At 62.2% G+C, this 95,061-nt stretch carries 85 protein-coding genes (1 of these 85 only partly in view); 47 read left to right on the forward strand and 38 right to left on the reverse strand.

All coding sequences use genetic code 11. From position 1 onward, the window contains the following. The 3 genes in view from BC363_RS32685 to BC363_RS32695 are tightly spaced (at most 12 nt apart) and all read right to left on the reverse strand, a layout consistent with a single transcriptional unit that may run on beyond the window. Window positions 1–40, reverse strand: partial view of an ABC transporter ATP-binding protein gene (locus BC363_RS32685; RefSeq protein ID WP_065784324.1) — the start only. Its footprint begins 794 nt before the window's first position; 40 of the gene's 834 nt are visible here — the first part of the coding sequence; its start codon is at window positions 38–40; the stop codon falls past the left edge of the window. After that, window positions 40–945: an ABC transporter permease gene (locus tag BC363_RS32690; protein WP_053249024.1), complete on the reverse strand. Its 906-nt coding sequence runs from the start codon at window positions 943–945 to the stop codon at window positions 40–42. Before BC363_RS32690 ends, BC363_RS32685 begins: the two co-directional genes overlap by 1 nt. Before the next feature lie 12 nt (window positions 946–957). Beyond that, on the reverse strand, window positions 958–1,947 hold the full coding sequence (locus BC363_RS32695) for an ABC transporter permease (protein ID WP_244519998.1): 990 nt from the start codon (window positions 1,945–1,947) through the stop codon (window positions 958–960). A 207-nt stretch (window positions 1,948–2,154) separates the two neighbouring features. On the opposite strand from BC363_RS32695, the gene BC363_RS32700 reads away from it, so the two are divergent. From BC363_RS32700 to BC363_RS32710, 3 genes are all read left to right on the forward strand, one after another. Next, window positions 2,155–2,841, forward strand: coding sequence for an XRE family transcriptional regulator (locus BC363_RS32700; RefSeq protein WP_065784326.1), 687 nt, complete (start codon window positions 2,155–2,157; stop codon window positions 2,839–2,841). Window positions 2,842–2,851: 10 nt separating this feature from the next. Continuing rightward, window positions 2,852–4,441 carry an ABC transporter substrate-binding protein gene (locus BC363_RS32705; RefSeq protein ID WP_065784416.1) on the forward strand — a complete coding sequence of 530 codons (1,590 nt, stop codon included), beginning with the start codon at window positions 2,852–2,854 and terminating at the stop codon, window positions 4,439–4,441. Window positions 4,442–4,587: 146 nt separating this feature from the next. Beyond that, window positions 4,588–5,016 (forward strand): OsmC family protein, encoded by a 429-nt coding sequence (locus BC363_RS32710; RefSeq protein WP_065784327.1) that lies wholly within the window; start codon window positions 4,588–4,590, stop codon window positions 5,014–5,016. A gap of 44 nt (window positions 5,017–5,060) precedes the next feature. Here the strand turns inward: BC363_RS32710 and BC363_RS32715 are convergent, their stop codons facing one another. Further along, complete coding sequence (locus tag BC363_RS32715) at window positions 5,061–5,582, reverse strand: hypothetical protein (RefSeq protein ID WP_065784417.1); 522 nt, start codon at window positions 5,580–5,582, stop codon at window positions 5,061–5,063. 40 nt (window positions 5,583–5,622) lie between these two features. Then, window positions 5,623–6,048 (reverse strand): Lrp/AsnC family transcriptional regulator, encoded by a 426-nt coding sequence (locus BC363_RS32720; RefSeq protein ID WP_025428636.1) that lies wholly within the window; start codon window positions 6,046–6,048, stop codon window positions 5,623–5,625. 124 nt (window positions 6,049–6,172) lie between these two features. Here BC363_RS32720 and BC363_RS32725 point away from each other — a divergent pair, with 124 nt between their 5' ends. From BC363_RS32725 to BC363_RS32760, 8 genes are all read left to right on the forward strand, one after another. Continuing rightward, window positions 6,173–7,219: an ornithine cyclodeaminase gene (locus BC363_RS32725; protein ID WP_065784328.1), complete on the forward strand. Its 1,047-nt coding sequence runs from the start codon at window positions 6,173–6,175 to the stop codon at window positions 7,217–7,219. 1 nt (window position 7,220) lies between these two features. Continuing rightward, complete coding sequence (locus tag BC363_RS32730; RefSeq protein WP_065784329.1) at window positions 7,221–8,192, forward strand: arginine deiminase-related protein; 972 nt, start codon at window positions 7,221–7,223, stop codon at window positions 8,190–8,192. A gap of 31 nt (window positions 8,193–8,223) precedes the next feature. Continuing rightward, the gene (locus BC363_RS36175; protein ID WP_065784330.1) at window positions 8,224–9,027 is read left to right on the forward strand and encodes an arginine deiminase family protein; all 804 of its coding nucleotides are present in this window, start codon (window positions 8,224–8,226) and stop codon (window positions 9,025–9,027) included. Between the two features lie 29 nt (window positions 9,028–9,056). Beyond that, complete coding sequence (locus BC363_RS32740) at window positions 9,057–9,857, forward strand: transporter substrate-binding domain-containing protein (protein ID WP_065784331.1); 801 nt, start codon at window positions 9,057–9,059, stop codon at window positions 9,855–9,857. Between the two features lie 125 nt (window positions 9,858–9,982). Beyond that, the gene (locus tag BC363_RS32745; protein ID WP_065784332.1) at window positions 9,983–10,696 is read left to right on the forward strand and encodes an ABC transporter permease subunit; all 714 of its coding nucleotides are present in this window, start codon (window positions 9,983–9,985) and stop codon (window positions 10,694–10,696) included. Continuing rightward, window positions 10,696–11,397: an ABC transporter permease subunit gene (locus BC363_RS32750; protein WP_065784333.1), complete on the forward strand. Its 702-nt coding sequence runs from the start codon at window positions 10,696–10,698 to the stop codon at window positions 11,395–11,397. The genes BC363_RS32745 and BC363_RS32750 overlap by 1 nt, the downstream gene beginning before the upstream one ends. Window positions 11,398–11,434: 37 nt before the next feature. After that, window positions 11,435–12,199 carry an ATP-binding cassette domain-containing protein gene (locus BC363_RS32755; protein ID WP_025428643.1) on the forward strand — a complete coding sequence of 255 codons (765 nt, stop codon included), beginning with the start codon at window positions 11,435–11,437 and terminating at the stop codon, window positions 12,197–12,199. Window positions 12,200–12,209: 10 nt separating this feature from the next. Further along, window positions 12,210–13,361, forward strand: coding sequence for a M20 aminoacylase family protein (locus BC363_RS32760; protein ID WP_065784334.1), 1,152 nt, complete (start codon window positions 12,210–12,212; stop codon window positions 13,359–13,361). A gap of 30 nt (window positions 13,362–13,391) precedes the next feature. On the opposite strand, the gene BC363_RS32765 is transcribed toward BC363_RS32760, so the two are convergent. Together BC363_RS32765 and BC363_RS32770 are read right to left on the reverse strand one after the other, a co-directional pair. Then, window positions 13,392–14,768, reverse strand: a complete 1,377-nt coding sequence (locus BC363_RS32765) for an FAD-containing oxidoreductase (RefSeq protein ID WP_065784335.1) — start codon at window positions 14,766–14,768, stop codon at window positions 13,392–13,394. After that, a complete protein-coding gene (locus tag BC363_RS32770; protein ID WP_065784336.1) occupies window positions 14,765–15,232 on the reverse strand; it encodes a DUF4126 domain-containing protein in 468 nt (155 codons plus the stop codon). Before BC363_RS32770 ends, BC363_RS32765 begins: the two co-directional genes overlap by 4 nt. A 334-nt stretch (window positions 15,233–15,566) precedes the next feature. Here BC363_RS32770 and BC363_RS32775 point away from each other — a divergent pair, with 334 nt between their 5' ends. From BC363_RS32775 to ugpC, 9 genes are all read left to right on the forward strand, one after another. Further along, a complete protein-coding gene (locus BC363_RS32775; protein WP_065784337.1) occupies window positions 15,567–16,478 on the forward strand; it encodes an ABC transporter substrate-binding protein in 912 nt (303 codons plus the stop codon). A 115-nt stretch (window positions 16,479–16,593) separates the two neighbouring features. Continuing rightward, a complete protein-coding gene (locus BC363_RS32780; RefSeq protein WP_065784338.1) occupies window positions 16,594–17,760 on the forward strand; it encodes an ABC transporter permease in 1,167 nt (388 codons plus the stop codon). Beyond that, window positions 17,757–18,695, forward strand: coding sequence for an ABC transporter ATP-binding protein (locus tag BC363_RS32785; RefSeq protein WP_065784339.1), 939 nt, complete (start codon window positions 17,757–17,759; stop codon window positions 18,693–18,695). Before BC363_RS32780 ends, BC363_RS32785 begins: the two co-directional genes overlap by 4 nt. After that, window positions 18,695–19,432: an ABC transporter permease gene (locus tag BC363_RS32790; protein ID WP_065784340.1), complete on the forward strand. Its 738-nt coding sequence runs from the start codon at window positions 18,695–18,697 to the stop codon at window positions 19,430–19,432. The genes BC363_RS32785 and BC363_RS32790 overlap by 1 nt, the downstream gene beginning before the upstream one ends. A 358-nt stretch (window positions 19,433–19,790) precedes the next feature. Then, window positions 19,791–20,948 carry a Gfo/Idh/MocA family oxidoreductase gene (locus tag BC363_RS32795; RefSeq protein ID WP_065784341.1) on the forward strand — a complete coding sequence of 386 codons (1,158 nt, stop codon included), beginning with the start codon at window positions 19,791–19,793 and terminating at the stop codon, window positions 20,946–20,948. A gap of 13 nt (window positions 20,949–20,961) precedes the next feature. After that, window positions 20,962–21,846: a sugar ABC transporter permease gene (locus BC363_RS32800; protein ID WP_065784342.1), complete on the forward strand. Its 885-nt coding sequence runs from the start codon at window positions 20,962–20,964 to the stop codon at window positions 21,844–21,846. Then, window positions 21,843–22,700, forward strand: coding sequence for a carbohydrate ABC transporter permease (locus BC363_RS32805; protein WP_065784343.1), 858 nt, complete (start codon window positions 21,843–21,845; stop codon window positions 22,698–22,700). The genes BC363_RS32800 and BC363_RS32805 overlap by 4 nt, the downstream gene beginning before the upstream one ends. A gap of 35 nt (window positions 22,701–22,735) precedes the next feature. Continuing rightward, window positions 22,736–23,965 (forward strand): ABC transporter substrate-binding protein, encoded by a 1,230-nt coding sequence (locus tag BC363_RS32810; protein WP_065784344.1) that lies wholly within the window; start codon window positions 22,736–22,738, stop codon window positions 23,963–23,965. A gap of 88 nt (window positions 23,966–24,053) precedes the next feature. After that, the gene (gene ugpC, locus BC363_RS32815; RefSeq protein ID WP_065784345.1) at window positions 24,054–25,187 is read left to right on the forward strand and encodes a sn-glycerol-3-phosphate ABC transporter ATP-binding protein UgpC; all 1,134 of its coding nucleotides are present in this window, start codon (window positions 24,054–24,056) and stop codon (window positions 25,185–25,187) included. Between the two features lie 137 nt (window positions 25,188–25,324). Here ugpC and BC363_RS32820 read toward each other — a convergent pair whose 3' ends face one another. Together BC363_RS32820 and BC363_RS32825 are read right to left on the reverse strand one after the other, a co-directional pair. Continuing rightward, the gene (locus tag BC363_RS32820) at window positions 25,325–26,800 is read right to left on the reverse strand and encodes a M81 family metallopeptidase (protein WP_065784346.1); all 1,476 of its coding nucleotides are present in this window, start codon (window positions 26,798–26,800) and stop codon (window positions 25,325–25,327) included. 29 nt (window positions 26,801–26,829) lie between these two features. Further along, complete coding sequence (locus tag BC363_RS32825; RefSeq protein ID WP_065784347.1) at window positions 26,830–27,321, reverse strand: hypothetical protein; 492 nt, start codon at window positions 27,319–27,321, stop codon at window positions 26,830–26,832. A 113-nt stretch (window positions 27,322–27,434) separates the two neighbouring features. Between BC363_RS32825 and BC363_RS32830 the strand changes: the two genes are divergently transcribed. The 6 genes from BC363_RS32830 to BC363_RS32855 all read left to right on the forward strand — a co-directional run bounded on the left by BC363_RS32830 (window position 27,435) and on the right by BC363_RS32855 (window position 34,211). Continuing rightward, window positions 27,435–27,824, forward strand: a complete 390-nt coding sequence (locus BC363_RS32830; protein ID WP_065784348.1) for a RidA family protein — start codon at window positions 27,435–27,437, stop codon at window positions 27,822–27,824. Window positions 27,825–27,849: 25 nt separating this feature from the next. Then, window positions 27,850–28,713 carry a MurR/RpiR family transcriptional regulator gene (locus BC363_RS32835; RefSeq protein ID WP_053248998.1) on the forward strand — a complete coding sequence of 288 codons (864 nt, stop codon included), beginning with the start codon at window positions 27,850–27,852 and terminating at the stop codon, window positions 28,711–28,713. Between the two features lie 21 nt (window positions 28,714–28,734). Beyond that, window positions 28,735–29,511, forward strand: coding sequence for an SDR family oxidoreductase (locus BC363_RS32840; RefSeq protein ID WP_065784349.1), 777 nt, complete (start codon window positions 28,735–28,737; stop codon window positions 29,509–29,511). A gap of 25 nt (window positions 29,512–29,536) precedes the next feature. After that, entirely contained in the window at window positions 29,537–31,456 is a 1,920-nt protein-coding gene (locus BC363_RS32845; protein WP_065784350.1) for a beta-N-acetylhexosaminidase, read from the forward strand. Between the two features lie 11 nt (window positions 31,457–31,467). Further along, entirely contained in the window at window positions 31,468–32,910 is a 1,443-nt protein-coding gene (locus BC363_RS32850; RefSeq protein WP_065784351.1) for a M81 family metallopeptidase, read from the forward strand. Window positions 32,911–32,996: 86 nt separating this feature from the next. Continuing rightward, a complete protein-coding gene (locus tag BC363_RS32855; protein ID WP_065784352.1) occupies window positions 32,997–34,211 on the forward strand; it encodes an MFS transporter in 1,215 nt (404 codons plus the stop codon). 43 nt (window positions 34,212–34,254) lie between these two features. Here BC363_RS32855 and hutU read toward each other — a convergent pair whose 3' ends face one another. The 13 genes from hutU to BC363_RS32920 form a co-directional block, all read right to left on the reverse strand. After that, on the reverse strand, window positions 34,255–35,928 hold the full coding sequence (gene hutU, locus BC363_RS32860) for a urocanate hydratase (protein ID WP_065784418.1): 1,674 nt from the start codon (window positions 35,926–35,928) through the stop codon (window positions 34,255–34,257). A gap of 2 nt (window positions 35,929–35,930) precedes the next feature. Then, window positions 35,931–36,749, reverse strand: coding sequence for an N-formylglutamate deformylase (hutG, locus tag BC363_RS32865; RefSeq protein WP_065784353.1), 819 nt, complete (start codon window positions 36,747–36,749; stop codon window positions 35,931–35,933). 1 nt (window position 36,750) lies between these two features. Next, entirely contained in the window at window positions 36,751–38,286 is a 1,536-nt protein-coding gene (gene hutH, locus BC363_RS32870) for a histidine ammonia-lyase (protein WP_065784354.1), read from the reverse strand. Next, the gene (gene hutI / locus BC363_RS32875) at window positions 38,283–39,527 is read right to left on the reverse strand and encodes an imidazolonepropionase (protein WP_065784355.1); all 1,245 of its coding nucleotides are present in this window, start codon (window positions 39,525–39,527) and stop codon (window positions 38,283–38,285) included. Before hutI ends, hutH begins: the two co-directional genes overlap by 4 nt. 191 nt (window positions 39,528–39,718) lie before the next feature. Further along, entirely contained in the window at window positions 39,719–40,306 is a 588-nt protein-coding gene (gene phnN, locus BC363_RS32880; RefSeq protein WP_065784356.1) for a phosphonate metabolism protein/1,5-bisphosphokinase (PRPP-forming) PhnN, read from the reverse strand. Next, window positions 40,303–41,442, reverse strand: a complete 1,140-nt coding sequence (locus BC363_RS32885; protein WP_065784357.1) for an alpha-D-ribose 1-methylphosphonate 5-triphosphate diphosphatase — start codon at window positions 41,440–41,442, stop codon at window positions 40,303–40,305. The genes phnN and BC363_RS32885 overlap by 4 nt, the downstream gene beginning before the upstream one ends. 1 nt (window position 41,443) lies before the next feature. Then, entirely contained in the window at window positions 41,444–42,151 is a 708-nt protein-coding gene (locus BC363_RS32890; RefSeq protein WP_065784358.1) for a DUF1045 domain-containing protein, read from the reverse strand. A gap of 127 nt (window positions 42,152–42,278) precedes the next feature. Continuing rightward, a complete protein-coding gene (gene phnE / locus BC363_RS32895; protein WP_065784419.1) occupies window positions 42,279–43,796 on the reverse strand; it encodes a phosphonate ABC transporter, permease protein PhnE in 1,518 nt (505 codons plus the stop codon). Window positions 43,797–43,805: 9 nt separating this feature from the next. Further along, window positions 43,806–44,768, reverse strand: a complete 963-nt coding sequence (gene phnE, locus BC363_RS32900) for a phosphonate ABC transporter, permease protein PhnE (RefSeq protein WP_065784359.1) — start codon at window positions 44,766–44,768, stop codon at window positions 43,806–43,808. 107 nt (window positions 44,769–44,875) lie between these two features. Then, on the reverse strand, window positions 44,876–45,781 hold the full coding sequence (phnD, locus tag BC363_RS32905; protein ID WP_065784360.1) for a phosphonate ABC transporter substrate-binding protein: 906 nt from the start codon (window positions 45,779–45,781) through the stop codon (window positions 44,876–44,878). 86 nt (window positions 45,782–45,867) lie between these two features. Then, a complete protein-coding gene (gene phnC / locus BC363_RS32910) occupies window positions 45,868–46,710 on the reverse strand; it encodes a phosphonate ABC transporter ATP-binding protein (RefSeq protein ID WP_065784361.1) in 843 nt (280 codons plus the stop codon). A gap of 168 nt (window positions 46,711–46,878) precedes the next feature. Continuing rightward, window positions 46,879–48,006, reverse strand: coding sequence for an FAD-binding oxidoreductase (locus tag BC363_RS32915; protein WP_065784362.1), 1,128 nt, complete (start codon window positions 48,004–48,006; stop codon window positions 46,879–46,881). An 80-nt stretch (window positions 48,007–48,086) separates the two neighbouring features. Beyond that, a complete protein-coding gene (locus BC363_RS32920; protein ID WP_065784363.1) occupies window positions 48,087–49,043 on the reverse strand; it encodes a LysR family transcriptional regulator in 957 nt (318 codons plus the stop codon). A 195-nt stretch (window positions 49,044–49,238) separates the two neighbouring features. Between BC363_RS32920 and BC363_RS32925 the strand changes: the two genes are divergently transcribed. Both BC363_RS32925 and BC363_RS32930 read left to right on the forward strand, forming a co-directional pair. After that, window positions 49,239–50,426, forward strand: a complete 1,188-nt coding sequence (locus BC363_RS32925; protein ID WP_065784364.1) for an acyl-CoA dehydrogenase — start codon at window positions 49,239–49,241, stop codon at window positions 50,424–50,426. 10 nt (window positions 50,427–50,436) lie between these two features. After that, the gene (locus BC363_RS32930; RefSeq protein WP_065784365.1) at window positions 50,437–51,630 is read left to right on the forward strand and encodes a CaiB/BaiF CoA-transferase family protein; all 1,194 of its coding nucleotides are present in this window, start codon (window positions 50,437–50,439) and stop codon (window positions 51,628–51,630) included. Between the two features lie 57 nt (window positions 51,631–51,687). Here BC363_RS32930 and htpG read toward each other — a convergent pair whose 3' ends face one another. Further along, complete coding sequence (gene htpG, locus BC363_RS32935) at window positions 51,688–53,577, reverse strand: molecular chaperone HtpG (protein WP_065784366.1); 1,890 nt, start codon at window positions 53,575–53,577, stop codon at window positions 51,688–51,690. 375 nt (window positions 53,578–53,952) lie between these two features. On the opposite strand from htpG, the gene BC363_RS32940 reads away from it, so the two are divergent. Genes BC363_RS32940 through fabI form a run of 4 tightly spaced genes read left to right on the forward strand, consistent with a single transcriptional unit; the run spans window position 53,953 to window position 59,143 of the window. Beyond that, complete coding sequence (locus BC363_RS32940; RefSeq protein ID WP_065784420.1) at window positions 53,953–56,178, forward strand: DUF3141 domain-containing protein; 2,226 nt, start codon at window positions 53,953–53,955, stop codon at window positions 56,176–56,178. A gap of 18 nt (window positions 56,179–56,196) precedes the next feature. After that, window positions 56,197–57,153: a phosphate acetyltransferase gene (locus tag BC363_RS32945; protein ID WP_065784367.1), complete on the forward strand. Its 957-nt coding sequence runs from the start codon at window positions 56,197–56,199 to the stop codon at window positions 57,151–57,153. A gap of 2 nt (window positions 57,154–57,155) precedes the next feature. Continuing rightward, the gene (locus tag BC363_RS32950) at window positions 57,156–58,340 is read left to right on the forward strand and encodes an acetate/propionate family kinase (RefSeq protein ID WP_065784368.1); all 1,185 of its coding nucleotides are present in this window, start codon (window positions 57,156–57,158) and stop codon (window positions 58,338–58,340) included. A gap of 17 nt (window positions 58,341–58,357) precedes the next feature. Beyond that, a complete protein-coding gene (fabI, locus tag BC363_RS32955) occupies window positions 58,358–59,143 on the forward strand; it encodes an enoyl-ACP reductase FabI (protein ID WP_065784369.1) in 786 nt (261 codons plus the stop codon). Window positions 59,144–59,166: 23 nt separating this feature from the next. On the opposite strand, the gene BC363_RS32960 is transcribed toward fabI, so the two are convergent. Then, window positions 59,167–60,642 carry an NAD-dependent succinate-semialdehyde dehydrogenase gene (locus tag BC363_RS32960; protein WP_065784370.1) on the reverse strand — a complete coding sequence of 492 codons (1,476 nt, stop codon included), beginning with the start codon at window positions 60,640–60,642 and terminating at the stop codon, window positions 59,167–59,169. Between the two features lie 137 nt (window positions 60,643–60,779). After that, window positions 60,780–62,048: a 4-aminobutyrate--2-oxoglutarate transaminase gene (locus tag BC363_RS32965; RefSeq protein WP_065784371.1), complete on the reverse strand. Its 1,269-nt coding sequence runs from the start codon at window positions 62,046–62,048 to the stop codon at window positions 60,780–60,782. A gap of 229 nt (window positions 62,049–62,277) precedes the next feature. On the opposite strand from BC363_RS32965, the gene BC363_RS32970 reads away from it, so the two are divergent. After that, a complete protein-coding gene (locus BC363_RS32970) occupies window positions 62,278–63,090 on the forward strand; it encodes a MerR family transcriptional regulator (protein ID WP_065784372.1) in 813 nt (270 codons plus the stop codon). A 21-nt stretch (window positions 63,091–63,111) separates the two neighbouring features. Here BC363_RS32970 and fba read toward each other — a convergent pair whose 3' ends face one another. Further along, entirely contained in the window at window positions 63,112–64,155 is a 1,044-nt protein-coding gene (gene fba / locus BC363_RS32975) for a class II fructose-bisphosphate aldolase (protein ID WP_065784373.1), read from the reverse strand. 751 nt (window positions 64,156–64,906) lie between these two features. On the opposite strand from fba, the gene BC363_RS32980 reads away from it, so the two are divergent. From BC363_RS32980 to BC363_RS32995, 4 genes are read left to right on the forward strand one after another with little or no spacing between them, the layout of a single operon-like run. Continuing rightward, entirely contained in the window at window positions 64,907–66,505 is a 1,599-nt protein-coding gene (locus BC363_RS32980; RefSeq protein ID WP_065784374.1) for a peptide ABC transporter substrate-binding protein, read from the forward strand. 54 nt (window positions 66,506–66,559) lie between these two features. Continuing rightward, complete coding sequence (gene oppB, locus BC363_RS32985) at window positions 66,560–67,483, forward strand: oligopeptide ABC transporter permease OppB (protein ID WP_065784375.1); 924 nt, start codon at window positions 66,560–66,562, stop codon at window positions 67,481–67,483. After that, window positions 67,476–68,606 carry an ABC transporter permease subunit gene (locus BC363_RS32990; RefSeq protein ID WP_065784376.1) on the forward strand — a complete coding sequence of 377 codons (1,131 nt, stop codon included), beginning with the start codon at window positions 67,476–67,478 and terminating at the stop codon, window positions 68,604–68,606. Before oppB ends, BC363_RS32990 begins: the two co-directional genes overlap by 8 nt. 1 nt (window position 68,607) lies before the next feature. After that, window positions 68,608–70,209, forward strand: a complete 1,602-nt coding sequence (locus BC363_RS32995) for an ABC transporter ATP-binding protein (protein WP_065784377.1) — start codon at window positions 68,608–68,610, stop codon at window positions 70,207–70,209. Window positions 70,210–70,473: 264 nt separating this feature from the next. Here BC363_RS32995 and BC363_RS33000 read toward each other — a convergent pair whose 3' ends face one another. Beyond that, the gene (locus tag BC363_RS33000; RefSeq protein WP_065784378.1) at window positions 70,474–71,841 is read right to left on the reverse strand and encodes a sigma-54 dependent transcriptional regulator; all 1,368 of its coding nucleotides are present in this window, start codon (window positions 71,839–71,841) and stop codon (window positions 70,474–70,476) included. Further along, complete coding sequence (locus BC363_RS33005) at window positions 71,838–73,664, reverse strand: sensor histidine kinase (protein ID WP_065784379.1); 1,827 nt, start codon at window positions 73,662–73,664, stop codon at window positions 71,838–71,840. Before BC363_RS33005 ends, BC363_RS33000 begins: the two co-directional genes overlap by 4 nt. A gap of 247 nt (window positions 73,665–73,911) precedes the next feature. Between BC363_RS33005 and BC363_RS33010 the strand changes: the two genes are divergently transcribed. Together BC363_RS33010 and BC363_RS33015 are read left to right on the forward strand one after the other, a co-directional pair. Next, entirely contained in the window at window positions 73,912–74,844 is a 933-nt protein-coding gene (locus BC363_RS33010; RefSeq protein WP_065784380.1) for a VOC family protein, read from the forward strand. A gap of 66 nt (window positions 74,845–74,910) precedes the next feature. Beyond that, window positions 74,911–75,513 (forward strand): alpha/beta hydrolase, encoded by a 603-nt coding sequence (locus BC363_RS33015; protein ID WP_065784381.1) that lies wholly within the window; start codon window positions 74,911–74,913, stop codon window positions 75,511–75,513. A 3-nt stretch (window positions 75,514–75,516) separates the two neighbouring features. On the opposite strand, the gene BC363_RS33020 is transcribed toward BC363_RS33015, so the two are convergent. The 8 genes from BC363_RS33020 to BC363_RS33050 form a co-directional block, all read right to left on the reverse strand. Further along, window positions 75,517–76,629 (reverse strand): ABC transporter permease, encoded by a 1,113-nt coding sequence (locus tag BC363_RS33020; RefSeq protein WP_065784382.1) that lies wholly within the window; start codon window positions 76,627–76,629, stop codon window positions 75,517–75,519. A gap of 1 nt (window position 76,630) precedes the next feature. Next, the gene (locus BC363_RS33025; RefSeq protein WP_065784383.1) at window positions 76,631–77,779 is read right to left on the reverse strand and encodes an ABC transporter permease; all 1,149 of its coding nucleotides are present in this window, start codon (window positions 77,777–77,779) and stop codon (window positions 76,631–76,633) included. Further along, a complete protein-coding gene (locus BC363_RS33030; RefSeq protein ID WP_065784384.1) occupies window positions 77,776–79,509 on the reverse strand; it encodes an ATP-binding cassette domain-containing protein in 1,734 nt (577 codons plus the stop codon). The genes BC363_RS33025 and BC363_RS33030 overlap by 4 nt, the downstream gene beginning before the upstream one ends. Next, window positions 79,506–80,516: a secretion protein HlyD gene (gene hlyD, locus BC363_RS33035; RefSeq protein ID WP_065784385.1), complete on the reverse strand. Its 1,011-nt coding sequence runs from the start codon at window positions 80,514–80,516 to the stop codon at window positions 79,506–79,508. Before hlyD ends, BC363_RS33030 begins: the two co-directional genes overlap by 4 nt. Continuing rightward, window positions 80,513–81,217 (reverse strand): CerR family C-terminal domain-containing protein, encoded by a 705-nt coding sequence (locus tag BC363_RS33040; RefSeq protein WP_065784386.1) that lies wholly within the window; start codon window positions 81,215–81,217, stop codon window positions 80,513–80,515. Before BC363_RS33040 ends, hlyD begins: the two co-directional genes overlap by 4 nt. 31 nt (window positions 81,218–81,248) lie before the next feature. Then, a complete protein-coding gene (locus tag BC363_RS35685; protein WP_161491398.1) occupies window positions 81,249–81,386 on the reverse strand; it encodes a hypothetical protein in 138 nt (45 codons plus the stop codon). 158 nt (window positions 81,387–81,544) lie between these two features. Beyond that, a complete protein-coding gene (locus BC363_RS33045; RefSeq protein ID WP_065784387.1) occupies window positions 81,545–82,915 on the reverse strand; it encodes a HAMP domain-containing sensor histidine kinase in 1,371 nt (456 codons plus the stop codon). Further along, a complete protein-coding gene (locus tag BC363_RS33050; RefSeq protein ID WP_065784388.1) occupies window positions 82,912–83,586 on the reverse strand; it encodes a response regulator transcription factor in 675 nt (224 codons plus the stop codon). The genes BC363_RS33045 and BC363_RS33050 overlap by 4 nt, the downstream gene beginning before the upstream one ends. A gap of 277 nt (window positions 83,587–83,863) precedes the next feature. Here BC363_RS33050 and BC363_RS33055 point away from each other — a divergent pair, with 277 nt between their 5' ends. The 4 genes from BC363_RS33055 (at window position 83,864) to BC363_RS33070 (ending at window position 87,824) form a co-directional block, all read left to right on the forward strand. Beyond that, complete coding sequence (locus BC363_RS33055; RefSeq protein ID WP_065784389.1) at window positions 83,864–85,594, forward strand: phosphoethanolamine--lipid A transferase; 1,731 nt, start codon at window positions 83,864–83,866, stop codon at window positions 85,592–85,594. Between the two features lie 182 nt (window positions 85,595–85,776). After that, on the forward strand, window positions 85,777–86,157 hold the full coding sequence (locus BC363_RS33060) for a hypothetical protein (protein ID WP_065784390.1): 381 nt from the start codon (window positions 85,777–85,779) through the stop codon (window positions 86,155–86,157). A 196-nt stretch (window positions 86,158–86,353) separates the two neighbouring features. After that, complete coding sequence (locus BC363_RS33065; protein WP_065784391.1) at window positions 86,354–87,022, forward strand: metallophosphoesterase family protein; 669 nt, start codon at window positions 86,354–86,356, stop codon at window positions 87,020–87,022. A 127-nt stretch (window positions 87,023–87,149) separates the two neighbouring features. Next, window positions 87,150–87,824 (forward strand): HAD family hydrolase, encoded by a 675-nt coding sequence (locus BC363_RS33070; RefSeq protein WP_065784392.1) that lies wholly within the window; start codon window positions 87,150–87,152, stop codon window positions 87,822–87,824. A 103-nt stretch (window positions 87,825–87,927) separates the two neighbouring features. Here the strand turns inward: BC363_RS33070 and BC363_RS33075 are convergent, their stop codons facing one another. Next, window positions 87,928–89,517 carry an ABC transporter substrate-binding protein gene (locus tag BC363_RS33075; RefSeq protein WP_065784393.1) on the reverse strand — a complete coding sequence of 530 codons (1,590 nt, stop codon included), beginning with the start codon at window positions 89,515–89,517 and terminating at the stop codon, window positions 87,928–87,930. A 471-nt stretch (window positions 89,518–89,988) separates the two neighbouring features. Here BC363_RS33075 and BC363_RS33080 point away from each other — a divergent pair, with 471 nt between their 5' ends. The 4 genes from BC363_RS33080 to BC363_RS33095 all read left to right on the forward strand — a co-directional run bounded on the left by BC363_RS33080 (window position 89,989) and on the right by BC363_RS33095 (window position 94,783). Then, the gene (locus BC363_RS33080) at window positions 89,989–91,017 is read left to right on the forward strand and encodes an amino acid ABC transporter substrate-binding protein (RefSeq protein WP_065784394.1); all 1,029 of its coding nucleotides are present in this window, start codon (window positions 89,989–89,991) and stop codon (window positions 91,015–91,017) included. 72 nt (window positions 91,018–91,089) lie between these two features. Continuing rightward, window positions 91,090–92,238: an ABC transporter permease subunit gene (locus tag BC363_RS33085; RefSeq protein WP_083223552.1), complete on the forward strand. Its 1,149-nt coding sequence runs from the start codon at window positions 91,090–91,092 to the stop codon at window positions 92,236–92,238. A 3-nt stretch (window positions 92,239–92,241) separates the two neighbouring features. Further along, entirely contained in the window at window positions 92,242–93,348 is a 1,107-nt protein-coding gene (locus BC363_RS33090; RefSeq protein ID WP_244519995.1) for an amino acid ABC transporter permease, read from the forward strand. After that, window positions 93,341–94,783 carry an amidohydrolase family protein gene (locus tag BC363_RS33095; protein ID WP_065784396.1) on the forward strand — a complete coding sequence of 481 codons (1,443 nt, stop codon included), beginning with the start codon at window positions 93,341–93,343 and terminating at the stop codon, window positions 94,781–94,783. Before BC363_RS33090 ends, BC363_RS33095 begins: the two co-directional genes overlap by 8 nt. Window positions 94,784–94,845: 62 nt before the next feature. Here the strand turns inward: BC363_RS33095 and BC363_RS33100 are convergent. Then, a partial coding sequence (locus tag BC363_RS33100; protein WP_348272171.1) for a TOBE-like domain-containing protein occupies window positions 94,846–95,061 on the reverse strand: 216 nt, incomplete at its 5' end.

Raw genomic sequence — 95,061 nt, forward strand, 5'->3', positions numbered from 1 at the left:
AGGTGACGCGCAGGTTTTCGATTTCGAGAAGCGGGTTCATCAGCGTTGCTCCCCGCTCTTCGGATCGAGCACGTCGCGCAGGCCGTCGCCGAGGAAGCAGAAGCCGAGGCTGACGAGAATGATCGCAAAGCCGGGCATGGTCGCCACCCACCATTGGTCGAGAATGAAGGAGCGGCCGCGCGAGATCATCGCGCCCCATTCGGGAAGCGGCGGCTGGGCGCCAAGCCCGATGAAACCAAGGCCGGCTGCGGTCAGGATGATGCCTGCCATATCGAGCGTGACGCGCACGATCATCGACGAGGTGCAGAGCGGCAGAACGTGACCGAGGTTGACCCGCAGGCTCGATGCCCCGAGCAGACGCACGGCCGAGATGAATTCGGAGTTCTTGAAGGTCAGCGTTTCGGCGCGGGCAACGCGGGCATAGCCAGGCCAGGAGGTAATGGCGATGGCGATGATCGCGTTTTCAATACCTGGGCCGAGGGCCGCGACGAAGGCAAGCGCCAGGATCAGCTTGGGCAGCGACAGGAAAATGTCGGTGATGCCCATCAGGATGCGATCGACCCATCCGCCGAAATAGCCGGCGGCAACGCCGATCACCAGGCCGGCAGGTGCTGCAAGCACCGCGACCAGCGTCACGATCGCAAGCGTGATGCGTGCGCCGTAGACGACGCGCGACCAGATGTCCCGACCGAGTTCGTCGGTTCCCATCCAATGAGCGGCACTCGGCGGCAGCAGCCGCTCGCCGAGCGCCTGGCGCAGCGGATCGTGCGTCGCGATCCAGGGCGCGAACAGCGCGGTCAAAACGAGCACCAGAATGATGATCGCGCCGACCACGGCGAGCGGATTGTGCATCAGCGCGCCGAAGATGCGGTAGAATCTGCCGAGGCGCGCTTGCATCGGCGAGGCGGGGCTGTCGTCGATCAGCCAGTCGCGAAGTGTTGTCATGTCCGCTTCTCCCTAGCGCGCACGCGGATCGAGCACGCGATAGAGCACGTCCGATATCTTGTTGATGCCGATGAAGACCGCGCCGATCACCAGGGTCGAGCCGAGAACGGCGGCCATGTCGGCGTTGAGCAAGGCGACAGTCAGGTAGTTGCCGATGCCCGGCCAGGAAAAGATCGTCTCGATCATCACGGAGCCTTCGAGCAGGCCGGCATAGGAAAGGCCGATAACAGTGATCAGCGGCACGCGGATTGGGCGGAAGGCATGGCGCCAGATGACGAGCCGTTCCGGCACGCCCTTGACCCGTGCCGTGGTCACATATTCCTGGCTCAACTGGTCCAGCATGAAAGATCGCGTCATGCGGGCGATATAGGCCAGTGAGAAGAATCCGAGGCAGGACGCCGGCAGGATGAGGTGCCAGACCGCGTTGCGGAAGATCTCCCAGTCGCCGGCAATGATGCTGTCGACGAGGATAAGGCCGGTGATCGGGGTGACGACGCCGTCATAGAAGATGTCGACCCGGCCGGGGCCGCCGACCCATTTCAGCTTCGCATAGAAGACTGCCAGCCCAACGAGCCCGAGCCAGAAGGCAGGCACTGAATAGCCGAGCAGACCGACGACGCGGATGCCCTGATCGAGCCAGGAGCCGCGGCGGCTTGCGGCGATAACACCGAGCGGCACGCCGATCAGCACGCCGAGGATGATGCCGAGCGTTGCCATCTCCAGGGTGGCTGGAAAGACTCGGGCGAGATCCTCGATCACGGGTTTTCCTGTCGAAACCGCAGTGCCGAAGTTGCCGGTGACCACATCGCCGACATAGCTGACGAACTGCGCCGCCAGCGGCCGATCAAGCCCCATCTCCTCGCGGACACGCTCATAGACGGCAACGGGGGCGCGGTCGCCGACGACGGCGAGCACCGGATCGATCGGCACGATACGCCCGATGAAGAAGGTGATTGCGAGCAGCCCGATGAAGGTCACGCCAAGCGTGACGAGAAAACCCAGGAGCGAAAAAAGGCGCCGTCTGCCCGGGCTTTGCGCCCCGGCGCGGCGCGTCGGCGCGGGCGCTGTCGTCGTGTTGTTATTTGCCACGTGGCGATTCCATCCCTCGTTCGCTTGGCTTCGCGGCTGTCGATAGCGCAAGAATTCGCTTGGAGTATATAAATAAGTTTGCTTAAATCAAAAAAATTTTACTGGTGAGGAGAATCCATCGTGACCGTGCCATCTGAGGATGCAGAGGCAGCGTCCGGCAAAACCACAGCTGCTGGGCAGCCGCGGATCGGCGCGCTGGTGCGCGCACGGCGACGGCAGATGCATATGACGCTGCAGGCGCTGAGCGATGCCGCCTGCGTCTCGGTCGGCTATCTCAGCCAGATCGAACGTGACCTCGCCATGCCCTCGCTCGGCACGCTCGCGCAGATCGCCCAGGGGCTGAACGCCGAACTCAACCACTTCATCCTGGCGCCGGCGATCGACACCGGTCTGTCGCGGGCCGGCGAGCGTATGGTCTTTTCCGTCGGCGGGTCGCCCGTGTCCTATGAGCGGATCGGTGCGGATTTCGCTGGAAACCAGCTGTCCAGCTTCGTCATCACCATCCCCGCCGGACACCGTTCGGAGGTGTTCAGCCATGAGGGCGAGGAACTGGTCTATCTGCTGGAGGGCGAAATCCTGTTCGGTCTCGATGATGACGAGACCACGCTTACTCACGGCGACGGCCTGCACTTTCGGGGCATCCAGCCACACTACTGGTGGAACAGGACGGATGCGCCCGTCCGGCTGATCTGGACCGGCACCTTGCCGTTGTTCCGGTCCCGCGCACCCTTGCCCAGCGAGACCGGCATGCCCCAGGCGGCATCCAAGCCGGCGACGACAACAAAAACCAAACCTCATCGAAAATAGGAGAGCGATGATGAGAATGTTCAAGGCCGCGGTTTTCGCGGCGTCCCTTATGCTGAGCGTGGCGCCGGCAGCCCTGGCGGAGACCCCGGCCGAAGTGCTGGTCGTTGCCCAGAACATCGACGATATCGTCAGCATCGATCCGGCCGAAGCCTACGAGTTTTCGTCCGGCGAATATGTGACGCAGACCTATGATCGTCTGGTGCAATATGATGCGCCTGACGTTCTGAAGCTTGCACCGGGACTTGCCAGCGAATGGACCGCTGACGATGCTGCAAAGACCATCACCTTCACCCTGCGTGATGGTGTGACCTTCTCTTCCGGCAACCCGCTGCGCGGCGAAGATGTGGCCTATTCCTTCAAGCGCGTCGTCGTGCTCAACAAGGCGCCTGCCTTCATCCTGACACAGCTCGGCTGGACCCCTGAAAACATCGACAAGATGGTGACCGCCGACGGCAACAAGGTCACGATCAAATATGAAGGCGACTTCTCGTCGGCCTTCGTTCTCAACGTTCTGGCCGCACGTCCGGCCTCGGTCGTCGATGCGGAAGCCGTCAAGGCGAACGAAGCCGATGGCGACTATGGCAATGCCTGGCTCAAGGCGAACTCGGCCGGCTCAGGCCCGTTCGTGCTGAAGGCCTTCCGCGCCGGCGAACTCTTGAACCTGCAGAGCAACCCGAACTATTTCGGTGGCGCTCCGGCGATCAAGGGCGTGATCATCCGCCACGTCGCGGAAGCCGCAACGCAGCAGTTGATGCTTGAAACCGGCGACGTCGACATGGCGAAGAACCTGACGCCGGACCAGGTCGCGGGCCTCGGCTCCAAGGGCGGCATGAAGGTCGAATCCTATCCGCAGGCGGCCGTCCACTTCCTGTCGTTCAACCAGAAGGCCGCAGCGCTGCAGCCGGAAGCCGTCTGGGAAGCTGCCCGGTACCTCGTCGATTACAAGGGCATGACCGATAGTTTCCTCAAGGGGCAGATGGACGTCCACCAGGCCTTCTGGCCGAAGGGCTTCCCCGGCTCGCTCGACGAAACCCCCTACACCTACGACGTCGAAAAGGCGAAGAAGATCCTCGCAGACGCGGGCATCCAGACGCCGATCAAGGTGACGCTCGACGTTATCAACTCGACGCCGTTCACCGACATGGCGCAGTCGCTGCAGGCTTCCTTCGCCGAAGCCGGCATCACGTTCGACATCATCCCGGGCACCGGCAGCCAGGTCATCACCAAGTACCGTGCCCGCACGCATGAAGCCATGCTGCTCTATTGGGGCCCGGACTTCATGGACCCGCATTCGAACGCCAAGGCCTTCGCCTATAACGAAGACAATGCGGACGACAAGTACCAGTCGACGACCACGTGGCGTAACGGCTGGGCAGTTCCGGCCGAGCTCAATGAAGCAACGAAGGCCGCGTTGAAGGAAGCCGATCCGGCCAAGCGTTCGGCGCTCTATGTCAACCTGCAGGGCAAGGTGCAGGAAAAGTCGCCGATCGTGATCATGTTCCAGGCCGCGACCCAGGTCGCGATGAAGGACAGGGTCGAAGGCTACGTCAACGGCGCCACGTCCGACTTCGTCTTCTATCGCCTCGTCAAGAAGAACTGATTCCTGCGCGCGCTCACTTGCGCCAGCGATTGAGCACGGACATATCAGAGCCGTGGGCCACGTGTGGCCCGCGGCATGACGACCGGATTGGGATTTCTGCGTAATAGTTGAGCCCGATTTCGTGAATTTTGGAGAAGGCGAATAAAATGGCAGACGTGAAGGTAAGGACGCGAGAAACAGGCGCCACAGCCGTCGTGGGCAAAACCGGGTTCCCGCATGTGACGTCGGTAACCGGTGGTGAACTGGATATCGTGACGGGGCCGTCGCAGCCGGGCTACGGACCGCTCGACCTGCTCTATGCCTCGCTTGCCAGTTGCCTGGTGTTGAGTGCCCGCATTGCCGCCAGCCGCTTTGGCGTCCTGGACCGGCTGACCGAAGTCAGCGCCAAGGTGACGGGCGAGAAGGCGCATGACGAACCGTCACGCATCGCGAAATTCGAGATCGTCTTTGATATCAAGGGCGATTTTGACGAAGCGACCCGGCATGCGATTGCCGAGGCGGCCGAAAACGAAATCTGCACCGTCAGCAACACCCTGCGCGGCAACCCGGAATTCACCACCCGCTACGCCGATTGATGCTCTTGCCAACAGTGGCCCGGTTATCTCGGGCCATTGCTCACTCAGTCCATGAACGGCGCCAATTCCCCGTCGAATTCGACTTCGACGACATTGTTGAACAATGCGGTTGCAACCATGATCCCCGCAAACGCCACGAGGTTGACGAGCGCCGCATTGTCATAGCGTGCTTTCAACCCAGCCCAGATCTCGGCGGGCACCGCATTGGAATTGGCGACGATCGCCCGGCCGAAATCGATCAGCCGCTGTTCGTCAGCGGTCGGCACGAGCGAATGAAAGTCCACGCCGGAATTGGCGAAGGCGCGGCGGAAGAAACCCATTGCGATCGGCGATTTCATCGCCTCGGAGATCGCATGCGAGAGCAGCCAGACTGCCCGATCGTCGAGCGCCGGCCGCAACTCCTCCCTGAGCGTGAACCACTCCGCATAGATCCGGTGCGCGGTCGGCGAATGCAGCAGCGTGCGCTTCATATTGGTCATGCGGCCACGGACGCGGACCTCCTCGTCATGGGCGGCGCGGATAACGTCGGAAGCGGTGTCGTAATCGATCTGGGGAATATGGCTCACGGTCATGCCTGTGTTTGCGGGGCGCGGCGATGCGCCCCTGTCAGATGGTGCTGAGAAGAATGCTCGTCTCGCTGTTGAGCACGCCTTCGACGTCACGGACTTCGCGCAGGATGCGGTCGAAGTCGCTGAGGCTGTTGGCGCGGATTTCGGCCACCATGTCCCAGGCGCCGTTGGTGGTGTGGAGAGCATAGAGTTCGGGCAGGCCGCGAAGGAACTTGATGACCTTGGTGGTTGTGCGCCCGCTGACCTCGATCATCATGATCGCACGGATGGCGCGCTGGTCGTAATCCTGGCGCACGCGCAGCGTGAAACCCAGCACCGCACCGGTCTCGAGCAGGCGGTCGATGCGCGTCTGCACCGTTGCCCGCGATATGCCGAGAACCGAGGCGACCTTGGAGTAGGGCGCTCGGCCGTCTTCTCGCAGGAGCGAGATAAGCTGATGGTCAAGATCATCGAAGATATGCATGAAAAACGTATAGCGCAATTGTGCAAATTGCGCAATCTTTCTTCAAATATTACGCAAGTTTAAAATTTCAACTCGCTTCTTGCATGCCTAGGCTGACCTCATCGAATTTCCCGATGGAGTTGGAATCGTGGTTCAGTATGTCGGTGTCGGCAACGTAATCGAGCTGGTCAAATCGATCGGCATTGAAACGTTCCTGTTGGGTCTTGCGGAATATATCGAAGACGATTTCCGCAGGTGGAACGCTTTTGAGAAAACCCCGCGGCTTGCGAGCCACTCGAAGACGGGCGTCATCGAACTGATGCCGACGTCCGACGGCGAGCATTACGGCTTCAAATACGTCAACGGCCACCCGAAGAACCCGAATGTCGGACTTCAGACGGTGACCGCCTTCGGTGTTCTCTCGGATGTCAGCACGGGTTATCCCTGTCTCGTCTCCGAGATGACGATCATGACCGGTCTGCGCACCGCCGCGACCTCGGCGCTGGCGGCAAAATACCTCGCTCGCCCCGATGCCCGCTCGATGGCGATCATCGGTCTTGGAGCGCAATCTGAATTCCAGGCGCTGGCGTTCCGAGCATTGCTCGGCATCAAGCGTCTGCAGGTTTTCGACATCGACATCGAAGCGGCGGACAAGTTCCAGAAGAACCTCGCCGATATGGATTTCGACATCGTCGTCGCCAAAACGGCCGAAGAGGCTGTCGCCGGAGCCGATATCATCACGACGGTGACGGCCGACAAACGCAACGCGACGATCCTTTCCGACAACATGGTCGGCGCCGGCGTGCACATTAATGCCGTTGGCGGCGACTGCCCCGGCAAGACCGAACTGCAGGGCGACATCCTGCGTCGCGCCGACGTTTTTGTCGAATATCCGGAGCAGACCCGGATCGAAGGCGAAATCCAGCAGATGGCGCCGGACTTTCCGGTCATCGAGCTCTGGCGGGTGATTGCCGGCGAGGCGGAAGGGCGCCGCTCGAGCTCCCAGATCACCATCTTCGATTCCGTCGGCTTTGCCACCGAAGACTTTTCGGCGCTGCGCTTCCTTCGCGACAGGATCCAGGGCACGGCGTTCTACACCGAACTCGACCTGACGACGCAGCCGGAGCATCCGCGCGACCTCTACGGTCTGTTCAGGCAGCCGGTCGTCGTTGCCGAGCGGAGCGTTGCCTGAGATGAAGAGACTGTCCGTACAGGCGCCCAAGGGCGTCGTGATGATCCGTCCGCACCATTTCGGCCCGAACCCGATGACGGCCAAGGACAATGCCTTTCAGTCGACCGACGAGGCGCGCCAGCCCTCGGCGATTGCAACGGCCGCCTTCGACGAAGTGACGCGCATGGCCGACGGTCTGGCGGCTGCCGGTGTTGCGGTCCACCTGTTCGAGGACGAGACGGTGACGCGTCCGGATTCGGTGTTTCCCAACAACTGGTTCTCCACCCATTCCGGCGGACATGTGGCGATCTATCCGATGTATTCGGAAAGCCGTCAGAGCGAGCGCCGTTCCGACGTCATCGAGATGCTCAAGAACGAGTACCGCGTCCAGGACGTGATCGACTATTCCGGCCTGGAAAAGGACGGCGTCTACCTTGAAGGCACCGGCGCCATGGTGCTCGACCATATCGGTCGCGTCGCTTACGCGGCGCGATCGAACCGCACCAACGAGGTGGCGCTGGAGCGCTTCTGCACCCACTTCAATTTCGAGCCGATGGTTTTTGGCGCGGTCGATCGCCATGGCAACTCGATCTATCACACCAATGTGCTGATGTGCATCGGGACGGATTTTGCGCTGATCGGCACCAGCATGATCCCCGACGCCGCACGGCGGCAGGAGATTTGCGCGCGGCTGGAAGAAACCGGCCGGCAGGTCATCGATCTCACGATCGATCAGATCGAGAACTTTGCCGGCAACGCCATCGAACTCGACGGCGCCGATGGACGTGTCGTCGTGATGTCGGCGCGGGCGCTTGCATCGCTCCGCCCGGATCAGATCAAGGCGCTTGAAACTTCCGCCCGCGTGCTCGCCTTCGACGTGCCGACCATCGAGCTTGCCGGCGGCTCTGTGCGCTGCATGCTCGCCGGCGTGCATTTGTCGCGCAGAGAACCAGCCGGTACGCAAAAGCTTTACGCCGCCACATCCGATCGATAGAAGCACCTCATCCAAGCCAAAGGTCCTACAAATGTCGCAAGCACGCCCCGTCTACTCTTTCAACAACATCATCGTCCGCACGCCGTCGACCACCGTCGTCAATGGCCTGCGTGCCGACGACCGTGGCAATCCGACCTATGAGGGCGTGAAGGCCGAGCACGACGCCTATATCCAGGCGATGAAGGATGCGGGCGTGAAGGTCACCGTTCTTCCGGCGCTGGAAGCCTTCCCGGATTCGATCTTCGTCGAAGATCCGGCGCTGGTCTTCACCGAAGGCGCGATCCTGCTGCGCCCGGGTGCTGCGACCCGCGTCAAGGAAACCATCGAGATCGAGCCGACCCTTCGCAACATGTTCGAGACGGTTCTCGACCTGCCGGGCATTGGTCTTGCCGACGGCGGCGACGTGCTGACGACTCGTGAAAGCGTGATGATTGGTCTTTCGGCCCGCACCGACAAGGTCGGCGCCGAAGCGCTGCAGGCCTGCCTCGACAAGCTCGGCCGCAAGAGCGAGATCGTCGCGACACCCGAAGGCGTGCTGCACTTCAAGACCGATTGCTCGCTTCTCGACGAGGAAACGGTGCTTTCGACTGCTCGTCTCGCCAAGTCGGGTGTGTTCGACCGCTTCAAGCAGGTCATCATTCCGGAAGGCGAAGAGCCGGCGGCCAACGCGCTGCGCGTCAACGATGTCGTCATGGTTGGCTCCGACTTCCCGCGCACGATCGAGATGCTCGACAAGCTCGGCTACAAGGTCGCACCGCTGAAGACCACCGAAATCGGCAAGATCGATGCAGGCCTGTCCTGCATGTCGCTGCGCTGGTTCAGCAACACGCTCTGATTCAGACACATATTCGCGGAGGAAATATCATGAGAACGTTCAAGTCGGCCCTGTTCGCAGGGATCGCCCTTTCCATGGCGGCGAGCGCCGCTTTCGCCGAGGACACGATGCGCCTGGGCATGACGCCCGAGCCCTACATGCCCTTCACGCAGGTCAACGCCGGCGGCGAATGGGAGGGCCTCGAGGCCGACCTGTCCCGCGCACTCTGCGAAAAGATGGCGGTGAAGTGCGACATCAACCAGATGGCGTGGGACGGCCTTATCCCGTCGCTGAAGGAAAACAAGGTCGATTTCATCATCGGCGCGTTCTCTATCACCGATGAGCGCCGTAAGGTCGTAGACTTCTCGACGCCCTATTACACCGAGGGCACGTCCTTCGTCGGTCTCAAGTCCGACACCAGCGAGATCAAGACGATCGATGCGGCTGATGGTACCGGCCAGATCATCGATCCGGCCAGCGTCGAGGGCAAGATCATCGGCGTCCAGACCTCGAGTGTGCAGTCGGCCTATGTCGCCAAGTATCTGCCGGGCGCTGAGGCGAAGAGCTACGATACCGCCGACAATTCCGTCGCCGATCTGGTCGCCGGTCGCGTCGACTACGTTCTGATCCCCGACCTCTACATCCAGACGTTCCTGAAGTCGCCCGACGGCGCGGACTACGAGGTCAAGGTCGTCGTACCGAAGAACGTCGTTCTCGGCGAAGGCGTTGCCTATGCGGTGCGCAAGGGTGACGCAGCAGCCCTCGACAAGGTCAATGCCGGCCTGGCCGCCTTGGAAAAGGACGGCCAGATCCAGACGCTCGTCGACAAGTGGATCTTCGGCAAGAAGTAGTCACGGACTTTTTCGAGGGCGTCGGGGCCGAGCCCCTTCGCCCTCGATGGCCAAACGGACCGCAGCGTCCGGGGCATCATCGCAGCCTTTGGCTGACGACACCAATCGGGAACAGGTAACGACGGATGGACTATTACTGGCAATTGCTTGCCTGGGGCGGCGAGGGCTGGGGCGACGATTTCGCCTGGGGCCTGGTGATGACGCTGCAGGTGTCCGTGGTCGCCTATGCGGTCGCGGTCGTCTTCGGGCTGCTGGGTGCCGCCGGAAAGCTGTCGAAGCACCGCTTGCCGCGCCTGCTGGCCGATATCTACACCACCGTCGTGCGTTCGCTTCCCGAACTGCTGGTCATCCTGCTTCTCTATTTCTCGGTGGCAAGCGGCGCTGAACGGCTGCTGAAGCATTTAGGTCTCGTCGCCGAGACGTTCCAGTTCAGCTCGTTCTGGGCGGCCATCATCGCGCTCGCCTTCGTCTCCGGCGCCTTCATGACGGAAGTGCTGCGTTCGGCCTTCCTTGCTGTTCCGCCGGGACAGATCGAGGCAGCGGTTTCGATCGGCATGCGGCCGCGCAAGGTCCTTAGCCGTATCGTGCTGCCGCAGATGATGCGCCACGCCGTGCCTGGCATGGGCAATCTCTGGCTTTCCATCACCAAGGAAAGCGCCATCATCAGCGTGCTCGGCTCGTTCAGCGAACTGCTCTATACCGGCTACCGCGCTGCCGCAGGCACCAAGCAATACATCTTCTTCTACGGGTTGACGGCCGTCCTGTTCCTTTTGATCACGCTCGTCTCAGCCTTGGTGATCGCTCAGATCGAACGCCGCCTGAACCGGGGGCACCATTGATGGAAACGATCTCCAACGTTATCGGCTTCCTGCCGGCGCTCATCAAGGCAACCCCGCTGACGCTGCTGTTGACGGCCGTCGCCGGTGTCTTCGGCCTGGTCATCGGCACGCTTGTCGCGCTCGCGCGGCTTTCGACTCGCCGCATCCTGTCGATGCCGGCCTATGTCTTCACCTTCGCGTTTCGCGGCACGCCGCTGCTCGTGCAGATCTATCTCGTCTATTACGGCCTCGGGCAGATCCTGCCGGGAACCTGGGTTCGCCACAGCTTCCTGTGGCCGTATCTTCGTGACGGCCTGTGGTATGCGATCTTCGCGCTCAGCCTCAATCAGGCGGCCTACAACGCGGAAGTGATCCGCGGTGCGATCAAGGCGATCCCGCGCGGGCAGATCGAGGCGGCCAAGTCGATCGGCATGCGGTCGTCGCTGATCCTCCGGCGCATCACGCTGCCGCAGGCGTTGCGTTCCTGCTTGCCGGTTCTGACGGGCGATCTCATCATCCTGCTGAAGACGACCTCGCTTGCCTCGACAATCACCATTCTCGAGGTCATGGGCACCGCACGCATGCTGCAGCGCCAGTCGCTTTTGATATTCGAGCCGTTGATCGCGGCCGGCATCATTTATTTCACCGTGGTCTTCATCCTGACGCGGGTGATGAACGTCGTCGAAAAGCGGCTGACCCGCTACCGCACGGCGAAGGCATAAGCACAAGGCGCGCAATCGCGCCATGGGAGGAACGACGATGGTCGCAACCGCACTGTCTGTGAAGAACATCCACAAGAGCTTCGGCTCGGTCGAGGTGCTCAAGGGCGTTTCGTTCGAAGCAAAATCCGGTGACGTCATTTCGCTGATCGGCAGCAGCGGCTCGGGCAAAAGCACGCTGCTGCGCTGCATCAACTATCTCGAGACGCCCGACGAGGGCGAAATCTCGGTGTCGGGCGAAGTGATCCGGACGTTGAAGGGCAAGGACGGCAAGCTCGTTGCCGCCGACAAGCGGCAGCTCGAGCATATCCGCACCCGCCTCGGCATGGTGTTCCAGAGCTTCAATCTCTGGTCCCACAAGACCATTCTCGAAAACATCATCGAAGGTCCGATGCATGTGCTTGGCATGACGCGCAAGGATGCCGTCGGCGAGGCGGAGGTGCTGATGGAGAAGGTCGGCATCACGCCGAAGCGCGATCACTATCCCAACCAGCTCTCCGGCGGTCAGCAGCAGCGCGCGGCGATCGCGCGCGCTTTGGCGATGAAGCCCGATGTCATGCTCTTTGACGAACCGACCTCGGCACTGGACCCGGAACTCGTCAACGAGGTGCTGCTGGTCATCAAGAAACTGGCGGAGGAGGGGCGCACCATGGTGATGGTGACGCACGAAATGTCGCTGGCACGTGACATCTCCAGCGAAGTGATCTTCCTTCACAAGGGGCTGGTCGAGGAACGCGGTGCCCCGTCGCAGGTCATGCGTGACCCGAAATCGGCGCGCCTGCGCCAGTTCCTGCAGATGGCTTGAGGAGAGAACCATGCGCGACGCGATCCTATCTGAATTCCTGCCCGAACTCGTCAATATCCGCCACAAGCTGCACGAGATGCCGGAAATCGGCCTGTCCGAAGTGAAGACCTCGGACTTCGTTGCCGGCCTGCTGCAGTCCTGGGGTTTCGAGGTGACGCGCGGATTGGCGGCGACCGGCATCGTCGCGACACTGAAGCGTGGCAACAGCAACCGCTCGATCGGCTTCCGTGCCGATATGGACGCGCTGCCGATGCAGGAGGAAACCGGGCTTTCCTATCAGAGCAAACATCCCGGCACGATGCATGCCTGTGGTCATGACGGTCACACGAGCATGCTGCTCGGTGCTGCCTGGGCACTGTCGCGGGATGCGAGTTTTAACGGAACCGTGCACCTGATCTTCCAGCCGGCCGAAGAAAATTTCGGCGGCGGCAAGCTGATGATCGAAGATGGCCTGTTCAAGCACTTTCCCTGCGAACGCGTCTTTGCGCTTCACAACTGGCCGGGTCTGCCGGTCGGCACTTTCTCGACGCGTGCGGGTGCCATGGCAGCCTCGATCGACGTGCTGACGCTGACGATCAAGGGCAAGGGCGGCCATGGGGCGCAGCCGGAGCTGACCGTCGATCCTGTCGTCGTCGGCTCAAGCATCGTCATGGCGCTGCAGACGCTCGTGTCGCGCAACGTCTCGCCGCACCAGCCCTCGGTGGTGACCGTCGGTTCGTTTCAATCGGGCTCGGCATCGAACATCATCCCCGACACGGCAGTGCTGGAGATCAGCATGCGGGCCACCGACCCGGTAGTGCGAAAGCAGTTGCAGGAGCGTGTCGAGCAGATCGCCCGTTTCCAGGCGCAGAGTTTCAATGCCGATGTCACCTTTGGCTGGCAGGTCGGCTATCCCGCGACCATCAACGATGCGGATGCCGTCGACCAGGCGCGCGCGGTGATCAGCGAGAAGTTTGGCGAGGACACGTTTGTCGAGCTCGCCCAGCCGCTGATGGGCAGCGAGGACTTTTCCTTCCTGCTGGAGGAGGTCCCGGGTGCCTATGTGCTGATCGGCAATGGCGATACGAGCGGGCTTCACACCACGCGCTACGACTTCAACGACGACATCCTCGAGCGCGGTGCGATGTATTTCTACCATCTCGCACGCTCTGCGCTGGTGTGAATGCAGACCTGACGGTCGGCCTTCCGACCGTCAGCTTGCCGGCGTGAGGTCCCCGAAGACCGTCGGGATGAGCTCCGACACCGTCGGGTGAATGTGCATCGCGTGAGTGATCGTGGTGTAGGGCTTCTTGGCGTACATGACGTCGAGAATGCTCTGAACCGCCTCGTCGCCGCCGGTGCCCAGGATCGACGCACCGAGGATTTCCTTGCTGTCGGCGTCGACGACCACCTTCATGAACCCTTCGGTTTCACCCTTCTCGACCGCACGGCCGACGCGGGTCATCGGCCGCCTACCGACGGCGATGTTTCGGCCAGTCTTGCGCGCGTCGGTCTCGCTCATGCCGGCACGCCCGAGCGGCGGATCGATATAGAGCGCGTAGGTGGAGATGCGGTCGCTCACCCGCCGCGGCTCGCCGTCAAGCAGGTTGGCGGCCACGATCTCGAAGTCGTTATAGGCCGTGTGCGTGAAGGCGCCGCGACCGTTGCAGTCGCCCATGGCAAAGATATGCGGCACGCTTGTGCGCAAGGCATCATCAACCTCGACATAGCCGCGCGCATCGGTCTTCACGCCGGCCTTGTCGAGCCCAAGATCGTCGGTGTTCGGCTGGCGACCGGTCGCAAGCAGCAAATGCGAGCCGATGACCTCGGGCGCGCCGGAGGTACAGTCGACGCCGGCGACGACATCCGCGCCTTGTCTGGTGAAACGGATGCATTCGGCATTGAGCCGAAACCGGATGCCCTCCTTATCGAGGATCGCAAGAACGGCATCGCAGACGTCAGGGTCTTCGCGCGCAATAAGCCTCGGGCCTTTCTCGATCACCGTCACCTCGGAGCCGAAGCGGCGGAACATCTGTGCAAATTCAAGGCCAATGTAGCTGCCGCCGACGATGACGAGATGCCTGGGAAGAACGTCGAGGTCCAACATCGACACATTGGTGAGGAACGGCACGTCGCCGGCCCCCGGAAAGTCCGGCGTTGCCGCCCGCCCGCCGGTGTTCAGAAAGATCTGGTCGGCGCTGAGGCTTTCCTCGCCGACCTGGATCGTGTGCGGGTCCTCAAATCGGGCATGGCCTTCAAAGACGGTGCAGTTTTCCATTCCCTTGAGCCAGTTTTCGACGCCCGAACGGGCGTCGGTACGCACCTTGTCCTTTCGTGCCATGACGCGCTTGAAATCGACAGAAACCGGGCCGGTCGTCACGCCGAAGTCGGCGCCGCGGCGTGCCATGTGCACGGCATAGGCGCTGGCGACCATCGCCTTGGTCGGCATGCAGCCGGTGTTGACGCAGGTGCCGCCGAAGAGTTTGCGCTCGATAAGCGCGACCGCCTTGCCGGCTGCGGCCAGGCGACCGGCCAGTGACGGTCCGGCCTGGCCGGCGCCAATGATGATGGCGTCGAAATGTTTCTTCATAGCACCGAGGACACCACCCAGAGTGCGAGCAGCACCGCAACGACGTCCTCGATCAGGGCGATAGGCAGATCCCTGCCGCCAATGGCTGCGACCAGCCGCTTGCGCGCCTCATAGCCGCCAAGCGTACCGATCACTGCGCCGATGATGCCGGCAATCAAACCGCCGATCAGCGAGCCGCCGGCAGTGCCAAGGACGGCACCGCAAAAACCGCCGCTGACGATGCGTGTGCCGAACTGCTGCGGCACCTTGCGGCTCGGCGTGCTCGGCAGCTGGTCGGTGACGAACTCGACCAGGGCCAGGAGCCCGAAGATATAGGGTGTGAAGCGGAGGCCCATGAAGGTTGCCCAGGTGCCCGAAAGCGGCAGCCAGCCGGCGGCAGCGGCAATACTGACGGCGGCCGGTGCTGTCATGGCGCGAAGGCCGGCGACCACGCCGATAAGAAGCGCGAGAAGATAGATCGACATCAATTCCCCGAACGTTCGCCGGGCGAACCCGCGCCGCCAGCCCCCAAGCGGTTCGGATCGAGCGGCATCGCAACCAAGAGTGAAAGCGGATGTTTCTGGCGGGCCTCAATCAGAGTGACCGACAACGCTGCCGATTGCAACGCCCAATCGCCTGTCGTTTCATGCAGTAGTCGATGCTTTCGATGGCTTCACTCGATGTTGAAATTTTCGCGCGCCGCACTCTCTGCGTGCAGCTCTATTTTTCGTCGAAGACTGACATATATGGAATGGCTTGCCCGGACGACGCGAATATTCCGTGGTCAAACTGCGGGACTGAATTTCGAGGGAGAACTCCATGCGCCTGACCAAACTGCTTATCGGGACAGCCTTTGCCTTCACGCTCACCGCAGCGGCCGCCAACGCCGACGTTGTGGTGTCCTCGAAGATCGATACGGAGGGCGGTGTGCTCGGCAACATCATCCTGGCCGTATTGAATGCCAATGATATCAAGACGGTGGACCGGGTGCAGCTCGGTGCAACGCCGGTGGTGCGCAAGGCGATTGCCGCCGGCGAGATCGACATCTATCCGGAATACACCGGCAATGCTGCCTTCTTCTTCGAAAAGGCGGATGACCCGATCTGGAAGGACGCGGCGAAGGCCTACGAGGCCGCCAAGAAGCTCGACTATGATGCCAACAAGATCGTCTGGCTGACGCCGTCGCCCGCCAACAATACCTGGGCTATCGGGTTGCGCAAGGATGTGGCCGAAGCCAACAATTTGAAGACGCTGTCTGATTTCGGCAAATATGTCGCTGGCGGCGGAAATGTCGTGCTCGCGGCATCGTCCGAGTTCGTCAACTCGGCCGCAGCGCTTCCCGCATTCCAGACGACCTACGCCTTCACGCTGAAGCCGGAACAACTCATCACCCTTTCCGGTGGCGACACCGCGGCGACGATCGCTGCGGCGGCCAACCAGACGAATGGCGCCAATGCCGCGATGGTCTACGGAACCGATGGTGGTATCGCGCCCTCCGGCCTCGTGGTCCTCGAGGACGACAAGGCAGTGCAGCCGGTCTACCAGCCGGCCCCGATCATTCGCGAGGCGGTGCTGAAGGAGAACCCTCAGATCGAGACCCTGCTGAAGCCGGTTTTCGAGAAACTCGACCTGGTGACGCTTCAGGAACTGAATGGCCGCGTCCAGGTCGGCGGCGAGCCGGCCAAGACGGTTGCCGAAGACTTCCTGAAGAAGAACGGCTTCCTGAAATAGGTTGACGCAAAGGTTCGACGCTGGTCGGATGCGCTCATCCGGCCAGCGTTTTCTTTTCTGAGCGTAGAACAACCAGGGTCCGTCGAGCGGAAGCCGGGCGAGAAAAAGGGATCTGATGCAGCTCCGCGTGGACAAGCTTGGCGTGATCATTGCCGCACTTGCCGCATACGGCGCATTCCTGGCGCCTTTCGCGACCTTTCGCGCCAATCGCATCGTCGCTGGCGAGGTGAGGTCGATCAGCGAAGCCCTGCCGCCGGTGTGGGCCACTGTTATTCTTCTCTTCGTCATTGCTGCAGCAATTGTCGCCGCTCTGAAAACGCCAAGCCCGCTGCGCCTTGCCATCGCTTTTTCGACAATCGCTGCGCTGGCGCTGGGCATTGGTGCTGCCGCCGGCCACCTGACGCCACCCGAAAACAGCTATGCTCGCGTTTCACCGGCTTCCGGGTTCTGGGTCCTGCTTTTCGCGCTCGGTCTGCTGGCCGCCGACGCCTTGACCCGGTTGCGGCCGTCGCCGTTGGTGCGGGTTCTGTTCCTTTGCGGCGTGCTCGGTTTTGTCGCCGCGCTCCTGATGTCCGGCACCTGGGACGGTCTGTCGCTCCTCAAGGAATACGCCAGCCGGGCCGAGACCTTCTGGGCCGAGGCCGGCAAGCATGTGATGCTCGCCTTGGGCTCGCTTGCTGCCGCAACCATCATTGGCATTCCGGTCGGCGTTCTCTGCCATCGCGTCCCGCGCCTGCGCGACGGCCTACTCGGCGTCTTGAATGCGATCCAGACGATCCCGTCGATCGCGCTTTTCGGCATTTTGATCGCGCCGCTTGGCTGGCTCGCGATCCACGTGCCAGGGGCCGCCGCCATCGGTATCCGCGGGATCGGCGCGGCTCCGGCCTTCGTCGCCCTCTTCCTCTATTCGCTTCTGCCTGTGGTCGCCAATACCGTGGTTGGGCTTGCCGGAGTGCCGAGAGAGGCCAACGATGCGGCACGCGGCATCGGCATGACGGATTTCCAGCGCCTCGCCGGCATCGAATTTCCGCTGGCCTTCCCGGTCATTCTCACCGGCATTCGCATCGTCCTCGTTCAGAACATCGGACTTGCGACGATCGCGGCGCTGATCGGTGGCGGCGGTTTCGGCGTTTTCGTTTTCCAGGGCGTCGGGCAGACGGCGATGGATCTGGTGCTGCTCGGGGCGGTTCCGACCGTCGTCCTGGCGTTCACGGCCGCAATCGTCCTCGATGCCTTGATCGAGATGGCCACACCAAACCGCAACCAGGTGCAAAGCGCATGATCGAGATTGAAGGCATCACCAAGCGCTATGGCGAAACCACGGTCGTCAGCGATGTCAGCCTGACGATTGCACCACGCACGGTTACTGTCATCGTCGGCACGTCCGGCTCCGGCAAGACGACACTGCTCAGGATGATCAATCGCCTGGTCGAACCGACATCGGGCACGATCAGGCTCGACGACGAGGACAACCGGTCGCTGCCGGGCTACGAGCTGCGCCGGCGGATCGGCTATGCGATCCAGGGTCACGGCCTGTTTCCGCATCGAACCGTCGCGCAGAACATTGCCACCGTGCCGACGCTGCTCGGCTGGGACCGCGCCCGCATCGACGCGAAGGTCGCCGAGCTGCTGACGCTGTTTCAGCTCGATCCGGCGGCGTTCGGCCCGCGCTATCCGCACGAACTTTCCGGCGGCCAGCAGCAGCGCGTCGGCGTTGCCCGCGCGCTTGCGGCAGAGCCGAAGGTGCTGTTGATGGATGAACCCTTCGGCGCACTCGATCCGATCATTCGCGCCAAGGCTCAGGACGATCTGCTGGCGATCCAGAAGCATTTCGAGACGACCATCGTCCTTGTCACGCACGACATGGAGGAGGCCTTCCATCTGGCCGACCGGATCGCCGTCATGGACAAGGGCGAAGTGGTGCAATACGCAACGCCGGCCGAGATGCTCGTAAGACCGGCGACGGCTTTCGTCGAGAGCCTGATCGGGGCCGGTGAACGCCCGTTTCGGCTGCTGGCGATCGAACCCGTCGCGACTGCCGTCGAACCCGGTACGGCGGAGGGAAAGGCGATTTCGAGTGCCGCCAGCCAGCGCGAGGCCTTGTCGACGCTGCTCTGGTCCGGCCGCAAGGCTCTTCCCGTCGTTGGCCCCGATGGTGTTCTCATTGGCAAGGTCAGCCTTGATGGTCTGGCGCAGCGTGCCGCGGGACGATCGTGATGCTGCGTCTTCCCAACCTGTTTCGACTGCTCGCTCTTGCAGCTCTGATCGCTTTCCTGGTTCAGCCGCAATGGTTCGAGCCGCTGCTGCGGCCGCTGGTGCAGGAGAACGCGCCGGCAATCTATAATCAGGGCAGCCTGCTGCAACTGACGCTGCTTCATCTGCGCACAGTCGCGATTGCAACGGCTGGCGCGACGGTAGTTGCGCTGGCGCTGGCGATCCTGGTGACGCGAACATCGGGCGCCGAATTCCTGCCGCTTTCGCGCAGCCTTGTGAACATCGGCCAGACATTTCCGCCGGTCGCCGTGCTGGCGCTCGCGGTGCCGATCTTCGGTTTCGGCGAAAAGCCGACGCTCATCGCGCTCTTCCTCTACGGTCTGCTGCCGATCTTCGAGAACGCCCTGACCGGGCTGACGACCTTGCCGCAATCGACAATGGAGGCGGCGCGGGGCACCGGCATGACCGGTCGCCAGCGGCTCCTGAAAATCGAACTGCCTCTGGCGATGCCGGTGATCCTCGCCGGCATCCGGCTCTCCGTCGTCATCAGCCTGGCAACCGCGACGATCGGCTCGACGGTGGCGGCAAGAACGCTCGGTGAAGTGATCATCGCCGGCCTCCAGTCGAACAACCTTGCCTTCGTTGTCCAGGGCGGCCTCATCGTTGCGGTGCTCGCAGTGCTGATCCACGATGCCCTGCAGGCGGCTGAACGAAGCCTCGGTTCCCGGATGGGGCGATAGGGCCTTTCCAGGAAAGGTGCGAAACGGCTTTCCGCCAGAAATTACGAAAAACAAAGAAATTGAGCGCTTCTACGACTCGGTTCAAGACGGAAACGCTCCAGTTTCGCCGCCCATCCATTCTGCCGCCATCGGCGCGCGTTGCGTGCCGAGGCCGCATTGGTCTGGACCGCTTTCCCCCTGTTGTAGCGTGAATGGGTTACCTCCCTTTTGGGTTGTGGCGTGATTCTCAGCATTTCCGGGGTTTATGAAAATGAATTTCACAATTTTACAAAATACGCGGATTTGGGTTGACGACCTGAAAAAACTGCACCAGTCTGCGAAAATAAATTACGCCATAAGGCAAGGGAACAGTGCGAGCATGAAAGTCGGGATAATCGGACTCGGATTCCGCCTGGGATATCTGGGCTACGTTTTCAAAGCCATGGATGAGAACTTCGAGATCGCCGGATACGTCGATCCGAATCCGGCTGGACTGCCGAGCCTGACGGAAAAAGGCATCTCCGCCGGCACGGCCTATGCGACGCCTGAAGAACTGATCGCCAACGAGAAGCTCGACCTCTTGATGATCGGTTCGCCGAACCATATGCACCTCGATCATATCCGGACCGGGCTTGAAGCCGGTCTCAAGGTGTTCAGCGAAAAGCCGATCGTGACGACGGTCCAGGAAAGCCTGGAGCTTGCGCAACTGATGGCGAAGTTCGGCCATGAGCGCCTGATGGTCGGCCTCGTGCTGCGCTATGCGCCGATGTACCGCGACCTGCGCGCCGCCCTTGCCGAAGGAAAGCTCGGCCAGGTCGTCTCGATCGAGGCATCCGAACATATCGAACCCTACCACGGCGCCTTCTTCATGCGTGACTGGCGCCGCTACGAGCGCTATTCCGGCAGTTTCATGCTGGAGAAATGCTGCCACGACCTTGATCTCTACAACGGCGTTATCGGTGCGAGGCCGGAACGCGTTGCCAGCTTCGGCGGGCGCAAGAGCTTTATTCCCGCCAACGACCCCGCACGCGAGGGCATCAACGACCTCGAACTCTTCCATCGCAAGCTGAGCGGCTGGATGGGATCCGACAAGGTGTTCGACAGCGACGGCGACATCATCGACTATCAGGTCGCCATCGTCGAATACGCCAACGGCGTCGGCATGAACTTCCATACCAATCTCAATGTGCCGGACCAATTCCGCCGCTTCTGCATCATGGGATCGCGCGGCATGGCCGAGGGCGACTTCATCCGCGGCTATTTCGACGTGCACGAGATGCTGACCGGCAAGAAGGTGATCGAGAACAAATACGCGGCCACCGAACTGTCGCAGCACTACGGCGCCGATGAGCAGATGGCGACCGATATCATCGGCCATGTGCGCGACGGAAGACCGCTGCCGGTCTCGACCATCGATGCGCTCGAAGCGGGCATCCTCGCATTGTCGATGGACGAGGCACGGCGCAAGCGAAGCGTGATCGATCTGCGGCCGATCTGGGATCGTTTCGACGAAGCCTTGCATTCGCGCGCGGCTTGAGGGGAGTAGCGGGATGAGTGTTCAACGCAGCACGGTCATCTTCGCCTGGATCCTGCTCTTGCCCGCCGTGCTCTATGTCACGGTCATCGTCGCCTATCCCCTTGTCGACACCTTCATCCTGTCGTTCACCGACGCGTCGCTGAAGAAGACGACGAATTGGGTCGGCTGGGCCAACTACGACAAGATCTTCAACGAGACCTTTGCCGAAGTCATCTTCCGCACCTTCATCTGGACCTTCTTCTCGGTCTCGATCAAAATGATCATCGGTGTCTTCGGCGCGACGATGCTGAATGCGGCCGTGCCCGGCCGTGCGCTCTTCCGCCTGCTCACCATGCCGCCGTGGATCGTGCCGATGGCCATCGGCATCTTCATGTGGGGCTGGATGTACAACGGCCAGTTCGGCATGATTTCCGGCGTGCTGCAGAACTGGGGGCTCATCGACGGACCGATCGCTTTCCTTGCACGCGGCGAGACGGCCTTTTGGGCGACGATCATCACCGACGTCTGGATCGGCGTGCCGCTGGTCACGCTCTATATGCTGGCTGCGATGCAGGCGATCCCGCAGGACCTCTATGAGGCGGCCTGGACGGACGGGGCAGGGCGCTTCTATCGCTTCCGCCGCATCACGCTGCCGCTACTGGTGCCTTCGCTGATCACCATGTCGATGCTGTCGCTGATCGCCACCTTCAATTCCTTCGATATCATCTGGATCCTCACCCAGGGCGGGCCGAATGGCGAGACCACCACGATGATCATCGATACCTACCGGACCGCCATCGGGTCGAAGAAATACGGGGAGGGTGCTGCGCGCGCCGTGCTGATCTGCATCTTCTTGTCGATCTTCTGCTTTGCCTATTTCCGGGTCACCAGTCGCCTCGCTGCGGGGGAACAGAAATGAGCCAGCCTGCCATGATCAACCGCTATCGCTGGTATGAGCTCGTCGCCATCTATGCCGGCATCCTTGTCTTCCTTGGCTTCATCCTGGCGCCATTCGTCGAGGGGTTCCTGGTATCGTTGAAGCCGCTCGGGCTTCTGTTTTCCTCGCCTTACCGCTTCTGGCCCGAAAACGGCTCCTTCGCCGCTTACTACACCATGTGGGAGAGCGTGCCCGGTTTTGCCCGATACATCTTCAACTCCTTCTTCATCTCCACCATCGTGACGGCCATCGTGCTGATACTGGTCATTCCGGCCGCCTATGCCTTTGCCCGGTTCAACTTCCGCGGCAGCGGCGCGCTGCTCGGTGCGTTTCTCGCGGTCAACATGTTCTCCGGCGCCGTGCTGCTCATACCGTTGTTCCGGCTGATGCGCAGCTTCGGCGTGCTCAACACCTATCTCGCCATGATTATGCCCGGCGTCGCCTTCCTTATTCCATCGGCGATCTGGCTGTTGCGCACCTATATGATGCGCATCCCGCGCGAGCTGGACGAGGCCGCTTTTGTCGACGGCGCGAGCCATTTCTATACGTTGCGCCGGGTGATCCTGCCGATTGCCATGCCGGGTATCACCGTGGTGGCGATCACCACCTTCATCGGCGCCTATGCCCAGCAATTCATCTACGCTCTGACTTTCAATTCCAAGACCGAATACATGCCGCTACCGGTTGGGCTCTTCGCCTATTTCGGTCGCCAGGAGGTGATCTGGAACGAGCTCATGGCGGCGAGCTTCGTCGGCATCGCGCCGGCAGTCGTCGTGATCTTCCTCCTACAACGGTATCTCGTCAGCGGGCTGACCGCAGGCGCGGTGAAACAATAAAACCAATCAACCACCAGAGAACGGGAGCTTCCAACGTGTCAATTCAACTCAAGACAGGGGTACTCGCCCTGGCCCTGCTCGGTTCGACCGCGCTTGGCGCCGTCACCGCCCAAGCGGCCGACCAGGAGATCAGCTGGATCTACTGCGGCGACGTGATGGACCCGGTTCACGAGAAGTATATCAAGCAGTGGGAGGAAAAGAATCCCGGCTGGGACGTCGCGCCGGAAGTGGTCGGCTGGGCCCAGTGCCAGGACAAGGCCACCACGCTTGCCGCCGCCGGCACACCGGTTGCCATGGCCTATGTCGGTTCGCGCACGCTGAAGGAGTTCGCGCAGAACGATCTCATCGTTCCCGTGCCAATGACGGACGAGGAAAAGAAGACGTACTACCCCAACATCGTCGACACGGTGACCTTCGACGACAACCAGTGGGGCGTTCCGGTGGCCTTCTCGACCAAGGCGCTCTATTGGAACAAGGACCTGTTCAAGCAGGCTGGTCTTGATCCCGAGACACCGCCGAAGACCTGGGCCGAAGAGATCGAGTTTGCCAAGGCGATCAAGGAAAAGACCGGTATCGCCGGTTACGGCCTTCCGGCCAAGACCTTCGACAACACGATGCACCAGTTCATGCACTGGGTGTACACCAACAACGGCAAGGTGATCGACGGCGACAAGATCGTCATCGACAGCCCGGAAGTTCTTGCTGCGCTCCAGGCCTACAAGGACATCACTCCCTATTCCGTCGAAGGCGCGACCGCCTACGAACAGAACGAGGTCCGCGCCATCTTCCTCGACGGCAAGGTCGGCATGATTCAAGGAGGGTCGGGCGCCGCCGTGCGCCTGAAGGAAACCAAGGTCAACTGGGGCGTTGCGCCACTGCCGCTCGGCCCCTCGGCCAAGGGCGAGGGAACGCTGCTCATTACCGACAGCCTGGCGATCTTCAAGGGCTCGGGCGTCGAGGAGAAGGCGACAGAATTCGCCAAGTTCATCACCTCGCCGGGTCCGCAGGGCGAATATGAGCTGCAGGGCGGCGCCGGCCTGACGCCGCTGCGTCCGTCGCCGATGGTCGACGAATTCGTCAAGAAGGATCCCTATTGGAAGCCGTTCATCGACGGCATCTCCTTCGGTGGTCCGGAGCCGCTCTTCAATGATTACAAGGGCTTCCAGAACGTCATTATCGAGATGGTTCAGGCGGTGGTGACCGGCAAGGCCGAACCGGCCGACGCCCTGAAGAAGGCGGCTTCCGACCTCGAAGAGTACAAGTAAGATCATCGGGCCGCGGATCCTTGGGTTCGCGGCCCAAACCAATCCGCTACGAACGGGCCGCTTCTCGCCGGTGGCCGGAGACAGTTTCTTGGGACAGCTCAATCTCAACAGGGTTCAGAAATTCTACGGGACGTTCGAGGTGCTGAAAGGCATCGAGCTCGAAGTCAAAAACGGTGAGTTCGTCGTTTTCGTCGGACCCTCCGGTTGCGGCAAGTCGACATTGCTCAGGATGATAGCCGGTCTCGATGAGACCAGCTCGGGGGACATCCTGATCGATGACAAGCGCGTCAACGACCTGCCGCCGGTCAAGCGCGGGATCGCCATGGTCTTCCAGTCCTACGCGCTCTACCCGCACATGACCGTCTTCGAGAACATTGCCTTTCCACTTCGCGTGGAAAAGATGGCGGAAGAGAAACTGAAGGCCAAGGTGGAGCACGCAGCCCGCATTCTCCATCTCGACCAGCGGCTGCAGCAAAAGCCGGGAATGCTGTCCGGCGGCCAGCGCCAACGGGTGGCGATCGGCCGGGCGATCGTGCGCGAGCCGAAGATCTTTCTCTTCGACGAGCCACTGTCGAACCTCGACGCGGCGCTGCGCGCCGACATGCGCATTGAGCTGGCGAAACTTCACCGGCAATTGCGGGCCACGATGATCTACGTCACGCACGACCAGGTCGAAGCGATGACGATGGCGGACCGGATCGTCGTCCTCAATGCCGGTGAAATCGCCCAGACAGGCGCGCCGCTCGAACTCTACCACAAGCCTGCCAACATCTTCGTCGCCGGCTTCATCGGTAATCCGAAGATGAACTTCCTGCCGGTCACCTGCAAAGGTGTCAGCGATGCCGGCATGGAGGTCGACTACAAGGGCCAGACCGCTGTCGTCCCGGTCAGGCCGCATGGTGGCCTGGTCGGGCGGACATTGACGCTGGGCGTCCGGCCTGAGCACATTCTGCTCGGAGCCGGCGACCTGTCGCTGAAGGTCACGCCAACGGTGATCGAACGCCTCGGCGCCCATACGGTCGCCTATGCCGCCATCAATGGCGAAGGGGAAAACTACTGCGCGATGCTGCCGGGCACGGTGGCAATCCGCCCGGAAGAACAGGTGCTGACGGGCATTCGTGCCGCCGATTGCCACCTGTTCGATGAGGCAGGCAAGGCGCTTGAGCGGTGTGTCGAACTCACCGATATCGACATGGGCTTGCTCAATCCGGCTGCGGCCTGAGCATAGCCTCACCAATACAATCGGCCGCCGTCCATGATCAGGGCGGCGGCCGTTTTTGTCATTGGCAATAGAACAGGACCGGATTGGAAGGTCTTATCTGCCGGCGAGTGGGGCCGGCAGCGTCAGCCTGCCTCGGCTCACGCCGCTCCCTTTTCAAGGCCATGCGGGTCGGCAACCTTCGGCCAGATATTCCCGGATGCGCGGAGATAGGCGGTCTTGGCGGGATTGTTCGGATAGGGCGTTCCGGCCGAGCAATAGAGGATCTGCGCGGCGATCTTCGAGAAGGATGCGTAGAAGTGATTGGTCGACTTGATGACCAGGATGCTCTTTGCCTGCGGATCGACGCCCATCACCGAGAAGAGGCTGGGATCGAAGCTTTGCGCCCGTGTCGAATTCAGGATGATGTCGACGCCGCGATAGGAAATGAGGGCGGAGTCGCCAAAAGGTGCGAAGCTCTCGCCGAACTGCATCTCCGCATCGCGCACCAGCTTGATCACCTTGACGATGCCGTCGACCGGGTTGCCAGTCCCCGGTGCCGACTTGGCGCCAAACCGCAATGGAATTTCTGCCCCTTCGCCGGCGGCCATGCAGATCTGCACGGCCATCGGATCCCAGATCGTTCCGACGGCGGCATTGCTAGCGCCTTGTGCCAGCAATTCTTCGAGCAGCACTGTCGCGTCGCCCGCGGTTCCACCGCCCGGATTATCCCAGACATCGGCGATGACGATCGGGCCCTCGGTCGCGGCTAGCGCTTCGGCGACAGCCTGTTTCTCGTCGATCTGCGGCATGATGAAGGTTCCGCGTTTCGAAAAGAGCTCCAGCCCGAGGTCCCGTGCCAGGGCCTCGCCTTTCTCCGGTTTGCCGTTCGTCACGGCAAGCACCTTCGTTCCCATCTCGGGGACGTCGCCGGCCATGAAACCATGTACTACCGACAGCGACAGGACGTCGGGGTCCTCCGCCTCGATGCGCATCAGCTTGTCGACGAAGGAACGCATCGGTTCGCGCGACGTCGGGTAGACGTCGATCATGCGGCAGTCGAACACGGACATCACCGGCGTCACGCGGCCCTCCAGCGTATCGACGGCGATGCGCCAGAGATCCTCGGCCCGATCGACGAAGTCGGTGTGCGGAAACTCCTTGAAGAAGACGAAGAAGTTCGCCGCCGAAACGCGTTTTTGCGTCAGGTGGCTGTGCGGATCCAGCTCGGCGCAGACGAGCACGTCGGGGCCGACGATCTCGCGAATGCGGGTCAGAAGGTCGCCTTCGGTATCCTCGTAACCCGCAGCAACCATGGCGCCGTGCAGACCCATGACCACGGCATCGACCGGCAAAGCGGCGCGAAGTTGACCGAGGATTTCGTCGCGCAGGCTTTCATAGGTCTGGCGGTTGACGAGGCCGGCCGGATCCGCCCAACTGGCGGTGCCTTCGATCAGCGTCCAGCCTTTCTCCGCGGTAACGCGGCGGCCGACCGTGATCGGCGCCGTGCAGAGCGTCGGCGTCTCCGGATGCTCGCCCGGCGGCGCATAGAGCGACGCCTCGAAGGCGCGGCGATCTATGCAGATGGGGGAGAAGGTATTGGTTTCCGTCGCGAGCGCTGCTGTGAAGATCCGCAATGCCGTCGCCTTTTCTCGTGCGTCGCTTCTTAAGCCGGTCCCATCGGGTTAGGCAGGTAGCCGGTAAACCCGGAAATCTTCCAGCGCCCGTCGTGCAGACGGCAGTAATAGACGGTCTGCCACTTCATCACGTCGAAGCTGCCGTCCGACTTCTTCAAGCCGCCATCGAACTTCTTACGCGCGAGCGCGAAGTCGCCGTTGACCTCGATGTTCTCAAGCGTCGTCGTCGTGAAGATCGCCGCGCGGGTATCCTCGGCGAAGGAAAGGCCGGCGAAGTCTTTCGCCTGGCGCAGCCACTCGTCGCGATAGGCCGAAAGCGAGGGAAAAGTCAGGCGCCAATTGTCGGGATTGGTCTCGCGGCGTCCGTCGATGCCGATGAAGCCGTCTTCGACAAAATCACCGGCGACCATCGACCAGTCCGCAGAAAGAAAAGCGTCGATATCGCGCGGAACCAGCATCTCCCAGATGGCATGGCGCGCGGTGTCGGAAGAGGGGAACGGATTGAGGAAGGGATCCCGCATGTTTTCGCCCTAGATTGAAATTCTTTTCATGAATGGTGTTTTTCTCTGGTCAAATTCAGCTTTCTATGGTCACTTGTCAACGATCAAAGAAAATAATTTGCACGAAGGTACACATGACCATCAAACGGTATGGCACCGAGCAAGTCGGTGCGGGCGGTAAGCCATTGCCCTTTGCACGCGCGGTGGAGGCGGACGGTTGGCTGCATGTTTCCGGCCAGGTTGCCATGGAAAAGGGCGAGATCATCGAGGGCGGCATCATCCCTCAGACGCACAAGGCGATCGCCAATCTTCTGGCCATTCTGGAAGAGGCCGGATACGGTACCGAGCACGTGGTGCGTTGTGGGGTTTGGCTCGACGATCCGCGTGATTTCTGGACTTTCAACAAGGTCTATCAGGAGTATTTCGGTGCGCATCCACCGGCCCGGGCCTGCGTCCAGTCGGCGATGATGGTAGATTGCAAGGTCGAGATCGACTGTGTCGCCTACAAGCCGAAGGAAGGCTGATAGACCCTAAGGACATCAGCAGCCGATGGATATTTTCGCGACACTTCAGGAAGAAAAAGGCCGGCTCTCGCAATCCGAGAACCGCATAGCCGATATTCTTCTGAACGACTTCGAGTTCGCGGTGAATGCATCGATCATCGAGCTGGCCGGCAAGGCCGATGTCTCTCCTCCCACGGTCACACGCTTCTGTCGCCGGCTCGGCTGCGACAGCTTCTCCGACTTCAAGGTGCAGTTGGCGCGCACCGCCTATATCGGTATGCGCTACCTGAAGCCGGAGCCGAAGAGCCGGGAAACCGGCGATGTCGCCCAGGACATCATCACCAAGGCGCAGAATGCGCTGTTCCTCCTGCACCGTTCGCTTGACCTGGCGTCGATCGAGCAGGCGGTGGAGCGCATTGCGGCCGCAGAAATGATCTATGCCTTCGGCTCGGGCGGCAATTCTTCGATGATTGCCAGCGAGCTGCAGAACCGGCTCTTTCGCTACGGCCTGCGCGTTACCGCCAGTTCCGACCACAGCATGCAGCTGATGATGGCCGCCGCCGCCCGCCCGACGGATGTGCTGATCGGCTCATCCTTCTCCGGCCGCAACGCCGAGTTGGTGCGCGCTTTCACCCTGGCGCGCGAACTCAAGGTGCCGACGATTGCGCTGACCCAGAGCAACAGCCCGGTTGCGGCTGCCGCGACGATCACGGTTCCTGTCGATCTTCCCGAGGGCAACAACATCTATCGCCCCACTTCCACCCGCATCGCCTATCTGGCGCTGCTCGATATCCTCTCAAGTCTCGTTGCCTACCGGGTCCAGCCGCAGGCGACCGTCACACTTCGGCGCATCAAGCAACAGCTGGTCACCCACCGCGACGGTGACGACCGCCAGCTGCTGGGAGACTGACGTGCCGCGAAAGGTTCCCGCATGACGCAGTCTGTCGCCCTCGTCACCGGTGCAGCCGGCGATATCGGTCGCGCAATCGCCAGGCGCCTTGGCGAGGATCATGATGTCGTCCTGCTCGCCGATATCGACGGCGAAGCTGCCGTGAAGGCGGCGCAGGAGATCGGGGACGGCGCGCGTTTCATCCCGATTGCATGCGACGTGACGGACACCGAAAGCGTCGGCAAACTGGCCGCGACGGCGGGCGCGCAGGGTACCGTGCGCACCCTCGTCAACAATGCCGGCGCCGCCCGCGCCGTCAGCCTGCACGACACGACGCCGGATATCTGGCGGATGGACAATGCGCTGAACCTCGAAGCGGCCTTCCTGTGCTTCCGCGCAGTCGAAGACATGCTGAAGGAAAGCCGCGGCTCGGTGATCAACATCGCCTCCGTCAATGGCATGAATGTCTTCGGCCACCCCGCCTACAGCGTCGCCAAGGCTGGCCTCCTGCACCTGACGCGCCTGATCGCCGTCGAATACGGCAAGTTCGGCATTCGATCCAACGCCGTTGCACCAGGGACGGTTCGCACGCAGGCGTGGGAAGCGCGTGCCGCCGCCAATCCGCAGGTCTTCGAGGAAGCGCGCCGCTGGTATCCGCTGCAGCGCATCGTCAATCCCGAGGATGTCGCCAACGCCGTACACTTCCTCGCAGGTCCGATGGCGGCGGCGATTTCCGGCGTGTGCCTGCCGGTCGATTGCGGGCTGACCGCCGGCCAGGCCGAACTGGCGCGAACGTTCTCGCAATCAAGCCACTACTGACCGAAAGACTTCTGGGAGGAAGATCATGGCGCCCGTTTCCTATCGTCTCGAAGCGTCCTGGCAGCCGGATGGCGGTGCATTTGGCCGGTTCACCTTCACGCTCTTCAATTTTTCGCAAGCGCCGCTCACGGGCTTTCGGCTGGTCTATACCTCGCTGACGCGCGTCATCGTGCCGGAGGCCTGCGATAACGCCACGTTCCTGCGCCGCAACGCCAACTTTCACGAATTCGCGCCACCCGCCGGGCTGACGCTTGGCCCCGGCGAAAGCTGGACGTTCACGGTGAGTGGCCTGCATCGGCAGGCAAGGCACTGCACTGATGGTGCGAAGTCGGCCTACCTCACGCTTTCCAACGGCGAACATGTGCCGGTCGCCGTCTCCGATCTGCTGCTGGAGAATGCCGTCAGCGAGCCGCCGCCACCCCGACTGCCTCCGGGCAAGCTCGACCTGCCTTTTTCGATACAGCCATGGCCGGCGCAGATCGATGCCTGGGCCGGCGACAGCTTTCCTGTCGTGCTCTACCCTGCATCAGATGCGGCGCCTGACGATGTGGCCGCCGTCGCCAACGTGCTTGCGCTCTTTCACCGCCTGTTCTCGGCGGGTCACGCGCCCTTTAGCCTTGTCGCCTCCGGGCAGGGTAGGCCAATTGCTTTCACGAAGAGTGCAGCCCTCGCCCCCGAAGCCTACGAACTCGCATTCTCCACCAAGGAGATCCGCCTTGCCTATGGCGGTGCAGCCGGCCGGCAATACGCGCTGACGACCCTGGCGCAGCTCATGAACGGCGCGCGCACACATCCGGACCTGTTCCGCTTTCCGGCGCAGGGCACGATTTCCGATGCGCCGCGCTATGGCTGGCGCGGTTGTCATCTCGACGTATCGCGGCAATTTTATCCGACGTCGGACATTTCCCGCCTCATCGACATTCTTGCCTGGTTCAAGCTGAACATCTTCCATTGGCATCTGACCGACGACGAGGCCTGGCGGCTTGAGATCAAGGCGTTTCCGACGTTGACGACGCTCGGTGTCATGCGCGGTCCAAATGAACCTCTGTTGCCGCAACTCGGCAATGGCGCAGAGCCGGTCGGCGGGTTCTACAGCCATGCCGATGTGAAAGCCCTGGTCGCCCAAGCCGCGGCGCTTCACGTCGAGATCGTGCCGGAGATCGACATTCCCGGCCACAGCGCGGCCACGCTCGTTGCCTTGCCTGATCTGACGGACGGCCAGGAAGCGCCGGAGAGCTATCATTCGGTTCAGGGCTACCCGAACAATGCACTCAACCCGGCGATCGACTTTACCTACGATTTCCTCGAGAAGGTGTTCGACGAAATCGTCGAGCTGTTCCCGAGCCAGTACATCCATATCGGCGGCGACGAGGTTGCCAACGGTTCCTGGCTTGCCTCTCCGCTGGCGAAGAAATTGATGGAGAAGGAGGGCCTTTCCGGCACCTTCGCACTGCAATCCTTCTTCCTGAAGAGGGTCAAGCAGATGCTGACGGCCCGCGGCCGCAAGCTTGCCGGGTGGAACGAGGTCGCCCATGGCGGCGGCGTTGCGACCGAGGGCACGCTGCTTATGGCGTGGGAGCGGCCGGAGGTCGGCATCGACCTCGCGCGCGAAGGCTATGACGTCGTCATGACGCCCGGCCAGGCCTATTATCTCGACATGGCGCAGGCCGACGCCTGGCAGGAGCCAGGCGCGAGTTGGGCCGGGACGGCGACGCCGGCGCATACCTATGGCTACGAGGCCGAAGGCGAGTTTCCAGAAGAGCTGAAGGCCCGCATGAAGGGCGTACAGGCCTGCATCTGGTCGGAGCATTTCCTGTCGCGCGGCTATTTCAACCATCTTGTCTTCCCGCGACTTTGTGCGATCGCCGAAGCCGCATGGACCCCGAAATCCGCCAAGGACTGGCATCGCTTTGCCGCGATCGCACCCTTGAGCCCAAAACTGTGACAGGAGCTTTCATGCGCATTGCCGTCGGCGGTATCCATACGGAGTGCAGCACCTATTCGCCTGTGCTGATGACGACCGAGGATTTTCGGGTGTTGCGTGGTGCGGATCTGCTGCAGGCGGAGTACTTCGATTTTCTCGACGCTGACGGCATCGCGCATCTACCGCTGTTGCACGCCCGCGCCGTGCCCGGCGGGCCGGTGTCACGGCCGACCTATGACGCCTTCAAGGCTGAGTTTCTCGAGCGATTGCAACAGGCTTTGCCGATCGACGGGCTCTATCTCGCCATGCACGGGGCGATCAAAGTCGACGGCATGGAGGATGCGGAGGGGGATTGGATCTCTGCCGCTCGAGCCATCGTCGGGCCGGACTGCCCGATCGCCACCAGCTATGATCTGCACGGCAATGTCAGTCAGCGCATCATCGACCAGATTGACATCTTCGCGGGCTATCGCACGGCGCCGCACATCGACACGCGCGAAACGATGATCCGTGCCTGGACGATGCTGATTTCAGCGCTGCGCAGCGGCAACCGCCCGGGTGTGGCCTGGGCAAAGATTCCCGTGTTGCTGCCCGGGGAATGTACTTCCACTGAAGATGAGCCGGCCAAAAATCTCTACCAGCAGCTGCCCGATATCGACGGCCGGCCGGGTGTGCTCGATGCCAACCTGATGGTCGGCTATGTCTGGGCGGACGAGCCGCGCGCAACGGCTTGCGCCGTGATCACGGCGACCGACCGGGCTGCTGCAGAGCAGGCGGCCGTCGACATCGCGGCAGCCTACTGGACGGAACGTCGCAACTTCCGCTTCGGCCCGGTGACGGGCCCGCTCGACGCCATGCTCGATATCGCCGAACAGACGACGACAACCCCCATCATCCTTGCCGATTCCGGCGACAACCCGACCGGCGGCGGTGTCGGCGACAGGGCGGATGTCCTGAAGGCGCTGCTTGCGCGGGGGTGGCGCGGTGCCCTGATCGCCGGTATCACCGACCGTCCGGCAGTCGATGCCTGCTTTGCTGCCGGCGTGGGCGAAAATCTGATGCTGAAGATCGGCGGCAGCCTCGATCCGGCGAGCCCGGTTGCGGAGATGCTGGTGGAAGTCGTGCGGCTTGATGATCCCGGTCCGGAAAAGGAGCGTCAGGCGGTCGTGCGTGTCGGTGCGATCGACGTCGTGCTTTCGGCCCGACGCCGGCCTTACCACGATATCGCCGATTTCAGCCGTCTCGGCCTTGATCCGAGGGGCGTCCGGCTGCTGGTGGTCAAGTCAGGCTATCTCTCGCCAGAGCTGGCGCCGATCGCCAACCCCAACCTGATGGCCTTGACCGATGGTGTCGTCAATCAGGACATTGCCCACCTTGCAAGCCTGCATCGTTCTCGACCCGTCTTTCCCTTCGATCTGGAATTCGACTTTACGCCCGAAGCGAAATTCTCGGCGCGTTGGTCGAACGCCGACTGAGGCTGCGCCATCCGCATTCACCTGCCCGGCCTCCGGGCAGGCCTGCCCCTTTTTAAACTCCACCCGCTTCGCGGACGCCTTCCATCATGACTTCCACCCTCCTGAGCGCCATGCGCAACCCGGCAATGCGGGTCAGCATGCTGGCGATTTTTTTGTTCGGTTTCGCCGGGGCAGCGACGTCGCCCTATCAGTCCGTCGTCGGCATCAACGAACTGGGCCTGAGTGACGGACTCTATTCGCTCCTCATCCTCGTCGCTTCGACGGTGAATGTTATCGTCAGTGTTTCGATCGGCATTCTGGCCGATCGCGTCGGCAATTACCGGGTGCTGATGTCGACGGCGATCCTGTTTGGCGTCGTCGGCTACGGAATCGTCTATCTCCTGCCGAATCAATCGAGCTTTGTCGTCAGCGTGCTTCTGTTCCTGCCGATCTACGGCGCACTCTACACGCTGCTCTTTGCGAACGTGCGCAGTGTCGCCCGACGCATGAGCGGACAGGACGCCGGCGCCTTGACGACCGGTGCGCGCGCGGCGATATCGCTTGCCTGGGTGTTGGTGCCGGGGCTGGTGGGCTTCGCGCTCGCCGGTGGCAAGAGCATGCTTCCCGCCTATCTGCTTGCCAGTCTCGGATGCGCGACCAACCTGCTCCTGGTCTTTTTCTCCTTGCCGAACGAGCGCGGTGTCGATCCGAACCTGGGCAGGCGCCTTTCCTACTGGATGTCCTTCGGTGAAATCCTCGCACCGCGCATCTTCGCCCGGGTGGTTGCGGTGGCGATGATCACCTCGACATTGCATATCAATGCTGCTGTCCTGCCGCTGATCATGACCGATGCCGTCGGCGGCAGCGTCACGGATATCGGCATCGTCGTCGGCGTCGTCGCGTTCCTCGAGGTGGTCTTCATCCTCGTTTGGGCGCGCATCCAGGTGAACCTGCTGCCAGCCAAGGCACTGGCGCTCGGCACCGTCATCTACATCGGCTACATGGTCCTGCTCGCACTGTCGTCGGCGCCGTGGCACATCTATGCGCTGACACTGATCAGCGCCTTTGGCGCTGCTGCCCTCATCACGATCCCCATTACCTACCTGCAGGAATTGATTGCCGATCGTCCGGGGCTCGGAAGCTCGCTGATCTCGGTCAACATCTTCATGAGCGGCGGTCTTTGTGCGGCACTTTTTGCGCTCGGCACACGCATTAGCGATTATTCCGGAACCGCACTTCTCGGAGGCCTCGGCGGATTGGCGGGCCTCGGTCTGCTGCTCTTCCTCGAAGGTGGCAATCGAACTACCACTGCCGCCCAGTGAGAGCGGGGAAAAGGGGCGCCAGGTCGGCGCCCCAAGGTCTTCGTCAGTTGCCGAGGATGCCCGGCAGGCGCAGGCCCTTGTCCTTGGCGCAGTCGAGCGCGATGTCGTAGCCGGCGTCGGCGTGGCGCATGACACCCGTTGCCGGGTCGTTCCAAAGAACCCGCTCGACGCGGCGGGCGGCCTCATCCGAGCCGTCGCAGCAGATGACGACGCCGGAATGCTGCGAGAAGCCCATGCCGACGCCGCCGCCATGATGCAGCGACACCCAAGTGGCGCCAGAGGCGGTGTTGAGCAGGGCGTTCAGCAGCGGCCAGTCGGAGACGGCGTCCGAGCCATCCTTCATCGCTTCCGTTTCGCGGTTCGGCGAGGCGACGGAACCGGAGTCGAGATGGTCGCGGCCGATGACAACAGGGGCCTTGAGCTCACCGTTTCTGACCATTTCGTTGAAGGCGAGGCCAAGGCGATGACGGTCGCCGAGACCGACCCAGCAGATGCGCGCAGGCAGGCCCTGGAACGAGATGCGCTCGCGCGCCATGTCGAGCCAGTTGTGCAGGTGCGTGTTGCCAGGGGTAAGCTCCTTGACCTTGGCATCCGTCTTGTAGATGTCCTCCGGGTCGCCGGAGAGTGCGGCCCAGCGGAACGGACCGATGCCGCGGCAAAAGAGCGGGCGAATATAGGCCGGTACGAAACCGGGGAAGGCGAAGGCGTTTTCGAGACCCTCTTCCTTGGCGACCTGGCGGATGTTGTTGCCGTAGTCGAAGGTTGGGATGCCCATGTCCTTAAAGGCGATCATGGCTTCGACATGCTCGCGCATCGAGGCGCGTGCAGCCTTTTCGACAGCCTTCGGGTCGCTCTCGCGCTTGGCCTTCCACTCGGCCATGGTCCAGCCCTTCGGCAGGTAGCCATTGACCGGATCGTGCGCTGAGGTCTGGTCGGTGACCATGTCAGGGCGGATGCCGCGGCGAACCATTTCCGGCAGGATTTCGGCGGTGTTGCCGAGCAGGCCGACGGACTTCGCTTCGCCGTTCTTCGTCCAGCGGGCAATCATTTCCATCGCCTCGTCGAGCGTCTCTGCCTTTTCATCGACGTAGCGGGTGCGGAGGCGGAAGTCGATCGAGTCCGGGTTGCACTCGACGGCAAGGCATGACGCGCCCGCCATGACGGCTGCCAGCGGCTGTGCGCCGCCCATGCCGCCGAGACCGCCGGTCAGTACCCACTTGCCCTCCAGATTGCCGCCATAATGCTGGCGGCCGGCCTCGACGAAGGTTTCGTAGGTGCCCTGAACGATGCCCTGCGTGCCGATATAGATCCACGAGCCGGCAGTCATCTGGCCGTACATCGCCAAACCCTTCTTATCCAGCTCGTTGAAGTGGTCCCAGGTCGCCCAATGCGGCACCAGGTTGGAGTTGGCGATCAGGACGCGCGGCGCATCCTTATGGGTGCGGAAGACGCCGACCGGCTTGCCGGACTGGACCAGCAGGGTCTCGTCCTCGTTGAGGTCCTTCAGGGTGTCGACGATCTTGTCGAAGTCGGCCCAGGTGCGGGCGGCGCGGCCGATGCCGCCATAGACCACCAGCTCGTGCGGGTTTTCCGCGACGTTCGGGTCGAGGTTGTTCATCAGCATGCGCAGCGGCGCTTCGGTCATCCAGCTCTTGGCGTTGAGCGTGGCGCCCTGCGGCGCGCGCACGTCGCGAATATTATGGCGCGGATTGTTCATGGTCATGCCTCGCTCCCTGTCAGCGTTTTAAGGTCGAATGCGGTGTTCTCGATGCGTTGAAGAATGGCCCGAAGCGGCACGCGCAGGCGCTCCGCCTTGCCTGCGTCGAGCGCGAATGGCGGCTCTTCGGCGGCAAGATGGGTCGATTGCGCCAGCTCCATCTGGATGGCGTGCACGCCGGTTTCCGGGCGCCCGTAATGGCGGGTCGTCCAGCCGCCCTTGAAGCGGCCGTTGAGAATGCTGGTGTAGCCATCGGCCGAAGCGGCGATGTCGACGGCCGCCTTCTCGATGGCCGGCGCGCAGGTCCGGCCCATGTCCGTGCCGATGTTCAGGTCCGGCAACTTGCCGTCGAACAGGAACGGGATATGCGAGCGGATAGAATGGCAGTCATAGACGATGGCGATACCGTGGATCGCCTTGACCCGCTCGATCTCCGCCAGAAACGCGGCGTGATAGGGCGCATGGAATCGGCGCAGGCGCTCTGCCGTGTCGGTCTCCGTCGGCGCCTCACCATCTTTCCAGATCGGCAACCCATCGAAATCGGTCTCCGGAATGAGCCCGGTCGTATTCTGCCCGGGATAGAGGCTCACATTTTCCGGATCGCGATTGGCATCGATCACGTAGCGGTGGAAGGTGGCGCGAACGACGGTGACATCCGGCAGAAGGCCTTCATAGAGCTTGTGAATGTGCCAGTCGGTGTCGGCAAGCAGACGCCCGGTGTCGTTGAGACGCTCCCAGATCTCCGTCGGCACATCCGTACCGGTGTGCGGAAAACCGAGGATGACGGGTGAGGTGCCCTGGCGGACTTCGAATACGCTCATCTCAGGCCTCTAGTTTTGGCAGAATGCCGGCAGAAACAGCCGTGTTCAGCGTGCCAGCAGCGATCAGCTCGCCGGCGGCCTGCAGATCGTCGGCGAGGTAGCGGTCTTCCTCGATCGTCGGCGAGACGGCACGCAGAGCTGCGGCGGCCTTTTGCAGCTCGGGGCTTGTGGCCAATGGCGCGCGGAATTCGACGCCCTGGACGGCTGTCAGCGCCTCAATGCCGATGATCGAGAACAGGTTGTCGGTCATCTGCAGCAGGCGGCGTGCGCCATGGCAGGCCATAGACACATGGTCTTCCTGATTGGCCGACGTCGGGGTGGAATCGACCGAGGCCGGATGCGAAAGCTGCTTGTTTTCTGACATCAACGCCGCCGACGTTACTTCGGCGATCATCAGGCCGGAATTGAGCCCGGGCTTCTTGGCGAGAAAGGCCGGCAGCCCGTAGGACAGGGCCGGGTCGACCAGAAGCGCAATGCGCCGCTGCGAAATCGCGCCGATCTCGCAGACCGCAAGCGCGATCTGGTCGGCGGCAAACGCCACGGGCTCGGCATGGAAATTGCCGCCGGAGACCACGGAATTGTCGGAAAGCACGAGCGGGTTGTCGGTGACGGCATTGGCTTCGATTTCGAGCACGCGCGCAACCGAACGCAGCAGGTCGAGGCAGGCGCCGTCCACCTGCGGCTGGCAGCGAATGCAATAGGGATCCTGCACTCGCTCGTCGCCTTCGATATGGCTTTCGCGAATGGCGGAGCCTGAGAGAAGTGCACGAAGTGCGGCGGCAGTGTCGATCTGGCCCTGATGGCCGCGAAGCGTGTGAATGTCAGGATGGAAGGGTGCAGACGAGCCCATTGCCGCATCGGTCGACATTGCGCCGGTGATAAGGGCCGCCTGGGCGGCGCGGTGGGCGCGGAAGAGGCCGGCGAGCGCCAGCGCGGTGGAGGTCTGCGTGCCGTTGATCAGCGCCAGTCCTTCCTTCGCGGCAAGCACGACCGGCGTCAGTCCGGCCTTGGCAAGGGCCTCTCCGCCGGGCATGCGGCTGCCTGCAAAGAACGCCTCGCCGTGTCCCATCATGACCGCCGCCATATGGGCGAGCGGCGCCAGATCGCCGGATGCGCCGACCGAGCCCTTTTCCGGTATGACCGGGATCACGCCCTTGTCGAGCATGGCTTCGATCAGCCGAACCAGTTCAAGGCGCACACCGGATGCGCCGCGGCCGAGAGAAACGAGCTTCAGCGAAAGGATCAGGCGGACGATGTTTTCTGCGAGCGGCTGGCCGACGCCGCAGCAATGCGACAGGATCAGGTTGCGCTGCAAGGTGGCGACGTCGGCGCTGTCGATCTTGATCGATGCCAGTTTGCCGAAGCCGGTGTTGATACCATAAACCGGCGCATTGCCGGCAACGATCTCGGCGATGCGCCTGGCTGCCTTTTCAATGCCGGTGTCGAAGGACGGATGCAGACGGGCAGGCTCGCCGGTCCAATAGATGGTCTCGAGATCCCTCAGCGGAACCGAGCCCGGATGCAGAATGATGGTCATAGACCGGTCCTTTCGCCCTTAAAGATGCGCAGATGAAGTGGATTGAAGCCGATGCGGTAGACGAGCTCGGCCGGATCCTCGATGTTCCAGAGTGCGAGATCGGCGGACTTGCCGGCTTCGAGGGTGCCGGTTTCGCCGAGAAGCCCGAGCGCACGCGCCGCCTCGCGGGTGACGCCGGCGAGGCATTCGGCAACCGTCAGCCGGAAGAAAGTCGCCGACATGTTCATGGTGAGCAGCAGCGAGGTCAGCGGCGAGGTGCCGGGATTGCAATCCGTCGCGATGGCGATATGCGCACCGGCGGCGCGCAGCACGTCGACCGGCGGTAGCTGCTTCTCGCGCAGCGCGTAAAACGCGCCAGGCAGCAGCACGGCGACGGTGCCCGATCTGGCTATCGCCTGTGCGCCGTCAGCGTCGAGATATTCGAGATGGTCCGCAGACAATGCGCCGTAGGAGGCGGCAAGCTTGGCGCCGCCGAGGTTCGAAAGCTGTTCGGCATGCAGCTTGACCGGCAGGCCGAGGGCCTTGGCCCGATCGAAGACGCGGGCGATCTCGGCGGTGGAAAAGGCGATGCCTTCGCAAAAGCCGTCGACGGCATCGACCAGCCCCTCGGCGTGGGCGGCATCAAGACCTGGTAGCACCACTTCGGCAATGTAGTCGTCGTTGCGCCCCTTGTATTCGGAGGGTGTCGCGTGCGCTGCCAGATAGCTTGTAACGACCCGAACCTGACGTTTGTCGCCAAGCTTGCGCGCGGCGCGCAGCATGTTGAGCTCGGCATCAATATTGAGGCCATAGCCGGACTTGATCTCGACCGTCGAAACGCCTTCGGCAAGCAGGGTGTCGAGCCGCGGCAGGGCGCTTTCGACGAGCGCGTCGACGGAGAGCGCATTGGTTGCCTTGACCGAGGAGACGATACCGCCCCCGGCCCGGGCGATTTCCTCATAGGACGCACCTTCAAGCCGCATCTGGAACTCGCGAGCGCGGTTGCCGCCGTGGACGAGGTGCGTGTGGCAGTCGATGAAGGCGGGCGTCATCACCCGGCCTTCGCAATCCGTGGCTTCAAGCGTGCGGGAGAGGTCGGTGGGAAGGTCGCTCTCGGCACCGGCAAAGGCGATGCGTCCGTCGACGACAGCCACCGCGCCTTTTTCGACCATGCCGAGGCCGTCTTGATTGGGACGCAGGGTCGCAAGGCGGAGATTGCGCCAGATGCCGGACGCGTTTGCGGTGGTCGAAAATTGACTCATCAGCCGATCCCCTTCTGTTGGATATAATGTATATACATAATAATCGCTCGACAAGAGGAAAATTGACTTGCCGTTGGAAAAGGAAAGGGGATGTGCAAGGGATTGATGCCGAACGACGGGATTCAAACGCAAAAGACCCCGGAATTGCAGCTCCGGGGTCTTGCAAAATGGCGTCGATGAAAACTGGCCGTTCAGGCCGGATGGGCGGCATTCATGCGCAATCGCTCGACCAGGTCGACGAAGCGACGTCCGGCAATCTCCAGGCGACCGCTGTTGTCGATGAGCGTGACGTCCGGCCCCGATGTCACATCAGGCACCTGTCGGGAGAGCCGGCGCAGCACATCCTCTTCGCTTTCGCGTCCGCGCTCGGCAAGACGCTTGGCAAGCACGGCGGGTTCGGCCGTGATGACCGTGATGGCGATATTGCCGAAGGCGGCGCGGAATGCCGGCAGGGCGCTGCGGCTGCCGTTGACGATGGCCGTCGTGCCGTTTTCGACATTGCGGCGAACGTCTTCGGGAATGCCGTATTTCAGGCCGTGCGCATCCCAGGACACGGCGAAGGCACCTGCCTGCTCCATGTCGACGAACTCCGCGACCGAAACGCTTTCATGCACCTCGCCGCCGGCGTCCGACGGCCGCGTGATCACGCGGCGAACGAAGTGGATATCGGCGCAATCGGAAAAGTGCCGGGCGGCAAAGCCCATGACGCTGTCCTTGCCGGCCCCGCTCGGGCCGACCACGACGACGAGCGCGCCGCGCCTGAGTTCGATCTGGCTCATGCGACACGCCGCCCTTCGCGCCAGACCGAGCGCACCACCGGAATGCCTTCCTGACGGTGAACGCGGGCGATGTCGGCGCGCAGGCCGACGGCGATGCGGCCACGATCGTCGAGGCCCACGGTGCGGGCAGGGGTGGCGCTGACCATGGCGATCGCCTTCGGCAGGTCAATGGCTTCAAGCTCGTCGGCCAGCACGAACGGCGCGTGGATCAGGCTGAAGGGCACATAATCCGACGAAAGCACGTCGAGCACGCCGCGGTCGGCAAGGTCGCGTGCTGCGATGTTGCCCGAATGCGACTTGCCGCGAACGATGTTCGGCGCGCCCATGAGCACGCTGAGGCCGGCGCGATGGGAGGCCTCGGCCGCCTCGAAGCTGGTCGGGAACTCGGCGAGCTTGATACCGTAGCTGATCGATTCGTCGACATGGTCGATCGTGGCGTCATCATGGCTGGCGATGGTGATGCCGCGCTCGGCGCAGGCCTTGGCAAGTGCATCGCGGTGCGGGCCGGCATATTTCGCCGAAAGCGCCTGCTGGCGTTCGACGAACTTGGCGAACTCGGCATCCGACAGGCCGCGCTTGGATTTGTAGTAGAGCGTGTACTGGTCCATCGTCTGGAACTGCCGCTGCCCCGGCGCGTGGTCCATCAACGAAACGAGCTTCACCTGCGGGTCGTCCTGGAAGTCCTCGTAGTGGTCGAGCACGTCAGAGGTCGAAACCTCGCAGCGCAGATGGATCAGATGGTCGGCGCGCAGGCGGCCTTCCTGCTTGGCCTGGGCCAAGGCGTCTGCCATGCTGCGCATCTCACCCTTCTGGAAACCGCCGTCTTCGTCCGAACCGAGGCGCAGACAATCGAAGACGGTGGTGATGCCCGAAGTCACTACCTGGGCGTCGTGCGCCTGGATCGCCGCGATCTTCAGCCAGCGAACGCCGGGCCGTGGCGAGTAATGCGCCTCGAGGTGGTCGGTGTGCAGCTCGATCAGACCGGGCAGCAGATAGTCGCCTTCGAAGTCTTCGCCGGTGTTGGTGTTGCCCTTCGAGATATCGGCGATCTTGCCGTCGCGGATCAGCACCGAGCCGTCGAGGATACTGTCCTCTAGAACGATGCGGGCGTTGGTCAGGACTTGTTCTTTGCTCATCTCATGCGATCTTTCGTTGTGTCGCGCCGCCCAGTGGCAGCAGGGAATGGACCAGAAACGGTGCGCCACGGTGCGGCTCGACGAAGAGCGCAACGGACGTAACGTCAAGCGGCTTGCCGATATGATCGGCAAAGGTGCTCTCAAGCACGGTCCGCATTTTTTTTTCTGCCTCTCCCGGAACCGGCCCTGTCAGCGTCAGATGGAACTGGAACTCTTCGAAAACATAGGGATAGCCCCATGTCTTCAAGTATTCCCTCTGCCGATCCGGCAGTTTTTCCGGGTTGCGTCGCGCCATGTCTGCGTCCGACAGCGGCGCCCGAAACGGCTCAAAGTATTGCACGGACTGCGCCGCGAAATCTTGCAACGCCTCGCAATGGGTCGCAGAGACCAGGGCGAAGAACGGGCCAAGCTGATGCAGCGTGAGTTCCGGTATCTCGAAAGGCTCGAGATCAGCGGCAAACGCTTCGAAGGCTGCGATCAGCTCGGCTTCGTTGCGGTCTTGGGCAAGAGCGAAGGGCGCCTTGAGGGTGCCGTGAAAGCCGTAGCGCCGAGGATCGGCGGTCAAAGCCTGTCGCGTATCGGCATCAAGGTCGGCCAGAGCCGGAAGTTCGTTGGTCTCGCCGGTAAAGGCGTCACGGCCGAGCCAACGGGCTGCCGTTTGCGACAGCCGGTCGTCCGCCGGCGGCGCGAAATAGATTGCATAACGCACGGTCTTCACTTTCTTGTATCGACCGGCCCGCCGGAACGGCGGGTCGATTGTTCGCGGGATGCGATGCGCAGCTAGCCGATTTCCATGACAACATCATGATGGCTACGGCGCAAAATGCTCATTCTCGTCAATGCGCTTTCTGCCCCATCAGCCGTGAGCGGCAGGCGTTCGAGATGCTGTCGAAAATGAACACGACCAGCAAGATCAGAAGCACCATATAGGCGACATTTTCCCAATCGGAGTTGGTGCGCATCGCTTCCCAGAGCTTCAGGCCGATGCCGCCGGCGCCGACGGCACCGATGATCGTTGCCGAACGCGTGTTGGATTCCCAGAAATAGAGCGCCTGGCTGGCGAAGACCGGCAGCACCTGCGGCAGGACGCCGAACCGCTGGACGGCAAGCGGCGTGGCGCCGACGGATTTTACGCCTTCGCGCTGCTTGTCGTCGATGTTCTCCAGCGCCTCCGAGTAGAGCTTGCCCAAGGTCCCGGTGTCGGTGAAGAAGATCGCCGACATGCCGGCAAGCGGTCCCGGACCAAAGGCGCGCGTGAAGAACAGTGCCCAGATGAACATGTCCACCGAACGCAGGAAATCGAAAAAGCGCTTGACGATCTGGTTGGTCAGGAAATTCGGGGTGATGTTGCGCGCCGCCAGGAAGCAGAGCGGGAACGCCACCAGCGAAGCGAAAAGCGTGCCGACGAAGGCCATCACCACGGTCTGCATCAGCTTGGTCCACACGTCCAGATGCTGCCATTCGGCATTGTAGAGGATGTTGCTCCAGGCGAGCGACAGGTTCGAGCGCGCAGGGTCGATGCGCTCGCCGCTCGTGATCAGCGAAAGCACGTCGCCATAACTCTTGCCGAAGAAGGGCGAGTTGGTGTCGAAGAGGAAATTGGCCCAGCCGAAGAAGCGATTGCGGATCGAGACATCGTCACCTTCGACGTCGGCCCAACCGGTCGCCCCGAAGGCGAGCGTGATCTTCTCGCCGGGGCGTTTCTGCGTGGCCCATGCGGGGAGCGCACCCTGAGGCGTTACCGTGTCCTGACCGTCGACGGCCATGGTCAGCGTCTCGCCGCGATGGGTCGCCTTGACGAGGCCATCGGCAATTTCAATCTTCGTCAGCCTGTCATAGGTGATGACGGCCCTGGTGATGATTTCCTCGGTCCGCGTCTCGACGCGGTTCTGGTCGGTTGCCGCACTGGCTGTGCCGAGCACTGCACCCGGCGCCATGAAGCTGAAGGACGACGACGTCTTCGGTTTTGCGGTTTGCCCGGTAGCAGCCGGCAACTCGACCTTCCGTGTCACGGTTTCCTTGTCGAGTTCCACCCATGCCGGATTGGGATTGTGCCCGAGCGGCGAGTTGCGCTGGTAATCGAGCGTCATCGTTTTATCGCGGGCGATCTTGATCTCGGGGCGAACCTCGTAAGAGACCCAATCGGCGAGATAGGTTCCGGCAATACCCCAATTGGCATTGCCCAGAACGTGCCCGATCGAAAAGAACCACCAGCTGAAGACGAGGTAGGCGACGAGGCCGACACTGATGAGGATCGTGCGCAGGCGCTTGTTCGAGGAACCCTGCAGCAGATGCGGGTGGCGCGAAGCGATCGCATCCATTTCGAGAGCGCTAAGTCTGGTCGTGGAGGTCATGATGCGCACCTACTGGGCAAGCTGGAAGGCCTGGTCGCCGACGAGGCGACGGCGCAGCCATGCGGAAAACTGGTCGACGGCGAAGATCGTTGCAAACATCAGGATGACGATCGCCAGCGTCTTTGCCTGGTGGCCCTGGCCGATCGACAGCCGCAGCAGCTCGCCGATGCCGCCGCCGCCAACCGCACCGATGATGGTCGAGGCGCGGACGTTGATCTCCAGGCGCAGCAGGAAATAGCTGGCGAAATTGGGCAGCACCTGCGGCACCATGCCGAACCAGACGCGCTCGATCCAGTTGCCGCCGGCGGCGCGCAAGCCCTCGTCCGGCTTCATGTCGGCGTTCTCGACTACCTCGAAGAACAGCTTGCCGAGTGCGCCGACTGTGTGGATCGAAACGGCGGCGATCGCCGGTATCGGCCCGAGCGAGAGGATCGCGAGGAAGAAGCCGGCGATGACCACTTCTGGAAAGGCGCGCAGGATTTCCATCAGCCGGCGCACGAAACCACGCACCCACGGATTGGGCATCAGGTTGCGGGCGGCGAGGAAACAGAAGATGAAGCCGAGGAACGTGCCGATGACGGTGGAGAAGATCGCGATGTTCACGGTCTCCAGCATCTTGTGCACATATTCGGGAATGTAGAAGCTCTCGGTCAGGTAGAGCCGGCCGTCGGGATAATTGTACTTGAAGCTGCCGTCGTCATAGGGCGAGGGCAGGTCGAACATGGCGCGGAAGATTTCCAGACCGTCACGCGGCGCGAGATCGGCGACGAAATCGAAGAAGTGCGGCAGGCGGTCGAAGAATTTGCCGGCGTTGGAATCGTTGGCAAACCAGAGCGAGCCGGAAAGGGCGAGCACTAGCACGGCGAAACCGAGCCAGGAGTAAAGGCGGCGGCGGGAGTTCAGCTCCTGCCAGTGACGCTCGACCAGCGCGCCGTTTTCACTCAGATGCCTCGGGAGCATGGAAGTTGCCATGAATGTTCCGGCAATGCCGGCCTCTGTCGACAGGCGCCGCAGGCGCCCTTGCAAAAAGGCGAACGCTGGCCGCTTTGGCGGCCAGCGTCCTTGAATGATCCGGAAAATCAGCCGCCGATCGTTGCCTTGCGGGCGTCGATGATCGGCTTGTAGAAGTCGGCGTTGACTTCGGTGAAGCCGGTGAAGTCGCCGCCCTGGATGGCGGAGAAGCACGCTGCATCGGTCTTCGGCAGGTCAAGCATGAACTGCTTGAACTTTGCCTTCATGTCGTCGTTCATCGTCGAGCGTACGACGATCGGGCCGTTCGGGATCAGTGGCGACTTCCAGAGCTCGACGAGGTCGTTCATGTCGAGGATGCCCTTGTCGACCATCTTCTTCAGGTTGCCCGAGGTGTAGCCATCCTTGAACTCGCCGACGCCCGAACCGAAGGTCGTGCCGGCATCGAACGTGCCCTTGACGACTTCGAGAACGAGATTTTCGTGACCGCCGCCGAAGCCGGTTTCACCGAAGAATTCCTTGACCGGCGCGCCGATCGTTTCCGGCAGGGTGACGAGCGGGATGAGGTAGCCCGAGGTCGAGTCCGGATCGGCAAAGCCGAGCTTCTTGCCCTTCAGGTCTTCGAGCTTGGTGATGCCGGAATCCTTGCGGGCAACCATGATCGAATGGTAGCCGGTCGAGCCGTCGGTCTGAACCGTCGTCAGGATCGGCTCGACCGCGTCGGCCTTGGCGAGGTAGATCTTGGCAAAACCGGAAGCGCCGAGCTCGGCATAGTCGAGCGTACCGCCGAGCAGGCCCTGGATGACGCCGTCATAGTCGGCGGCGGGGAACAGCGAGACCTTTTCGACACCGATTGCGGCCGGCAGCTTGTCGACGATGCACTGGAAGTTGCGCAGGCGGTCGGCTTCGTTTTCGCCGCCGATGATGCCGACGCGGAATTCCTTGAGGTCTTCGGCCTGGGCGTGGCCGACGAGGGCGAGCAGGGCGACGGCGCCCAGAAGAGCTTTCTTCAGCATAAGGTTCTCCCGTTTTTCCGGTCGTGCCGGATGGTATTCGGTTTCAAAGAGGTGCCCTTGACGTGGGCCTTCGATCCTGGCGGGCGTCAGATGCCGGCCAGTGCCAGCGGCTGGAGGCCGGCAGATGCCGTTTGTTCCTGCGGGATAGCCGCGGGAATGTTGATGCTTGTCGAGGTCATCGATTCCTCGATACCCGTGTCGGCGCCGTAGATCTCGGCGACGGCAGCCGCCGTCAGATCCTTTGGCTGGCCGTCGAAGACGACGCGGCCATGCGCCATGCCGATGATGCGTTCGCAATAGTTGCGCGCGGTATCGAGCGTGTGGAGGTTGGTGATCACGGTGATGCCGTCACGTTCGTTGATGTCGCGCAGCGCATCCATGACGATCTTGGCGTTGAGCGGGTCGAGCGAGGCGATCGGCTCGTCAGCGAGCAGTACCTTCGGCTGCTGCATCAGTGCACGGGCAATCGCCACGCGCTGCTGCTGGCCGCCGGAAAGCGTGCCGGCGGCCTGAAGCGCTGTCTGCTCGATGCCGAGGCGCTCCAGCGCGCCGATCGCCATGATGCGCTCTTCGCGCGTAAACATGTTGAGGATGCTGAGCACCGTCGAACGGTGGTTGAGACGACCCAGCAGCACATTGGTCAGAACATCGAGGCGCGGCACCAGATTGAACTGCTGGAAGATCATCGCGCAGTCGCGCTGCCAGTGGCGCAGGGCTGCACCGCGCAGCGACGAGACTTCCGTGCCGGCAAACTCGATCGAGCCGGACGACAGGTCGACAAGGCGGTTGATCATGCGTAGGAGCGTCGATTTGCCAGCGCCGGATCGGCCGATCACGCCGACCATCTGGCCCTGGGGAATGTCGAAGGTAACCGAGCTCACGGCTGTCTTCTTGCCGAACTGGCGGGTTACGTTCTTCAACTGAAACATTTCTAGCAGGTCCTCTTTCGGGGAGACCGGTCATCGGTATGACACCTGCCATATCGGCGCTTCATGAAAGCGAAATGTCAGTTTCTTGTCGTTTCTGTTACAGTTCACAGCCTCGTCGACATCCTTAACGGAATGTGACAATCACAGCGGGACGAAGGTGCGTCGCCGCTACCTCAGGAAGCGCTCGGGGTTGAACGCTTCGGGATCAAGGCCGTTTGCGGCGAAGCTTTCGGGCGCCGGTGCGCCAATCAGCAGATTGGCGGCAAGCGCGCCCAAGGCCGGCGATGTCAGAATGCCGTAGCCGCCCTGGCCGGCAAGCCAGAAGAAGTCCGGGCGGTCCTTGGCGTGGCCGATCACCGGCAGCTTGTCGGGAGAGAAGCTGCGCAAGCCCGCCCAGCTTTTGAAGATGCGACGGACCGGGACGATCGTCGCCTCCTCGACATAATGGGCGGCCCAGGCGACATCGATTTCTTCTGGCTGCACGTCGGTCGGTTCGCACGGCGAGGCGTCGGCGGGGGAGGCGAGCAAGCGCCCCCCTTCGGGCTTCATGTAGAAGTCTTCGTCGATCTCGTTGATCTCGGGCAGGGTCAGGGCATCGATTTCCGCGGGGAGGTCCACGGTGATCGCGGTGCGCCGATGGGGGACGATACCGACCGGCGACACACCGAAGAGGGTTGCGACCGGGTCGGCCCAGCCGCCGGCGGCATTGACAATGAGCTGCGCGCGGATCTCGCCGGCACTCGTCGAAAGCACCCAGCCGCCTGCCTCGCCGCGGGGAGCCATGACATCACTGCGCTCGATCACCTCGGCGCCGTTGCGACGTGCCCCGCGCAGGTAACCCTGCAGCAGGTTCTCGACCTCGATGTCCCAGAAATTGGGATCGTAGAATGCAGCGGCCACATAGTCGCGGCGCAGGATCGGCACCCGGACGATCGCTTCATCGACAGTCAACCTTTGCAGGTCGGGATTGGCGATGCTCTCTTCGGCAAACACGGCCTCCAGCCGCGCCGCTTTCTCCGCGTTGGCGATCATCACGCCGCCACGCCGCTTCAGCAGCGGCACGTCGGAAAACCCTTCCGGAGGCTGATCGAAGAAGGTTTTGGAGATCGCCGCGAGCTTGCACACTTCAGGGGCGTTGTAGCGCAGCACGAATTCCGCGGCGGAGCGTCCGGTGCTGTGATAGCCGAGCCCGTCTTCCCGTTCGATGACGACAACGGAGCGGTGCGGCGCCAGGAAATAGGCAAGCGAAAGGCCGGCAATGCCGCCCCCTATGATTGCCACATCAAATTCACGCATGTCCCGACCCCGCTTCTGATTTGGCCGGACCATAGGCAGCGCGCGCTACGCGTTCAAATTTATAACGGGAAATGTCACTATCAATTCAGCTGATGGTCCAGGCAGTGGTCGAGCGGGGCGGTGTCGGCCACATGCGCAAGAAAGGCAGCTTCGGCGGGATTGAGAATCGAGTTCGGGTTGGAGATGCGAAAGACATCTGTTGTCGGCAGGTTGTGGTAGGGCGGGAGCTGCCAAAGTCGACCCTCGGCGACGGCGGGCGCTGCAAGATGATCCGGCAACATGCCGATGCCGATATTGGAGGCGATGAGCCGCATCACCTCCTCGACATTGCATGACACGGCCCGCACCTGCTGGCCGAACGAACCTATGGCGCGCACTGCCGTCACGGAGTTCATGTGCTGGCCGCCAAGTACATCGGCGATGAAGGCAATGTAAGGATTGCCGCGCAGGTCGTTGAAATCGACACCCTCGGCACCGAACAGGGGGTGATCGCGGCCGCAGTAAAGCGCATAACGCTCACGCACGTGGAAGCTCTTGTTCAGCCAGGCGGGGATGTTGCCGTCGCACAGCCCCATGGTTGCGATATTGCGTTCGACAGCGCTCAGCACATCGACGGTCGTGGCCACGGTCACCGATATCGTCACCTTCGGATGCTTGCTGAAGAAGGTCGCGAGCCTCCGGTCCCAGGCGGGGTTGTGGGCATGGCTGACGACATGAATATTGAGATGGCCGGTGATTTCCTCGCCCGCCGTTTCAAGGACGTTGGGAAGCCTGATGACGGCCGCGAAGATGTCGCGGCACTGCGCGTGCAACCTGGCGCCGGCATCGGTCAGGTCGAAGCGGCCCGGACGGCGATCGATGAGCTTCTGTCCGACGGTCTGTTCGAGCCGCTTGAGCGCCATGCTGACAGCCGGTTGCTGCAGCAGGAGCCGATTGGCCGCCGCGGTAATGCTTCCTTCCTCCACCACGACGACGAAGGTGCGCAGCAGGTTCCAGTCGAGATTGTGGGCGAAGCGTTCCAGACGGTCATTGGCCATGGGGGTGGATTACGGTGGACCTCTATCGGGTGGATGGCAATCAGGCAGACAATCATCCTTCTCTGAAGAAGGTCAAGATCGCCCCGACTGCAGGGGGCCATTCCGCGGACGCATGAGGCGGTGCCTCAATTTCGTTTGAAAGCCTTGGTTCCGCTTGCCATAACCGCAAGTGGAAAAATCCGATGGGAGAGAGACATGGCCGGCAAGACGCAATTTCAATGGGATGACGCGTTCCTCCTCGAAGATCAGTTGACCGAGGACGAGCGCATGATCCGCGACACGGCGCGGGCCTATGCGCAGGACCGGCTGCAGCCCCGCGTCATTGCTGCCTATCGCGAAGAATCGACCGATCCCGAAATCTTTCGTGAAATGGGTGATCTCGGTCTGCTTGGCGTAACCGTGTCGGAGACCTATGGCGGTGTCGGCGCTTCCTATGTCGCCTATGGTCTCGTCGCCCGCGAAGTCGAGCGCGTCGATAGCGGTTACCGCTCGATGATGAGTGTGCAGTCTTCGCTCGTTATCTATCCGATCTACGCCTACGGCTCGGAAGAGCAGAAGCAGAAGTATCTGCCGAAGCTGATCAGCGGCGAATGGATCGGCTGCTTCGGGTTGACCGAGCCAGACGCCGGTTCCGACCCGGCCGGCATGAAGACCCGCGCCATCAAGACGGAAAACGGCTACCGCCTCGTCGGTTCGAAGATGTGGATCTCCAACGCGCCGCTTGCCGATGTCTTTGTCGTCTGGGCAAAGTCGGAAGCCCATGGCAACGCCATTCGCGGCTTCGTGCTCGACAAGGGCATGAAGGGCCTTTCGGCGCCGAAAATTGCCGGCAAGCTGTCGCTGCGCGCCTCGATCACCGGCGAAATCGTCATGGACAACGTCGAGGTCGGCGAAGATGCGCTGCTCCCCAACGTCGAGGGGCTGAAGGGCCCGTTCGGCTGCCTCAACCGCGCCCGCTACGGCATTTCCTGGGGCGCACTCGGTGCGGCCGAGTTCTGCTGGCATGCCGCCCGTCAATACGGTCTCGATCGCAAGCAGTTCAACCGCCCGCTCGCCCAGACGCAGCTCTTCCAGAAGAAGCTTGCCGACATGCAGACCGAGATTTCCCTCGGACTTCAGGGCTCGCTGCGCGTCGGCCGGCTGATGGATGAAGGCCGCATGGCTCCGGAAATGATCTCGATCGTCAAGCGCAACAATTGTGGCAAGGCGCTGGATATCGCCCGCATGGCGCGGGACATGCACGGCGGCAACGGCATTTCCGAGGAATACCAGGTCATGCGCCATATGGTGAACCTCGAGACGGTCAACACCTATGAAGGCACGCACGACGTTCATGCTCTGATCCTCGGCCGCGCCCAGACCGGGCTCCAGGCTTTCTTCTGAGCGGCCGATCATGGAAGCGCCGCTGAAGGGTATTCGTGTTCTTGAGCTCGCCCGCATTCTTGCGGGTCCCTGGATCGGTCAGACGCTCGCCGATCTCGGTGCTGACGTCGTCAAGGTGGAAAGCCCGGCGGGTGACGACACCCGCACCTGGGGGCCGCCCTTCGTCGCCGGCGAGGATGGGGAGAAGCTCGATGCGGCCTATTTCCACGCCTGCAATCGGGGCAAGCGCTCGGTCGTGCTCGATTTCACGACCGAGGAAGGGCAGGAGGCCGTGCGCCGGCTGGTGGCCGAATCCGACGTCCTGCTCGAGAATTTCAAGGTCGGCGGCCTCGAGAAATATGGCCTCGATTACGAAAGCCTGAAGAAGGTGAATCCGCGCCTGATCTATTGCTCGGTGACGGGCTTCGGTCAGGACGGACCCTATGCGCATCGCGCCGGCTATGACTACATCGTCCAGGGCATGAGCGGGATCATGGATCTCACCGGCGAGCCGGATCGCGAGCCGCAGAAAATCGGCGTCGCCTTCGCCGATATCTTTACCGGGCTTTACGGCGTCATCGCCGTTCAGGCGGCATTGGCGCAGCGCGAGCGAACCGGAAAAGGCCAGCAGATCGACATGGCGCTGCTCGACTGCATGACCGGCGTGCTTGCCAATCAGGCGCTCAATTTTCTCGTCTCGGGCAAGGCGCCGCGCCGGCTTGGCAACGCCCATCCGAACATCGCGCCCTATCAGGTGTTCCCCACGGCCGATGGTCACCTGATCGTTGCCGTCGGCAACGACCGGCAGTTCGTCAAGTTCTGCAACCTGCTTGGCCGCGGCGATCTGGCGACCGACGAGCGTTATCTGACCAACGCGTCCCGCGTCCAGAATCGCGACAGCCTGACACCGGCGCTTGCGGCTGAAACGGCAAGGTTAGAACGGGACACGCTTTTGACATTGCTGGAAGAGGCAGGCGTTCCGGGTGGTCCGATCAACACGGTTGCTGACGTTTTCGCCGACCCGCAGATCATGCACCGACAGATGCAGATCGACACACCGCATTCCGGTGCGGCCGGCGGAACATCGCCGGGTGTCCGTACGCCGATCCGTTTTTCCGATGCCTCTCTTGTGCTTGACCGGGGTGTTCCGCGCCTCGGCGAGCATACGGCGGAAGTGCTGGCCGAAATCGGCATGGCAGCCGTGCCTGAAAAAGCGAAAGGGTGAGAGGGTTCTCCCTCTCACCCCATCATCTCTGCAATTACAGGTACTTGAACCGGCGCGCTAAACCTTGAGCGCCCGGTTGAAGACGCGCGACAGGCGCTCTGCGAATGCGCGCGGATCCTGCGGCTTGTCGCCGTCGAGAACGCGGGCCTGATCGAGCAGAAGCTGAACGGCGTCAGCGCGGAAGGTGCTATCATCGGCCGGGCAGGCGGCGATCGCCGCAATCAGCGCGTGGCCGGGATTGATCTCGAGGATCGGCTTTGCCGCGTCGTCGAGGCGGCCGGCGCCCTGCAGCATCTTTTCGAGCTGACGGTCGGGGCCATGCTCCGGCGCCACCAGGCAGACGGCGCTTTCCGTCAGGCGGTCGGAGGTGCGAACCTCAGATACGGCTTCTCCGAGCGTTTCCTTGGCGAAGGCGACGAAGTCGGTCACCGCCTGGCTGGCCTCGGGTGCGATGTCAGCACTGCCTTCCGGCTTTGCGACGCTGCCCAGATCGGCTGAACCCTGGGTAATCGACTTCATCGGCTTGCCTTCGAAGTCCGGCGCCGACGTCACCCAGAAGCTGTCGACCGGGTCGGTCAGCAACAGCACCTCGATGCCGCGTGCACGGAAACCCTCAAGCTGCGGCGATGCCTTGAGCTGGGCGAGGTTGTCGCCGGTCAGGTAATAGATCGCCGACTGGCCGTCCTTCATGTCCTTGACGTAGTCGGCAAGGCTGCGGTGGCCGTCTTCCGAGGTGGTCGTGCGGAAGCGGGAAAGCGCGATCAGTTGCGAGCGGCGCTCGAAGTCCTCGTAAATGCCTTCCTTCAGCACGCTGCCGAAGTTTTCCCAGACCTTGTCGAAGGTCTCGCGGTCGCTCTCCGCCAGCTTTTCGATCGCCGTCAGCACCCGGTTCGTCAATCCCTTGCGAATGCTGGAAAGCAAGGGGCTTTCCTGGATCATCTCGCGCGAGACATTGAGCGGAAGGTCCGACGTGTCGACGAGGCCACGCACGAAGCGCAGATAACGCGGCAGCAATTCCGCCTCGTCGGTAATGAAGACGCGCTTGACGTAGAGCTTCATCCGGCCCTTGCGGTCCTGATCGAAGAGGTCGAACGGCTTGGAGCCGGGCAGGAAGGCAAGTGCCGTATATTCGTGCCGGCCCTCGGCGCGGAAATGCACCGTCAATGCGGGATCGTCGTACTGTCCCGAAACGCCGCGATAGAAGTCGGCGTAATCTTCCTTGGAAATCTCGCTCTTCTGCTTGGTCCAGAGCGCCGTGCCATCGCCGACGGAAACCGGTTCGGCGCCGGGCTTCTCGACGATCGAGATCGGCACCGGGACATGGCCGGACTGATCCTTGACGATGCGCTCGACCGTCCAGCGCGAGGTAAAAGTCTTGGCATCTTCCATCAGATGCAGGGTGATGCGCGTGCCGCGCGCCGGCGCCTCTGCAAGATCGGCGGCTGCGACCGTGTAGCTGCCCTTGCCGTCTGACGACCAGAGCCATGCATGGTCCGAGCCGGCGCGGTGTGAGACGACGTCGACGTTGTCGGCGACCATGAAGGCGGAATAGAAACCGACGCCGAACTGGCCGATGAGCTGCGCGCCGTCCTTGCCCTGTGCCGCTTCGATGCGCTCCATGAAGGCGCGCGTGCCCGAGCGGGCGATGGTGCCGAGCGCCTCGACGAGCTCGTCGCGGCTCATGCCGATGCCATTGTCCTCGACAACGAGGCGGTTGTTTTCCTCGTCGAGCGTCAGCTTGATGCCAGGGCTCGTATCGCCTGCCAGCAGCTCGGGCGAGACGATCGCCTCATAACGCAGCTTCTCGCAGGCGTCTGCGGCGTTCGAAATCAGTTCGCGGAGGAAGACGTTCTTGTCGGAATAGACCGAGTGCACCATGAGATGGAGCAGTCTGGCTACATCGGCTTCAAAGACATGTTTCTCGACGGACATTTCAACTTCGCTCATCGCGGTGGCAACTCCTATGGTTTTCGCCCCAATTGGCAAGCTACGTCTTGAATTTCAAGGGTCGACTTGCGGCGTCCCCGTTTCTGTACAATTCTCTGGGCACAAAGATGCCGCTGGCGACTGGCGAGACGCAGTTGCCTTTGACGTCGTGGTCGCGGGGCGAACGATCTGCGCTCGACGACAAATCGCCGTAACACTCCAGTGCTATGCTCCTGAGGTCCGGGCTGCGACAGACGTCTCGGGTCATCAATGCCGAATTCATGTCGCGGCTGCGCCGCTTGTTTCCTTGACACATGTCAACGCCCGGCCTTCTGCCTTGTGCTATTTGCTTGCAGGAGCGGGACCAGCCCTTATTCGCACCGAGGAGTGGACATCATGCCCAAGCAATCCACGATCCCGACAGTACCGACAATACCGACATTCGCCGATGCCTACGCCTTCTCGCTCGACGCTTGGCAGCGCTCGATCCTTTTTCTCGATGTCATGCGAGAGCGCGGCGCGCAGTACGAGGAGCACAGGACGCAAACCGCTCCGAACGTCTTGGAATTCGAGGCCGAGCTCATCCGCGACGGGCGCATGCTCACCAAGCCTGTGAACTATGCGCTGGTGCGGATCGTACCGCCCGATGGCGTCGTCATCGATCCGTCGAAGCGGCCGTTTGTTGTCGTCGATCCCCGCGCGGGCCACGGTCCCGGAATCGGTGGCTTCAAGGCCGACAGCGAGATCGGCGTGGCGATGAAGGCGGGCCATCCCTGCTATTTCATCGGCTTCCTTCCCGATCCCGTTCCCGGCCAGACCATCGAAGATATCGCCCATGCCGAAGCGGATTTTCTCGAAACGGTCATCGCCCGCCATCCGGACGCCGACGGCAAGCCTTGCGTGATCGGCAATTGCCAGGCGGGCTGGGCCGTAATGATCGTCGCGTCGCTGAGGCCGGAGCTCTTTGGGCCGATCATCATTGCTGGCGCGCCTCTCTCCTATTGGGCAGGGGTCAAGGGCCAGAACCCTATGCGCTATTCCGGCGGGCTTCTCGGCGGTAGTTGGCTGACCGCGCTGACCGGCGATCTTGGTGCCGGCATCTTCGACGGTGCTTGGCTGGTTCAGAATTTCGAGAACCAGAACCCCGCCAACACGCTCTGGACCAAACAATATAATCTCTATTCGAAGATCGACACGGAGGCGGGGCGCTACCTGGGCTTCGAGCGCTGGTGGGGCGGACACGTCACGCTCAACGCCGAGGAGATGCAGTTCATCGTCGATGAACTCTTCGTCGGCAACAGACTAGCTGCGGGGGAAATCCGGACCTCAGACGGAACAGCGATCGATCTTCGCAACATCCGCTCGCCGATTGTCGTGTTCTGCTCGAAGGGCGACAACATCACCCCGCCGCAGCAGGCGCTCGACTGGATTCTGGACCTTTACGACAGCGTCGACGAGATCCGCGCCTATGGCCAGACCATCGTCTACACCGTGCACGAGACGATCGGGCATCTCGGCATCTTCGTTTCCGCGGGCGTCGCCCGGAAGGAACACGACGAATTTGCCTCCAACATCGAGCTGATCGATGTGCTGCCGCCGGGTCTCTACGAGGCAGTGCTGACGCCGGCGAGCGAGGCTGCCGAGGGCAGGGACCTGGTCTCCGGCGAGTGGGTGATGCGCTGCGAGGCGCGAACGCTCGACGATATCCGCGCGCTCGGCGGCAACGATATCGACGACGAACGGCGCTTTGCCGCCGCTGCGAAGCTCTCGGAAATCAATCTGGCGCTCTACCGCACCTACCTGCAGCCGGCGATCAAAACGGTGGTGACGCCGCCAGTCGCTGAGGCGATGCGGAACATGCACCCTCTGCGCCTGCAGTATGCCTTGTTCGGTCCAGACAATCCGTTCATGGCCTGGACATCGGCGCTGGCCGAGCAGGTGCGCGAAAGCCGCGAGCCGGCGTCCCCGGACAACCCATTCACCGCTCTGCAGGAGAACCTGTCGCGCCAAATCGTCGACGGGCTGGAGGCCTGGCGACGGATGGCCGAATCCCTCTCGGAGCAGACGTTCCAGGCGATCTACGGCGCTCCCACACTGCAGGCCGCGCTCGGTATCGATGCGAAATCGACCCGGCCGCCGCGCAAGGCCGAGAAGAGTTTGCTACACCAGGGTCTCGTCGATGCACGCATCGCCGAACTCAAGGCCAGGATGACGGAGGGTGGCACTTGCGAAGGCCTCGCCAGGGCATTGCTTTTCGTCGGCATGGCGCGCGGCGGGGTTGACGAGCGTGGTTTTGAAGCCGTTCGCCGGCTGCGGCGCGCCCACCCCGGGGCCAGACAACTGAGCCTCGCCGAGTTCAAGACGTTGATGCGCGAGCAGTATTTCATGCTGCTGATCGACGAGGAGACGACCCTTGCGGCGCTCCCGAATCTGCTGCCGGAAGCGATCGAGGATCGTCGTGGCGCCTTCACGGCCCTTCGATCGGTGCTCGATGCGTCCGGCCCGCTGACGGGCCCTGCAGCCGAAAGGCTGCAACGCATGGCGACGCTTTTCGGGCTTGATAGCGAGCCGACGGTCCCGATCGCCGTCCGCAAGACCACCCCCAACCGCAGCGCATCCTGACCGAGGAAGGAGTTCGACGTGTCCGAGGTGACCGCCCTGACGCCTGAGCCGTCCAAATACAACCGCCTGATAGCCGCCGCGCGAGCGGAGGCACCCGCAGTCACCATCGTGACGCATCCCTGCGACGAGACTTCGCTCCGTGGTGCGCTGGAGGCGGCGGAGATGGGGCTGATCGCGCCGGTGCTTGTCGGTCCGGAATCCAAAATCCGCAATGTCGCCGCCGAACACCGGCTCGATCTTGGGGGGCGTGAGATCGTCGACGTGCCGCACAGCCATGCGGCGGCGGCCAAGGCGGTCGCGATGATCCGCGAAGGCAAAGGCGAATTGCTGATGAAAGGGAGCCTGCATACGGACGAACTGATGCGAGAGGTGGCCGCCTCCGCCACCGGGCTCAGGACCGATCGGCGGATCAGCCACGTCTTCATCATGGATGTGCCGGGTCACCCCGAGACGCTGTTCATCACCGACGCCGCCATCAACATCTTCCCCGACCTCGAAGCCAAGCGCGACATCGTGCAGAATGCGATCGACCTCTGGGTCACGATCGGTCTCGGCGAGCCGCGTGTTGCCATTCTTTCGGCGGTGGAGACCGTGACGACGAAGATTCCTTCGACGATCGAAGCAGCCGCACTGTGCAAGATGGCCGAACGCGGCCAGATCACCGGTGGCCATCTCGACGGTCCACTCGCCTTCGACAACGCGATCGATCCGGAGGCCGCGCGCATCAAGGGCATCACGTCGCCGGTTGCCGGCCAAGCCCAGATCCTGGTGGTGCCGGATCTCGAGGCCGGAAACATGCTGGCCAAGAACCTGACTTTCCTTTCCCGCGCCGACGCTGCGGGCATCGTTCTTGGCGCGCGGGTGCCGATCGTGCTGACGTCGCGGGCGGATTCGGTGCGCACGCGTCTTGCTTCGTGCGCCGTGGCGGCGCTCTACGCAGCGAGGCGGCGCGTGACGCAAGTCAAGGCGATATAGCCATGGATGCCCTCCTTGTCGTCAACGCCGGCTCGTCGAGCCTGAAGTTCCAAGTGTTCGCAATCACCGACACCGGCCTCGAGCGCCGCGTGCGCGGGCAGATCGGCGGCATCGGCACGTGCCCTCGGCTGCAGTCGAAAGGCGCTGACGGTGCAGTGCTGGTCGACCGCAGCTATGATGCAGACGTCGTACGCGACCTTCCGGCGGCCATCGCGGTGGCGCGGGATTGGCTGCTGACGCTTGAAGGCTTCACACTGCGCGCGATCGGTCACCGGGTCGTGCACGGCGGTCCTGATTTTGCCGAGCCCGTGCTGATCGATGCTGCCGTGCTCGATCGCCTGGCGAGCTACCAGGATCTCGCGCCGCTGCACCAGCCCAATAACCTGGCCCCAATCCGCCAGGCCATGGCAATCAACCCGGATGTGCCGCAGGTCGCCTGCTTCGACACTGCCTTCCATCACGGCCATCCTGAGCAAGTGAATTGCTACGCCATGCCGCGCAGCTTCTATGACGAGGGCGTGCGGCGCTACGGCTTCCATGGTCTCTCCTACGAATATGTCGCGGAGCGGCTGCGCGAGTTGGCGCCGGAGGCTGCGCGTGGCCGGGTCATCGTCGCCCATCTCGGTAGCGGTGCCTCGATGTGCGCATTGCGCAACGGCCACAGCATCGAGTCGACGATGGGCTTCACCGCGCTCGACGGCCTGCCGATGGGCACGCGTCCGGGCCAACTCGATCCGGGTGTCGTGCTCTATCTGATCCTTCAAAGGGGCATGAGCGCACAGGTCGTCTCGGATCTGCTCTACCATGAGGCTGGGCTGAAGGGGCTCTCCGGCGTGTCGAACGACATGCGCGATCTCCTCGCAAGCGACGATCCGCATGCCAAGCTTGCCGTCGATCACTTCGTCTATCGATGCGGACTCAATGCGGGAATGCTCGCGGCTGCGCTGGGCGGGATCGATGCTTTCGTCTTCACGGCGGGAGTCGGCGAGAACTCCGCTCCGATCCGCGCCCGCATCGCCGAAGGACTCGCCTGGCTTGGGGCCGAACTCGATCCGACCGCAAACGATGCCGGCGCCATGTTGATCTCCGCGCCGGCGAGCCGCGTGGCGCTGTATCTCATTCCGACCGACGAGGAATTGATGATCGCGCGCCACACGCTGGCGCTCCTCAGAACCCGTACCGCCTGACGCAACGGAGGCAAGCCATGTCCATTCCCGCCGCAAAGGCCAAGCTTCTCCAAGGCCGCAAGGGCCTCGTCGTCGGCATCGCCAATGATCGATCGATCGCCTGGGGCTGCGCCCGCGCCTTTCGCGCTTTCGGAGCGGAAGTCGCCGTCACCTATCTCAACGACAAGGCAAGACCCTATGTGGAGCCTTTGGCGCGCGAACTCGATGCGCCGATCTTCCTGCCGCTCGACGTTGCCGTTCCCGGCCAGATGGAGGCGGTCTTCGCGGAGATCGGCAAGACCTGGGGCGAGCTTGACTTCGTCGTCCACTCGATCGCCTTCTCGCCGAAGGACGCGCTTGGAGGGCGCGTAACCGATGTCCCGCGCGAGGGTTTCCTCAAGACCATGGACATATCCTGCTGGTCCTTCATCCGCATGGCCCACCTTGCCGAACCCTTGATGAAGAATGGCGGCACGCTCTTCACCATGACCTATCACGGCTCGCAGGTGGTGGTGGAAAATTACAACATCATGGGGGTTGCCAAGGCCGCGCTGGAAAGCGCGGTCCGCTACCTGGCGGCGGAGCTTGGTCCCAAGGGCATCCGCGTCCACGCCATTTCACCCGGAGCTCTTGCGACCCGTGCCGCCTCCGGTATCCCGGAATTTGATGCGTTGCTCGAAAAGACGAAGGTCAAGTCGCCGAGCCGCGAGCTCGTGGACATCGACGATGTCGGCGTGGCGACTGCCTTCCTGGCCCATGACGCCGCCCGGCTGATAACGGGGCAAGTGCTCTATGTCGACGGTGGCTACCACATCGTCGACTGATCGCGAGCCGGCGACCAGGTCTCTCAGATGTTGCCCATGCAGAGATATTTCATCTCGAGATAGTCCTCGAGCCCGTGGCGCGATCCTTCCCGGCCGATGCCGGATTGCTTGATGCCGCCAAAGGGGGCGGCTTCGGAGGACATGCGGCCGGTGTTGATGCCGACCATGCCGTATTCGAGTGCCTCGGCCACATGCCACACGCGCTTGAGGTTCTCGGCGTAGAAATAGGCAGCGAGGCCATAGATCGTGTCATTCGCTTCGGCGATCACCTGTTCGGCGGTCTCGAAGCGGATAATCGGGGCGATCGGGCCGAATGTCTCTTCCTGGGCTATGCGCATGTCGGTCGAAATGCCGGTCAGCACCGTCGGTTCGAAGAAGGTTCCGGAGGTGCCGATGCGATGGCCGCCGCTGCGCACCTCGGCGCCCTTGGACACGGCATCCGCGACATGGGCTTCGATCTTCTCGATCGCGTGCTTGTCGATCATCGGCCCGACGGTGATGCCCGACGTGAAGCCGTCGCCGACCGTCAGTTCGGCGACGCGCTTGACGAACTTTTCGGCAAAGACGTCATGCACGGCCGATTGCACATAGATGCGGTTTGCCGAAACACAGGTCTGTCCTGCATTGCGGAACTTCGCCTGAACGGCGCCATCGACCGCCTCGTCGATATCGGCATCGTCGAAAACGATGAAGGGCGCGTTGCCGCCGAGTTCCAGGCTGACCTTCTTGATCTGATCGGAACACTGGCGCATCAGCAGGCGCCCGACTTCCGTCGAGCCGGTAAAGCTGATTTTGCGAACCTTGGGGTTGCTGCAGAGCTCGCGCCCGATCGCGGCACCTTCCGCAGCGTAAAGCAGGTTAACGACGCCGGCCGGGAAACCGGCTTTCTCCGCCAGAACGAACAAGGCTCCGGCAACGAGCGGCGTCTGCTCGGCAGGCTTCAGGACAATGGCGCAGCCGGCGGCAAGCGCCGGCGCGATCTTGCGTGCCACCATCGAGGCGGGGAAATTCCAGGGTGTGATCGTGCCGACGACGCCGACGGGCTGCTTGATGACCAGCATACGGCGGTCATTGGCCGGCGCCGGGAAGGTTTCGCCGTAGATGCGCTTGGCTTCCTCGGCATACCATTCGACATAGGCGGCTGCGTGCAGCACCTCGCCTTTCGATTCTGCGACCGGCTTGCCCATTTCGGCGGTCAGGATGGCGGCAAGATCGTCGGCATGAGCGATGATCAGGTCGTGCCAGCGTCGAAGCACAGCACTGCGATCCTTTGCAGGCTTTGCCGCCCAAAGGCTTTGCGCGGTAGCAGCCGCATCGATCGCGGCACGCGCCTGTTCAATTCCCATATCCGGCAATGTCGCCAGAAGCTCTCCCGTCGACGGATTGACGACGTCGAAGGTCGCGCCCGTCCAACGCCCGGCGGAATGGGCAATTCCGTCCAGTGCGGAAAACAGTTCGGCAGCGCGCAGGTGTTTCGTCAAAGCCGGCGTCAGGGTCATGATGGGCATCCTCCAGCGATGCCTGGCGCATCCCGGCAGGCTCGCTTTTTCCTTGTTTTTGCGGGTGTCGATCCTCCCGACACCCGGGACCGTTTCATTGGCCCGGACAACCGCGTTAGCGGTCGCCCGGCGAAGCGTCAACCACGCGCTTCGAGGATCGAAGCTTCGAGGATGTCGAGCGCCTCGGCAAAGACGTTATCCTGGATCGTGATCGGTGCCAGGAAACGGATGACGTTGCCATGCACGCCGCAGGTCAGAAGGATCAGGCCCTTGTCGAGCGCGATCAGGCGGACCTTGTTGGCGAAATCGGCGCCCGGCAGATTGGTCTTTACATCGTTGAACTCCACGGCGTTCATGAAGCCGGGGCCGCGGATGTCGACGATCTCGGGCGCCTGCTCGCGGATCGCCGCAAGGCGCTGTTTCAGGCGACCGCCGAGTTGCTCGGCGCGTTCGCAAAGCTTCTCCTCGGCGATGACGTCAAGCACGGCGTGAGCCGCAGCAATTCCGAGCGGGTTGCCGCCATAGGTACCGCCGAGGCCGCCCGGCGCCGGCGCGTCCATGATCTCGGCGCGGCCGGTGACGGCTGCGAGCGGGAAACCGCCGGCGAGACTCTTTGCCAGCGTCATCAGATCGGGCGCAACCTCATGATGGTCCATAGCGAACATCTTGCCGGTTCGGGCAAAACCGGTCTGGACTTCGTCGGCAATCAGGAGGATGCCGTGCTGGTCGCAGATTTCGCGCAATGCCTTCATGAAGGTCGGCGGAGCCGGGTAGAAACCGCCTTCGCCCTGCACCGGCTCGATGATGATCGCGGCCACGCGGCCCGGATCGACATCGGCGGCAAAGAGTTTCTTCAGCGCCGCCAGCGACTGCTCGACGGTGACGCCGTGCAGCTCTATCGGGAAGGGGGCGTGGAAGACGTCGCCCGGCATGGCGCCGAATCCGACCTTGTACGGCACCACCTTGCCGGTGAGCGCCATGCCCATGAAGGTCCGGCCATGGAAGCCGCCGCCAAACGCGATCACGGCCTGGCGGCCGGTGGCGGCGCGGGCGATCTTCACCGCATTTTCAACGGCTTCCGCGCCGGTCGTCACGAAGATCGTCTTCTTGGCAAAGTCACCGGGCGCAAGCGCATTCAGGCGCTCGGCGAGATGCACATAGGTTTCGTAAGGCACGACCTGATGGCAGGTGTGGGTGAAGCGATCGAGCTGCGCCTTCACGGCGGCGATCACCTTCGGGTGGCGGTGGCCGGTGTTAACGACGGCGATGCCGGAGGCGAAGTCGATGTAGCGGTTGCCTTCCTTGTCCCAGATCTCGGCGTTCTCCGCACGGTCGGCGTAGATCTGCGTGGTCATGCCCACGCCGCGGGAAATGGCGGCGTTCTTACGATCGGTGAGGCTAGTCATGGCGCGTGTCCTGTTCTGGCGGAGGTAATATGTTGCATTTTTTCTGCAAGATTATTTGGGAAGTGGTACATCTTTCAAAATGGAATGCAAATCAAATTTGGTGATCGAGAGAACGCCGGCGCTGATGACGCATTCTTGTAAAAGGTCGTGCCCGGCGGGTAAGTTCGCCAACGCGCAAGCGCGGCGCAGATTCGCGCGGGCACCCGCGGTCGAAACAGGGAAACAGGGAATGGGCGGCGTGCGCTACAAGGTTGCCGAGGCTGCACGATTGGCGGGCGTATCCGCCTCGACGCTCCGTTTGTGGGAGACCCAAGGGCTGGTGGTGCCGGAGCGCTCGCCGACCGGTCACCGGCAATACACCGAAGTTGACCTTGCCCGGCTGAAACGCATCTCCTGGTTCCGCGTCGAGCGCGGTCTCAATCCCGCTGCCATCAGAGAGGCGCTCGAGGCCGAAGGGGCCGGGGATGACGACGCGCCTGCTGCCGGCGAGAGCGGTATCGACAATCAGGTCGGCCGCAAGTTGCGCAGTCTGCGGCATGCCGCCGGCAGGACGCTGGAGCAGGTCGCAGGCGAAGTCGGGATTGCCGCTTCCGTTCTCTCGACGCTCGAAAGAACCTCGCAGGGGGTTTCGGTCGCTGTCCTGCACAATATCGCCGAATATTTCGGGTCGACGGTTTCGAGCCTTTCCGGTGAGGAAGAGGCCGATGCCCGGGCCGTCGTCCGTGCGGGAGAGTGGCGGAGCTGGCCGAAGACGACACCCGGCGTCACCGTGCAGCTCCTGGCCGATGGTCGCAACCAGATGGATTGCCACCGCTTCGTTCTGGAGCCAGGCGCTTCGAGCGAGGGTGCCTATCGGCATGAGGGGGAAGAATTCGTCTACGTTCTGTCAGGACGCGTCGAGTTCATTCTCGACAGCGATCAGTTCTACGACCTGAGCGTCGGCGATTCGCTCTATTTCGAAAGCAAACGCCGCCATGCCTGGACCAACCGGCATGACGGCGAAACGGTTTTGCTATGGATCAACACGCCGCCGACATTCTGACGGCGGCGCGTTTCAAGCCAGTCAGCCGGCGGCGTAGCGCTTGGCCATCTCGGGCAGGCGCAGGGTGCGGATCTTCGATGCCTTGCCTGCGGTGCGGAAGGCTTCGAAACGCTCCCTGCAAACCTCGGTCATGAGAGCCGTTGCCGGCTTCAGGTAGGTGCGCGGGTCGAAATTCTCCGGGTTTTCGGCGAAGTTCTTGCGGATCGTGCCGGTCATGGCCAGGCGCAGGTCGGTGTCGATGTTGACCTTGCGGACACCGAGCGGGATCGCCTTCTGGATTTCCGAGACCGGTACACCCCAGGTCGGCTTCATCTTGCCGCCATAGGTGTTGAACAGGTCCTGCAGTTCCTTCGGAACAGAGGACGACCCATGCATGACGAGGTGGGTGTTCGGCAGGCGCTTGTTGATCTTGGCGATCGTTTCGATCGACAGGATCTCGCCGTCCGGCTCGCGGGTGAACTTGTAGGCGCCATGGCTGGTGCCGATGGCGACGGCAAGCGCATCGACACCGGTCCTGGTGACGAAATCGAAAGCCTGTTCCGGATCGGTCAGCAGTTCCTCGCGCGACAGCTTGCCTTCGAAGCCGTGGCCGTCTTCCTTGTCGCCGGCGCCGGTTTCCAGGTTGCCGAGGCAGCCGAGTTCGCCTTCGACCGAAACACCGGCCGCATGGGCGATCTTCACGACCTCCGCCGTTACCGCGACATTATATTCATAGCTGGCGACGGTCTTGCCGTCTTTCTCCAGCGAACCGTCCATCATGACGGAGGTGAAGCCGTTGGTAATCGCCGAGATGCAGGTCGACGGCTGGTCGCCGTGGTCAAGGTGCAGACAGACAGGGATATGCGGGTATTCTTCGGCGGCGCCCAGGATCAAGTGGCGCAGGAAGGCGTCACCGGCATAGGAACGGGCGCCGCGGCTTGCTTGAAGGATCACCGGAGAATCGGTGGCATCGGCAGCGCGCATAACGGCCTGAATATATTCCAGATTGTTCACATTGAACGCCGGCAGCGCGTAGTCGTTCTCCGCCGCATGGTCGAGCAGTTGCCGCAATGTGATCAATGCCATTCGATATCTCCCTTTAGTGTTTCGGCACAGCTTGGTGCGCCACGAAAAATGGTCCGGCCAGGACGCCGCACATGGTTTCATCGACGCCTGTCGATGGCCGGAATTGCTGTGCGACGCGACAACGCGCGAAATGGTCGCGCCCACCGAAGTCTGGCGCACAATAGTTCATCAAAGTGGTTTGGCAACGGGCCGGAGGCCGGGTGCGAGGGATGCCGAACCCGCTTCAATCGATTTTACTGTGGACTGGATGCAACAGGGTGGATTTAACCGTTTCGCTTTCTAGTGGTGCGTCACCGATTGGCGGGCCGAGTTGGTCAAATGCCACTTTTGCGCGCACTGATGGCGGCTTGCACCGGGGTCAAAACGGCCTATAGGGAAACACAGTGTCATCGCGCGGTGAACGTTCTGCAAGAAGATTGCGGCAAAGCCTCCTTTTCTTTCCGCACATTACGTAAACTGCGCCCTGAATTCACGAAGTTTGCACGGCGGCCGATTCTTGCCGGCAAGCCGGCAGAGCCGAGCTTGCACCTAAAACGTTACAGTAGAAACGCGTGGATTGCGGCCCGGTTGTCACATCCGCGTCGCAAAAACGACGAAAACGATCGCAAACGAAATACAACCTTTGATTTCATAAAATTGCGGGTCTATAGATAAAGATGCAGCGCGCTGCAGAATCCGCCTTGCGTTTGAGAAAGATTTGCACTTCTCTCCTGCGATCACAAACCCAAAAAAGGGGAAGGAGAGAAACGAAATGGCCTCACTGAAACTCAACCTTAGCGCCGCCGCGCTGATCGGTTCGCTGCTCATCGGAGCAAGCCCGGCTCTTGCCGAAGCTGTCCTGCATCGTGGCAACGCCGGTGAGCCGCAGACGCTGGACCAGGCCCATACGTCGATCAACATCGAAGAGTTCATCCTCAAGGATCTCTACGAAGGCCTGACGATCTATGACGCCTCGGGCAAGATTGTCCCGGGGGCTGCCGAAACGTGGGAGCTTTCGGACGACGGTACGGTCTATACCTTCAAGCTGCGCGCTGACGCGAAGTGGTCCGACGGTTCGCCGGTGACGGCCGAAGACTTCGTCTTCTCGTTCCGCCGTGTCGAAGACCCGAAGGTCGCGGCCGGCTACGCCAACATTCTCTTCCCGATTAAGAACGCCGAAAAGGTCAACAAGGGCGAAGTGCCGACCGACCAGCTTGGCATGAAGGCCGTCGACGAAAAGACGCTCGAAATCACGCTTGAGCGCCCGACCCCGTTCTTCCTGGAACTGCTGGCACACCAGACCGCGCTTCCGGTCAGCAAGGCAAGCGTCGAGAAGAACGGCACGGACTTCGTCAAGCCGGGCGTCATGGTTTCGAACGGCGCGTTCACGCTCGCCGCGCACGTCCCGAACGACAGCCTGACCGTCGTCAAGAACGCCAACTACTGGGATGCCGCCAACGTCAAGCTCGACAAGGTGATCTTCTACCCGATCGACGACCAGGCCGCCTCGGTTCGCCGCTTCGAAGCCAAGGAAATGGACCTCGCCTACAACTTCTCGGCCGATCAGCTCGATCGTCTGCGCAAGTCCCATGGCGATCAAGTCCATGTTTCGCCGACGCTCGCGACCTACTACTACGCCTTCGATACCCGCCAGGAGCCCTATAGCGACGTTCGCGTTCGCCAGGCCCTGTCGATGGCCGTCGACCGTGACTTCCTCGCCAAGGAAATCTACGCCGGTTCGCAGCTGCCGGCCTACTCGATGGTGCCTCCGGGCATCGAGAGCTACGGTGAGCCGTCCAAGGCCGAGTTCGGCACCGTGTCGCAGCTCGATCGCGAAGACAAGGCGCTGGCCCTGATGAAGGAAGCCGGTTACGGCGAAGGTGGCAAGCCGCTCGAAATCGAGCTGCGCTACAACACCAACCCGAACCACGAGCGCGTTGCCACGGCCGTTGCCGACATGTGGAAGAACACCTTCGGCGCCAAGGTGTCGCTGGTGAACCTCGACGTGTCCTCGCACTACGCCTACCTGCAGGAAGGCGGCAAGTTCAACGTTGCGCGCGCCGGTTGGGTTGCCGACTACGCCGATGCCGAGAACTTCCTTGCTCTCAGCCTCAGCTCCAACAAGACCTTCAACTACGGCCACTTCGAAAACGCTGACTTCGACGGCCTGATGAAGAAGTCCTACGAGGAACAGGATCCGGCAGCCCGCTCCAAGCTGCTGCATGAAGCCGAAGCCCTGCTGATGAAGGAACAGCCGATCGCTCCGCTTCTGACCCAGGCCGACCTGTGGCTGGTCTCCGACCGCGTCAAGGGCTGGCAGGACAACTCGCCGAACCAGCACCTGAGCCGGTTCCTGAGCGTCGCCGAATAACGAACAGGGACGACGCGCGGTGAAAAGGCCGCGCGTCGCCTCCGGAGCACGTCCATGATTTCCTTCATCCTTCGCCGATTGGCGAGTGCGGTGCCGACCTTGTTTATCGTCGTCACCATTTCCTTTTTCCTGATGCGGTTTGCCCCTGGCGGCCCCTTCAACCTCGAGCGTCCTCTTCCGCCACAAACGATGGCGAACCTGATGAAGACGTATCAGCTCGACCAGCCCCTGTGGCGCCAATACGTTCACTATCTCAGCAATGCAGTGACCGGCGACTTTGGCCCGAGCTACATCTACAAGGACAACAACGTCGCGCAGTTGATCGGCAAGGGCTTGCCCTATTCGATGGAGCTCGGCCTGTACGCGCTGCTGTTTGCAGTGATCGGCGGCGTCATCGCCGGCACGATCGCCGCACTCCGGCAAAACAGCATCCTCGACTTCACGATCATGTCAGTCTCGACGCTTGGCGTCACCGTCCCGAATTTCGTCGTCGGCCCGGTGCTGACGCTGGTCTTCGCCATCATCCTGTCCTGGCTGCCCGCCGGCGGTTGGGGCGACGGTTCGATGCGCTTTCTGATCCTGCCGATGATCGCGCTCGCACTACCGCAGCTCGCGGTCTTCGCACGCCTTACCCGCGGCTCGATGATCGAGGCGCTGCATACCGACCATATCCGAACCGCCAAGGCCTATGGCTTGCCGGCAAGGACCGTCGTGGTCACGCACGCCATGCGCGGTGCGATGCTTCCGGTCGTCTCCTACCTCGCGCCTTGCGCGGCGGCATTGCTCACCGGTTCGGCTGTCGTCGAGACGATCTTCACCATCCCGGGCGTCGGCCGCTACTTCGTCCTTGGGGCGATCAACCGCGACTATACGCTGGTGATGGGCACTGTTATTCTCGTCGCCATCTTCGTTATCGTTTTCAATCTTTTGGTCGACATTCTCTACGGCCTGCTCGATCCGAGGGTTCGCCATGACTGATATCGTCCAGACGCCGGCGGCAACGCCGGAAACCAAGGGGCGCAGCCTCTTCCAGCTGGCGGCCATGCGCTTCAAGCGCAACCGCGCCGCCATGGCCGGCTGCGTCATGCTGGCCCTGATCGCGATATTCTCGTTCTTGGGCCCGCTGTTTTCGCCGCACACCTACGATCAGGTGTTCCCGTCCTACGTTTCGATCGGCCCGAGCCTCGAGCCGCGTCCGGATACGTCCACTCTGCAAGGGGTGATGGAAGGGATCGCGACACGCGCACGCGTCACGCTCAAGGAGTTCAACATCGACGGTGAGACCTTCACCGCAACGATCGCCTCGGAGCAGCCGATCGATGCCCGCGCGACGCGCTACTTCGATCGCGCCAACGAGTTCCGCGACACCCAGGTCGTGGCGACCGAGGACGAAGGTCGTACGCTCAAGGTGACCGGCCAGGTGAACCGCGAGTATTTCCCGTTCGGCACCGATTCGAACGGCCGTGATCTGCTGGTGCGCGTCATGCTCGGCGGCCAGATCTCGATTGCCGTCGGTCTGCTGGCAAGTCTGGTGTCGCTCGGCATCGGCGTCGTCTACGGCGCGACGTCGGGCTACATCGGCGGCCGTGTCGACAACGTCATGATGCGACTGGTGGAGATCATGTATTCTCTGCCCTTCGTCTTCCTCGTCGTCGTGCTCGTGGTCTTCTTCGGACGCTCGTTCATCCTGATCTTCCTGGTCATCGGTGCAGTCGAATGGCTGGATATGGCCCGTATCGTGCGCGGTCAGACGCTGGCGCTGAAACGACGGGAATTCGTCGGCGCAGCCCAGGCGCTCGGTCTGACGGACTGGCAGATCATCCGCCGGCACATCATTCCGAACACCATCGGTCCGGTCATCGTTTTCGTCACCGTGGTCGTGCCGAAGGTGATCCTGCTCGAGAGCTTCCTCTCCTTCCTCGGCCTCGGCGTCCAGGCGCCGCTGACGAGCTGGGGCGCGTTGATCTCGGAAGGCGCCAACAACATCCAGTCGGCACCCTGGCTGCTGATCTTCCCGGCCATCTTCTTTGTTCTGACGCTGTTCTCGCTGAACTTCGTCGGTGACGGCCTGCGCGACGCGCTCGACCCGAAGGACCGCTGATATGGCAGACACCAACGAAACCATTCTGGCCGTTCGCGGCCTCAAGGTGAACTTCTCGACGCCGGACGGCACAGTCGAAGCGGTCAAGGGCATCGATCTCGATGTGCGCACCGGCGAGACACTCGCGGTCGTGGGCGAATCCGGTTCGGGCAAGAGCCAGACCATGATGGGCATCATGGGATTGCTCGCCAAGAACGGCACCGTTACCGGTTCTGCCCGCTACCGCGGTCAGGAACTGGTGGGGCTTTCGCCCAAGGCGCTCAACGGCGTGCGCGGTTCCAAGATCACCATGATCTTCCAGGAGCCGATGACTTCACTCGACCCGCTCTACACCATCGGCCGGCAGATCGCCGAACCGATCGTGCACCACCGCGGCGGCACGTTCAAACAGGCGCGCAAGCGCGTGCTGGAACTGCTGGAGCTGGTGGGCATCCCGGACCCGGGTCGGCGCATCGACAGCTATCCGCACGAGCTTTCGGGCGGTCAGCGCCAGCGTGTGATGATCGCGATGGCGCTTGCCAACGAACCGGATCTCTTGATTGCCGATGAGCCGACGACGGCGCTCGACGTGACCATCCAGGCTCAGATCCTGGATCTGCTGAGGTCGCTTCAGCAGCGCTTCGGCATGGCGATCGTGCTGATCACGCACGACCTCGGCATCGTCAAGCATTTTGCCGAACGTGTTGCGGTGATGCGCCGTGGCGAAGTGGTGGAGCAGGGAACGACCGCCGACATCTTCGAGCGGCCGCAGGCCGACTACACGAAGATGCTGCTGGCGGCGGAACCGAGCGGTCGCAAAGCACCTCCGGCCGACAACGCGCCGATCATCCTTGAAGGCCGGGACGTTTCTGTCGATTACTCGATTGGCGGCGGCTTCTTCACCCGAGGCAACGCGGTCTTCCGCGCGGTCGACAAGGTCAACCTGCGGCTTCGCGAAGGCCAGACGATCGGCGTGGTCGGTGAATCCGGCTCCGGAAAATCGACGCTCGGGCGTGCATTGCTGCGGCTTCTGCCGAGCAGCGGCTACTACCGCTTCGGGACCACCGACATCTCCGGCTTCGACCGCGGCCAGATGCGTCCGCTGCGGCGTGCGCTGCAGCTGGTGTTTCAGGATCCTTACGGCTCGCTTTCTCCACGCCGGACCGTCGGCGAAATCATCACCGAAGGTCTCCAGGTGCACGAGCCTGAGCTCAGCCGCGCTGACCGCGACCGCCGCGCCATCGAAGCCCTGAAGGAAGTCGGCCTCGACCCGGCGTCGCGCAACCGTTATCCGCACGAGTTTTCGGGTGGCCAGCGGCAGCGCATCGCGATTGCGCGGGCGGTGATCCTGAAGCCGAAGGTCGTCATTCTAGACGAGCCGACATCGGCGTTGGACCGCTCGGTGCAAGGCCAGGTGATCGAGCTGCTGCGCGATCTGCAGCGCTCGCATGGCCTGTCATACATCTTCATCAGCCACGATTTGTCGGTGGTGAAGGCGATGTCGGACTACGTGATCGTCATGAAGAACGGCAAGATCGTCGAAGAAGGCCATACCGACGGGATCTTCGAGGCCCCGAAGGAACCTTACACCAAGACGTTGATCGGAGCCGCCTTCAACGTGTAGGGCATGATCCGCATGATTGCATCGCAGGGGCGCGGCATCCGCGCCCCTGTTTTCGTTTGGGACCGGGTGCTCGATCGTCTCCGGCCTAGCATTTCGGCCCGCCATGCGCGCGTGACCCTGAAACAACGCGCCTCTACAGCGCCGCGCGTCAGATATGACGCGCTAAGGACGCTGTAACACCCTAAACTTACTGCATAATTCCTTAAATCGATTCCGATTTAAGGAATTATGCAGTAGGCTCGCGTTGCCGCTTCCTCGACGGTGCTATCGCCCGTCGCCTTCGCCTGTCAGATCTGTGGCAACGAGCTTCTTGTCGAGCCCGAATTTCTGCATCTTCTCATAGAGCGTCTTGCGCGAGATGCCGAGGGATTCGTAGACCGGCTTCAGCGCGCCGCCGTGGGTGGCTATGGCGCTGGCAATCAGCCCTTTCTCAAAGGCTGCGACCTTGTCGGCCAGGCGACCGCCATTCGGCACGGCCGAGGTCGCATCGTTCGAAGAGGCGTCGAGCCCGAGCACCAGCCTTTCCGCAGCGTTGCGCAGTTCGCGCACATTGCCCGGCCAGTTGCGTTCCGCCATCTCCGCCAGCAAGATCTGCGACACTTCGACGTCGTCGCGGCCGTAGCGCGCAGCGGATTCGCGCACGAGCTGCAGGAACAGCAGTGGAATGTCGGCGCGGCGTTGCCCAAGCGGCGGCACGCGCAGCGTTGCGACATTGAGGCGGTAGAGAAGATCGGGCCGGAAACGGCCAGCGGCCACTTCCTGCTCGAGATCCACCTTGTTGGTGGCGATAAAGCGAACATCCAGCGGTACAACTTCATTGGAGCCGAGCCGTGTGATCACGCGTTCCTGCAGCACGCGCAGAAATTTGGCCTGCAGATCGATCGGCATCGAGCCGATCTCGTCGAGCAGGATCGTGCCGCCACGCCCATGTTCGAACTTGCCGTAGCGTGGGCGGATCGCGCCGGGGAATGCCCCGGGCTCATGTCCGAAAAGCTCGCTCTCGATCAGGTTTTCGGGCAGGGCGGCGCAGTTGATGGCGATGAAGGGGTTGTTCGCCCGGCCACTCAGATCGTGCAGTGTGCGAGCCACGACCTCCTTGCCAACGCCGGTATCGCCGATGATCAGCGTGTCGGCGTCGGAGGCGCCGATCGCGCGCACCCGGTAGCGAAGATCGACCATCACCTGACTGCGACCGGACAAGCGCTGTTCGATGTCGTCACGCTTGCCGGCAACCGCCTTCAGGCGACGGTTTTCGAGCACCAGCGCGCGCCAGTCGAGCGCGCGGCGTATGGTGCCGGCGAGCATCTGCGCGGTGAAGGGCTTCTCGACGAAATCATAGGCGCCTTCGCGCATGGCGCGGACGGCCAGCTGCACATCGCCGTGGCCGGTGACAAGGATGACCGGCACCTCGACGTCGATCTCGCGAATACGCTGCAGGAAGGTCATGCCGTCCATGCCCGGCATGCGGATGTCGCTGATGACCACGCCGGGGAAGCTGAAGCCGATGAACTCCAGGGCGTGCTCGGCACTGGCGAATGTATCGACGCGGAAGCCGGCGAGCTCCAGCGCCTGCGCACTCGAATGGCGCAGCTCTTCTTCGTCATCGACGAGCAGGACACGGCTTTCGATCATTCAGCGGCCTCCTTACCCAGGTCATCGGCGACGGGAAGTTCGATACGGAACTCTGCGCCGCCCTCAGCAAGGTTCGTGGCAATCAGGCTGCCGCCGAAGTCCTTGACGATGTTATAGGAAATCGACAGACCAAGGCCCAGTCCCTTGCCGACGCCTTTGGTTGAAAAGAACGGGTCGAAGATGCGCTCGGCGATCGCGGCAGGCACGCCGGGACCACGGTCGCTGATCGCAAGCACGACCTTGTCGCCTTCGCTCCAGGCGCGAAGGCGAATGCGGCGATCGTCCAGGCCCTCGACGGCGTCGGCAGCGTTGGAGATTACATTGACCAGAACCTGCTGCAGACGGACTGAACCGGCGCGAACCACCAGCGGCACGTCACCGAGATCGATGTCGATTTCGGCCGCCGCCGCCTTGAGCCTGACAGCAACGATCTCCATCGTGTCGCGTACGACATCCTCGATCAGCACCGGCCTCAGCTTCTCGTTCGGCTTGCGCGCAAAATTGCGCAGGTGCCGGCTGATTGCCGCCATCCGGTCGACCAGACCGGAAATGCGCCGGATGTTGTCGCTCGCTTCTTCGGCGCGTCCGCGCTCGATCAGCAGGGTTGCACTGTCGGCATAGGTCTTTGCCGCCGCCAGCGGCTGGTTGAACTCGTGCGACAGCGCCGCCGACATCTGCCCGAGGCCGGCGAGCTTGCCCGCCTGGATGAGGTCGGCCTGGGTCCGGCGCAGCTGTTGTTCGGTCTGGCGCCGCTCGGCGACTTCCTCTTCGATCTGCACGTTGACGCGAGCAAGGTCGGCGGTGCGTTCGTCGACGCGTCGCTCGAGTTCGGCCTGCGCTTCCGCCTGCATTGAGATGCGCTCGTTAAGCCGGGCGCGGCGCTGCCAGAGAATGGCGGCTGCGAGGCCGGTGAGGCATATGAGCAGCAAGGCGGCGATGACGGTGGTCAGCGCCTGGGTCCGAACGGATGCCGTGTCGGTCAGAACGTTCACCGTCCAGTCGGCATCGGCCATGTAATGCGACAGAAGCAGATACTCCCGGCTGGTATCGCCAGTAGCGACCGTGACCAGGTCGTGATCGGTGAGGCGGCCGGGCGTCATAGGCAGCTCTCGCAATGTCGCATTGGCGTAGCGCCTTGATGTCTCCGTGCGTGTAAGCCGCTCCGGCGTCAGCGGCAGGACAGACGCATAGAGCCATTCCGGCGTGCCGGACATGAAGATGATACCCTCCGGGTCGGAAACGAAGATCTTGTACTCACCTCCCTGCCAGGATGCCTCGATGCTCTCGATGTCGACCTTGAAGACGATGACGCCGCGGATGTCTTCGCCGACGCGGATTGGCGAGCCGAAATAGTAGCCGCGTTTCAGCGACGTCGTGCCAAGGGCATAGAACCGCGACTGCCGCCCCTGCAGGGCCTCCTGGAAGTAGGGCCGATAGCTGAAATTCTGCCCGACGAAGCTCGTCGGACCGTCATAGTTGCTGGCGGCAATCGTGTCGCCGTCGGGCGTGATCACATAGATATCGGACGAGTTGAGAAGCGCATTGATATCCTTGAGGTAAGCGTTCACGGCTTCTCTCAATCGGCGGTCACGCGGGCGGGTGGCAAGCTCCTGAATGTCGTCGTGATCGGCGATCAAGGCGGGCAGGGCCTGGTAGCGGTTGAGGTGGCCGTCCAGAGCCGCGACAGCGAGCCTGAGTGCCGTATTTGCCTGCGCCGATGCCTCATCGAGATAGCTGCGCGTGGCCACGGCATTGCCCTGCCAGGTGAGCGCGGCAACCGCCAGCGGTATCAGGATGACAGCAACGACGAGGCGGTATTTCACGGAATGTCTGGGCTCCTCCTCCCGCACGTTCCCGACAGCCAGCATTTGGCCCCACCGATCTTAAGCAGCGGTCGCTCCGCCCACAAGACAGGGCGCCTTTGCTCACTGTTCGTTCAACGATTTTATTCGATCGTCAATCATTCGTTGACAATGCGTTTGGTCGCGGCTGTCTTTCGCAACGGCCCGGATGAGCGCATCTATGCGTCATGACAAAGCCCGATCTTGGCGGGCGGAAAGGATCCCGGCAATGCTCAATCAGATCAAGGGCCTGCATCATGTGACGTCAATGGCGGACGACGCCTTCACCAACAATCAGTTCTTCACCAAGACGTTGGGCATGCGCCGCGTCAAGAAGACGGTGAACTTCGATTCCCCTGATGTCTATCATCTGTACTATGGCGACGAAGCCGGCACTCCCGGCACGGTCATGACCTATTTTCCCTTCCCGCAGATGCCGCGCGGACGTGCCGGCACCGGGGAAGTCGGCACGACGGTTTTCTCCGTTCCCGAGGGATCGCTCGGCTTCTGGCGCGAGCGGCTTTCGAGCCTCGGCGTCACCGGGCTCAAGGACGAACAGACCTTCGGTGAAAAACGATTGAACTTCGCTGGCCCGGACGGCGACGGCTTTGCACTTGTCGAAGTCGGCGACGATCCGCGGGCGCCCTGGACGGAAGGCGGCGTTTCGCAGGACCATGCGATCCGCGGCTTCCATTCGGCGGCAATGCGGCTGCGCGACGAAGGGGCGACAGCGGAGTTGCTGCAGTTCATGGGCTACGAGGAGCTGGATCGCAAGGACGGCGTCACCCGCCTGATCATGCCCAATGGGAATGGCGCGGGCTTGATCGACCTTGAGACCATGCCGAACCTCAACCGCGCAGCCCAGGGGGCGGGCTCAGTGCATCATATCGCTTTTGCCGTCGACAATCGCGAAAAGCAGCTCGAAGTCCGCAAGGCTCTGATGGATACAGGCTATCAGGTCACGCCGGTGATCGACCGTGATTATTTCTGGGCCATCTATTTCCGCACGCCGGGCGGTGTCTTGTTCGAGATCGCCACCGACGAGCCGGGCTTCAACCGCGATGAGGATCTGGCTCATCTCGGCGAGGCGTTGAAGCTGCCGCAGCAGCACAAGCACCTGCGCCCGGTTCTCGAAAACCACCTGCAGAAGTTGGAAGCCTGAAGCGTACGGCGGCCGGGGCCAGTATTGCCGCCGATGCTACATCCGGCAAGCAACAAGGAGATTTCTATGGCCGATCATGGCTATGTGCACAAACTGAAGGCCGGCCAGCCCGGCAATCCGATCGTCTTCGTCTTCCACGGCACGGGCGGCGACGAAAACCAGTTCCTCACCTTCGGCGCGCAACTGATGCCCGAAGCGACGATTGTATCGCCGCGCGGCGACGTGTCGGAGCATGGGGCGGCCCGGTTCTTCAAGCGGACCGGCGAGGGGGTCTACGACATGGCGGACCTCGACCGAGCCACGAAAAAGATGGCTGGTTTCGTCCAGACCCTGGCCAAGGAACACGATGCTTCGCAGATCATCGGCCTCGGTTACTCGAACGGGGCGAACATTCTTGCCAACGTGCTTATCGAGAACGGCCTTTTCGACAAGGCGATCCTGATGCATCCGCTGATCCCGTTCCGGCCAACGGACAATGCGGCGCTCGCGGGCCGCAATGTCCTGATCACGGCCGGCGAGCGCGACCCGATTTGCCCAGCGCCTCAGACACAGGCCCTGGCGGACTATTTCAGAGCGCAGGGCACAGTCACCGATATCGAATGGCATGCCGGTGGGCATGACATCCGCCAGAATGAAATTTCCGCGATAGAGCGTTTCATCAAGGGATAACGCTCACTCCAGTCGGCGGCGGAACAGCCATGAGGCGGCCGAGAGCGTGACAAGGGCGATGATGCAAAGCGGAATCGTCTGGTGCACGACCTCGGCCAGCGGGATATCCTTCAGGAAGACCCCCTTCACGATCACCAGGAAGTAGCGCAGCGGATTGACCAACGTCACCGGCTGCAGCCAGGTCGGCATGTTCTCGATCGGCGTGGCGAAGCCCGAGAGCAGCATCGCCGGCACCATGAACAGGAAGGCGCCGAGGATTGCCTGCTGCTGCGTCATCGACAGCGCGGAAATGAACAGACCAAGCCCGACGACGGCGGCAAGATAGAACACCGCGCTGCCGTAGAGCAGGAACAGGGAACCACGCAGCGGCACGCCGAAAATGAAGACGGCGGCGAGAATATAGACCGTGATGTGGAACAACCCGATCATCATCGGCGGTATCAGCTTGCCGATCAGGATCTCATGCGTGCGTAGCGGCGACACCATCAACTGGTCGAAGGTGCCGAGCTCCCGTTCGCGCGCGATCGACAGTGCAGTGACGATGAGCCCGATCAACAGCGCGATGCTGGCGACGAGATTGGGCACCATGAACCATTGATAGGTGAGGTTGGGGTTGAACCAGTTGCGTGGAACGACTGCGATTGCCTCGGACGCTGAGCGTTTGCCGGCCGGCGTATCGGCGGCGAGGGCGCCGACGATACGTCCGAGGTAGCCGGAAACGATCTGCGATGCATTCGACCGACGTCCGTCGAGAATGATCTGGACTTCGGCCGGCCGGCCGGCCTCGACGTCGCGCGAGAAGGTCGGGCCAATCTCTACGGCGGCTATGGCGCGTTGCCTGTCGATGGCGTCGCGCACCTCGTTTTGATCGTCGGTGAATGCGATGCTTCGAAACGTCGGAGAACCATCGATCCGCTCGACGAGTTCGTGGCCCCAGTGGCCGCTGTCGCGATTGAGAACCATGATGTCGACATTCGTCACCTCGAGCGTCGCAGCATAGGAAAAGACCAGAAGCTGCAGGATCGGAGGCCCGATCAGGATTGCGCGGCCCTTGGGGTCGCGCAGCACCGCCAGCAGTTCCTTGACGATCAATGCTTTGAGCCGGACCCACCACATGTCAGCCGATCCTCTTGCGGGTGCTTCGGGCTGCGAGCGCGAAAAAGACGCAGCCGATCAGCAGCATGACGGCGATAGCCTGCAGGAACATCGGCCAGATGTCGCCGGCCAGGAACACCGTCTGCAGGCTCGGAATGAGATAGCGCGCCGGCACGATGAAGGTGATCCACTGGATGACTGAAGGCATGGAGTTGATCTCGAACAGGAAGCCGGAGAGCAGGAACGCTGGCAGGAAGGCCGAGATCAGCGCAAGTTGTGAGGCCAGGAACTGGTTCTTGGTCGCCGCGGAAATCAACAGCCCCTGACCGAGCGCCGGCATCAGGAACGTCGCCGAAAGCGCATAGAGTGCGGCAACCGAGCCCCGGAACGGCACGCCGAAGAGAAAAACGGCGAGGAGCACGCAGAGCGTCATCGAGGTCAGACCGAGTAGAAAATAGGGTAGGAGCTTGCCGGCCAGCAGTTCCGCCGCCGATACCGGCGTTGCCATCATCGCTTCCATCGTGCCGCGCTCCCACTCGCGCGCGACGACCAGCGAGGTCAAGAGCGTGCCGACCAGCGTCATGACGATGGCGATGGAACCGGGGACGAGGAAATTCCGGCTCGTCAGCTCCGGATTGAACCAGAACCGCTGCTCGGCAGAAATCGCCGGCGGACGACCTGCGTCGTCTTCGAGCCGTTGGCGCTGCCAGGTGGCGACTGTCGCCTGTGCGTAATTCTGGACGAAGTTGGCGGTGTTCGGGTCCGAGCCGTCGACGAGGACCTGCAATGTGGGGTGTTGGCCCGCCGCATGATCTGCCTCAAAGCGGGCAGGGATGATGACGAGGCCGCGGATACGCCCAAGCACGAGATCGTCTTCGAAATCGCGGCGGTCGCGGCCAAGGCTGATGGAGAAATAGCGTGATGCCTGAAAGCCGGCAGCGAGATCGCGCGTCAGGGGCGTTTCCTGTTCCACCACGAGGCCGATGCGCGTTTGCGTGGTATCGAGTGACACGCCATAGCCGAACAGGAACAAAAGGATCAGCGGCAGGACGAAGGCGATGAGGATGCTGCTCGGGTCGCGGACGATCTGGTAGCTTTCCTTGCGCACCAGGGCGACAAAGCGGCGTCCGCGCCCGGTCGTCGGCGTTTCGATCGGTTTGGGCGTAATCATGCCGCCTGCCTTTCCTCAGACCCCTGCACCAGGGCGATGAAGGCGTCTTCCATCGTCGGGTCGGGGCAGGCCGCGTCGGCCACCTGTTTCTTCAATTCGTCGGGAGCACCGAGCGCGATCGAGCGCCCGCGATAGATGAGCGAGATCCGATCGCAATACTCCGCCTCGTCCATGAAATGGGTGGTGACCAGCACGGTCACGCCCTTTTCGACGAGACCATTGATATGGGTCCAGAACTCGCGTCGGGTGATCGGGTCGACGCCCGAAGTCGGCTCGTCGAGAAACAGGGCTTCCGGTTCGTGCAGAACGGCGCAGGCAAGGGCGAGGCGCTGCTTGAGGCCGAGCGGCAGGTCCTTGGCGGACATGTCCAGCAGGCGGCCGAAGCCGAAAATCTCGACCATCAACCGTGTCCGCTCCTTCTTGCGTTCGCCGGACAAACCATAGACGCCGGCAAAGAAATTCAGGTTTTGCGCGACGCTGAGATCGCCGTAGAGCGAAAATTTTTGCGCCATGTAGCCAAGGCGGTTGCGGGCTTCGGCCGCATCCCGGCGCAGGTCGAATCCGGCGACCCGACCTTCGCCGGCGCTCGGCTTCAGCAATCCGCAGAGCATCTTGAACGTCGTCGATTTTCCGGCGCCGTTGGGACCTAGAAGTCCGAAGATCTGGCCGCGCGGAATGTCGAAGGTGATATCGTCGGCAGCGGTGAAATCACCAAAGCGCTTTGTCAGCCCATGAGCCTCGATCACCGGCTTGCCGCTCTCGTTCGCAAAGGGCTTCTGCGCCTCCGCCAGTTTCGAATGCCCGCCGGGGCCGCCGCCCAGCATGTCGATGAATGCGTCTTCGAAACGTGGCGGCGTCACGGTCGCCTGCGGCGTGACGCCGGCATTCGCCGATGGTGCCGACGGTGGTGTTGCCCCTGATGCCATGACCAGGCGAATGGCCTCACCCTGGATGACGCCATCGACGACGCCGTCTTCGTCAAGATAACGCGCAAGCGCATCGCGTCGCCGTCCCGTCGTACCGGATATCTTGAAGACGCGACCAGCGATGCGTCCCGTCAACTCGGAGGGGACGCCGGCAAAAAGCAACTTTCCTTCATTCAGCAGAAACACCCCATCGCAGGCTTCCGCCTCGTCGAGATAGGCTGTCGACCAGACGACGCCGATACCGGAGGCCGTCAGGTTTTCGACCATCTTCCAGAGGTCGCGACGGGAGATCGGATCGACGCCGACGCCCGGCTCATCGAGCAACAGCAGCCGCGGCTTGCGCAGCAATGCGCAGGCAAGCCCGAGCTTCTGCTTCATGCCGCCCGAAAGTTTGCCCGCCAGCCGGGATGTGAAGCGTTTGAGGTCGGTGAATTCGAGCAGTTCATCGTACGTCGCCGTGCGCTCGGCGAGAGGAAGGCCGCGCAGGTCCGCATAAAGATCGAGGTTTTCCTGTACGCTCAGGTCTTCATAGAGGCCGAAGCGCTGCGGCATGTAGCCGATAGACGCCTGAATGCTGGCGGGACCTTGCGCGGTGTCGAAGCCCAGTACGTCCACCTTTCCCTCGTCGGGCAGCATCAGACCGGTCATCAGTCGGATCAGCGTTGTCTTGCCCGCGCCGTCGGGGCCGACAAGGCCGGTGATGCGACCGCCAAGAATTTCACCGTCGATATGATCGAGCGCGGGTGCTCCGTCGCCAAAACGCTTGACGACGCCGGCGATCCGCACGAAGGGCTCGTCGGTCATGATGCGCCTCTTTCAGCCTCTGGCAGATGCACGGTGACGGGCATGCCCTGGCGCAGATCCGCGCCCGGCTTCGTCACGACGATACGCAGGCGGTAGACGAGATCAGTGCGCAGTTCCGGCGTTTCGACTGACTTCGGGGTGAATTCGGCAACGGGAGAAATGAAGCCTACCGTTGCCTCATACGGCCGATGCGGAGCGGTATCCGAGATGATCTCGACTTTCATGCCGGGATGTACCCGCCCGAGGTCGGGTTCGGCGACGTAGGCACGGACCCAGACAGGCTCGCTCAGCGAAATCACGTAGGCCGTATCCGATGGCGCGATCATGGCGCCGGGTTCGCGGACGCGCGAAAGCACGATGCCATCGCTCGGCGCCAGCAACCGCGTATCGGAAAGCGACGTGTGTGCGCTCGCCAGCCTGGCTTCTGCAGCCCGAACCTGAGCAGCGGCAGCGGCGATGTCTTCAACCCGGCTTCCCTCCTCGAGGAGTGCGAGCGCTTCGCGAGCGGAGGTGGTGCGTGCGGCAGCCGCGGCCCGCGCGGCGCTCGCTTCATCGAGGTTCGCCTGCGAGATCGTATCATTCGGCCGCAATTGCCGGGCGCGCTGATAGGCCAGATCGGCATTCTGGAGTTCAGCGAGTCGCTCCTCGTGGACGGCGCGCGCCTGAGCGATCTCGGTCTTGCGCGCGCCGGCTTTCAGCTTTTCGAGATTGGCACGCAATGCGCCAAGGTCCGCCTCCGCCGCGTCGACCGCCTGCTGAAAAGGCGTGGCATCCAGCGTGCCGAGGATATCACCGGGCTTGACCGGGTCGCCCTCGTCGACTGCCAGTTTGTCTATGCGCCCACTGACGCGGAAGCCGAGAGAGACCTGCCTGATATCGACGTTGCCGTAAAGCACCGAGGCCGGCCGCCGCTCGGTCCAGCCGAGCCGCGAGGGAAGCTCCAACCACCAGCCTGCGGCCACCGCTCCCGCGACCAGGACGACGGGCATGAGTGTCTTTCTGTTCATGGCTGGCGCTCCGCATTTTCGCCGAGCACTTCGACGAGGTTGGCGGCGTGCCGCTGCAGCGTCTCGAGTTCGGCCGGGCCGACGGCATCCCATTGCATCTGTCGCAGCAGTGCGGCATGCGCCATGCGGAAGACGAGGATGCTGCCGACGAAGGACAGCGTCCTGAGCCGCACTTGCTGCGACGCCGGGTCCTCGCCAAGGATCGTGCCGACCAGCCGGCCGGCCATTGAGATCATCGGCCCCATGATGTTCTCGTAGACGCGTGCGAAGGCTTCCGTCGGCTCCATCTGTTCGCGGATGATGAAACGGGCCCAACTCTCGGACTGCCGGCTGACGAAGAGCCCGACCATGCGCTGGACCATCTGCGTCAGCAGGGCGCGTGCCTCCTTCGGACTCATCGCGGCACCTTCCGCATCAAGTCGTGCCAGGCGCTCAAGGATGACCGTTCGCAGATCGGCGACATGTCCGCCGATGATCGCGGCCAGATGTTCGGCGGCGGCGATGTAGAGACCTTCCTTGCCGCCGAAATAGTAAGGGATCGCCTGCAGGTTGACGCCGGCCGCATCAGCCAGCTTGCGCGTGCTTGCGCCGTCGAAGCCGTAACGTCCGAAGATGTCTATGGACGCTGAAAGCAACTTCTCCCTCGTGGCATCGCCGCGATCGGGTTTGCGTGCGGACTGGGAGGTTTCGTTCTTTTTCATGTGCGCATATTACGCTGCCCGGACAAGTAAGTCAATCGAATGAATATCCGACGAAGCCGGTCAGAAGAATGCCGATAAGGGCGCCAAGCGACGCGCGCAGCCGCTCCATATGGCTGACGGGAGCGAGCGATGGGATGAAACGCTTGAGGTAGGCACTGGCCCTCGGCATGGAAACTCGCGGGCGGTGGAATAGCTGGTTGTCCAAGCCAATAGCACATGCCGCCGAATTCGGCAGGCAATCCGCATCCAAAAACGAAACGGATTAAAATGTATGCACGGCGCCCGCATCGGGAGCACTGATGGCCTAGGCGTCCCGCGGATCGGTCGTCACGTCTGCACGCCGTCTGATCGTGCGCTAGAGAAGTCGATGGTTATCTTCGTGCCCCGATCCGGCGCGGTCTCCATTGTGATCGGGGCCTCATGCAGTTCGCTGATGCGCTGAACGATTTTCAAGCCGAGGCCGAGTTGGCCCGATCGCTTGATGTAACCGAGATCTTCGTGATGCTCCGGCAGGTCGACGAGCCCCTTGCCGTCATCCTCGACGCTGACGATCGCACCGGGACCGCAGGTCAGCACGATGCGGGTGCCTGGGGGATTATGCTTGACCGCGTTCTCGATCAGGTTGCGCAACATGTTCTCGACGAGCGCCGGGATGACGGTTACCGCAGGCGTCCCCTCGTCGACGAATTCCAGCGATTTGTCGTGATCGAAGACAAAGGGCGCGATCGCCTCTGCAAGGCTCGCGCCGATCTGCGAGAGGCTGGCCTGCTGATAGGCCGAAGGATCGACGGCGTCGGCCCGGGCAAGCGAGGTCAATTGTTCGAGAATATGCGTGAGGGCATCGAGGTCACGCTCGGCATTGCGGGCACGGGGGTCGTCGATGTGGCTGAGTTCCATCTTTGCGATCGAAACCGGGGTCCGGATCTCGTGCGCAATGGAAGAGGAGAACAGTTTCTGGGATTGGATCAGGTCGGCGACACGCGCCAGCATGCGGTTGACGGCACTGACGAGGCGGGCGATCTCCTCGGGCATGCGGGTGAGCGGCAGGCGAGCACCGCTGTCGCGGGGATCCAATCGGTCCGCTGCCGCTGCCGCCATGGCAACCGGTTTTAGGGCACTGCGGATCGACCAGATCGTCGCGCCGATGACGAGGCAGAACATCAACGTCATCGGCACGATCATCGAATCGAACATCTCGTGCAGCAGTGCGCTGTACATGAAGCCGTTTGGATCCTTGAGGATCGCCAGTTCGATCAGAACCGTCGCGCCGTCGCGTTCGAACGATTGGCCGCCGGCAACACTGAAGGGTTTGCCGGGCGAAATCAGCCGCTTCCAGAAATTAGGCGCGTCGAGGTCGAGCGGAAGAAAATGCTCGGCGCACTCCGTGGTGCAGTTTGAATAGAGCAGAGTTCCCGGTTCCGTTCGCACGCGGAGAAAAATCGATCCATCGCGATCGTGAGGGGCCAGATACCGTTCGCTGAGTTCGCGACTAAACTCGTAACTGATGACGCCATCACGGAGGCGGATCGCCGTCGCCAGTATTTCCGTTTCCTGCTGCAGCATCAGAACGGTCAGCTTGTCGTCGTCGAACCAATAGTCTGCAAAGACGACGCCGATCTGGATTGCCATGGCGAGCAGCGAGAACGCCACGATGCGACGGGCGACGATGCTGATCAGCGACGGGTTCGGCTTTTTCATGAGGCTCGCCTGAGCAGATAGCCGATCCCTCGGACGGTCTCGATCTGTATGCCGGTCTCGTGGGCCTGCAGCCGTTTGCGGACCCTGGACACGGCAAGCTCCAGCGCATTGGGGCTGATCTCCTGGCCATACTCCGAAAGCGCGGTTTCGAGCTTGCGCTTGGGAACGACGCGGCCGACTTCCCGCATCAGGATTTCGATCAGCGAGCGTTCGCGGGGGGGCAGTGGCACGACAATGCCGTCGCATGTCAGGTCCGCGGTTGCAGGATCGTAGCGCAGAGCGCCTGCCTCGAGTACCGGCTGCACCGCTTGCGGATTTCGCCGCAACATCGCGCGGCAACGCGACAAGAGCTCTCGGTGGTGAAAGGGCTTGACGAGATAGTCGTCGGCGCCGGCATCCAGTCCAGCGATGCGCTCATCGACCGATCCGCGCGCTGTGATGATCAAGACGGGCAAGCCGGGATATTCCTGGCGAACGCGGCGCAAGAGCTCCAGGCCATCGCCATCGGGCAGGCCGAGATCGAGCAGAATCAGATCGTGTTCCTGAGCCGCGATGGCTGCCTCGGCGTCCGAAACGCTCGACACCGCATCGAGCCGCCAGCCCGCGTCGCGCATGGTTTCTCCGACCAGTTCTACCAGTCGCGGACTGTCTTCAACCAGGAGCAGGCGCATCGAGTCGTCTCGGCATGACCATTCTTGGTTCGACCATATGGGCTTTCTCAGAGGCTGCCAACTCCCTTGCGCAGGCCAACCAAAGCGGGTGCCGGGGAGGCAATGAGCAATCTTGACGGGGTTTCGACAGCTTACCGGGCGTATCTCGACGGGGCAGGGGGAGGCTGCAATCGAACCGGCGACCCCGCATGACGCGGCCTCCGCCTCAACTGAATGCCCGCGACATGCTGGCCGCAAAGCGAAGACGGTCAGGCAGTTGCAGCAGGAGAAGACTGTTTTGATCGTCAGAAGAATTCGCCGGCCAGAGCTCGGCAGCGTTGCCCTCAGTGCAATCGTCAGTATCTATTTGCTCGTTGTCACCAACAATTCCTTCTGGTCGCACGCCGCCAGCTACTTCGATAATTCGCGGTTGTCGCTTCTGTCTTTCGGCGCCGCACTGGCGCTCACCACCTTTGCGGTTTTGACGCTTGCATCGGCCAAGTACGTCATCAAACCGGTACTGATCTTCCTCATCGTCGTTTCAGGGGCCGCTGCTTATTTCGTTGATTACTTCGGCGTGATCATCGACAAGGACATGATCGGCAATGCAGCGGTCACCACTCAGGCGGAGGCGAGCCATCTTCTGACCAGCAGCTTGATGCTGCACTTGCTGCTTTACGCAGTCATCCCTTCAGTGTTTGTGGTCTGGGTCAAGGTCCGCCATCGGCGCTTGCTGCCCAAGGCGGCTATCAATCTTGCCATCATCATACCGTGCCTGCTCATCAGCGGCGGATTGATCTATTCGGATTTTGCCAGCGTTGCCTATGTCATCCGCGAGCACAAGGATCTGATGAAGCGGTTCAATCCGACCGGGCCGGTCTCCGCCGCCGTTCGATACGCATCTTCGATCTACAAGGAGCGCAATATTGTCGTGCAGCCACTGGGCACCGACGCCCGGCAAGGCGCGCGTGTTGCCGCGGCAGGCAAGCCGGTCGTCGTCGTGGTGGTTGCTGGCGAAACCGCCAGGGCGATGAATTTCTCGCTCAACGGTTATGACAGAGAAACCAATCCGGAGCTCAAATCACTCGGCGTGATCAACTATACCGACACGACGAGCTGCGGCACGGCGACGGCAATTTCGCTTCCCTGCATGTTCTCCGTCTATCCGCGCAACGAGTATACGGACTGGAAGGCCCGCTCGACCGAAAACCTCGTGAATGTTCTCACGCGCGCCGGCGTTTCCGTATCGTGGTGGGACAACAACACCGGCAGCAAGGGCATCGCCGATCTCATCAGCTTTGCGAGCATGACGAACCAGAAGAACAGCCCCTTGTGCAACAATGGCGAGTGCCTTGACGAGATTTTCCTGGGCGAACTGGACAAGAAGCTGTCGGCGACCAAATCGAACAGCGTCATCGTCCTGCACCAGCTCGGCAGCCACGGTCCGTCCTACTATCTGCGCCATCCCGAGAAATTCCGGAGGTTCAAGCCGGATTGCCGCACGCCTGAGCTGATGAAATGCTCGGTCGAGGAAATCACCAACGCCTACGACAACACCATCCTCTACACCGATCATGTGCTGGCAAGCGTTGCCCGCCTTCTGGAGAAGCATCAGAACGACATCTCGGGCGCGATGATCTACATGTCCGATCATGGCGAATCTCTCGGCGAGAACGGCATTTATCTGCACGGCGCGCCCTATGCGATAGCGCCGCGCGAGCAGACGCAGGTTCCTTTCGTCTCCTGGTTTTCGAAGCCGTATCAGGCGGCAATGGGCATCGACGTGAGCTGCCTCGCCAAAGAGACGGACCAGCCGAAATCGCACGACAACCTGTTCCACACTGTGCTTGGCATGATGGATGTCGAGACGAAGGTCTACAACCGCGACCTTGATGCATTTGCCAACTGCACCCGGCAGGGCCCGCTAGGCAAACCAAGCGTGTCGGCATTCCAGGCCGCCGATACGGCAAAGGACTTGCCGGCAGCGGTCGTCCCGGCGACGGCCATGCCGGGCGCCAAGGCACTCTAACGGGTGCTTCGACTGTCGGACCCAGTACAAATCTGATCGGCTTTCGGAACAAAGCATCGGTCTGGAGACTTCCTTGCATGTCTACTCGTTTACGCCCGCAAGAGCGGACGCCAACGAGTATTGGTAGAGACGCCGGCACCAATCGGTGCCAGCGATCTATCCTTTCGCAGAGGGAGAGATTGATGCAGATCGTCGGAATTCAGGTTTCCGCTGAACGCGGCGGCAAAGCCGGCTTCACGGTGGAGTTCGTTGGTGCCGAGGGCGAAGTCGTCACGGTCACATGTCCGCAGGACGCGGATGCATCGCTTAACCGGTTGAATGCCGTGGCCAGGGCAAAGGACATTCTGTCGGCGGCACTTGGCGCCGATGAAAGGTTGTTGGATGCGTCCGATCGCCCACGTCCGAGCTCAGCGGCGATGCAGCCACTGCCCAATGCGCGGACCGCGCATGATCGGAAAACAATGGAAGAACAGCTCGACGAAGGTCTCGAAGATACCTTTCCGGCAAGTGACCCGGTTTCCATCGCCAGTTCGGCGATCGCCAAGGGCAATTCACGCCGTTAGTCGCTGCGGTTTCGCGATCCAGTTCGAACCGAACGCGACGCGCGGTCCCTGATCGGCGCGTTACCTATTGTGCGGGCTTGATCATTGCCGGCCTTGCCGTGTTTCCGCCATCCGTGCAGTCTATCGGCGCTCGTATCCAAGCGTCGAACATACGTTACGGCGACAACCCTTTCGTCGAGTTCCGGAGGACTGGCGCATGAGCGCGCTGCACCTGACCTTTGCCGTCGGCGATATCCACGGCTGCCTGGCCGAACTTCAGGCGCTTCTACGGCAGATCGAAGCCTATGCGCCTGAAGGCAGGGTGATTTTTCTCGGCGATATGATCGACCGCGGCCCCGACAGCCGTGGCGTGGTGGAACTGATCATGGCCGGCCCCCAGAAGGAAGGCTGGTCCTGGCTGACGCTGAAAGGCAACCATGAGGAAATGCTGCTCGGCGCCCGGAGCGGCGAGAGCGATGTCGACTGGTGGCTCGTCAACGGCGGCATCGAAACATTGGCATCCTACGACAATGTCATTCCGGGGACGCATCTGAAGTGGTTGCTGCAGCTTCCCTCCATTATCGTCGAGCGGTTTCGCATCTTCGTCCACGCGGGCGTCGATGAAGCCATGCCGCTGGAGCGACAGGGCGACGAGATCTTCCTCTGGATCAGACGGCCTGACGATTATTCGGGCGATTATTGGGGCAAGCATCTTTGCCATGGCCACACACCGAGTCGATCCAACCCGCGCACTGTGGGCAACCGCACAAATGTCGATTCAGCCGCGGTGTTCGGCGGCAGTCTTTCCTGCGCGATCTTTGACGATGACGTCCCGGGTGGTCCGATCGGCTTTCTAAGCACCGGGCCTGGCGCTGACCATTCGTAACTGACCGTTGCCGAAGATGATCGCAGGCATGCCGAATTGCATTGTGCCCCCGCGCCCCAGCCTGTAGGTGTGCCGGAACTGTCGGGCGGGCTTTTTCGCCCATCATCGCAGCTTCAGGGGATTACCGTTGGATACCGCGCCTTCTTCTCTTTTTGCCAAGAACTTCGCCGCTCTTCTGTTCGATATGGACGGAACGCTGCTCAACTCCATGGCCGTCGTCGAACGTGTCTGGGGCGCCTGGGCTGTCCGTAATGGCCTCGATCCCGTGGAAATGATGAAGACGGTACACGGCGTTCGCGCCGTCGATACGATCCGCACGCTCGAATTGCCGGGTGTCGATCCGGAGCGTGAAGCGCACCAGCTTGCGCTCGCTGAAATCGCCGACGTCGAAGGCATCATCGAGATCGAGGGCGCTATCGCCTTCCTCAACTCGCTGCCACCGGAAAAGTGGGCGATTGTCACATCGGCGCCGCTCGACCTTGCCGTTCGCCGCCTCGCAGCCGCGGGCATCCCCATCCCGAACCTGATGATCACCGGCGAAGATGTGTCGGTGGGAAAACCCCATCCAGAAGGCTATCTGCTGGCCGCCGAGAAACTGGGTGTGCGCCCGGAAGACTGCATCGTCTTCGAAGATGCTCCCGCCGGAATTCTGGCGGGTAAGGCCGCCGGCGCCGAAATCATCGTGATCACCGGCGCACATGCCGCAGCCGCCGACACGCCGCACATGACGCTCGCCCGCTACAGCGACATCGAGGCGGGCGTTGCCGACGACGGCATGCTGTCGCTGCGCCGCCGTCGCTGAACGCTATTATTGATCGACGTGGGCCGCATCGGGGGCGCTGCGTCGAGAAGCTGGTGAAAGCCGGAGCGCCCGATCAAGGCCTCCGGCTTTTCCGTCTCTCGGCTCAGGCCGTGACCCAGCATTTCGTCAAGGCGTGGCCGCCCATCAGTTCGCCGTTCGGATCATCGACCCAGCCGCCGACCTTGTCGTTGGTGGCGTCGATATAGTTGTTGAACATCGGCACGATGACGCCGCCGTCGTCGCGCAACATCATTGCCGCTTGGCGATAGATCGCCTTGCGTTTGGCCTCGTCCAGTTCGCCGCGGGCAGCGAAGATCAATTTGTCGAAGTCTTCGCGCTGGAAACGCGTGTCGTTCCATTCGGCCTTCGACAAATAGGCGATCGAGTAGACCTGATCCTGCGTCGGCCGGCCGGTCCAATAGGACATGCTGAAAGGCTGCTTGTTCCAGACGTCCGACCAGTAGCCGTCGCCCGGCTCGCGCTTCAGGTCGATGGTGATGCCGCATTTGGTAGCACTCATCTGGAAAAGCTGGGCGGCATCCACGGCGCCGGGGAAGGCGACGTCCGACGTGCGCAGCAGAACGGCGCCGTCGTGGCCGGATTTCTTGTAATGGAATTTCGCCTTATCAGGGTCGAAGACCCGCTGTTCGATGTCGTTGTCGAAAAGCGGATAGCCCTTGATCATCGGCGTGTCGTTGCCGACGGTGCCATATCCGCCGAGGACCTTTGCCACCATCTCCTCGCGGTCGACGGCATATTTCAGCGCAAGCCGCAGGTCGTTATTGTCGAAGGGCGCGGTGTTGCAATGGGCGATGAACACATAGTGGCCTTTGCCCGGTACATTTCGGATAACGACGCCGGGCAAGCGCTTGATCAGTTCGACGAGCTTCGGCTCGATGCGGTTGATCATGTGCATCTGGCCGCTTTGCAATGCGGCGGTTCGCGCGGTCGAATCGTTGATGACGACGATTTCGACCTGGTCGGCGTGTCCGCGTTCGGCCGAGCCCCAATAGCCTTCGTGGCGCTCAGCCACGTGTTTTACGCCCGCCTCGTTCACCACCACCTTATACGGGCCAGTGCCGATGCCGGCGCTCGGATCGTCCTTGCCGCCGTTTGGCTGGATCATCAGATGATAGTCGCTGACGACATAGGGCATGTCCGCATTCGGCTGCCGCAAGGTGATGACGACATTGTCGCCATCGGCCTTGATCGTCTCGAACTCCTGCACGAAGGGCAGGGCCGCCGATTTGGAGTCTGCATCGCCGTGGCGTTCGAGTGTCGCCACCACGTCCGCCGGCGTCAACGGCTTGCCGTTGTGGAAGGTGACGTCCTTGCGGATCTTGAAGCTCCAGGTTTTTGCGTCACTGGATGCTTCATAGGATTCGGCCAGGCGATACTCGATCTCGCCGGTCGGAGCGACTTCGAGAAGCTGCTCGCCCCAGCAGCGCCCAAGCGTGTAGGGCACTTGGCTTGCCCATGTCGCCGGGTCCAGGCTGTTGGTCGATTCGCCGCCGACCAGTCCGGCCCGAAGCGTCCCGCCCTTGACCGGTCCCGCTGCACGCGCGGCACTTCCAAGCAATGTCTGCGCCGACGCGATTGTTACGCCGAGCGCCGCTGCCCGGCCCAGAAACTCCCGTCGTGACAGGCGGCCCGCTGCAACCTGTCGGCTCATGAATTCCAGTTCTGTTGGCATCGCTTACTCCCTCCCTCGCAAGACGCGCCCGGCATACCGGTAACGTTGCAGGATAGTGTGGGAGATGAAACCGGCAAGATTCTCACGCGACGACAGTTCATGCCGCAGATGGCGAAGAAGAAGTCGTTCTCGGCCCTGCCTTCATCCGTTGGTGATCAGGCCGACGAGCACCACCGACTGCGTCATTACGGCTCGGAGCTTTTGCTGGCGCAACTTGTTCTCTCAGGCAAGGTTGCCGCCCCCGGGCAAGCCGAAAGGATCGGCAAAACATGTCCCACAGCCTCGATGGCGTCATTCAATATGCGCGACAATATTGTATACAATAATGTTGCCATTGGTATCCAGCTGTCGTATGCAATTGATGGCGCTGGTGGTACAGCCCCGGCGCCGGCCCATGCGGGAGGAGGCACGCGAAGAGGATCGCGTGACCCGTGCTGGGTTGAGATTGTCGTCGTCATTAGGGAGGGGAAAATGAAGAAAAGAATTCTGAAACTTTGCGCCACGGCAGCCGGCATTGCCGTCGGCCTCATGGCATCGACTGCAAGCGCGGCCACCACGCTCGAAACGGTCAAGGCACGCGGCAAGCTGATCTGCGGCGTCTCGATGAGCACGCCCGGCTTTGCCACCGCAGACACCAAGGGTCATATGCAGGGCTTCGACGTCGACGTCTGCCGTGCTGTCGCTTCGGCGGTTTTCGGCGATCCGGAGAAGGTCGATTTCGTTCTGACCAACATCAATACCCGGTTCCAGGCTCTGCAGTCCGGCGAAATCGACATGCTGTCGCGCCAGACCACCCACACCTTCTCGCGCGAAGTCTCGCTCGGTCTCGATTTCGGCCCGACGGTGTTCTACGACGGCCAAGGGCTGATGGTACCGAAGTCGCTCGGCGTCAACAGCGCCAAGGAACTGACGGACGCCGCGATCTGCACGCTGCCCGGCACCACGACGGCCCAGAACCTCAGTGACTTCTTCCGCTCGATCGGCGGCAAGTTCGAACTGGTCGTCTTTGAAAACCCGGATGAGAACCGCAACGCCTTCTTCTCGGGCCGCTGCGAAGCCATCTCGTCCGACCGGTCTGACCTGGCGTCGATCCGTGCGGTTGCCAACAATCCGGACGACTACGTCGTTCTTCCCGAGACCATTTCCAAGGAGCCGCTCGCTCCGTCGGTCCGGCAGAACGATTCCAACTGGCGCGATATCGTTTCCTGGTCCGTCTGGATGCTGATGGCGGCTGAAGAGCGCGGCATCACCCAGGCCAATGTCGACGAAATGGCCAAGAGCGAGGACCCGGAAATCCAGCGCATGCTCGGCGTCAGCGAAGAGCTCGGCAAGATGCTCAACCTCGACAACAAGTGGGGCTACAACATCGTCAAGGGCGTCGGCAATTACGGCGAAGTGTTCGAGCGCAACCTCGGCACCAAGACGGCGCTCGGTCTGACCCGTGGGCCGAACACCCGCTGGAGCGAGGGCGGTCTGCTCTACGCACCGCCGTTCCGTTGATAGTCGTCGGCCCGCGCCCTGGCGCGGGCCTTTCCGTCTTTGATGTTCCCCTTGCCCGGCAGACGTGTCGCCATGTCCCTGTTCTATGACGCGCGCATCCGCGCGTTCCTCTACCAAGCAATTGCGATCGGCGCCGTTGTCTTCGTCACCTGGGCGATGTTCAGCACGGCGAGCGCCAACCTTGCCAAGCAGGATATTGCCACCGGCTTCGGCTTCCTGGCGCGCCAGGCGGGGTTCGTCATCACCGAGACTGCGATTGCCTACGAGCCGACCGACACGTTCGGCCGCGCCATCCTTGTCGGCATCGCCAACACCGTGAAGGTTTCGGCGCTCGCCGTTCTTTTCGGTACGATCCTCGGCGTACTCGTCGGTATCGGCCGACTGTCGCACAATCCGGTTCTGTCGCGTCTGATGCTTGCCTATGTCGAAGCGCTGCGCAACGTTCCGCTGCTCCTCTATCTCTTGCTCTGGTATTCGCTGATCATCTCGGTGTTTCCGCCGGTGCGGCAGGCGATCGAGATGCTTCCGGGCGTGTTCCTGTCCAATAGCGGCCTGGTCTTGCCGGCCATGCGCTGGGCAAGCGGTTTCGAAGAACTGCTCGTCGCCCTCATCGTCGGCATCGCTGCCGCCGTCGTAATCGAGCGCATCCTGGCTCGTCGCCGGATCGCCACGGGCAAGGAGATGCCTGTCGCCACCATCACGACGCTCGCCTTCCTGCTGCCGCTCGCGGCTACATCGCTGCTCGCCGATATCTCGGTCTCCCTTGATATTCCCGAGCTCGGCCGGTTCCGCCTGACCGGCGGCTACCACGTGCGCCCGGAATTCGTGGCACTGCTGATCGGCCTGACGCTAAGCGCTTCGGCAAACGTCGCCGAGATCGTCCGTGCCGGCATTCAAGCCGTCAGCAAGGGACAATGGGAGGCGGCCACGGCCCTCGGCCTGCCGCGCTCGCGCACGCTGAAGCTGGTTATCCTGCCGCAGGCGTTGCGCATCATCGTGCCGCCGCTGACCAACACCTATCTGACGGTTTTCAAGAACAGCTCTTTGGCCATTGCCATCGGCTATCCCGATCTCGTGATGGTCTCCAATACGATCATGAACCAGACCGGCCAGGCGATCGAAGCGATTGCCATCTTCATGGCCGTCTATCTCGGACTGTCCATCCTGATCTCGCTGGTGATGAACTGGTACAACGCGCGCGTTGCGCTGAGGGAGCGCTGAGCCATGGCCCAGTTCGAAGGTTTCGTTGCCGACCCGAGCCTGATGGCGCCCGCGGCTCGCCCGCCGACGCGCAACCGCACCTGGCTTTCCGCCTATTTCGGAACGCCGGGCAACGCCGTGATCACCATTCTGTGCCTCGGCATGATCTTCGGGCTTGCCAAGCTCGCGATCGGCTGGCTGTTCGTCGACGCGATCTTCTCCGGGGCACCGGCGGATTGCAAGGCATCAAGCGGGGCCTGCTGGCCGTTCCTGTCGGCCAAGCTGCGCTATATCTTCTTCGGCTTTTATCCCTTTGACGAGCAGTGGCGACCGCTGACGGCGATGCTTCTGTTCCTTGGCGCTTGCGGCGTATCGATGGTTCCGCGCAGCTGGGGCAGGGCGCTTGCCGTCACTTGGATCGTTGTGATCCTGCCGACGCTCTACACGCTGATGGCCGGCGGCCTGTTCGGTCTGACCGTCGTGCCGACCACGCAATGGGGTGGCTTGCCACTATCGTTCATGCTCTCCTTCGTCGGGCTCGCCTGCGCCTTGCCGCTCGGGATTGCACTTGCGCTTGTGCGGGCTTCGAGCCTACCGGCGATCCGCGTTCTTGGCGTCGGCTTCATCGAAATCGTCCGCGGCGTGCCGCTGATCAGCATCCTGTTCATGGCGACCGTCATGCTGCCGCTGTTCATGCCCGATGGCATCACCATCGACAAACTGCTGCGCGCCCAGGTGGCGATCATTCTCTTTGCCGCCGCCTATATCGCCGAGATCGTCCGCGGCGGGTTGCAAGCGGTTCCCAAGGGACAGATCGAAGCGGGCCATTCGCTCGGGCTGCATTATTGGCAGATCATGCGAAAGATCGTGCTGCCACAGGCTTTGAAGAAGGTCATTCCTCCGCTCGTCGGCCTGTTCATCGGCTTCTTCCAGGATACGACGCTGGTGACGATCGTCGGCCTGCTCGATTTTCTCGATACCGTGCGGACCGCCATGCGCGATCCGCAATGGCAGGGCATCGCCGTGCTTGAAGGCTATGTGTTTGCCGCCGTCATCTACTTCTTTTTCAGTGCTATTATGGGCGCTTACAGCCGTTTCCTCGAGCAATATTTCAGGACTACGCATGACTGAGAACATTCACGTTATCCGCAAGGCGCATACCGTCATCGGCTTCGACACCGAAACGAAAAGCCATGTCTACCTCAACGACGCCGATGTCGCCTATGACGATGCAGGTTTCGTCCATGTCGGCGGACGTTATGATGGTGCCTTTGCCCGCGAAACCTCCGGCGCTGACCGGATGGTGATGCCGGGTTTCGTCAATGTGCATTGCCACTCCGGCGAGGAGCCGATCTCCAAGGGAATCTTCGAAGACGCGGGTACCGCAGCGCTTTGGGGCAACGCTCTTTATGAATATTCCAACCTACTGGAGATCGACGACGGCGCCATCGAGGCATCGCTGACCGTGATGCTGGGCGATTTGATGCGTAGCGGGGTGACTACCCTGCTGGACATCGCCGGACCGCATGAAAGCTGGCTGCCAACCCTGGCGCGAAGTGGCGCCCGCGCCTTTGTCGCTCCCGGCTTCCGCGAGGCGCAATGGCATGTCGAAGACAGCCATCGCCTGGATTTTATCTGGGACAAGGCGCGCGGCCGCGAGGCTTTTGCCAGGGCGCTCGATGTGGTCGACGCCGCTGCGGCCCATCCCTCCGGTCGCCTTGGCGGCGTGGTGGCGCCATCGCAGATCGAGACCTGCTCGGCTGAATTGCTGCAGGATGCTGCAGCCGAGGCGCGCAAGCGCGGCATGCCGATCACCATCCACTCGGCCCAGACGATGGCCGAACACGAGGAACTCCTGCGCCGGACCGGCCTGACCGCGGTGCAGTATCTCGAAAGCCTCGGCGTCCTCGACGACAACCTGATCCTCGGCCATTGCATCTTCGTCGACAGCCATTCCTGGACGCGCCAGCGCACGAACATCGATCTCGACCTGCTGGCGGCGCGGCGCACGACCGTTGCCCATTGCCCCGTCACCTTCTCGCGCAGCGGCATGGCGCTGGAATCGCTCGGGCGCTATCGCCGCGCCGGCGTCAATGTCGCGCTCGGGACCGACAGCTATCCCTTCAACATGCTGGAAGAAATGCGCCAGGCGATGATCTGCGCCCGGCTTTCCGGTAAATCCGTGTTCGACGTCACGACCTCGGACATCCTCGAAGCGGCAACGCTTGCCGGCGCCCGCGCGCTTGGCCGTGACGATATCGGCCGGATTGCCGTCGGTGCGAAAGCGGACTTTCTCGTCATCGACCTGAAGCATCACGCCATGCAGCCGGTCTACGACCCCTTGCGCAATCTGCTGCATTGCGCGGCGGAGCGCGCAATTGAAGAGGTTTATGTCGACGGACAATGCGTCGTGCGCCATGGGCGTCCGACCTTGATCGACTATGACGGCGCCGTGGCGCTGCTGCAGGAAGCTCAGGATTACGCCTGCCGCAAGGCCCCCGAAAACGATCCGAAGAAACGGCCGATGCGCGATCTGGCACCTTTGTCGCTGCCGATCCGCTCATAAGAATCTAACAGCCGGCCGATGTCGATTCGGAAAGCGTCGGCAATGCCGGCGCTTTCTCTCGCTCAGGCCTGGGCAACCAACCGTGGTTCCACCGCCGCGGCATCGTCCTGTTTCGGCTTCACGAGAGGCTGCCCGTCCCTGAACAGTTTCCACTTCGTTGGCCGGAAGGCGACCCTGGCGCGGTCCTGGGTTGTGGTGCGTTCGGGCGGCAGCTCGATTTCGGCATGCGGGTGGGTGCGGCCGAGGTCGAGTTCGAGATGGCGGGTGCCGGCGACGCG

The sequence above is a fragment of the Ensifer sp. LC384 genome (assembly GCF_001695865.1).
Taxonomy (GTDB): Bacteria; Pseudomonadota; Alphaproteobacteria; order Rhizobiales; family Rhizobiaceae; genus Ensifer.

Coding starts and splice junctions, on each gene's coding strand:
- BC363_RS32690 (WP_053249024.1), bottom strand. CDS start 945: ATGACAACACTTCGCGACTGGCTGATCGACGACAGCCCCGCCTCGCCG.
- BC363_RS32705 (WP_065784416.1), top strand. CDS start 2,852: ATGAGAATGTTCAAGGCCGCGGTTTTCGCGGCGTCCCTTATGCTGAGC.
- BC363_RS32710 (WP_065784327.1), top strand. CDS start 4,588: ATGGCAGACGTGAAGGTAAGGACGCGAGAAACAGGCGCCACAGCCGTC.
- BC363_RS32720 (WP_025428636.1), bottom strand. CDS start 6,048: ATGCATATCTTCGATGATCTTGACCATCAGCTTATCTCGCTCCTGCGA.
- BC363_RS32730 (WP_065784329.1), top strand. CDS start 7,221: ATGAAGAGACTGTCCGTACAGGCGCCCAAGGGCGTCGTGATGATCCGT.
- BC363_RS36175 (WP_065784330.1), top strand. CDS start 8,224: ATGTCGCAAGCACGCCCCGTCTACTCTTTCAACAACATCATCGTCCGC.
- BC363_RS32740 (WP_065784331.1), top strand. CDS start 9,057: ATGAGAACGTTCAAGTCGGCCCTGTTCGCAGGGATCGCCCTTTCCATG.
- BC363_RS32745 (WP_065784332.1), top strand. CDS start 9,983: ATGGACTATTACTGGCAATTGCTTGCCTGGGGCGGCGAGGGCTGGGGC.
- BC363_RS32750 (WP_065784333.1), top strand. CDS start 10,696: ATGGAAACGATCTCCAACGTTATCGGCTTCCTGCCGGCGCTCATCAAG.
- BC363_RS32755 (WP_025428643.1), top strand. CDS start 11,435: ATGGTCGCAACCGCACTGTCTGTGAAGAACATCCACAAGAGCTTCGGC.
- BC363_RS32760 (WP_065784334.1), top strand. CDS start 12,210: ATGCGCGACGCGATCCTATCTGAATTCCTGCCCGAACTCGTCAATATC.
- BC363_RS32765 (WP_065784335.1), bottom strand. CDS start 14,768: ATGAAGAAACATTTCGACGCCATCATCATTGGCGCCGGCCAGGCCGGA.
- BC363_RS32770 (WP_065784336.1), bottom strand. CDS start 15,232: ATGTCGATCTATCTTCTCGCGCTTCTTATCGGCGTGGTCGCCGGCCTT.
- BC363_RS32775 (WP_065784337.1), top strand. CDS start 15,567: ATGCGCCTGACCAAACTGCTTATCGGGACAGCCTTTGCCTTCACGCTC.
- BC363_RS32780 (WP_065784338.1), top strand. CDS start 16,594: ATGCAGCTCCGCGTGGACAAGCTTGGCGTGATCATTGCCGCACTTGCC.
- BC363_RS32785 (WP_065784339.1), top strand. CDS start 17,757: ATGATCGAGATTGAAGGCATCACCAAGCGCTATGGCGAAACCACGGTC.
- BC363_RS32790 (WP_065784340.1), top strand. CDS start 18,695: ATGCTGCGTCTTCCCAACCTGTTTCGACTGCTCGCTCTTGCAGCTCTG.
- BC363_RS32795 (WP_065784341.1), top strand. CDS start 19,791: ATGAAAGTCGGGATAATCGGACTCGGATTCCGCCTGGGATATCTGGGC.
- BC363_RS32800 (WP_065784342.1), top strand. CDS start 20,962: ATGAGTGTTCAACGCAGCACGGTCATCTTCGCCTGGATCCTGCTCTTG.
- BC363_RS32805 (WP_065784343.1), top strand. CDS start 21,843: ATGAGCCAGCCTGCCATGATCAACCGCTATCGCTGGTATGAGCTCGTC.
- BC363_RS32825 (WP_065784347.1), bottom strand. CDS start 27,321: ATGCGGGATCCCTTCCTCAATCCGTTCCCCTCTTCCGACACCGCGCGC.
- BC363_RS32830 (WP_065784348.1), top strand. CDS start 27,435: ATGACCATCAAACGGTATGGCACCGAGCAAGTCGGTGCGGGCGGTAAG.
- BC363_RS32835 (WP_053248998.1), top strand. CDS start 27,850: ATGGATATTTTCGCGACACTTCAGGAAGAAAAAGGCCGGCTCTCGCAA.
- BC363_RS32840 (WP_065784349.1), top strand. CDS start 28,735: ATGACGCAGTCTGTCGCCCTCGTCACCGGTGCAGCCGGCGATATCGGT.
- BC363_RS32845 (WP_065784350.1), top strand. CDS start 29,537: ATGGCGCCCGTTTCCTATCGTCTCGAAGCGTCCTGGCAGCCGGATGGC.
- BC363_RS32850 (WP_065784351.1), top strand. CDS start 31,468: ATGCGCATTGCCGTCGGCGGTATCCATACGGAGTGCAGCACCTATTCG.
- BC363_RS32855 (WP_065784352.1), top strand. CDS start 32,997: ATGACTTCCACCCTCCTGAGCGCCATGCGCAACCCGGCAATGCGGGTC.
- hutU (WP_065784418.1), bottom strand. CDS start 35,928: ATGAACAATCCGCGCCATAATATTCGCGACGTGCGCGCGCCGCAGGGC.
- hutG (WP_065784353.1), bottom strand. CDS start 36,749: ATGAGCGTATTCGAAGTCCGCCAGGGCACCTCACCCGTCATCCTCGGT.
- hutH (WP_065784354.1), bottom strand. CDS start 38,286: ATGACCATCATTCTGCATCCGGGCTCGGTTCCGCTGAGGGATCTCGAG.
- hutI (WP_065784355.1), bottom strand. CDS start 39,527: ATGAGTCAATTTTCGACCACCGCAAACGCGTCCGGCATCTGGCGCAAT.
- phnN (WP_065784356.1), bottom strand. CDS start 40,306: ATGAGCCAGATCGAACTCAGGCGCGGCGCGCTCGTCGTCGTGGTCGGC.
- BC363_RS32885 (WP_065784357.1), bottom strand. CDS start 41,442: ATGAGCAAAGAACAAGTCCTGACCAACGCCCGCATCGTTCTAGAGGAC.
- phnE (WP_065784419.1), bottom strand. CDS start 43,796: ATGACCTCCACGACCAGACTTAGCGCTCTCGAAATGGATGCGATCGCT.
- phnE (WP_065784359.1), bottom strand. CDS start 44,768: ATGGCAACTTCCATGCTCCCGAGGCATCTGAGTGAAAACGGCGCGCTG.
- phnD (WP_065784360.1), bottom strand. CDS start 45,781: ATGCTGAAGAAAGCTCTTCTGGGCGCCGTCGCCCTGCTCGCCCTCGTC.
- phnC (WP_065784361.1), bottom strand. CDS start 46,710: ATGTTTCAGTTGAAGAACGTAACCCGCCAGTTCGGCAAGAAGACAGCC.
- BC363_RS32915 (WP_065784362.1), bottom strand. CDS start 48,006: ATGCGTGAATTTGATGTGGCAATCATAGGGGGCGGCATTGCCGGCCTT.
- BC363_RS32920 (WP_065784363.1), bottom strand. CDS start 49,043: ATGGCCAATGACCGTCTGGAACGCTTCGCCCACAATCTCGACTGGAAC.
- BC363_RS32925 (WP_065784364.1), top strand. CDS start 49,239: ATGGCCGGCAAGACGCAATTTCAATGGGATGACGCGTTCCTCCTCGAA.
- BC363_RS32930 (WP_065784365.1), top strand. CDS start 50,437: ATGGAAGCGCCGCTGAAGGGTATTCGTGTTCTTGAGCTCGCCCGCATT.
- htpG (WP_065784366.1), bottom strand. CDS start 53,577: ATGAGCGAAGTTGAAATGTCCGTCGAGAAACATGTCTTTGAAGCCGAT.
- BC363_RS32940 (WP_065784420.1), top strand. CDS start 53,953: ATGCCCAAGCAATCCACGATCCCGACAGTACCGACAATACCGACATTC.
- BC363_RS32950 (WP_065784368.1), top strand. CDS start 57,156: ATGGATGCCCTCCTTGTCGTCAACGCCGGCTCGTCGAGCCTGAAGTTC.
- fabI (WP_065784369.1), top strand. CDS start 58,358: ATGTCCATTCCCGCCGCAAAGGCCAAGCTTCTCCAAGGCCGCAAGGGC.
- BC363_RS32960 (WP_065784370.1), bottom strand. CDS start 60,642: ATGACCCTGACGCCGGCTTTGACGAAACACCTGCGCGCTGCCGAACTG.
- BC363_RS32965 (WP_065784371.1), bottom strand. CDS start 62,048: ATGACTAGCCTCACCGATCGTAAGAACGCCGCCATTTCCCGCGGCGTG.
- BC363_RS32970 (WP_065784372.1), top strand. CDS start 62,278: ATGGGCGGCGTGCGCTACAAGGTTGCCGAGGCTGCACGATTGGCGGGC.
- fba (WP_065784373.1), bottom strand. CDS start 64,155: ATGGCATTGATCACATTGCGGCAACTGCTCGACCATGCGGCGGAGAAC.
- BC363_RS32980 (WP_065784374.1), top strand. CDS start 64,907: ATGGCCTCACTGAAACTCAACCTTAGCGCCGCCGCGCTGATCGGTTCG.
- oppB (WP_065784375.1), top strand. CDS start 66,560: ATGATTTCCTTCATCCTTCGCCGATTGGCGAGTGCGGTGCCGACCTTG.
- BC363_RS32990 (WP_065784376.1), top strand. CDS start 67,476: ATGACTGATATCGTCCAGACGCCGGCGGCAACGCCGGAAACCAAGGGG.
- BC363_RS32995 (WP_065784377.1), top strand. CDS start 68,608: ATGGCAGACACCAACGAAACCATTCTGGCCGTTCGCGGCCTCAAGGTG.
- BC363_RS33000 (WP_065784378.1), bottom strand. CDS start 71,841: ATGATCGAAAGCCGTGTCCTGCTCGTCGATGACGAAGAAGAGCTGCGC.
- BC363_RS33010 (WP_065784380.1), top strand. CDS start 73,912: ATGCTCAATCAGATCAAGGGCCTGCATCATGTGACGTCAATGGCGGAC.
- BC363_RS33015 (WP_065784381.1), top strand. CDS start 74,911: ATGGCCGATCATGGCTATGTGCACAAACTGAAGGCCGGCCAGCCCGGC.
- BC363_RS33020 (WP_065784382.1), bottom strand. CDS start 76,629: ATGTGGTGGGTCCGGCTCAAAGCATTGATCGTCAAGGAACTGCTGGCG.
- BC363_RS33025 (WP_065784383.1), bottom strand. CDS start 77,779: ATGATTACGCCCAAACCGATCGAAACGCCGACGACCGGGCGCGGACGC.
- BC363_RS33030 (WP_065784384.1), bottom strand. CDS start 79,509: ATGACCGACGAGCCCTTCGTGCGGATCGCCGGCGTCGTCAAGCGTTTT.
- hlyD (WP_065784385.1), bottom strand. CDS start 80,516: ATGAACAGAAAGACACTCATGCCCGTCGTCCTGGTCGCGGGAGCGGTG.
- BC363_RS33040 (WP_065784386.1), bottom strand. CDS start 81,217: ATGAAAAAGAACGAAACCTCCCAGTCCGCACGCAAACCCGATCGCGGC.
- BC363_RS35685 (WP_161491398.1), bottom strand. CDS start 81,386: ATGCCGAGGGCCAGTGCCTACCTCAAGCGTTTCATCCCATCGCTCGCT.
- BC363_RS33045 (WP_065784387.1), bottom strand. CDS start 82,915: ATGAAAAAGCCGAACCCGTCGCTGATCAGCATCGTCGCCCGTCGCATC.
- BC363_RS33050 (WP_065784388.1), bottom strand. CDS start 83,586: ATGCGCCTGCTCCTGGTTGAAGACAGTCCGCGACTGGTAGAACTGGTC.
- BC363_RS33060 (WP_065784390.1), top strand. CDS start 85,777: ATGCAGATCGTCGGAATTCAGGTTTCCGCTGAACGCGGCGGCAAAGCC.
- BC363_RS33065 (WP_065784391.1), top strand. CDS start 86,354: ATGAGCGCGCTGCACCTGACCTTTGCCGTCGGCGATATCCACGGCTGC.
- BC363_RS33075 (WP_065784393.1), bottom strand. CDS start 89,517: ATGCCAACAGAACTGGAATTCATGAGCCGACAGGTTGCAGCGGGCCGC.
- BC363_RS33080 (WP_065784394.1), top strand. CDS start 89,989: ATGAAGAAAAGAATTCTGAAACTTTGCGCCACGGCAGCCGGCATTGCC.
- BC363_RS33085 (WP_083223552.1), top strand. CDS start 91,090: ATGTCCCTGTTCTATGACGCGCGCATCCGCGCGTTCCTCTACCAAGCA.
- BC363_RS33090 (WP_244519995.1), top strand. CDS start 92,242: ATGGCCCAGTTCGAAGGTTTCGTTGCCGACCCGAGCCTGATGGCGCCC.
- BC363_RS33095 (WP_065784396.1), top strand. CDS start 93,341: ATGACTGAGAACATTCACGTTATCCGCAAGGCGCATACCGTCATCGGC.